106 protein-coding genes and 2 tRNA genes are annotated in these 114,412 nt (G+C 73.7%); 43 read left to right on the top strand and 65 right to left on the bottom strand.

Annotated features, from left to right (window positions below; all coding sequences use genetic code 11):
* Positions 1-252: 252 nt before the first annotated feature.
* The 4 genes from trmD to rpsP all read right to left on the bottom strand — a co-directional run bounded on the left by trmD (position 253) and on the right by rpsP (position 2,366).
* On the bottom strand, positions 253-1,029 hold the full coding sequence (gene trmD, locus J7523_RS04030) for a tRNA (guanosine(37)-N1)-methyltransferase TrmD (protein WP_291882593.1): 777 nt from the start codon (positions 1,027-1,029) through the stop codon (positions 253-255).
* Between the two features lies 1 nt (position 1,030).
* Positions 1,031-1,588: a ribosome maturation factor RimM gene (gene rimM, locus J7523_RS04025; RefSeq protein WP_291882590.1), complete on the bottom strand. Its 558-nt coding sequence runs from the start codon at positions 1,586-1,588 to the stop codon at positions 1,031-1,033.
* A 92-nt stretch (positions 1,589-1,680) separates the two neighbouring features.
* Positions 1,681-1,920 (bottom strand): RNA-binding protein, encoded by a 240-nt coding sequence (locus tag J7523_RS04020; RefSeq protein WP_291882587.1) that lies wholly within the window; start codon positions 1,918-1,920, stop codon positions 1,681-1,683.
* Positions 1,920-2,366: a 30S ribosomal protein S16 gene (gene rpsP / locus J7523_RS04015; protein WP_291882584.1), complete on the bottom strand. Its 447-nt coding sequence runs from the start codon at positions 2,364-2,366 to the stop codon at positions 1,920-1,922. The genes J7523_RS04020 and rpsP overlap by 1 nt, the downstream gene beginning before the upstream one ends.
* A gap of 331 nt (positions 2,367-2,697) precedes the next feature.
* Here rpsP and J7523_RS04010 point away from each other — a divergent pair, with 331 nt between their 5' ends.
* Positions 2,698-4,311 (top strand): hypothetical protein, encoded by a 1,614-nt coding sequence (locus J7523_RS04010; RefSeq protein ID WP_291882580.1) that lies wholly within the window; start codon positions 2,698-2,700, stop codon positions 4,309-4,311.
* A gap of 33 nt (positions 4,312-4,344) precedes the next feature.
* Here J7523_RS04010 and J7523_RS04005 read toward each other — a convergent pair whose 3' ends face one another.
* The 18 genes from J7523_RS04005 to J7523_RS03920 form a co-directional block, all read right to left on the bottom strand.
* On the bottom strand, positions 4,345-5,445 hold the full coding sequence (locus J7523_RS04005; RefSeq protein ID WP_291882579.1) for an amidohydrolase family protein: 1,101 nt from the start codon (positions 5,443-5,445) through the stop codon (positions 4,345-4,347).
* Positions 5,446-5,448: 3 nt separating this feature from the next.
* Positions 5,449-7,053, bottom strand: coding sequence for a signal recognition particle protein (gene ffh / locus J7523_RS04000; RefSeq protein WP_291882576.1), 1,605 nt, complete (start codon positions 7,051-7,053; stop codon positions 5,449-5,451).
* 24 nt (positions 7,054-7,077) lie between these two features.
* The gene (locus J7523_RS03995) at positions 7,078-8,877 is read right to left on the bottom strand and encodes a [protein-PII] uridylyltransferase (RefSeq protein ID WP_291882573.1); all 1,800 of its coding nucleotides are present in this window, start codon (positions 8,875-8,877) and stop codon (positions 7,078-7,080) included.
* A 22-nt stretch (positions 8,878-8,899) separates the two neighbouring features.
* The gene (locus J7523_RS03990; RefSeq protein WP_203754917.1) at positions 8,900-9,241 is read right to left on the bottom strand and encodes a P-II family nitrogen regulator; all 342 of its coding nucleotides are present in this window, start codon (positions 9,239-9,241) and stop codon (positions 8,900-8,902) included.
* Complete coding sequence (locus J7523_RS03985) at positions 9,241-10,557, bottom strand: ammonium transporter (protein ID WP_291882565.1); 1,317 nt, start codon at positions 10,555-10,557, stop codon at positions 9,241-9,243. The genes J7523_RS03990 and J7523_RS03985 overlap by 1 nt, the downstream gene beginning before the upstream one ends.
* 152 nt (positions 10,558-10,709) lie before the next feature.
* Complete coding sequence (gene ftsY / locus J7523_RS03980; protein WP_291882562.1) at positions 10,710-11,945, bottom strand: signal recognition particle-docking protein FtsY; 1,236 nt, start codon at positions 11,943-11,945, stop codon at positions 10,710-10,712.
* Positions 11,946-12,042: 97 nt separating this feature from the next.
* A complete protein-coding gene (locus tag J7523_RS03975) occupies positions 12,043-12,375 on the bottom strand; it encodes a hypothetical protein (RefSeq protein WP_291882559.1) in 333 nt (110 codons plus the stop codon).
* A gap of 93 nt (positions 12,376-12,468) precedes the next feature.
* Positions 12,469-16,032: a chromosome segregation protein SMC gene (gene smc / locus J7523_RS03970; protein WP_291882556.1), complete on the bottom strand. Its 3,564-nt coding sequence runs from the start codon at positions 16,030-16,032 to the stop codon at positions 12,469-12,471.
* A gap of 65 nt (positions 16,033-16,097) precedes the next feature.
* Positions 16,098-16,532 carry a nucleoside-diphosphate kinase gene (ndk, locus tag J7523_RS03965; protein ID WP_291882553.1) on the bottom strand — a complete coding sequence of 145 codons (435 nt, stop codon included), beginning with the start codon at positions 16,530-16,532 and terminating at the stop codon, positions 16,098-16,100.
* A 52-nt stretch (positions 16,533-16,584) separates the two neighbouring features.
* Positions 16,585-16,995, bottom strand: coding sequence for a DUF4233 domain-containing protein (locus tag J7523_RS03960; RefSeq protein ID WP_291882550.1), 411 nt, complete (start codon positions 16,993-16,995; stop codon positions 16,585-16,587).
* Between the two features lie 9 nt (positions 16,996-17,004).
* On the bottom strand, positions 17,005-18,819 hold the full coding sequence (locus tag J7523_RS03955) for an MDR family MFS transporter (RefSeq protein ID WP_291882548.1): 1,815 nt from the start codon (positions 18,817-18,819) through the stop codon (positions 17,005-17,007).
* A 47-nt stretch (positions 18,820-18,866) separates the two neighbouring features.
* Entirely contained in the window at positions 18,867-19,523 is a 657-nt protein-coding gene (locus J7523_RS03950) for a TetR/AcrR family transcriptional regulator (RefSeq protein WP_291882545.1), read from the bottom strand.
* Between the two features lie 75 nt (positions 19,524-19,598).
* The gene (gene dhaM, locus J7523_RS03945; protein ID WP_291882543.1) at positions 19,599-20,309 is read right to left on the bottom strand and encodes a dihydroxyacetone kinase phosphoryl donor subunit DhaM; all 711 of its coding nucleotides are present in this window, start codon (positions 20,307-20,309) and stop codon (positions 19,599-19,601) included.
* Positions 20,306-20,938, bottom strand: coding sequence for a dihydroxyacetone kinase subunit DhaL (gene dhaL / locus J7523_RS03940; RefSeq protein WP_291882540.1), 633 nt, complete (start codon positions 20,936-20,938; stop codon positions 20,306-20,308). The genes dhaM and dhaL overlap by 4 nt, the downstream gene beginning before the upstream one ends.
* A gap of 53 nt (positions 20,939-20,991) precedes the next feature.
* Entirely contained in the window at positions 20,992-21,987 is a 996-nt protein-coding gene (gene dhaK, locus J7523_RS03935) for a dihydroxyacetone kinase subunit DhaK (protein WP_291882642.1), read from the bottom strand.
* A gap of 148 nt (positions 21,988-22,135) precedes the next feature.
* On the bottom strand, positions 22,136-23,521 hold the full coding sequence (locus J7523_RS03930) for a folylpolyglutamate synthase/dihydrofolate synthase family protein (RefSeq protein WP_291882538.1): 1,386 nt from the start codon (positions 23,519-23,521) through the stop codon (positions 22,136-22,138).
* Positions 23,518-26,784 carry an isoleucine--tRNA ligase gene (gene ileS, locus J7523_RS03925; RefSeq protein ID WP_291882530.1) on the bottom strand — a complete coding sequence of 1,089 codons (3,267 nt, stop codon included), beginning with the start codon at positions 26,782-26,784 and terminating at the stop codon, positions 23,518-23,520. The genes J7523_RS03930 and ileS overlap by 4 nt, the downstream gene beginning before the upstream one ends.
* Positions 26,785-27,049: 265 nt before the next feature.
* Positions 27,050-27,589, bottom strand: coding sequence for a phosphoribosyltransferase (locus tag J7523_RS03920; RefSeq protein ID WP_291882529.1), 540 nt, complete (start codon positions 27,587-27,589; stop codon positions 27,050-27,052).
* Positions 27,590-27,678: 89 nt separating this feature from the next.
* On the opposite strand from J7523_RS03920, the gene J7523_RS03915 reads away from it, so the two are divergent.
* Positions 27,679-28,344 carry an HAD hydrolase-like protein gene (locus J7523_RS03915; RefSeq protein ID WP_291882527.1) on the top strand — a complete coding sequence of 222 codons (666 nt, stop codon included), beginning with the start codon at positions 27,679-27,681 and terminating at the stop codon, positions 28,342-28,344.
* 55 nt (positions 28,345-28,399) lie between these two features.
* Positions 28,400-29,155, top strand: coding sequence for a MerR family transcriptional regulator (locus J7523_RS03910; protein WP_291882524.1), 756 nt, complete (start codon positions 28,400-28,402; stop codon positions 29,153-29,155).
* 66 nt (positions 29,156-29,221) lie between these two features.
* On the opposite strand, the gene J7523_RS03905 is transcribed toward J7523_RS03910, so the two are convergent.
* The 11 genes from J7523_RS03905 to J7523_RS03855 form a co-directional block, all read right to left on the bottom strand.
* Entirely contained in the window at positions 29,222-31,036 is a 1,815-nt protein-coding gene (locus tag J7523_RS03905) for an ABC transporter ATP-binding protein (RefSeq protein ID WP_291882522.1), read from the bottom strand.
* Positions 31,033-32,841, bottom strand: coding sequence for an ABC transporter ATP-binding protein (locus tag J7523_RS03900; RefSeq protein WP_291882641.1), 1,809 nt, complete (start codon positions 32,839-32,841; stop codon positions 31,033-31,035). The genes J7523_RS03905 and J7523_RS03900 overlap by 4 nt, the downstream gene beginning before the upstream one ends.
* Before the next feature lie 138 nt (positions 32,842-32,979).
* On the bottom strand, positions 32,980-33,744 hold the full coding sequence (locus J7523_RS03895; protein ID WP_291882520.1) for an SDR family NAD(P)-dependent oxidoreductase: 765 nt from the start codon (positions 33,742-33,744) through the stop codon (positions 32,980-32,982).
* A gap of 28 nt (positions 33,745-33,772) precedes the next feature.
* Complete coding sequence (locus tag J7523_RS03890; RefSeq protein WP_291882518.1) at positions 33,773-35,092, bottom strand: aspartate aminotransferase family protein; 1,320 nt, start codon at positions 35,090-35,092, stop codon at positions 33,773-33,775.
* 70 nt (positions 35,093-35,162) lie between these two features.
* Positions 35,163-36,326 carry an ABC transporter substrate-binding protein gene (locus J7523_RS03885; protein ID WP_291882515.1) on the bottom strand — a complete coding sequence of 388 codons (1,164 nt, stop codon included), beginning with the start codon at positions 36,324-36,326 and terminating at the stop codon, positions 35,163-35,165.
* 109 nt (positions 36,327-36,435) lie between these two features.
* Entirely contained in the window at positions 36,436-37,197 is a 762-nt protein-coding gene (locus J7523_RS03880) for an ABC transporter permease subunit (RefSeq protein ID WP_291882513.1), read from the bottom strand.
* Positions 37,194-38,006, bottom strand: coding sequence for an ABC transporter ATP-binding protein (locus tag J7523_RS03875; RefSeq protein WP_291882510.1), 813 nt, complete (start codon positions 38,004-38,006; stop codon positions 37,194-37,196). The genes J7523_RS03880 and J7523_RS03875 overlap by 4 nt, the downstream gene beginning before the upstream one ends.
* Positions 38,003-38,869, bottom strand: a complete 867-nt coding sequence (locus J7523_RS03870) for an ABC transporter permease subunit (protein WP_291882507.1) — start codon at positions 38,867-38,869, stop codon at positions 38,003-38,005. The genes J7523_RS03875 and J7523_RS03870 overlap by 4 nt, the downstream gene beginning before the upstream one ends.
* The gene (locus J7523_RS03865; protein WP_291882504.1) at positions 38,866-39,927 is read right to left on the bottom strand and encodes a TIGR03842 family LLM class F420-dependent oxidoreductase; all 1,062 of its coding nucleotides are present in this window, start codon (positions 39,925-39,927) and stop codon (positions 38,866-38,868) included. Before J7523_RS03865 ends, J7523_RS03870 begins: the two co-directional genes overlap by 4 nt.
* A gap of 28 nt (positions 39,928-39,955) precedes the next feature.
* A complete protein-coding gene (hydA, locus tag J7523_RS03860; protein ID WP_291882501.1) occupies positions 39,956-41,374 on the bottom strand; it encodes a dihydropyrimidinase in 1,419 nt (472 codons plus the stop codon).
* A gap of 28 nt (positions 41,375-41,402) precedes the next feature.
* Positions 41,403-42,251 (bottom strand): nitrilase-related carbon-nitrogen hydrolase, encoded by an 849-nt coding sequence (locus tag J7523_RS03855; RefSeq protein ID WP_291882498.1) that lies wholly within the window; start codon positions 42,249-42,251, stop codon positions 41,403-41,405.
* A gap of 218 nt (positions 42,252-42,469) precedes the next feature.
* Here J7523_RS03855 and J7523_RS03850 point away from each other — a divergent pair, with 218 nt between their 5' ends.
* The 6 genes from J7523_RS03850 (at position 42,470) to cofD (ending at position 48,692) form a co-directional block, all read left to right on the top strand.
* Positions 42,470-43,849 carry an aminotransferase class I/II-fold pyridoxal phosphate-dependent enzyme gene (locus J7523_RS03850; RefSeq protein ID WP_291882494.1) on the top strand — a complete coding sequence of 460 codons (1,380 nt, stop codon included), beginning with the start codon at positions 42,470-42,472 and terminating at the stop codon, positions 43,847-43,849.
* A gap of 38 nt (positions 43,850-43,887) precedes the next feature.
* Positions 43,888-44,679 (top strand): PhzF family phenazine biosynthesis protein, encoded by a 792-nt coding sequence (locus tag J7523_RS03845; RefSeq protein ID WP_291882491.1) that lies wholly within the window; start codon positions 43,888-43,890, stop codon positions 44,677-44,679.
* A gap of 206 nt (positions 44,680-44,885) precedes the next feature.
* Positions 44,886-45,887, top strand: coding sequence for a putative F420-0 ABC transporter substrate-binding protein (locus J7523_RS03840; protein WP_291882488.1), 1,002 nt, complete (start codon positions 44,886-44,888; stop codon positions 45,885-45,887).
* 53 nt (positions 45,888-45,940) lie between these two features.
* Positions 45,941-46,966, top strand: a complete 1,026-nt coding sequence (locus tag J7523_RS03835) for a putative F420-0 ABC transporter permease subunit (RefSeq protein WP_291882640.1) — start codon at positions 45,941-45,943, stop codon at positions 46,964-46,966.
* Positions 46,957-47,736, top strand: a complete 780-nt coding sequence (locus J7523_RS03830; RefSeq protein WP_291882485.1) for a putative F420-0 ABC transporter ATP-binding protein — start codon at positions 46,957-46,959, stop codon at positions 47,734-47,736. The genes J7523_RS03835 and J7523_RS03830 overlap by 10 nt, the downstream gene beginning before the upstream one ends.
* Positions 47,733-48,692, top strand: a complete 960-nt coding sequence (gene cofD / locus J7523_RS03825; protein WP_291882482.1) for a 2-phospho-L-lactate transferase — start codon at positions 47,733-47,735, stop codon at positions 48,690-48,692. The genes J7523_RS03830 and cofD overlap by 4 nt, the downstream gene beginning before the upstream one ends.
* A 5-nt stretch (positions 48,693-48,697) precedes the next feature.
* On the opposite strand, the gene cofC is transcribed toward cofD, so the two are convergent.
* Positions 48,698-49,357, bottom strand: a complete 660-nt coding sequence (cofC, locus tag J7523_RS03820; protein WP_291882479.1) for a 2-phospho-L-lactate guanylyltransferase — start codon at positions 49,355-49,357, stop codon at positions 48,698-48,700.
* Positions 49,358-49,430: 73 nt separating this feature from the next.
* On the opposite strand from cofC, the gene J7523_RS03815 reads away from it, so the two are divergent.
* Together J7523_RS03815 and J7523_RS03810 are read left to right on the top strand one after the other, a co-directional pair.
* Positions 49,431-50,006, top strand: coding sequence for an HhH-GPD-type base excision DNA repair protein (locus tag J7523_RS03815; RefSeq protein WP_291882476.1), 576 nt, complete (start codon positions 49,431-49,433; stop codon positions 50,004-50,006).
* 58 nt (positions 50,007-50,064) lie between these two features.
* Positions 50,065-50,445, top strand: coding sequence for a YbjQ family protein (locus tag J7523_RS03810; RefSeq protein ID WP_291882474.1), 381 nt, complete (start codon positions 50,065-50,067; stop codon positions 50,443-50,445).
* A 9-nt stretch (positions 50,446-50,454) separates the two neighbouring features.
* On the opposite strand, the gene J7523_RS03805 is transcribed toward J7523_RS03810, so the two are convergent.
* The 4 genes from J7523_RS03805 to J7523_RS03790 all read right to left on the bottom strand — a co-directional run bounded on the left by J7523_RS03805 (position 50,455) and on the right by J7523_RS03790 (position 55,145).
* Positions 50,455-51,684, bottom strand: a complete 1,230-nt coding sequence (locus tag J7523_RS03805; RefSeq protein WP_291882471.1) for a glycoside hydrolase family 3 N-terminal domain-containing protein — start codon at positions 51,682-51,684, stop codon at positions 50,455-50,457.
* Positions 51,681-52,487 carry a coenzyme F420-0:L-glutamate ligase gene (locus tag J7523_RS03800; RefSeq protein WP_291882467.1) on the bottom strand — a complete coding sequence of 269 codons (807 nt, stop codon included), beginning with the start codon at positions 52,485-52,487 and terminating at the stop codon, positions 51,681-51,683. The genes J7523_RS03805 and J7523_RS03800 overlap by 4 nt, the downstream gene beginning before the upstream one ends.
* Positions 52,484-53,500 (bottom strand): TIGR03557 family F420-dependent LLM class oxidoreductase, encoded by a 1,017-nt coding sequence (locus tag J7523_RS03795; RefSeq protein WP_291882464.1) that lies wholly within the window; start codon positions 53,498-53,500, stop codon positions 52,484-52,486. The genes J7523_RS03800 and J7523_RS03795 overlap by 4 nt, the downstream gene beginning before the upstream one ends.
* A 100-nt stretch (positions 53,501-53,600) precedes the next feature.
* Positions 53,601-55,145, bottom strand: coding sequence for a PQQ-binding-like beta-propeller repeat protein (locus J7523_RS03790; protein WP_291882462.1), 1,545 nt, complete (start codon positions 55,143-55,145; stop codon positions 53,601-53,603).
* A 168-nt stretch (positions 55,146-55,313) separates the two neighbouring features.
* Between J7523_RS03790 and valS the strand changes: the two genes are divergently transcribed.
* Positions 55,314-57,983, top strand: coding sequence for a valine--tRNA ligase (gene valS, locus J7523_RS03785; protein WP_291882460.1), 2,670 nt, complete (start codon positions 55,314-55,316; stop codon positions 57,981-57,983).
* 2 nt (positions 57,984-57,985) lie between these two features.
* Positions 57,986-59,809 carry an AMP-dependent synthetase/ligase gene (locus J7523_RS03780; RefSeq protein ID WP_291882457.1) on the top strand — a complete coding sequence of 608 codons (1,824 nt, stop codon included), beginning with the start codon at positions 57,986-57,988 and terminating at the stop codon, positions 59,807-59,809.
* 82 nt (positions 59,810-59,891) lie between these two features.
* Here the strand turns inward: J7523_RS03780 and J7523_RS03775 are convergent, their stop codons facing one another.
* From J7523_RS03775 to J7523_RS03735, 9 genes are all read right to left on the bottom strand, one after another.
* A complete protein-coding gene (locus J7523_RS03775) occupies positions 59,892-61,082 on the bottom strand; it encodes a hypothetical protein (protein ID WP_291882454.1) in 1,191 nt (396 codons plus the stop codon).
* 158 nt (positions 61,083-61,240) lie between these two features.
* Positions 61,241-61,555 (bottom strand): chorismate mutase, encoded by a 315-nt coding sequence (locus J7523_RS03770; RefSeq protein WP_291882451.1) that lies wholly within the window; start codon positions 61,553-61,555, stop codon positions 61,241-61,243.
* A gap of 57 nt (positions 61,556-61,612) precedes the next feature.
* Positions 61,613-62,893: an ATP-dependent Clp protease ATP-binding subunit ClpX gene (clpX, locus tag J7523_RS03765; RefSeq protein WP_291882450.1), complete on the bottom strand. Its 1,281-nt coding sequence runs from the start codon at positions 62,891-62,893 to the stop codon at positions 61,613-61,615.
* A gap of 233 nt (positions 62,894-63,126) precedes the next feature.
* Positions 63,127-63,828 carry an ATP-dependent Clp protease proteolytic subunit gene (locus tag J7523_RS03760; protein ID WP_291882447.1) on the bottom strand — a complete coding sequence of 234 codons (702 nt, stop codon included), beginning with the start codon at positions 63,826-63,828 and terminating at the stop codon, positions 63,127-63,129.
* Positions 63,829-63,876: 48 nt separating this feature from the next.
* On the bottom strand, positions 63,877-64,494 hold the full coding sequence (locus J7523_RS03755; RefSeq protein WP_291882445.1) for an ATP-dependent Clp protease proteolytic subunit: 618 nt from the start codon (positions 64,492-64,494) through the stop codon (positions 63,877-63,879).
* 203 nt (positions 64,495-64,697) lie between these two features.
* Positions 64,698-66,074 (bottom strand): trigger factor, encoded by a 1,377-nt coding sequence (tig, locus tag J7523_RS03750; protein ID WP_291882443.1) that lies wholly within the window; start codon positions 66,072-66,074, stop codon positions 64,698-64,700.
* Between the two features lie 185 nt (positions 66,075-66,259).
* Positions 66,260-67,609: a nucleotide disphospho-sugar-binding domain-containing protein gene (locus tag J7523_RS03745; protein ID WP_291882440.1), complete on the bottom strand. Its 1,350-nt coding sequence runs from the start codon at positions 67,607-67,609 to the stop codon at positions 66,260-66,262.
* A gap of 99 nt (positions 67,610-67,708) precedes the next feature.
* Positions 67,709-68,149 (bottom strand): hypothetical protein, encoded by a 441-nt coding sequence (locus tag J7523_RS03740; RefSeq protein WP_291882438.1) that lies wholly within the window; start codon positions 68,147-68,149, stop codon positions 67,709-67,711.
* A gap of 132 nt (positions 68,150-68,281) precedes the next feature.
* Positions 68,282-68,355 (bottom strand) — tRNA-Pro (locus J7523_RS03735).
* A 118-nt stretch (positions 68,356-68,473) separates the two neighbouring features.
* Between J7523_RS03735 and J7523_RS03730 the strand changes: the two genes are divergently transcribed.
* Positions 68,474-68,547, top strand: a tRNA-Gly gene (locus J7523_RS03730).
* A 64-nt stretch (positions 68,548-68,611) separates the two neighbouring features.
* Here J7523_RS03730 and J7523_RS03725 read toward each other — a convergent pair.
* Both J7523_RS03725 and J7523_RS03720 read right to left on the bottom strand, forming a co-directional pair.
* A complete protein-coding gene (locus J7523_RS03725) occupies positions 68,612-69,208 on the bottom strand; it encodes a dihydrofolate reductase family protein (protein WP_291882435.1) in 597 nt (198 codons plus the stop codon).
* Between the two features lie 121 nt (positions 69,209-69,329).
* Positions 69,330-70,793, bottom strand: coding sequence for an MFS transporter (locus tag J7523_RS03720; protein ID WP_291882433.1), 1,464 nt, complete (start codon positions 70,791-70,793; stop codon positions 69,330-69,332).
* A 79-nt stretch (positions 70,794-70,872) separates the two neighbouring features.
* Between J7523_RS03720 and J7523_RS03715 the strand changes: the two genes are divergently transcribed.
* On the top strand, positions 70,873-71,454 hold the full coding sequence (locus J7523_RS03715) for a TetR/AcrR family transcriptional regulator (protein WP_291882430.1): 582 nt from the start codon (positions 70,873-70,875) through the stop codon (positions 71,452-71,454).
* Between the two features lie 15 nt (positions 71,455-71,469).
* On the opposite strand, the gene J7523_RS03710 is transcribed toward J7523_RS03715, so the two are convergent.
* From J7523_RS03710 to J7523_RS03675, 8 genes are all read right to left on the bottom strand, one after another.
* Positions 71,470-71,664, bottom strand: coding sequence for a hypothetical protein (locus J7523_RS03710; RefSeq protein WP_291882649.1), 195 nt, complete (start codon positions 71,662-71,664; stop codon positions 71,470-71,472).
* A 46-nt stretch (positions 71,665-71,710) separates the two neighbouring features.
* A complete protein-coding gene (locus J7523_RS03705; protein ID WP_291882427.1) occupies positions 71,711-72,541 on the bottom strand; it encodes a hypothetical protein in 831 nt (276 codons plus the stop codon).
* Entirely contained in the window at positions 72,535-73,524 is a 990-nt protein-coding gene (locus J7523_RS03700) for a hypothetical protein (protein WP_291882424.1), read from the bottom strand. The genes J7523_RS03705 and J7523_RS03700 overlap by 7 nt, the downstream gene beginning before the upstream one ends.
* Before the next feature lie 53 nt (positions 73,525-73,577).
* Complete coding sequence (locus J7523_RS03695) at positions 73,578-74,894, bottom strand: ferric reductase-like transmembrane domain-containing protein (RefSeq protein WP_291882421.1); 1,317 nt, start codon at positions 74,892-74,894, stop codon at positions 73,578-73,580.
* Positions 74,891-75,064, bottom strand: a complete 174-nt coding sequence (locus J7523_RS03690) for a hypothetical protein (protein WP_291882420.1) — start codon at positions 75,062-75,064, stop codon at positions 74,891-74,893. The genes J7523_RS03695 and J7523_RS03690 overlap by 4 nt, the downstream gene beginning before the upstream one ends.
* On the bottom strand, positions 75,061-76,014 hold the full coding sequence (locus tag J7523_RS03685) for a hypothetical protein (protein WP_291882418.1): 954 nt from the start codon (positions 76,012-76,014) through the stop codon (positions 75,061-75,063). The genes J7523_RS03690 and J7523_RS03685 overlap by 4 nt, the downstream gene beginning before the upstream one ends.
* 1 nt (position 76,015) lies before the next feature.
* Positions 76,016-77,449: a hypothetical protein gene (locus J7523_RS03680; protein ID WP_291882417.1), complete on the bottom strand. Its 1,434-nt coding sequence runs from the start codon at positions 77,447-77,449 to the stop codon at positions 76,016-76,018.
* Positions 77,450-77,692: 243 nt separating this feature from the next.
* A complete protein-coding gene (locus J7523_RS03675; protein WP_291882414.1) occupies positions 77,693-78,103 on the bottom strand; it encodes a hypothetical protein in 411 nt (136 codons plus the stop codon).
* Between the two features lie 445 nt (positions 78,104-78,548).
* Here J7523_RS03675 and J7523_RS03670 point away from each other — a divergent pair, with 445 nt between their 5' ends.
* The 11 genes from J7523_RS03670 to J7523_RS03620 all read left to right on the top strand — a co-directional run bounded on the left by J7523_RS03670 (position 78,549) and on the right by J7523_RS03620 (position 86,615).
* Positions 78,549-78,845 carry a hypothetical protein gene (locus J7523_RS03670; RefSeq protein ID WP_291882411.1) on the top strand — a complete coding sequence of 99 codons (297 nt, stop codon included), beginning with the start codon at positions 78,549-78,551 and terminating at the stop codon, positions 78,843-78,845.
* 183 nt (positions 78,846-79,028) lie between these two features.
* Complete coding sequence (locus tag J7523_RS03665) at positions 79,029-80,372, top strand: fatty acid--CoA ligase family protein (protein WP_291882409.1); 1,344 nt, start codon at positions 79,029-79,031, stop codon at positions 80,370-80,372.
* The gene (locus tag J7523_RS03660) at positions 80,369-81,112 is read left to right on the top strand and encodes a glucose 1-dehydrogenase (protein ID WP_291882407.1); all 744 of its coding nucleotides are present in this window, start codon (positions 80,369-80,371) and stop codon (positions 81,110-81,112) included. Before J7523_RS03665 ends, J7523_RS03660 begins: the two co-directional genes overlap by 4 nt.
* Complete coding sequence (locus J7523_RS03655) at positions 81,106-81,387, top strand: acyl carrier protein (RefSeq protein ID WP_291882404.1); 282 nt, start codon at positions 81,106-81,108, stop codon at positions 81,385-81,387. The genes J7523_RS03660 and J7523_RS03655 overlap by 7 nt, the downstream gene beginning before the upstream one ends.
* A complete protein-coding gene (locus J7523_RS03650; RefSeq protein ID WP_291882401.1) occupies positions 81,384-82,355 on the top strand; it encodes an AvrD family protein in 972 nt (323 codons plus the stop codon). The genes J7523_RS03655 and J7523_RS03650 overlap by 4 nt, the downstream gene beginning before the upstream one ends.
* 28 nt (positions 82,356-82,383) lie before the next feature.
* Positions 82,384-83,091, top strand: coding sequence for an AAA family ATPase (locus J7523_RS03645; protein ID WP_291882398.1), 708 nt, complete (start codon positions 82,384-82,386; stop codon positions 83,089-83,091).
* A gap of 2 nt (positions 83,092-83,093) precedes the next feature.
* The gene (locus J7523_RS03640) at positions 83,094-83,831 is read left to right on the top strand and encodes an alpha/beta fold hydrolase (RefSeq protein WP_291882639.1); all 738 of its coding nucleotides are present in this window, start codon (positions 83,094-83,096) and stop codon (positions 83,829-83,831) included.
* Positions 83,832-83,888: 57 nt separating this feature from the next.
* A complete protein-coding gene (locus tag J7523_RS03635) occupies positions 83,889-84,482 on the top strand; it encodes a flavodoxin family protein (RefSeq protein WP_291882394.1) in 594 nt (197 codons plus the stop codon).
* A 35-nt stretch (positions 84,483-84,517) separates the two neighbouring features.
* Positions 84,518-84,931, top strand: a complete 414-nt coding sequence (locus J7523_RS03630) for a nuclear transport factor 2 family protein (RefSeq protein ID WP_291882391.1) — start codon at positions 84,518-84,520, stop codon at positions 84,929-84,931.
* An 84-nt stretch (positions 84,932-85,015) separates the two neighbouring features.
* Positions 85,016-85,690 (top strand): HAD-IB family hydrolase, encoded by a 675-nt coding sequence (locus tag J7523_RS03625; RefSeq protein ID WP_291882388.1) that lies wholly within the window; start codon positions 85,016-85,018, stop codon positions 85,688-85,690.
* 79 nt (positions 85,691-85,769) lie between these two features.
* Positions 85,770-86,615 (top strand): helix-turn-helix transcriptional regulator, encoded by an 846-nt coding sequence (locus tag J7523_RS03620; protein WP_291882385.1) that lies wholly within the window; start codon positions 85,770-85,772, stop codon positions 86,613-86,615.
* Here J7523_RS03620 and J7523_RS03615 read toward each other — a convergent pair.
* Positions 86,558-87,298, bottom strand: a complete 741-nt coding sequence (locus J7523_RS03615) for a 4'-phosphopantetheinyl transferase superfamily protein (RefSeq protein WP_291882382.1) — start codon at positions 87,296-87,298, stop codon at positions 86,558-86,560. The genes J7523_RS03620 and J7523_RS03615 overlap by 58 nt on opposite strands.
* 161 nt (positions 87,299-87,459) lie before the next feature.
* Between J7523_RS03615 and J7523_RS03610 the strand changes: the two genes are divergently transcribed.
* Positions 87,460-88,962 (top strand): glycosyltransferase family 39 protein, encoded by a 1,503-nt coding sequence (locus tag J7523_RS03610; RefSeq protein WP_291882379.1) that lies wholly within the window; start codon positions 87,460-87,462, stop codon positions 88,960-88,962.
* 4 nt (positions 88,963-88,966) lie between these two features.
* Here J7523_RS03610 and J7523_RS03605 read toward each other — a convergent pair whose 3' ends face one another.
* A complete protein-coding gene (locus J7523_RS03605) occupies positions 88,967-89,323 on the bottom strand; it encodes a DUF488 family protein (RefSeq protein WP_291882377.1) in 357 nt (118 codons plus the stop codon).
* A 100-nt stretch (positions 89,324-89,423) separates the two neighbouring features.
* Here J7523_RS03605 and J7523_RS03600 point away from each other — a divergent pair, with 100 nt between their 5' ends.
* Complete coding sequence (locus J7523_RS03600) at positions 89,424-89,972, top strand: GNAT family protein (protein ID WP_291882375.1); 549 nt, start codon at positions 89,424-89,426, stop codon at positions 89,970-89,972.
* A 12-nt stretch (positions 89,973-89,984) separates the two neighbouring features.
* On the opposite strand, the gene J7523_RS03595 is transcribed toward J7523_RS03600, so the two are convergent.
* A complete protein-coding gene (locus tag J7523_RS03595) occupies positions 89,985-90,929 on the bottom strand; it encodes an NAD-dependent epimerase/dehydratase family protein (RefSeq protein WP_291882373.1) in 945 nt (314 codons plus the stop codon).
* Positions 90,930-91,074: 145 nt separating this feature from the next.
* On the opposite strand from J7523_RS03595, the gene J7523_RS03590 reads away from it, so the two are divergent.
* The 9 genes from J7523_RS03590 (at position 91,075) to J7523_RS03550 (ending at position 98,066) form a co-directional block, all read left to right on the top strand.
* Positions 91,075-91,824, top strand: coding sequence for a TetR/AcrR family transcriptional regulator (locus tag J7523_RS03590; protein ID WP_291882370.1), 750 nt, complete (start codon positions 91,075-91,077; stop codon positions 91,822-91,824).
* A gap of 229 nt (positions 91,825-92,053) precedes the next feature.
* The gene (locus J7523_RS03585; protein ID WP_291882367.1) at positions 92,054-92,425 is read left to right on the top strand and encodes a hypothetical protein; all 372 of its coding nucleotides are present in this window, start codon (positions 92,054-92,056) and stop codon (positions 92,423-92,425) included.
* A 64-nt stretch (positions 92,426-92,489) separates the two neighbouring features.
* A complete protein-coding gene (locus J7523_RS03580; protein WP_291882365.1) occupies positions 92,490-93,140 on the top strand; it encodes an SGNH/GDSL hydrolase family protein in 651 nt (216 codons plus the stop codon).
* A 466-nt stretch (positions 93,141-93,606) separates the two neighbouring features.
* Complete coding sequence (cysK, locus tag J7523_RS03575; RefSeq protein ID WP_291882363.1) at positions 93,607-94,542, top strand: cysteine synthase A; 936 nt, start codon at positions 93,607-93,609, stop codon at positions 94,540-94,542.
* 33 nt (positions 94,543-94,575) lie between these two features.
* Complete coding sequence (gene epsC, locus J7523_RS03570; RefSeq protein WP_291882360.1) at positions 94,576-95,160, top strand: serine O-acetyltransferase EpsC; 585 nt, start codon at positions 94,576-94,578, stop codon at positions 95,158-95,160.
* Between the two features lie 149 nt (positions 95,161-95,309).
* Positions 95,310-95,675, top strand: coding sequence for a GntR family transcriptional regulator (locus J7523_RS03565; RefSeq protein WP_291882358.1), 366 nt, complete (start codon positions 95,310-95,312; stop codon positions 95,673-95,675).
* Complete coding sequence (locus J7523_RS03560) at positions 95,672-96,658, top strand: DUF1648 domain-containing protein (protein WP_291882356.1); 987 nt, start codon at positions 95,672-95,674, stop codon at positions 96,656-96,658. The genes J7523_RS03565 and J7523_RS03560 overlap by 4 nt, the downstream gene beginning before the upstream one ends.
* Before the next feature lie 39 nt (positions 96,659-96,697).
* Entirely contained in the window at positions 96,698-97,735 is a 1,038-nt protein-coding gene (locus tag J7523_RS03555; protein WP_291882354.1) for an LLM class F420-dependent oxidoreductase, read from the top strand.
* Position 97,736: 1 nt separating this feature from the next.
* A complete protein-coding gene (locus J7523_RS03550) occupies positions 97,737-98,066 on the top strand; it encodes an MGMT family protein (RefSeq protein WP_291882352.1) in 330 nt (109 codons plus the stop codon).
* A 28-nt stretch (positions 98,067-98,094) separates the two neighbouring features.
* Here the strand turns inward: J7523_RS03550 and J7523_RS03545 are convergent, their stop codons facing one another.
* On the bottom strand, positions 98,095-99,186 hold the full coding sequence (locus J7523_RS03545) for a PP2C family protein-serine/threonine phosphatase (protein WP_291882350.1): 1,092 nt from the start codon (positions 99,184-99,186) through the stop codon (positions 98,095-98,097).
* A 95-nt stretch (positions 99,187-99,281) separates the two neighbouring features.
* Between J7523_RS03545 and J7523_RS03540 the strand changes: the two genes are divergently transcribed.
* Positions 99,282-100,547 carry a GNAT family N-acetyltransferase gene (locus J7523_RS03540; RefSeq protein ID WP_291882348.1) on the top strand — a complete coding sequence of 422 codons (1,266 nt, stop codon included), beginning with the start codon at positions 99,282-99,284 and terminating at the stop codon, positions 100,545-100,547.
* A 54-nt stretch (positions 100,548-100,601) separates the two neighbouring features.
* Here the strand turns inward: J7523_RS03540 and J7523_RS03535 are convergent, their stop codons facing one another.
* The gene (locus J7523_RS03535; protein ID WP_291882346.1) at positions 100,602-101,051 is read right to left on the bottom strand and encodes a ribose-5-phosphate isomerase; all 450 of its coding nucleotides are present in this window, start codon (positions 101,049-101,051) and stop codon (positions 100,602-100,604) included.
* A gap of 90 nt (positions 101,052-101,141) precedes the next feature.
* Here J7523_RS03535 and J7523_RS03530 point away from each other — a divergent pair, with 90 nt between their 5' ends.
* Positions 101,142-103,145, top strand: a complete 2,004-nt coding sequence (locus J7523_RS03530; RefSeq protein WP_291882344.1) for a M13 family metallopeptidase — start codon at positions 101,142-101,144, stop codon at positions 103,143-103,145.
* A 74-nt stretch (positions 103,146-103,219) separates the two neighbouring features.
* On the opposite strand, the gene J7523_RS03525 is transcribed toward J7523_RS03530, so the two are convergent.
* Together J7523_RS03525 and J7523_RS03520 are read right to left on the bottom strand one after the other, a co-directional pair.
* Complete coding sequence (locus J7523_RS03525) at positions 103,220-103,741, bottom strand: hypothetical protein (RefSeq protein ID WP_291882342.1); 522 nt, start codon at positions 103,739-103,741, stop codon at positions 103,220-103,222.
* Between the two features lie 88 nt (positions 103,742-103,829).
* On the bottom strand, positions 103,830-104,447 hold the full coding sequence (locus J7523_RS03520) for a DsbA family protein (protein ID WP_291882340.1): 618 nt from the start codon (positions 104,445-104,447) through the stop codon (positions 103,830-103,832).
* A 214-nt stretch (positions 104,448-104,661) separates the two neighbouring features.
* Here J7523_RS03520 and pepN point away from each other — a divergent pair, with 214 nt between their 5' ends.
* Both pepN and J7523_RS03510 read left to right on the top strand, forming a co-directional pair.
* Entirely contained in the window at positions 104,662-107,262 is a 2,601-nt protein-coding gene (pepN, locus tag J7523_RS03515; RefSeq protein WP_291882337.1) for an aminopeptidase N, read from the top strand.
* A 257-nt stretch (positions 107,263-107,519) separates the two neighbouring features.
* A complete protein-coding gene (locus J7523_RS03510) occupies positions 107,520-108,509 on the top strand; it encodes a hypothetical protein (protein ID WP_291882334.1) in 990 nt (329 codons plus the stop codon).
* Between the two features lie 76 nt (positions 108,510-108,585).
* On the opposite strand, the gene malQ is transcribed toward J7523_RS03510, so the two are convergent.
* Complete coding sequence (malQ, locus tag J7523_RS03505) at positions 108,586-110,724, bottom strand: 4-alpha-glucanotransferase (protein WP_291882332.1); 2,139 nt, start codon at positions 110,722-110,724, stop codon at positions 108,586-108,588.
* A gap of 220 nt (positions 110,725-110,944) precedes the next feature.
* Between malQ and J7523_RS03500 the strand changes: the two genes are divergently transcribed.
* Positions 110,945-113,107 carry a prolyl oligopeptidase family serine peptidase gene (locus tag J7523_RS03500; protein ID WP_291882330.1) on the top strand — a complete coding sequence of 721 codons (2,163 nt, stop codon included), beginning with the start codon at positions 110,945-110,947 and terminating at the stop codon, positions 113,105-113,107.
* Positions 113,104-114,381 carry a mechanosensitive ion channel family protein gene (locus J7523_RS03495; protein ID WP_291882328.1) on the top strand — a complete coding sequence of 426 codons (1,278 nt, stop codon included), beginning with the start codon at positions 113,104-113,106 and terminating at the stop codon, positions 114,379-114,381. Before J7523_RS03500 ends, J7523_RS03495 begins: the two co-directional genes overlap by 4 nt.
* The last annotated feature ends 31 nt before the right edge of the window (positions 114,382-114,412 follow it).

The raw sequence follows: 114,412 nt of genomic DNA, 5'->3' as shown, positions 1-114,412 counted from the left end.
CTGTCACTTCCCCGCCCTGCCACAGGTCAGGAACGTCGTCGAGGGCGCCGCGGCATCAGCGTGCGCGGGCGTCCCGATGGTCTGGTCCGGTGCGTTCGGGGACAGGCTCTGGACCTGTCCTCGGTGGTCGTGGTTCGTCTCCCCTGTGGCAGAGACGCGACCGGCGCGCACCAACGGGCAAGTCTGCCACAGCGGGCGCACGCCCCACCAATCCGGGACCGGGCGACGGGCCGAGCCCTGTTCCTCGGCGCGTCAGGGCCCGACGAGCCGGCCGCCCTGCTCCACCCAGCCGAGCTCGGCCAGGACCGCGAGGTCGGCACGGTCGAGCGTGCCGGGGTCGAGCGCCGCGACGAGGTCGGGACGACGCTCCGCGGTCCGGCGCAGCGCCTCGTCACGCCGCCACCGCTCGATGCGGCCGTGGTGCCCGGAGAGCAGCACCTCGGGCACGTCGAGGCCCGCCCACTGCGGCGGCTTCGTGTAGACGGGGTACTCGAGGAGCCCGGCCGCACCGTGCGACTCCTCGACGAGCGACTGCGGGTTGCCGATGACGCCGGGGAGCAGCCGCGCGACCGCCTCGACCAGCACGAGCGCCGCGACCTCACCGCCGTTGAGGACGTAGTCGCCGATCGAGAACTCGCTCACCCGGACGCCCGGCCGCGACCGGTAGTGCTCGGCGACCCGCGCGTCGATGCCCTCGTAGCGACCGCACGCGACGACGAGGTGCTGCTCCTCGGCGAGTCGCTCGGCGGTTCGCTGCGTGAGCGGGGCACCCGACGGCGTCGGCACGAGCAGGTGCGCGCCCTCGTCCAGCACGGAGTCCAGGGCGGTCCCCCACACGTCCGGCCGCATCACCATGCCCGCTCCGCCGCCGAACGGGGTGTCGTCGACCGTGCGGTGGCGGTCCGTGGTCCAGTCGCGCAGGTCGTGCACGCGCAGGTCGAGCAGCCCGCTCGTGCGCGCCTTCCCGACGAGCGACAGGTCGAGCGGCGCGAGGTAGTCGGGGAAGATCGAGACGACGTCGATGCGCACGTCAGTCCTCGGAGCCGGCGTCGCCACGCGTCTCGTCCGAGATCACGAGGTTCGCCGCGTCGGACGCGAGCAGGCCGCCCGGCGGGTCGAGCACGACGCGGCCGCCGGCAACGTCGACGACCGGCACGATCGCCCGCACGAACGGGATCAGCGTGCGGGCACCGTCGGGCTCGCGCAGGATCAGCACGTCGTGCGCGGGCAGGTGCTGCAGGCCGACGATCTCCCCGAGCACTCGTCCGTCGACGCCCTCCGCGCGCAGCCCGTTCAGCTCGTGCGGGTACCAGGCGTCCTCCTCGTCGTCCGCGACCTCCTCGGCGACGAGCTCGACGCCGCGCAGCGCCTCGGCGGCGGTCCGGTCGGCGATCTCGTCGAACGTCACGTACCAACGGCCCTGCTGGATGCGGGTGCGGGCGACCGTGAGCGGTCCCGCGGACGCGGGCTCGGTCTGCAGGCGCGTCCCGGCCGCGAGCCGGACCTCGGGCGCGTCGGTCCGCAGGTCGAGCGCGACCTCCCCACGCAGGCCGTGCGCACGGCCGATCCGCGCGACGGTGAGCAGCATGACGATCCTCTCGGGAGGGGTGGGAAGACGGCGAAGGCCCGGCCCCAGGGTACGGGGCCGGGCCTTCGTGAAGCCTCGACGAGCGGGGCCCGTCAGCGGCGGTCGACGTCCACGACGTCGACGCGGACCGCGCCGTCCGGCGACAGCGCGCCGACGACCGTGCGCAGGGCCCGGGCGGTACGACCGCCGCGCCCGATGACGCGCCCGAGGTCCTCCGGGTGCACCCGCACCTCGAGGAGCTCGCCGCGGCGCAGCGACGAGGAGGTGACGCGCACGTCGTCCGGGTGGTCGACGATGCCCCGCACCAGGTGCTCCAGCGCGTCGGCGAGCATCAGGCCTGCTCGTCCTCGGTGGCCTCGACCTCGGCGTCAGCGGCGGGCTCGGCCGGCGCCTCGGCAGCGGCGGCCTTCTTCTCCGACGCCTTCGCCTTGACCTTCTCGGCGTCCGCGGCGGCGGCCTCGATGGCGGCCTTCGGGTCGACCTTGTCGCCCTTGGTCCGCAGGGTGCCCTCGGCGCCCGGCAGGCCCTTGAACTTCTGCCAGTCGCCCGTGATCTTGAGGATCGCGAGGACCTGCTCGGTCGGCTGCGCGCCGACGCCGAGCCAGTACTGCGCACGGTCGGAGGTGACCTCGATGAACGAGGGCTCCTCGGTGGGGTGGTACTTGCCGATCTCCTCGATCACGCGACCGTCGCGCTTGGTGCGCGAGTCGGCGACGACGATGCGGTAGTACGGCGCACGGATCTTGCCGAGACGCTTGAGACGGATCTTGGTGGCCACGGTGTGGTCTTCTCCTGAGGTCTGCTGTGGTGGCCTCGCGGTGCTGGCCCCGTGGGGTGGGGCGCTCCGGTCTGACCGAGGACACGGTGGGCGCAGGTAGAGGGGCTGCATCCGCCGGGTACAGCCGACCATTGTGCCAGACGGGACGCAGCCCTCCCAACCTCCGCCGCACGTCGCCGCCCGGGTGGTCGGACGGCCCCCGGCCACGGTGCTCCCGCGTGGCGGGCGACACCCTCGGTGAGGGTTCAGAACGCCCGCGATCCGGCCGATGGAGGCCACAGCACCCCACGCGCCCGCGGCCGCAGGCGTACCCCGATCCCGAGGAGATCCCGTGACGGTCCAGGCGCCCGACAGCGTGACGGTCCACAGGACGCAGGTCGACGGCGTCCCCGTCATGTGGACGGACCTCGCGGTCGACCCGACGGTGACGCTGTTCTTCGGCGTCGGCCACAAGGACATGGCTCCCTGGACGGTCGGCATCACGCACCTCGTCGAGCACCTCGTCATGCGCCGGGTGGGCCATGTGTCGATCCCGAACAACGCGGAGTCGGGCATGGTCACGACGAACTTCTACGCGACGGGCACGCCCGCACGGCTCGCCGACTTCGTCAGGCGCGTCTGCGACGCCGTGACGTGGCTGCGGGAGGTCACCGACGACGACCTGGAGCTCGAGCGCCGCACGATCCTCGCCGAGGTCGGCATGTCCTCGGTCTACGCGTCGCACGGGGATCCCTTCGCGGCCCGTTACGGCCTGGCGGGTGTCGGTCTCGGGGCCGTGAGCCACACGCGTCTTCTCGACTGGGCCGCGGAGGAGGTCCGCGCGGTCGCCGCCCAGTGGTTCCATGCGGGCAACGCCCTGCTCAGCAGCACGGCGCCCCTGCCCGAGGGCCTGGTGCTGCCGCTCCCCGCCGGCCCTGCGCCGCGCCGCACGCTGCACCCCGCCCCGCTGTGGCCGGGACGCACGTGGCAGGTCGGCCGCGACCAGGCGCTCCTGCTGTCGGGCTCGGTCGACGGCGACCTCGACCGGTCGCTGTCGGCGCTCGCCATGTCCGTGCTCGACGACGTGCTGCACCACGAGCTCAGGACGGCGCTCGGGCAGGTGTACTCGGTCGACGGGGTCGGTTACCAGGTGGACCCGTACTCGTCCGTCGTCGCCTCCGCCCTCGATCCCGAGCGATCGGTCGCGGCCGACGCGACCAGGGCGACGCTGCGCGTCATCGAGCGTCTCGCGCTCGAGGGCCCGACCGTCGACGAGCTCGACCGCACCCGAGGCACGCTCCTCGAGTCGCTCGCGCTGGGTGCCGGACGAGCAGGGTGGTTCGACTCGATCGCGTCCTGGTCCGTCCGCGGGATCGACGTCCCCACCTTCGACCAGGAGACGGCGACGATCCGCGACGCCCGACCCGAGGACCTCCGCCCCGCCCTCGCTGCGTACGCCCGGTCGCTGCTCGTGTCGATCCCGTGCACCCTTGCGGGCGACACCGACCTGATCGACCACCTGACGTCGCAGTGGGGCGCGCAGTACGCCGACCTGACGGCCGACCCGCAGGGGCGGACCGGCAAGGACTTCTCCAAGGCGCTGCTGAACGACGCCGGGGGCAGCGGCCCGCTGCGCCTCCTCAAGGCCTCGGACCGCATGTTCTCCGGCAAGCGCTTCTCGGCGGCCCGGGGCGTGGACGTGTGGCTGCTCCCCGACCGGCTCGTCGTCGCGGGCGGCGGGCAGGTGGACACCGTCGTGCTCGACGACATCGTCCTGGTCGGCACGGACGAGGACGGCGACGTCGAGCTGGTCACGCAGCGCGGTGCCGCGATGCTGCTCAACCCGTCGCTGTTCAAGGGCCTGCGCGACCCCTTCGCCGCCATGGTCCGGCACCTTCCCCGCGCGGTGGTCTACGACAAGCAGCGAGTGAAGGTGCGCCCGGTCGACGGCGCCGCGCCCGACTGATCTCGACGCCGCGGTCGACGTCCGAGGGCGACGTCAGCGCAGCGGCGCCGTCGGCACGCCGCGGAGCACGACGGCACGCGGGTCGGAGAGCACGCCGACGTCCGCCCGCGGGTCGGCACCGAAGACCACGACGTCGGCGCTCTCGCCCTCGTCGATGCTCGGCACGCCGAGCCACGCGCGCGTGCGCCAGCTCGCCGCCGCCACGACGTCGCGGTCCGGTATGCCCGCCCGGACGAGCTCGGCGGCCTCGTCGGCGATCCGGCCGTGGCCGATCGTGCCGCCCGCGTCGGTGCCGACGAGCACCGGGACGCCGGCCTCGTGCAGGCTGCGGACCAGGTCGTACCGGTGGGCGTGCAGGGCACGCATGCGCGCGGCGAAGCGCGGGTAGCGCTGCTCCCCCTGCGCCGCGATGTTCTCGAACTGGGCGATCTGCAGCAGGGTCGCCGTGACAGGGATGCCGGCCGCCGCGATCCGGTCGACCTGGTCGGGCGTCGCGCCCGTGGCGTGCTCCAGGCAGTCGACGCCCGCGTCGAGCAGGTCGTCGAGGGCCTCTGTCGCGAACGTGTGCGCCGTGACCCGGGCGCCGGCTGCGTGCGCGGCGGCGACGGCCTCGACGAGCACGTCGCGCGGCCACAGGGGACGCAGGTCGCCGTCGGCGCCGAGGTCCCGGTCGATCCAGTCGGCGACGAGCTTGACCCAGCCGTCGCCGCGCGCGGCCTCCTCGCGGACCGCGTCGGGCAGCGCGTCGACCGAGGCCAGCTCGCGACCGTAGTGCCGCAGGTAGCGCTTCGACAGCGCGAGGTGCCGGCCGGCGCGGATCAGGCGGGGCAGGTCGTCGCGGTCGTGGACCCACCCGGTGTCGGCGGGCGACCCGGCGTCCCGCACGAGCAGCACGCCCGAGTCGCGGTCGGCCAACGCCTGCTTCTCCGCGGTGCCGTCGTCGACCGGTCCGTCCGCGGCCAGGCCGATGTGGCAGTGCACGTCGACGAGTCCGGGCAGCACCCAGCCCTCGAGCACGCCGGTGACCGGCGCGGACGGGCGCGTGAACGTCAGCCGGTCCCCGACGACCCAGGCCTCGGGCACCTCACGGTCGTCGTCGAGGACGACCGTGCCGCGCAGGTGCAGGACGGTCACGGGTCAGCGACCGAGGAACTTGTCCAGCCCGGCCGGGAGCTTGAGCGCCGACGGGTCCACCTGCTCGGGCTCCTGCGGTGCCCCCAGCCCGAAGGCCGACCCGGGCGCGGCGGCGGGTGCGGACGAGGACCGGTCCAGCGCGGCACGCTCCTGCTCGGCCCGCTTCGCGGGGTTGCCCGACTTCCCCTTGGTCCGACGCGGTGCCGGCGCTGCGGCCCGGCCGCGCGACTTCTTTCCCGTGCCCGGCAGGCTCCCCATGCCCGGCATCCCCGGCATCGCGCCGCCCTTGGCCATGTGGCGCATCATCTTCTGCGCGCTGTCGAACCGCTCGATGAGCTGGTTGATGTCCGTGACGGTGGTGCCCGACCCCTTGGCGATGCGCGAGCGGCGCGACCCGTTGATGATCTTCGGGTTGTGCCGCTCGGCGGGCGTCATCGACTGGATCATCGCCTCGATGCGGTTGACCTCGCGCTCGTCGAACGAGTCGATGGCCTCCCGCATCTGGCCCATCCCCGGAAGCATCCCGAGCATGTTCTTGAGCGGGCCGAGCTTGCGCAGCTGCTGCATCTGCACGAGGAAGTCCTCGAGCGTGAAGTCCTGGCCGGACGCGATCTTGCCGGCCATCTTCTCGGCCTGCTCGGCGTCGAACGCCTTCTCGGCCTGCTCGATGAGCGTGAGGACGTCACCCATGTCGAGGATGCGCGACGCCATGCGGTCGGGGTGGAAGACCTCGAAGTCGGTGAGCTTCTCGCCCGTGCTCGCATAGAGGATCGGCTTGCCCGTGACGCTCGCGACCGACAGGGCGGCACCACCGCGCGCGTCGCCGTCGAGCTTCGACAGCACGACGCCGGTGAAGCCGACGCCGTCCGCGAAGGCCTGCGCGGTCGTCACCGCGTCCTGGCCGATCATCGCGTCGATCACGAAGAGGATCTCGTCGGGCTCGACCGCGTCGCGGATGTCGGACGCCTGCCGCATGAGCTCGGCGTCCACGCCGAGGCGGCCCGCGGTGTCCACGATGAGCACGTCGTGCTGCTTGGTCCGGGCCGTCTCGAGGCCCTGCCGCGCGACGGCGACCGGGTCGGCGCCGAACGGCATGACGTCGTCGGAGCCCTGGTTGCCCGGGTGCGGCGCGAACACCGGCACGCCGGCCCGCTCGCCGACCACCTGCAGCTGCGTCACGGCGTTGGGGCGCTGCAGGTCGGCCGCGACGAGCAGCGGGGTGTGGCCCTGCGCCTTGAGGTGCAGCGCGAGCTTGCCCGCGAGCGTCGTCTTGCCGGCACCCTGCAGACCCGCGAGCAGGATGACCGTCGGCGGGCGCTTCGCGAACGTGAGCGGGCGCGTCTGGCCGCCGAGGATCGAGATGAGCTCGTCGTTGACGATCTTGACGACCTGCTGCGCCGGGTTGAGCGCGCCGGACACCTCGACCGACAGCGCGCGCTCCCGGATCGCGCCCGTGAACGACCGGACGACCGGGACCGCCACGTCGGCGTCGAGCAGCGCACGCCGGATCTCGCGCACGGTCGCGTCGATGTCCGCCTCGGACAGACGGCCCTTGCTGCGCAGGTTCTTGAAGGTCGACGTCAGTCGGTCGGACAGGGTGGCGAACACCGGGTGGTCCTCACACGTCAGGGATCACGGACGGTCCAGCGTACCTGCCAGCTCGCGGCGGGCCCGTGCGGCGAGGTCGTCGACGAGCGTGCCGCGCCACGCGCTCCACGCCGCAGGCCCGGCGGCCGACGCGTCGGCCTCCGTGAGGGCGCGCAGCACCTCGAGCAGGTCGGCACGGTGGTCGACGGCGTCGAGCAGGCGGGCGACCGTCGCGGGGTCGTCGTGGTCCGCGGTCGTCGCGAGGTCGACGAGCGTGAGGTGCTCGCGGACCAAGCGGACGACGTCGGCCGCGACGTCCTCGTCGAACCCCATCCGGAGCACGATCGGCCCCGCGAGGCGCGCGCCCTCGACCGAGTGGTCCCCCGCACCCGCACGCTTGCCGATGTCGTGCAGCAGGGCCGCGAGCAGCAGGGTGTCGCCGAGCTCGACCTCCCGGCGGACCCGACCCGCCCGCGCGACGGTCTCCACGAGGTGCCGGTCGACGGTGTGCCGGTGCACGGGCGAGCGCTGCGGGCGGTTCCGGACGGCCGCCCACTCGGGGATCCACGTGGTCACGACGCCCGCCAGGTCCAGGGCCTCCCAGATCGGCACCTGCGCCTGCTCCGACCCGAGCAGCTGCAGCAGGTAGGTGCGCGCGACCTTGGGCCACGGCGTCGGGAGCGGCGGCGTGGCCGTGAGGCTCGCGACCGTGACCGGTGACAGGGCCAGCCCCGTGCGGGCCGCGGTCGCCGCCGCGCGCAGGGACAGCAGCGGGTCCTCGGCGGGCCGCGCGTCGACGGCCAGCACGATCTCGCCGTCGTGCTCGACGAGGTCCTCCGCGATCGCCCGCAGGCGCGGCGCGGTCCGTCGGCCGCGCACCAGCACGGGCTTGCGGACCGGGCGCTGCAGCGCCTGACGCGCGTTGCGGGCCGTCGTGTCGAGCGCGTACGAGATGACGCGCCCCGCCTCCGCGATGCTGGCGACGAGGTCGTCCCGGTCGTCGAACCCGACGAGCGCCGCGACCTCGTCCTGGTCCGCGAGCAGCAGCCGGTTGGTGTGCCGCCGGGTCGCGACCTGGACCGTGTCGCGCACGTCGAGCAGGTGCGCGTACGCGGCGTCGACCGCGCCGTGTGGTCGGTCGGTGAGCCACGTCGCGGCCAGCGCGCTCAGCACCACGGCGTCGCGGATGCCGCCGCGGGCCTCCTTGAGCTCGGGCTCCAGCAGGTACGCGAGCTCGCCGTGCCGGTCCGCGCGCTGGCGGGTCGACGCGAGGAGCTCGGGCAGCCGGCGGCGGGCCGCGTCACGCCAGTCCTCCAGCAGGGCCGACCTCGCCCGCGCGATCACCACCGCGTCGCCCGCGACGGGCTGCAGGTCGAGCAGGCCGACCGCGGCCGGCAGGTCCTTGGACGCGACCTGGCGGCACTGCGCGAGCGAGCGCACGGAGTGGTCGAGGTCCAGGCCGGCGTCCCAGATCGGGTACCAGAGCCGCTGCGCGATGGCCTGCAGCTGCTCGGGCGGGTGCCCGCGGCCCTCGTGGACCAGGAGCAGGTCGAGGTCGCTCACGGGGCTCGCGTCCCCGCGCCCGACGCTCCCGACGGCGCCGAGGGCGACGCCCGCGACGTCCTCGCCCTGCGTCGCCTCGTCCCAGAGCTCGGCGAGGCGCGTGCGCACCAGGTCGACGATGGCGGCGCGACGGGCGACCCCGTCGGACTGCGGGCCCGTGAGGCGGGCCGCGAGCTCGAGCCGTTCGACGCGGAGGTCCCGCACCCCGATGGCGGCGGGGTGCGGGACCTCGGACGAACCGTGCTCGGCCGCGCCCCCCGCGGGCGGCCGTTGCTGTGTCATGCGGTGCGTGCGACCGTCCTCGTCAGAGCGCGTCGTCGCCGTGCTCACCGGTGCGGACGCGAGCCACGTCCTCGACCGGCACGACCCAGACCTTGCCGTCGCCGATCTTGCCGGTCTGCGCCGCCTTGATGACGACCTCGGTGACGCCGTAGGCGTCCTCGTCGGCCACCAGCACGTCGATCTTGACCTTCGGCACGAGGTCCACGGTGTACTCCGCACCGCGGTAGACCTCGGTGTGTCCGCGCTGGCGGCCGTAGCCGCTCGCCTCGCTCACCGTGAGGCCGCGCACACCGGCCGCCTCGAGGGCCGACTTCACGTCGTCCAGCCGGTGCGGCTGGATGACCGCCGTCACGAGCTTCGTCATCAGTTCACCTCCGTCAGGACCCGGGAACCGTCCAGGGTCTCGTACGCCGTCTCACCGTGCACTGCCAGGTCGATGCCGGAGACCTCGTCCTCCTCGCTCACCCGCAGGCCGGTGATGGCCTTGATGATGAGGCCGATGACGTAGGTCATCACGAAGGAGAACACCACGGCGAACGCGGCGACCACGATCTGCGAGATCAGCTGGGTCACACCGCCACCGTAGAAGAGACCGCTCTGCGCGCCGTCCGGGTACCACGCACCCTGCTTGTTGGTGGCGAGGAACCCGATGAGGACGGTGCCGGTGATGCCACCGACGAGGTGGACGCCGACCACGTCGAGCGCGTCGTCGAAGCCGAACTTGAACTTCAGGCCGACCGCGAGGGCGCAGGCGACACCGGCGATCGCGCCGATCGCGATGGCCCCGAACGAGTCGACGGCCGCGGCGGCCGGGGTGATCGCGACCAGACCGGCGACGACGCCCGAGGCGGCACCGAGCGACGTGGCGTGCCCGTCGCGGACCTTCTCGGTGAGGAGCCAGGTGATCATCGCGACGCAGGTGGCGACGAACGTGTTGATCCACGCGCGGCCCGCGGTGCCGTCAGCAGCGCCCTCGGAGCCGGCGTTGAAGCCGAACCAGCCGACCCACAGCAGAGCCGCGCCGAGCATCACGTACGGCAGGTTGTGCGGGCGGATCGGGGACGTCGGCCAGCCCTTGCGGCGGCCGAGCAGGATCGCCAGCGCGAGGCCCGCGGCACCGGCGTTGATGTGGACGACCGTGCCACCGGCGAAGTCGATGGGGGTCGACAGCCACTCGGAGACCTTGCCGCCGATGCCGAGGAACCCGCCGCCCCACACCATGTGGGCCATCGGGAAGTACACCGCGGTCACCCAGATCACCGTGAACGCGATCCAGGAGCCGAACTTGATCCGGTCGGCGATCGCGCCCGAGATCAGGGCCACCGTGATCACCGCGAACGTCGCCTGGAACGCGACCACGACGAGGGCGGGGACACCGGTCGCCGCCAGGAGGCTCTTGTCGTCCGTCAGACCGACCAGGCCGAAGTACTCGAACGGGTTGTCCACGAACTGCCCGAAGCCGGTGGTGTGCCCACCGAACGTCATCGAGTACCCGTACAGCACCCAGACCAGGCCAACCGTCCCCGCGGCGATGAAGTTCATCATCAGCATGTTGAGGACGGACTTGCCGCGGACCATGCCGCCGTAGAAGAACGCCAGGGCCGGCACCGTCATCATGAGGACGATCACGGCGGAGATGAGCATCCACGCCGTGTTGCCGGAGTCCAAGGTGAAGTCCATCGTTCGCTTCTCCACTCCCCGACCGGTCGGCCGGACGGGGACAACCTTCGGGGAGGCGGGTTACTCGCGAACGCGTGACGCGTTACGGGCGTGTGACAAGGCGCACGTCGGTGTAAACAGTCCGTTTCGGCCTGGGCGGACGTCCAGGCCCGTCAGCCCTGCAGGATGCCGTCGACGAACTCCTCCGGGTCGAACGGTGCGAGGTCGTCCGGCCCCTCGCCGAGCCCCACGAGCTTCACGGGCACGCCGAGCTCGCGCTGGACGGCCACGACGATGCCGCCCTTGGCGGTGCCGTCGAGCTTCGTCAGCACGATGCCGGTGACGCCCGCGACCTCGCCGAACACGCGCGCCTGGTTGAGACCGTTCTGGCCGGTCGTGGCGTCGAGCACCAGGAGCACCTCGGCGAGCGGCGCCTCGCGCGTGAGGACGCGCGTGATCTTGCCGAGCTCGTCCATGAGGCCGGCCTTGTTCTGCAGGCGGCCCGCGGTGTCGACGAGCACGACGTCGACCCCCTCTGCCCGGCCCTGCTTGGCCGCGTCGAAAGCGACCGCCGCGGGGTCGGCACCGTCGCGGTCCGAGCGGACGGTGTGCACGCCGACGCGCGAGCCCCACGTCTGGAGCTGGTCGGCGGCCGCGGCGCGGAACGTGTCGGCCGCGCCGAGCAGCACCGTGCGGTCCTCCGCGACCAGGACGCGGGCGAGCTTGCCCACGGTCGTGGTCTTGCCGGTGCCGTTGACGCCGACGACGAGCACCACCGCGGGCACGTGCGACCCGTCGGCCGCGGTGGACGGTGCGGTGTGGAGCGTGCGGTCGAGCGACGGGTCGACGAGCGCGAGCAGCTGCTCGCGCAGCAGCGCCCGGACCTGACCCGGCTCGCGCAGGCCCTCGACGCGCACCCGGGTGCGGAGCGCCTCGATGAGGTCCGACGTCGGGCCGGCGCCCACGTCCGCGAGGAGCAGCGTCTCCTCGAGCTCGTCCCAGTCGTCCTCCGTGAGGTGGTCGCGGGACAGGACGGCGAGCAGGCGCGCACCGAGCGGCGAGCCGGAGCGGGCGAGCCGCCCCCGGAGGCGTGCGAGCCGGCCCGCGACGGGCGCCGGGACCTCGAGCTCGGGCTCGACGGCGGCCTCGGGCGCCTCCACGGGCGGCGCCTCGGCAGCGGGCACCTCGGCGGGCGCCTCCCCGACCGGGGCCTGCCCGGGCCTGTCGAGGACGGCGGTACCGGTCGCGGCCGCCGGCCGCTGCGCGTCGTCCTGCGCGGACGGACCGGTCGGTCCCTGCGGACCGATGCCCGTCCCGAAGCGGCGGCGGACCACCGCGGTGACGACGGTGACGGCGAGGGCGATCGGCACACCGGCTGCGAGCAGCCAGGTCAGGGTGTCGGGGTTCACCGGGCCAGTCTGTCGTCCGTCCGGGCGCGTGCGCGAGCCGGCTCGTCGTGCGCGCCGTCACACCGCCCGTGGTGCCGCACGTCGGGGCCCGCGGACGTCAGCTGCGGCGCGGCAGCGGCAGCACGCGTGCGGCGCGCTCGCGTGCACGGCTCAGCGTGGCGCCGAGCTCGTCGACGTCCAGGTACGCGGCGCCGTCCTCCGCATTCGCGCTGAGCAGCTCGTCGAGCGAGACGTCGACGGGCTCCGCGGCGGCGGCGAGCGCGGCCTCGCGCTGCTCCGCGTCGGGGTGCTTGCGCGCGGCGAGCCCGGCGCGGAAGCTGCGCAGCGGACCTCGGCCGTCGTCGGACGCGCCCCCGCCCACCGCGCTCGCGACGAGGAGCACGGCGGCGGCGACGATCAGGGCGACGAGGACTGCGACAAGGACGGCCACACCCCTAGTCTCCGATGCCGTCGGCGCCGTGGCAGCGCGGCCCACCCGGTTGCCCGGCAAGGCGCACACAATCTCCACATCGCGCGCGACAGGTCAGACCGCGACGTCCTCGCGCATCCGCTGGCTGATCACCGTCGTCACCCCGTCGCCGCGCATGGTCACGCCGTACAGCGCGTCGGCGATCTCCATCGTCCGCTTCTGGTGCGTCACGACGATGAGCTGGGAGTCCTCCTGCAGCTCACGGAAGATCTCCAGCAGGCGGCCGAGGTTCGCGTCGTCGAGCGCGGCCTCGACCTCGTCCATCACGTAGAACGGGCTCGGCCGGGCCTTGAAGATCGCGACGAGCATCGCGACCGCGGTGAGCGAGCGCTCACCGCCCGACAGCAGCGACAGGCGCTTGACCTTCTTGCCCGCGGGCCGGGCCTCGACGTCGATGCCGGTCGTGAGCATGTCGTCCGGGTCGGTCAGCACGAGGCGGCCCTCGCCGCCCGGGAACAGCCGCGGGAACACGACGTCGAACGCCGCGGCGGTGTCGCGGTACGCGTCGGCGAACACCTGCTCGACGCGCTCGTCGATCTCCTTGACGATCTCCAGGAGGTCGAGGCGGGACTTCTTGAGGTCCGCGAGCTGCTCGGTGAGGAACTGGTGGCGCTCCTCGAGCGCGGCGAACTCCTCCAGCGCGAGCGGGTTGACGCGACCGAGCAGCGACAACGCCCGCTCGGCGGCCTTGAGCCGCTTCTCCTGCTGCTCGCGCACGTACGGCACGGCCGTCGGCGCGTCCGGGTCGACCTCGGTGCCCGGCGGGTGCACGACCGGCACGTCCTGGTGCGGCCCGAACTCCTCGAGCAGCACGGCCGGGTCGAGGCCGAGCTCCTCGATCGACCGGGCCTGCAGCTGCTCGATGCGCAGGCGCTGCTGCGTGCGGGCGACCTCGTCGCGGTGCGCGACGTCGGTGAGCCGGCCGAGCTCCGCGGCACGCGCGTCGACCTCGGTGCGCGTCGCGGTCAGGAGGGCGTCCCGCTCGGCGCGGGCCTGCTCGGCCGCGTCCCGTTCGGCCGACGCTCGCCGCAGCGACTCGTCCAGCACGCTCAGCGCCTGCTGGGCGCCGTCCCGGACGGCCAGCGCGACCGCGACCTGGCGCGCACGGGCTCGCTCGCGCTCGGCGGCCTTCTCGCGGGCGACGCGCTCGGCGCGGGCCGCCCGCTCGAGCGACTCGGCCCGGCCGGACAGCGCCCGGGCCCGCTCCTCGCTCGTGCGCAGCGTCAGGCGGGCCTCGGTCTCGCGGGTCCGGGCGCCCGTCGCGAGCTCGGCGAGCCGGTCGCGCAGCTCACCGCCCTCGACGATCGCGGCCTCGCTCTCGGCGGGCTCCACCTCGGCGGCAGCGAGTCGCGCGGTGAGCTCGGCGAGCTCGGCGGTGTCGGCCTCGAGCGTGCGCGACGCGACCGCGAGCGACGCCTCGACGCGCTCCGCCTCGGCACGGGCCGCACGCGCCGTCGAACCCAGGTGGCCGAGCTGCTCGGCGACCGCGGCGAGCGCCGCGTCGGACTCGTTGAGCCGTTCGAGCGTCGCGTCGTACGCCGCCTGCGCCGCGGTCTGCGCCTCGGTGGCGGCGGCGATCTCGAACCGCAGGCGCTCGGCCGTCGCGGCCGCCTCCTGCGCGCCCGACCGGGCCTGGTCGAGCGCAGCCTGCAGGTGCAGCGCGCTCGGCGCGGTCGCGGAGCCACCCGACGCGCGGTGCCGGGACAGCACGTCGCCCGAGCGCGTCGCGACGACGAGGTCCGGGCGGTCCGCGACGACGGACCGTGCAGTCGCGAGGTCGTCGACCACGACGACGTCGACGAGCAGCGCCTCGACGGTGGCCTGCACGTGGGCCGGTGCGCGCACGAGGTCGGTCGCACGCTCGACGCCGTCCGGGAGGGGCGGGCGCGGCGCGGCCGTGCCGCCGCCGGCCACGAGCAACGTGGCACGACCGGCGTCCTCGGTACGCAGGTAGCGCAGCGCGTCGACGGCGGCGTCGACCGACTCGACGGCCACGGCGTCGGCCGTCGCTCCGAGCGCCGCGACGATGGCCTCCTCGTCGCGCGGGTCGACCTGCAGCAGCGCCGCGACCGAACCGATGGTGCCGGTCAGGCCGTCCGCGGCGAGCAGCGCACCGGCGCCGTCCTTGCGCAGCAGGCTCAGCTCGAGCGTCTCGGCGCGCGACGTCAGCGTCGCCTGCTCCCGGTCGGCTGCACCGAGCTGCTCCTGGAGCGACGTGAGGTGCTCGGTCGCCGCGTCGAGCGCCTCGGCCGCCGACTCGTGCTCGGCGTCGAGACCCTCCTCGCCCTCCTCGACGCCTGCGACCTGTGACTCGAGCGCGGTGAACTGGGTGCTGGCCTCCTGGCCGCGCCTCTCCGCGGCGGCGAGCGCCTCCCGGAGACGGCCGAGCTCCGCCTGCGTGGCCTCGACACGGCTGCGACGCGCGGCGACCTGGCCGGCGAGGCGCGCGACACCCTCACGACGGTCGGCGGCTCCGCGCAGCGCGGTCGCGAGCGCCTTCTCGGCGGCCCCCGCCTCCTGCTCGGCCTCCTGGCGGGCCGTCACCGCCGCCTCGAGCGCGACGCGGGCGAGCTCGACCTCCGCGGCCAGCTCGGCCTCCGCGGAGCGCACCCGCTCGGCCTGGCGCGCGAGGTCGTCGGGATCGGACCCGCCGCTGCGCTCGCCACCCGCCGACCCCAGCAGCCGCACGCGGTCGGCGGCCAGGGACGACGTCCCCCGCAGCCGCTCGCGCAGCGACGACAGCCGGTACCAGACCTCGCTCGCCTCGCTCAGCGCCGGTGCCGCTTCGGCGGCCTGCCGCTCGAGCGTCGCGAGCAGCGCCCGCTGCTCGGTGAGGAGCTGCTCGACACGCTCGCGCTCGGCGCGCACGGCCGTCTCGTCCGCGATCTCCTGCTCGAGCGTAGCCGTGAGCTGCGCGAGGTCGTCGGCGAGCAGCCGGGCACGCGCGTCGCGCAGGTCCGACTGCACGACCGCGGCCTTGCGGGCGACCTCCGCCTGGCGGCCGAGCGGGCCGAGCTGGCGGCGGATCTCGCCCGTCAGGTCGGCCAGGCGCGTGAGGTTGGCCTGCATCGCCTCGAGCTTGCGGAGCGCCTTCTCCTTGCGCTTGCGGTGCTTGAGGACGCCCGCGGCCTCCTCGATGAACCCGCGGCGCTCCTCGGGGGTCGCCCGGAGGACCGCGTCGAGCTGACCCTGCCCGACGATCACGTGCATCTCGCGGCCCAGGCCCGAGTCCGACAGGAGGTCCTGGATGTCGAGCAGCCGGCAGCCCTGGCCGTTGATCGCGTACTCGGAGCCGCCGCTGCGGAACAGCGTCCGCGAGATCGTCACCTCGGAGTACTCGATCGGCAGCGCGCCGTCGGCGTTGTCGATCGTGAGCGACACCTCGGCCCGGCCGAGCGGCGGGCGGCCGGAGGTGCCGGCGAAGATGACGTCCTCCATCTTGCCGCCGCGCAGCGACTTGGCGCCCTGCTCCCCCATGACCCACGCGAGCGCGTCGACGACGTTGGACTTGCCCGACCCGTTGGGCCCGACGACGCAGGTGACACCCGGCTCGAAGTTCAGCGTCGTGGCCGAGGCGAACGACTTGAACCCCCGCAGGGTGAGGGTCTTGAGGTGCACGCACGAAGCCTAAGGCGCGGGCGGCGCCCCTCCCGGGAGGCCCACCCGCTCGGCGGTGCGGCTGCTCAGAGGCTCGGGAACCAGAGGGCGATCTCGCGGGCGGCCGACTCCTCGCCGTCCGAGCCGTGCACGAGGTTCTGGATGACCTTGAGACCCCAGTCGCGGGCCAGGTCACCGCGGATCGTGCCGGGCAGCGCGACGGTCGGGTCGGTGGCGCCCGCGAGCGAGCGGAAGCCCTCGATCACGCGGTGACCCTCGACGACGACCGCCAGCACCGGGCCCGAGCTCATGAACTCGATCAGCGGCGTGAGGAACGGCTTGCCGGCGTGCTCGGCGTAGTGCTCGGCGAGCAGCGCGTCGTCGGCCTGCCTCAGCTCGGCGGCGACGAGGGTGTAGCCCTTGGCCTCGATCCGCCGCACGATCTCGCCGACCAGGCCGCGACGGACGCCGTCGGGCTTGACGAGGACGAGGGTGCGCTGCGTGGCGGGTGCGTCAGTCATGGCGTCACCCTAACGGGGAGCCGGGGAACGACCGGTGGCCGTCCGGTGGACGTCAGGGGCCGACGGCGCCCGGGTGCGCGGCGTCGTACTCCGCGCGCTCGCGGTCGATGCGCCCGCCGAGCCGCAGGGCGACGACCCACAGCACGACGAACACACCGCCCACGACGAACATCATCGGGACCACGAACCCGCCGGCGAGCACGAGCCCCTGCGCGACCCACCCGAGGGCGTAGCCGCCGGGCCGCGACACCATCCCGGACAGCAGGATCAGGACGACCGACAGCCCGCCCCCGACCCACCACACCGCGGTGGTGGACCAGGGGCGGCTCGGGTCGCCCACCGCCAGGCCGTACGCCACGAGCGTCGCGAAGAACACCAGCACCGCCTCGAGCACGAGGATCGTCTTGGTGAACTGAGGCTTCGCGGGCGTCTTGCGGCGCACGGCCGGCGGGGTCGAGCTCATCGGGCCAGGCTACCGGCGGGCCGGCGCGTCGCCGTCCGCGACGTCGTCCCCCGTGAGGGCCGCGAGCTCGGCGTCGAGGTCCTCACCTGCGGCGTCGTCCAGCGCGCCGTGCGGGGCCGGCACGTCCGTGACGTCGGCCTCGTCGGCCGGCTCGTCGGCCTGCTCGTCGACGGGCGCGGAGAGCGTGTCGAGCACGACCGCACCGTCGACCAGGTCCGCCTCGTCGATCGCGGCGACACCGCTGCCGTCGGCCGCGAGCGCCTCGCCGCGCGCCACCATGCCGGCGACGTCGGACAGCTTGACCTCCTTGAGGAAGATCGCCAGCACGAGGCCGACGAGCACGATCGGCACGACGTACCAGAACGCCGGGGCGAGCGAGTTCGTGAACGCGTCGACGACGCCGGTGCGGAACGGCTCAGGCAGCTGCTGCACGGCAGCCGGCGTCAGGCTCGAGGCGTCGCCACCCGTGCCGGCCGGCACGTCCTTGAACACGTCGGCGAGGTTCTCGGTGAGGCGCGACGTGAACATCGTGCTGAACACCGCGGTGCCGACGGCCGCGCCGATCTCTCGGAAGAAGTTGTTCGAGCTCGTCGCGGTGCCGATCTCGTGCGGGTCGACCGAGTTCTGCACGGCCAGCACGATCGTCTGCATCACGAGGCCCATGCCGGCGCCGAGGACGAAGATCATCGCGCCGAACAGCCACATCGACATGTCACCGGTGATCTGCGTGAGCCACGCAACGCCCGCCGCGGTGATCGCGAGGCCGACGACCGGGTACACCTTGTAGCGACCGGTCTTCGTGATCGCGATGCCGGAGCCGATCGCGGTGAGCATGACACCGACCATCATCGGCAGCATGAGGAAGCCGGACTCGGTGACGCCGGCGCCGGTCGACATCTGCAGGAACGTCGGCAGGAACGCGAGGGCCGAGAACATGCCCGCACCGAGGATCAGCCCGATGAGGGTCGCGATGGTGAACGTCGGGTTCTTGAACAGGCGCAGCGGCAGGATCGGCTCGCTCGCGCGGAGCTCGATCATGATGAACGCGGCGATCGACACGAGCGTGCCGACCACGAGCGCGATCAGGCCGGGCTCGCTCCAGTCGTAGCCCTTCTTGCCGGTCCAGCTGTCCCAGCTCGTCGCCAGCACGAGGCCGGACGTGGCGACGACGAGGAAGAACGCGCCCGCGACGTCGATCTTCTTCTCCGAGCGGTGCGTCGGGAGCTTGAGCGTGAACCACGCGACGACGAACGCCGCGATGCCGATCGGGATGTTGAGCCAGAAGCACCAGCGCCAGTCGGCGTGCTGCGTGAACAGGCCGCCGAGGAGCGGGCCGATGACGGCCGCGATGCCGAACAGGGCGCCCATGGGGCCCATGTACTTGCCGCGGTCCTTGGCGGGCACGATGTCGGCGATGATCGCCTGCGACAGGATCATCAGGCCGCCGCCGCCGAGGCCCTGGATGCCGCGGCCGACGACGAGCCAGCCGAACGACGCGGCGAAGCCCGCGACGGTCGAGCCGGCGACGAACAGGCCGACGGCGACGAGGAACGGCCAACGCCGCCCCCACAGGTCGCCGAACTTCCCGTAGAGCGGCATGACGATCGCGATCGCCAGGATGTAGGCGGTGACGACCCAGCCCTGGTGCTCGACGCCGTTGAGCTCGCCGACGATCGTCGGCATCGCGGTGCCGACGATCGACTGGTCGAGCGACGACAGGAACATGCTCGCCATGAGGGCGCCGAAGATGAGCCAGACGGTGCGCGGCGTGAGGACGATGAGCGGCTTGTCGGGTGCGCTCGCGTCGAGGGTGGCGGTGGCCATGCGGATTCCTTGCGTGGTGGGGGCGGTGCGGTGCGGTGTCGGGGAGATCAGTCGGTGAGCAGGCTGCGCAGCTCGCGCACGACGGACGCGACGTGGTCGGGCGCGCGGCCCTGGCCACCGGCGGCGTCCCAGCGCATGAACGTGACGTGCGTGAGGAACAGCGCGAACGCCGCGACGACGTCCGGCGAGTGGCCGGGCTCGTCGCCGAGCCGGCGCTCGACGAGCTCGACGAGCTGTCCCTTGTGCTGCTCCATCCAGGCGAGGTGCTTGGCGAGCAGCCGGGGCTCGCGGCTGGCGAGCTCGAGGGCCCGGGCGAGCCGGCTGCGGCCCATGGGTGGGTCGTCGAGCACCGCGGTGACGAGGTGCTCGAGGTCGGGCAGCAGGTGGCCGGTGGGGCCGCCCGCGGCGAACACGTCCGCCGCCTCCGACGCGAGCGGCCACGGCGTGTGGCCGAGCACCGCGTCGTCCTTCGACTCGAAGTAGTTGAAGAACGTGCGGACGGACACGCCCGCGGCCTCGCAGATCGCCTCGACCGTCACGGCGTCCAGGCCGTCGCGCTCGACGAGCCGGTGCGTGGCGTCGATGAGCTGCTCACGGCGCGCCCGCTTCTTGCGTTCCCGCAGGCCGAGCGCGCTCGCGAGCTCGGCGAGCGTGGGGCGCTCGTCCTGCTCGGGGGCGTCCACGGACGCGTCAACTTGCTGCACGAGGTGCAACATTACACCCCGTGCAACTTTGCACCCCGTGCAAATCGGTCACCGTGAGCAGGATCACCCCGCTCGTCAGACCTCGCCGAAGCCCTCCTGCACGGCCGCGACGAGCGCGTCGCGCGCCTCGGTGGCCTGCGGACCCTCGACCTCGATCGTCAGCTCGTCGCCCTGCGTCGCGCCCAGCTTCATGAGCTCGAGCACGCTCGCCGCGTTCGCGCCGTTGATCCGGACCTTCGCGTCGTAGGCCGCGAGCATGCGGGCGACGATCGCCGCCGGCCGCGCGTGCAGGCCCAGCGGGTTGCGGAGCGTGACCGCGCCGCGCACGACGCCGTCGTCAGCCGCTGCCTCGACCGCAGCGGGCCGCACCTGGTCGCCGCCGAACATCGTGCCGGCGTGCTCGGCCGCCGCGAGCACCCGGTCGAGGTCGGCACCGCCGTGCGCGGTCACCGCCGCCGCCACGGCCCCCTCGACGAACGGCGCGTCGGCGATCCGGACCCGCTCGGCGACGTCCGGGTCCGCCAGGTCGAGCACCGACTCCGCCGTGAGCACGGCCGACCCGAGGTCGGCCAGCACCACCGCGGACCGGCCGTCCGCCACGGCCCGCGTCACCGCCGCCTCGACCGCGTCGTAGCTCGTGCCCAGGCCGCCGTCGTCGGTGCCGCCCGCGGCGAGCAGCAGCACACCCGGCGCCATCTGCCCGGCGAGGTCGACCGCGCCCTCGGCGATGGCGCGCGAGTGCGACACGAGCACCAGGGCGACGGGGGCAGGCTCGCGCTCGCTCACGCGGCCGCCTGCGCCGCGGCCTGCAGGATGAGCTCCGTGGAGCGCGCCCCGGGGTCGAGGTGCCCGGCCGACCGCTCGCCGAGATAGCTCGCACGGCCCTTCGTCGCGACGAGCGGGATCGTCGCCTGCGCACCGTCCGCCGCCGCCTGCGCGGCAGCCTCGAGCGCCTCCGCGGCCGACGCACCGGCGTCGGACGCGGCCGCGGCCGCCTCGGACGCCGGGGTCCACGCGTCGACCATCGTCTTCTCGCCGGTCCGCGCCTTGCCGCGCACGACGATGCCCTCGAGCGCCGCCTCGAGCAGCGCGACGACGCCCTTGGTGTCGAGCTCGGGTACCGCGGTCGCCTTCGCCGCCCGCAGGAACGCCGTCCCGTACAGCGGGCCGGCCGCTCCCCCGACGGTCGACATCAGGGTCGTCGCGACGAGCTTGAGGACGTCGCCGATCTCGCCGGGCGGCTCCTCGAGCGCGTCGAGCTTCGCCACGACCGCCGTGAACCCGCGGTTGAGGTTCTCGCCGTGGTCGCCGTCGCCGATCTGCCGGTCGAGCTCGATGAGCTCCTCACGGTGCTCGGCGACCGCGTCCGCGGAACGTCGGACCCAGTCCACCGCCCACGCCACGTCCAGCGTCATGCCCACGCTCCCTCGCCCGTCGTCGATGTCCGGCCACGGCCCGGCCGACGCTGTCACCAACGCAGGGCGGTCGTGTGGACGGGCGCGTCCCACAGGGCCGTCAGCTCGTCGTCCAGCCGCAGCACGGTGACCGACGCGCCCTGCATCTCCAGTGATGTCACGTAGTTGCCGACCAGCGACCGGATGACCTCCACCCCGCGCTCGGCCAGCAACGCGCGTGCCCGACGATAGACGACGTACAGCTCGGACGCGGGCGTGCCCCCCATCCCGTTGACGAACAGCAGCACCTTCTCGCCGCCCGTCAGGCCGAGGTCGTCCGCGACGGGGGTGAGCAGCATCTCGGTGATCTCGTCGGCGCCCGCGAGCGGGATGCGACGGCGGCCGGGCTCGCCGTGGATGCCGATGCCGATCTCGATCTCGTCCTCGGGCAGGTCGAAGCTCGGCTTGCCGGCGTGCGGGACCGTGCAGGCCGTGAGCGCGACACCCATGGACCGGACGTTCGCGATCACCTTCTCGGCGACCGCGACCACCGCGTCCAGGTCGTCGCCGCGCTCGGCGGCGGCGCCCGCGATCTTCTCGACGGCGACCGTGCCGGCGACACCGCGGCGGCCGGCGGTGTACAGCGAGTCCTCGACGGCCACGTCGTCGTTGACGACGACCGACCGGACCGTGACGCCCTCGGCGTCGGCGAGCTCGGCGGCGGTCTCGAAGTTGAGCACGTCGCCCGTGTAGTTCTTGACGATCGCGAGCACGCCCTTGCCGCCGTCCGCGGCCTGCAGGGCCGGGGCGATCTGGTCCGGCGTCGGGGACGTGAACACGGCGCCCGGCACCGCCGCGTCGAGCATGCCGACACCGACGAACCCGGCGTGCAGCGGCTCGTGCCCGCTGCCCCCGCCGCTGACGAGCCCGACCTTGCCGGCCGTCGTGCCGCCCGCACGCGTGACGAACGGCGGGTCCGTGTGGACCGCGACGACGTCGGCGTGCGCCGCCGCGAAGCCCTCCAGGGACTCGGCGACGACGTTCTGCGGGTCGTTGATGAGCTTCTTCACGCTGGTCATCCCTTCTCCGGGCTCCCCTGCGAAGCCGTCGGGACGGCGACGTCCCCGACGTACCTCACCCTCACGGCGGCCTCCGGGGGCGTCAAGCGGGAGGGCTTGCACGGCGCCTGCACGTTCGTGCAGGCGCCGCTGCAGGACGTCAGGGACGGCCCAGCAGGATCCGCGCCTCCGCCACCAGCACGATCGAGCCCGTCACGAGCACCGCGGCGCCTCGCTCGACGTCGCGCTCCGCACGGGCGGCCGCGAGGTCCACCGCGTCGTCGAGCCGCTCCGCCACGTGCACGCGGTCCTCGCCGAAGACGTCGCGCGCGACCTCGGCGAGCTCCTCGGGGTCCAGCGCGCGCGACGTCGAGGCTCGCGTGACGACGACCTCGGCCAGCACGGGCTCGAGCAGTGCCAGGATCCCCTCGGGGTCCTTGTCCGCCATGACGCCGACCACGCCGACCACCCGCTGGAAGTGGAACGCCTCCTCGAGCGACTCGACGAGCGCCTCGACACCGGCCGGGTTGTGCGCGCCGTCGACGATGACCGTGGGGCTGGTCCGGACGATCTCCATGCGGCCCGGCGAGCTGACGTCCGCGAACGCCGCCTCGACCACGCCGGCGCCGAGCGCCGCTCCCCCGGTGAGGAACGCCTCGACGGCGACCAGGGCGAGCAGCGCGTTGTGGGCCTGGAACTCGCCGTGCAGCGGAAGGAACACGTCGGTGTACACGCCGCCCGTGCCGCGCAGCGTGAGCAGCTGGCCGCCGACGGCCACGGCGCGCTCGACGACCGCGACGTCGACCTCCTCGCGGATCACCCGGGCGCCGTGCTCGGCCGCCGCCGCGAGGAGCACGCCCTCGACGTCCTCCTGCTGGCGGGCCATCACGAGCGTCGCGCCGTCCTTGATGATCCCCGACTTCTCCGACGCGATCTCGACGAGCGTGTCGCCCAGGTACCGCTCGTGGTCCATCGCGATCGGCGTGACGACCGCGACCTCGCCGTCGACGACGTTCGTCGAGTCCCAACGCCCGCCGAGGCCGACCTCGACCACCGCCACGTCCACGGGCGCGTCGGCGAAGGCCGCGAACGCCATCACCGTGAACACCTCGAAGAACGACAGCCGCGGCTCGCCGCGCTCCGCCGACCGCGTGTCGACCAGGTGGACGTACGGTGCGACGTCCTGCCACACCTCGACGAACCGCTCGTCGCTGATCGGCTCGCCGTCGATCGCGATGCGCTCGGTGACGCGTGTGAGGTGCGGGCTCGTGAACCGGCCGGTGCGCAGGCCGTGCTCGCGCAGCAGCCGCTCGACCATGCGGCTCGTCGACGTCTTGCCGTTCGTGCCGGTCAGGTGGATGGTCCGGTACGCCTTCTGCGGATCGCCCATGAGCTCGCACACGGCCCGGACGCGGTCGAGCGTCGGGTCGATGTCGTGCTCGGGGGCGCGCGCCAGGATCGCCTGGTAGACCTCGTCGGCGGCGTCGCGCGCCTCACGTGCCTGCTGGGCGCGCAGGTGATCGGCGCCCTTGTCGCGCTTGCTCATGCCTCGTACCCGCCTGCCTCGACGGCGGCGACGGCCACCTGCAGCGCCGCGGCCGGCGCCACCTCGATGGACACCGCGAGCGTCTCGCGGCCGATGAACTCACGGTGCGCCTCGACCGCCGGGACGTGCTCGGCGGGGACGTCGAGCTGCAGCACGATGCGGTCGCCGACCTGCAGGCCCGCGGCCTTGCGCGCGTCCTGCACGGCCCGGACGACGTCGCGCGCGTAGCCCTCGGCGCGCAGGTCGTCGTCGAGCCCGAGGTCGAGGACGACGAACCCGCCGCCCGCGAGGACGGCGGCCGCCGCGGAGCCGTCCTCCGCCGACGCCACGACGGTCGTGAGCTCGTACTCGGCGGGCTCGAGCGCGACGTCGGTGCCGTCGGCCACCGTCACGACGACTGCACCCTGCGCATCCGTGCGCCACGCGCCGGCCTTCGCACCCTGGATGACGGCCTGCACCCCACGACCGAGGCGCGGACCGGCGGCACGGGCGTTCACCGCGAGCCGCTGCGTGATGCCGAACCGCTCGGCGGCACCCGCGTCGGCAGGCACGAGGTCGACGGCCTTGACGTTGAGCTCGCCCGCGAGCAGGCCCACGTACGGCGCGAGGGCCGACGGGTCCTCGACCGCGACCGTGAGCGTGCGCAGCGGCTGCCGCACGCGGACGCCCGCGGCCTTGCGCAGGCCGAGCGCGGTCGACACGACCGAGCGGACCTCGTCCATCGCGGCGACGAGCGCGTCGTCCGCCACCAGACCGGCCTCGTCGGCCGTGGGCCAGTCCTCCAGGTGCACGCTTCGGCCACCCGTCAGGCCACGCCAGACCTCCTCCGTGAGGAGCGGCGCGAGCGGCGCCATGACGCGGTTGAGCACCTCGAGGCTCGTCCAGAGCGTGTCGAACGCGTCCGCGTCCTCCGCCCAGAACCGGTCCCGCTGCGTGCGCACGTACCAGTTGGTCAGCACGTCGAGGTGCTCACGGACAGCCTCGCACGCGGCCGCGATGTCGTACGCGTCGAGGTGCGACGTGACCGTCGTGACGAGGTCGCGCGTGCGGGCCAGCACATACCGGTCCATCGGCGGCAGGCTCTCGGCGCGCACCGCGTCGACGGGCTTCGCCGCGTACCCCGCTCCCCCGCCCGCGGCACCCGCGTACAGCGTGAAGAAGTAGTACGTGCTCCACAGCGGCAGCAGCACCTGGCGCACGCCGTCGCGGATGCCCTCCTCGGTGACGACGAGGTTGCCGCCGCGCAGGATCGACGACGACATGAGCGACCAGCGCACCGCGTCCGAGCCGTACACGTCCCACATCTGCGCGGGGTCGGGGAAGTTGCGCAGGGACTTGCTGGCCTTGCGGCCGTCGTCGCCGAGCACGATCCCGTGGCACAGCACGTTGCGGAACGCCGGCCGGTCGAAGATCGCCGTGGCCAGCACGTGCAGCGTGTAGAACCAGCCGCGCGTCTGCCCGATGTACTCGACGATGAAGTCGCCCGGGTAGTGGTGCTCGAACCAGTCCGCGTTCTCGAACGGGTAGTGCACCTGCGCGAACGGCATCGAGCCCGAGTCGAACCACACGTCGAACACGTCCGCGATGCGGCGCATCGTCGCCTGGCCGGACGGGTCGTCCGGGTTCGGGCGCGTGAGGTCGTCGATGAACGGGCGGTGCAGGTCCGGCTCGCCCTTGTCGTTCGTCGGGAGCCGCCTGAAGTCCGCCTCGAGCTCGGCCAGCGAGCCGTACACGTCGACGCGCGGGAACCGCGGGTCGTCCGACACCCACACCGGGATCGGCGTGCCCCAGTAGCGGTTGCGGCTGATCGACCAGTCGCGCGCGTTCGACAGCCACTTGCCGAACTGGCCGTCCTTGATGTGCTCGGGCGTCCAGGTGATCTCCTGGTTGAGCTCGACCATGCGGTCGCGGAACTCGGTGACGCGCACGAACCAGGACGACACCGCCTTGTAGATCAGCGGGTTCCGGCAGCGCCAGCAGTGCGGATAGGAGTGCTCGTACGTCTCGTGCCGGACGAGCACCGCGCGCTGGCCGTCGGCCGTGCGCGCGAGCGGGCCCGTGCCGTTCTTGAGGTCGGCGATGATCGGCTTGTTCGCCTCGAAGACCTGCTGGCCCTCGTAGTCCGGCACCTCGACCGTGAACCGGCCGCGCGAGTCGACCGGGACCGTCGGGGCGATCCCCGCGGCCTCGCACGCGACCATGTCGTCCTCGCCGAAGGCGGGCGCCATGTGCACGATGCCCGAGCCGTCCTCGGTCGTGACGAAGTCGCCGAGCAGCACCTGGTGGGCGTTCTCGTGACCCGCGAAGTAGTCGAACGGCGGCGTGTAGCGGCGACCGGCGAGGTCGGCGCCGAGCACCGTCTCGACGACCGTGGCCTCACCCAGCTCGCGGGCGTACGCCGCGAGGCGCGGGGCGGCCAGCAGCACGCGCTCACCGGGGTGGGCCTGCGCGAACGGCGAGTCGGCGGCGGGCTCGACGACGACGTACTCGATCTCCGGCCCCACCGCGACGGCGAGGTTGCTCGGCAGGGTCCACGGCGTCGTCGTCCAGATGAGCGCGAGCTCGCCCGTCTCGAGGCGCAGGCCGACCGTGAGCGCCGGGTCCTGGCGGGACGCGTACACGTCGTCGTCCATGCGCAGCTCGTGGTTGGACAGCGGCGTCTCGTCGACCCAGCAGTACGGCAGCACCCGGTGGCCCTCGTAGGCCAGACCCTTGTCGTACAGCTGCTTGAACGCCCAGATCGCCGACTCCATGAACGTGGTGTCGAGCGTCTTGTAGTCGTGGTCGAAGTCCACCCAGCGTGCCTGGCGGGTCACGTACTCGCGCCACTCGCCCGTGTACTTGAGCACCGACGCGCGGCACGCGTCGTTGAACTTCGCGATGCCGAGATCCTCGATCTGCGACTTCTCGGTGATGCCCAGCACGCGCTGCGCCTCGAGCTCCGCGGGCAGGCCGTGCGTGTCCCAGCCGAACCGTCGCTCGACCCGGTGCCCGCGCATCGTCTGGTAGCGCGGCACGACGTCCTTCGCGTACCCCGTGAGCAGGTGGCCGTAGTGCGGCAGGCCGTTCGCGAACGGCGGGCCGTCGTAGAAGACGTACTCGTTGCTGCCGTGCTCGCCCGCGTCACGCTGGTCGATCGACGCCTGGAACGTGCCGTCCTGCTCCCAGAACTTCAGGACGTCGCGCTCGAGGTTCGGCAGGTCCGGCGAGGCCGGGACGGGCGAGTCGGGGCGGTGCAGCGGGTACTTCGCGGCGGGAGTCACCGGGGGTCTCCTGGTCGATGTCGCTCACGGCTGCGAGGACGATCGCCCCCCGGTCAGGGGACCACCGCGGTACCACCTCGCTTGCCGGCTCCCCCGTCAGGGTCGTCGACCACTCTGCTGCGGCTGTGACGGGCCTGCCCCGTCCGGTTCTACTGGGGCGTGACCGCCTGTTCTTCCGGAGGCTCGCCGGTGATGGCCGGGTCGACGCCTGTGCGAGCCAGGGTAACGCACGGGTGCGCGTCGTCGACCGGTCGCCGCCCGGCGCTCAGGCCAGCGCGTGCTGGTCGTCGTCGCGACGCGCGGCCGTGACCGGCGGCTGCGCGGACCACGGGAACGTGATCCACCGGTCGGTCCGCCGCCATACGTACGCGGGGTCCACCACCGACCGGGCCTTCGCGTAGAGCACCGCGGTCCGCACCTCGGCGCAGTGCTCCGCCATGAGGTCCTGCACGAGCGCCAACGTCTCGCCGGTGTCGGCCACGTCGTCCACCACGAGCGCCCGCAGCCCGTCCAGGGCGTCCGTGTCGAGGAGCGGAGGGAGCACGACCGGGTCCGGCAGACGCTCGTCGACGCCCGTGTAGAACTCGACGTTGAGCGTGCCGACCGCCTTGGTGCCGAGGGCGTACGCGAGCGCGCCGCCCGGCGGCAGCCCGCCGCGCGCGACGGCGACGACGACGTCGGGCACGAACCCCGAGTCCGCGACGGCCTGCGCGAGCTCGCGGACCGCGACCCCGAACAGGTCCCAGGTCAGCACCTCACGGTCGTCGGGGAGCTGCTGACCCGGGCCAGTCTCGGTCGTCGCCATGCCCGGCAGGGTACGTCCACGAGGTTGCGGCCGCGTTGCCGGACGGACGCCCGCCACGCACGGCGACGGGAGAGGCGACACTCGTCCCCATGACGCGCCCCCTCGTCCTGCTCGACCTCGACGGCACGCTGCTCGACTCGGCCCCGGCGATCACGACGTCGCTCGCCGCCGCGTACAGCGAGCTCGGCCTGCCCGTCCCGGAGCCGTCCGTGCTCCGCTCGCTCGTCGGACCACCGCTCGCCGACCTCTTCCTCGCGCACGGCGTGCCGGCGGACCGGGTCGAGGACGCGATCGTCGCGTACCGCCGGGTGTACGTCGGCGGGGCGATGCTCGAGACGCCGGTGTTCGACGGCATCCCGGAGGCGCTCGCCGAGCTGCGCGCCGCGGGGCTGACCCTGGTGCTCGCGACGTCCAAGCCCGAGGCGTACGCCTCGACGCTGTGCGACCACACCGGCCTGACGCCGCTGCTCGACGGTCTCGCAGGCGCCTCGCTCGACGGGTCACGGTCCAGCAAGGCCGACGTGGTCGGACACGCGCTGGCCGGTCGCGGCGGCGCGCCCGCGCGCGGGCTGATGGTCGGCGACCGCGAGCACGACGTGCACGGCGCACGGACGCACGGCATCGACTGCCTCGGGGTGTCGTGGGGCTACGCGGCGCCGGGTGAGCTGGCCGCCGCGGGCGCCGTCGGGATCGTCGACGACCCCCGCGACCTCGTCGCCGAGGTCCTCGCACGGCTGGATCAGCTCGCCGCTTGACCTTGACGCTGCGTCAACTCCTACCGTGAAGGTCACACGGAAAGGAGGGGCGCGCATGGAGGCCTCGATCCAGGAGGTCGCCCGGCTCACGGGCACCACGAGCCGCACCCTGCGGCACTACGACGCGATCGGGCTGCTCGAGCCGAGCCGCGTCGGCGACAACGGCTACCGCTGGTACGACGAGCGCTCGCTCGTGCGCCTGCAGCGCATCCTGCTGCTGCGCGGGCTCGGCCTCGGGCTGCCCGAGATCGGGCGCGTGCTCGACCGCGAGCAGGACGAGTCCGCGGCGCTGCGCCGCCACCTCCACTGGCTGCGCAGCGAGCAGCAGCGGCTGGCCCGCCAGGTCGCCTCCGTGGAGCGCACCCTCACCGCACGACAAGAAGGAGGTCGGCTCATGGCCGAGGACATGTTCGACGGGTTCGACCACACGCAGTACAAGGCGGAGGTCGAGGAGCGCTGGGGGCCCGACACGTACGCCGCGTCGGACGCCTGGTGGCGCGGCATGAGCGACGACGAGCGCGCCGCGTGGAAGGCACGCACGGCGGAGCTCGCCACGCAGTGGGCGCGGGCCGCCGAGTCCGGGACCGACCCGGGTTCGGAGCACGCGCAGGACCTCGCGCGACGGCACGTCGCGTGGCTGTCGTCGATTCCCGGCACCCCGGGGCACGGGACCACGCCGGTTCGGGCGTACATCGAGGGGCTCGCCGACATGTACGTCGCCGACGAGCGCTTCTCGGCCCACTACGGCGGCGAGGACGGCGCGACGTTCGTCCGGGACACGCTGCACGAGTACGCCGCTCGGCACCTCTGACCCGCCGCGGCGGCGGCCACGACGCACCCGCGCCGCCCGACCCGACGAGGCCGGGCGGCGCGCCTGTCAGACGGTCCGGCGCAGCGACCGCTGCCACTCCGCGTACAGGTCGGCGAACCTGCCGCCCCGCGCGACGAGGTCGGCGGGAGACCCGTCCTCGACGATGCGGCCGCCGTCCACCACGAGCACCCGGTCCGACCCCATGACGGTCGACAGCCGGTGCGCGATGACGACCGCGGTCCGGCCGGCGAGCAGCGTGCGCAGGCCCTGCTGCACGAGCGCCTCGCCCGGCACGTCGAGCGAGCTCGTCGCCTCGTCGAGGATGAGCAGCATCGGGTCCGCGAGGAACGCCCGCGCGAACGACACGAGCTGCCGCTGCCCCGCGGACAGGCGCACGCCGCGCTTGTCGACCTCCGTGTCGTAGCCGTCGGGCATCGACGCGATGAGGTCGTGGGCGCCGACGGCCCGCGCGGCCGCCTCGATCTCCGCGGCACTCGCACCCGGTCGCCCGAGCGCGATGTTCGCGCCGACGGAGCCGGAGAACAGGTACGCCTCCTGCGTCACCATGACGACCGCCCGGCGCAGGTCCACCGGGTCGACGTCGCGCAGGTCGACGCCGTCGAGCAGCACCGCACCCTCGCGCACGTCGTAGAACCGGGCGAGCAGCTTCGCCACGGTCGACTTGCCCGCGCCCGTCTCCCCGACCAGCGCGACCGACTGCCCCGCGGGCAGGTGCAGGTCGAACCGGGGCAGCACCGTGGGTCCCGAGCCGTAGCCGAACTCGACGCCGTCGAACCGCACGTCGCCACGCGGCTGCTCGAGCCGCACGGGGCGCTCGGGGTCCGGCACGCTGGGCTCCTCGGCGAGCAGCGACGCGAGCTTCTCGAGGGCCGCGGTCGCCGACTGGAACGCGTTGTAGAACATGCCGATCTGCGACAGCGGCGTGAAGAACCGCTTCGCGTACAGCACGGCCGCCACGAGGACCCCGACGTCGAGGGCGCCGTCGAGGGTGCGCAGCCCGCCGACCAGCAGCACCGCCGCGACGGTGACGTTCCCGATGAGCGTGAGGCTCGTGTCGAACACGCCGTTGACCCGGATCGCCTCGGCGTTGGTGGCGCGGTAGTCCTCGGCCAGGTCGTCGTACGTCGCGGCGACCTGCGTCTCGCGCCGGAACGCCTGCACCGCGCGGATGCCCGTCATGGTCTCGACGAACCGCACGATGAGCCGGGCCGCCGCCGTCCGCTGCTTGCGGTACTGCAGCTGCGAGCGGACCTGGAACCAGCGCGTCACGACGACCCCGGGCACGACCGCGACGAGCAGCAGCAGACCGCTGCGCCAGTCGAGCAGCGCGAGCGAGACCGCGGTCAGCACCATCGCGAGCGCGCTGCTGGCCAGGGTCGTCACGCCGCCGTCGAGCAGCTCGCGCAGTGCGTCGAGGTCGGACGTCTGGCGGCTGATGATGCGTCCCGACGTGTACCGCTCGTGAAACTCCAGGCTGAGGCGCTGCGTGTGGCGGAACACCCGGCGGCGCAGGTCGAGCAGGATCGTCTGGCTGACCCGGGCCGTGGACCGGACGGCGGCCGCCGTGAGCAGGCCGCCGAGCAGCGCGGTGACCAGGTAGGCGCCCGAGGCGAGGGCGATCGGTGCCGCGTCGCCGTCCGTGAGCGCGGGCAGCGCGTGGTCGATCCCGTACGCGACGAACGCGGGCCCGGCGACGGCTGCGAGCTGCGACCCGACGACGAGCGCCACCGTCCACCACGTCGGGCGGGACACCGGCCGCAGGAGCGACCTCAGCAGGGCGAGCGACCGCCGCCGGATGCGCCGCGACTCGTCGCGCGGGACGCCGGCACGCACGGTGGGCTGCTCCGTCACGGCGCTCATCGGGCCACCTCCTCGATCGCGTCGCGCGCGTCCTCGGCGTCGTCGGCCGCGTCCATGGCGGTGAGCACGAACCGGTAGTGCGGGTGCCGCTCCAGCAGGTCCTGGTGCGTCCCGACGCCCGTGATCCGCCCGTCCTCCAGCACCGCGACGCGGTCCGCGAGCGCGACGGTCGACGGCCGGTGGGCGACGACGAGCGTCGTCGTCCCGGTGAGCACCTCGCGCAGCCGGTTCGTCACGGCGGCCTCGGTCGCGACGTCGAGGGCCGACAGCGGGTCGTCCAGGAGCAGCACGCGGGGGCGGACGGCGATCGCGCGGGCCAGCGCGACGCGCTGCCGCTGGCCGCCGGACAGGCTGAGCCCTTCCTCGCCGATCACGGTGTCGAGGCCGTCGGGCAGCGCGTGCACGAAGCCGGCGCTCGCGACCTCGAGGGCCTGTGCGACCACGGCCTCGGGGTCCGGCGCGTCGTCGACGCCCATGAGCACGTTCTCGCGGACGGACGCGGAGAACAGGATCGGGTCCTCGAACGCGACGGCCACCGCACGCCGCAGGTCGGTACGGCGCAGGTCACGCACGTCGACCCCGTCGATGCGGACGGTGCCCGCGGAGACGTCGTACAGCCGCGGCACGAGCTGCAGGAGCGTCGTCTTGCCGCTGCCGGTGAGCCCGACGAGCGCCATCGTCTCGGCCGGCTCGAGCACCAGGTCGACACCCGCGAGCACGTCGTCTGCCCGCCCCTGCTCGGGCACGGGCCGGCCGGCGACGAGGGCGGGGTGGCGGAACCGCACCCCGGACAGCTCGACGCGGGACCCGGCAGGGTCGGCCGCCGGGAGCGCGGCCGGTACCGCGGGGTCGCGGACGGTCGGGGCCATGTCCACGACCTGCAGGAACCGGTCGGTCGCGGCCTTCGCGTCGAACGTCATCGCGAGCAGCTGGCCGAGCCGCTCGACCGGGTTGTTGACGGACGCGGCGGTCGCGAAGAACGCGACGAGCGCGCCCACGCTCAGCTCACCGCGCGCCGCGAGCGTCACGCCGACGGCGAGCGAGACCGCGAGGATCGCCTCCGGGATGGCACCGAGCGCGAACGACACGCGCGACAGCGTCCGGGCCTTGTGCACCTCGGTCTCCCGCAGCTCGGACGCCTGCCGGGAGAAGTCGTCGAGCGCGTCCTCGCCGCGGCCGAACGCCTTGAGCACGCGGATCCCGTGCACCGACTCCTCGACGGCCGTCGCGAGGTCGCCGGCCTGCTCGCGGGCGCGCCGGGCGACGACCTTGTAGTCCTCTCGGAAGCGGAACCCGAGCCACACCATCGGCACGGCGCCGACCAGGTAGACGAGCCCGAGCTGCCAGCTGGTGAGGAACATGAGCACGGTCCCCACGACGACCGTGACGGCGCTGACCACGAGCATGACCAGGCCGAACACCGTCCAGCGGCGGATCGTGCCGAGGTCCCCCATCGCGCGCGACAGCAGCTGCCCGCCGGACCAGCGGTCGTGGAACTCGACGGGCAGGTCGAGCAGGTGGCGGAACAACGACGTCCGCATCTCGCGCTCGACGGTCGTGCCCGGCGTCGCGATCAGGGCGCGGCGGCACCACACGAAGAACGCCTCGAGCACACCGAGCGCGAGGACGACGAGCGCGCCGAGCACGACGCCCTGCCGGGACCCGTCGCTCAGCAGCGGGCCGTTGACGATCGCGCGCAGCACCTGCGGGACCGCGAGGGCGAGCAGGCTCGCCGCGAGCGCGGTGAGGCCGCCGACCACGACGCGTGGGACGGCCGGTCGCGCCCAGGCGACGAGGCGGAGCAGGACGCGGGTGGTCGACTCGCCGTCGCGGCGGGTGAGGGGCGGGGATGACGGAGCGGGGCGTGCGGGCGACGCTGAAGGCACACCTTTACCCTACGTAATGATTTCCGCCCGAGCGCGCGGGTGTCCGCGATGCGACCCTCACGCCCCCGCGCGCGCCGTCTTGGTGTTGCTCGCCTGCGCGCGCGGTCGCACCACGAGCGTGTCGACGTTGACGTGCGGCGGCCGGGTCAGGGTCCAGATGATCGCGTCCGCGATGTCGTCCGCGACGAGCGGCTCGTACCCGGCGTACACGGCGGCGGCCCGCTCGGCGTCGCCCCCGAACCGCACGAGCGAGAACTCCTCCGTGGCCACCGCGCCCGGGGCGATCTCGATGACCCGGATCGGCTCGCCGACGATCTCCCAGCGCAGCGTCGTCGCGAGCATCCGCTCGGCATGCTTGACACCCGTGTAGCCGGCGCCGCCCTCGTACGCGCCGTACGCAGCGGTCGACGTGACGACCACCACGTCACCGCCCCCGCCAGAGCGCAGCTGCGGCAGCAGAGCCTGCGTGACGCGCAGCGTGCCGAGCACGTTGAGGTCGTACATGCGGCGCCACTGCTCGACGTCCGTCGCCTCCACCGGCTCGAGACCGAGCGCACCACCGGCGTTGTTCACGAGCGCGTCCAGCCCGCCCGTGTCCTCCACGTGCGACGCGAGCCGTGCGACGTCGGCCTCGACCGTGACGTCGGCGACCACGACGTCGGCGCCGGTCTCCTCGGCGAGCGCGTGCAGCCGGTCCGCCCGGCGGGCGGTCGCGACCACGTCCCACCCGTCGGCGCGCAGACGGCGGACCGTCGCCGCGCCGATGCCGGACGACGCGCCGGTGACGACGGCACGGCGGGGACGGGACTGCTGGGTGCTCATGGGTGCTCCTCGTGGGCGGGGACGTCGGTCAGAGGGTGCGCGCGACGTCGTCGAGCACACTAGCGAGCAGGTCGAGGCCGGCCGCCGCCTCGTCCGCCGTGACGACGCACGGCGGCACCACGTGGACGCGGTTGTCGCTCACGAACGGCAGCAGACCCCGGGCCACGGCACCGGCCTTGACCCGGGCCATCACGTCCGCGCCGACCGGCTCGCGCGTGGTGCGGTCGCGGACGAGCTCGACGGCCCAGAAGACCCCCGACCCGCGGACCTCACCGACCAGGGCGTTCGCCTCCGCGAGCGCGGCGAGCCCCGGCCCGAGCACGTCCCGGCCGATCGACGCCGCGTGGTCGACGATGCCCTCGTCGGCCATCGCGTCCTGCGCGGCGACGATCGACGCCATCGCGAGCGGGTGACCCGAGTACGTCAGGCCGCCGGGGAACACCCGGTCGTCGAAGGTCGACGCGATCGCCCGGCTCACGATGACGCCACCGGCGGGCACGTACCCGGAGTTGACGCCCTTCGCGAACGTCACGAGATCGGGCACCACGTCGAAGGCGTCGAACGCGAACCAGTGGCCGGTGCGCCCGAACCCCGCCATGACCTCGTCGAGCACCAGCACGATCCCGTAGCGGTCGGCGATCTCCCGCACGCCCGCGAGGTACCCCGGCGGCGGCACGAGGACGCCTGCGGTGCCCGGGACGGTCTCCAGCAGGATCGCCGCGACGGACTCGGGCCCCTCGGACACGATCACGCGCTCCAGGTGGTGCAGCGCGCGGGCCGACTCCTCCTGCGGGGTCGTCGCCCAGAACTCCGAGCGGTACAGGTACGGCCCGAAGACGTGCACGTGCCCGCGCGCGAACTCGTTGGGCACCCGGCGCCAGTCGCCCGTCGCCACCACGGCCGCGCCCGTGTTGCCGTGGTACGAGCGGTAGTGCGAGACCACCTTGTCGCGGCCCGTGTGCAGGCGCGCCATCCGGATCGCGTTCTCGTTCGCGTCGGCGCCGCCGTTCGTGAAGAAGACGTGCGAGAAGCTGTCCGGGACGCGCCGCAGGATCCGCTCCGCCGCCTGGCCACGGACGAGGTGCGCGGTCGAGGGTGCGACCGTCGTGAGCGCTGCCGCCTGCTCCTGGATCGCGGCGACGACCCGCGGGTGCTGGTGCCCGATGTTGGTGTTGACGAGCTGGCTGGAGAAGTCGAGGTAGCGCCGGCCCGCGTGGTCCCAGACGTACGACCCCAGGCCCCCCGCCACCACGAACGGGGACAGGTGCGCCTGGGCGGACCAGGAGTGGAACACGTGGGCACGGTCGAGCGCGAGGGCGAGCTCGTCGTCAGGTGCTGTCGCGGTCATGTCGTCTCCTCCGGGGGTCGGGTCGGGGCCTGCAGGCGGGGCGCGGGCTCGGCCGCGCCCCGCCTGGGCGTCACTTGCCGCCCGCCTCCAGCGTCACGTCGAGCGGCGTGTAGTCGCCGCCCCGCACGTCGACGCCCTCGTCCTCCAGCTCGCCCAAGGCCTTCTCGACGTACTCGTTGGTGTACGCGTCGTCGTCGGGCTCGGACGTGATGACGGTCGCGCCCTGGTCGTTCTTCGTGTGCAGCGCGATGTCGACGGTCTGCTTCCACAGCGCCTCGTCCACGGTCCCGATGCCGTCCATCGACGGCCAGATGAGCTTGTTCACCTCGTTGACCTGCCACAGCTGGTGGCTGGCCCCGAGCTGCGAACCGGCGGCGACCACGATGTCCCGGGCCTTCTCCGGGTTGTCCCTGGCGTAGATCCAGCCCTTGAGGCTGGCCTTGAGGAACTTCACGGTCGTGTCCTGGTACTCCGCGTCGTCGGCGAGGCGCTCCGTGTTGGCCCAGACGGCGTCCTGGAGCATCGCCGTCCCCTCGTCGTTCCAGTCGACGACGGAGAAGTCGTCCGGCGTGTACAGCTCGCCCGTCGCGGGGTTCGTCGCCTCGAGGACCTGCGCGTACTCGTTGTAGGTCATGGCCTGGGCGGCGTCGATCTCGCCGGACAGCAGCGCGTTCATGTCGAACTGCTGCTGGACGAGCGTGACGTCGGTCGCCGGGTCGAGGTCCGCCTTCGACATGCCGGCGAACAGCTCGAACTCGTTGCCGAAGCCCCAGTTGCCCACCTTCTTGCCTGCGAGGTCTGCGGCGGAGGAGATGCCCTTGTCCTTGAACGACACCTGGAGCGTCCCCGAGCGCTGGAAGATCTGCGCGACGTCGGTGATGCCGGCACCCTGCTCCCGCGACGCGAGGGCCTTGGGGACCCATGCGATCGCGAAGTCGACCGAGCCGTCGGCCAGGACCGACTGCGGCACGATGTCCACGCCGCCCTCGACGATCTCGACGTCGAGGCCCTCGTCCTCGTAGTAGCCCTGGTCGAGGGCCGCGTAGTAGCCCGCGAACTGCGCCTGCGTGAACCACTGCAGCTGGAGCTTGACCTTCGTGGGCGTGGCGTCGGAGGAACCGGAGGCGGACGGCGCGTCCGCCGCGTCGCCGGAGCCCGCGCAGGCGGAGAGCAGGAGCGCGGTGACGGCGCCGATCGTGGCCGTGCCCCACGCGGAGCGACTGGTGAGTCTCATCGGTGATCCCTTCGTCGAGTGCTGCCGGGCCGTGCAGGTGCGTCCGTCGGGGCGGGACGCGGGTCGGCCGGCCTGGCGCCATCGGCAGGCGGGACGTGCGGGTGGGGGCTCATCCCCCGTGCCGTCGCGTCACGACGCGCTCCAGGGCGAGCGTGACGACGTAGAACGTGAGGCCGAGCAGGATCGCGCCGAGCACGAACGCCCAGGCCCGGGCGTAGGCGCTGTTGGCGGCGGCGGCCGTGATCCGGGAGCCGAGACCGTTCTGCAGGCCGCCGAAGTACTCGGCGACGACGGCCGCGACGACCGCCGTGGCGGACGCGACGCGCAGGCCGCTGAACACGTGCGGCACCGCCCCCGGCACGGTCACCGTGCGCGCCGCCTGCCGGGGGGTCGCCGCGTACGCCCTCAGCAGGTCGCGGTGCACCGGCTGCACCTGCCGCAGGCCGCGCAGCGTCGTGACGAACACCGGTGCGAACACGACGACCGCGACCACGAGCCGACGCGGGGTGTTCGACGTGGTGCCGAACATCGTGTTGAGCGCGGGCGCGAGCGCGACGATCGGCATGACCGAGACCGCGGCGGCGGTCGGCGACAGCAGCAGGTCGACCGACCGGCTGCGGGCCGCCAGGAGCGCGGCGAGGATCGCGGTCACCGAGCCGGCCAGCATGCCCACGAGGGCGTTCGCACCGGTGGCGAGCGTCGCGCTCCACACGAGCGGACGGACCTGACCCAGCTGCTCGGCGATCGCGGTGGGGCTGGGCAGGAGGTACGGCTTGACGTCCGCGGCGACCACGAGCGTCTGCCACAGCGCGAGCCCGACGACGCCGACGAGCGCCGGCGCGAGCCAGCGGCGGGCGAGCGCGGCCGTCATCGGACGTCGACCCCACGCACCGCCGGCGCCGGGGCGCCGTGCAGCACCTCGCGCACCGCCGTGACGGCGGCGAAGAATGCCGCGTCCTCGCGCAGCCCCTCCGTGCGGTCGGCAGCGGCGGCGAGGTCGACGTCCACGATCCCGCTGATCCGTCCCGGCCGGGCGGACATCACCACGACCCGGTCCGAGAGGTACACCGCCTCGGGGATCGAGTGCGTGACGAACAGGACGGCAGCGCCGCTCGACGCGCTGATCCGCAGGAGCTCGGTCTGCAGGTGCTCCCGGGTCATCTCGTCGAGCGCCCCGAACGGCTCGTCCATCAGCAGCAGGCTCGGCTGTTCCGCGAGCGCCCGGGCGATCGCGACCCGCTGCTGCATGCCGCCCGAGAGCTGGTGCGGGAAGGCGTCCGCGAACTCCGCCAGCCCGACGAGCGCGAGCAGCTCGGCCGCACGCATCGCCCGGGCCCTGCGTCCGACGCCGTGCAGCTCGAGCGGGAGCTGGACGTTCGCCGACACCGTCCGCCACGGCAGGAGGCCCGCCTGCTGGAAGGTGATCCCGTAGTCGCCCGCCTCGCGTGCCGCTCGCGGAGGCTTGCCGAACACGACGAGCTCGCCGCTCGTGGGCTCCTCGAGGTCCGCGACGAGACGCAGCAGCGTCGACTTGCCGCATCCCGAGGGCCCGATGAGCGAGACGAACTCCCCCGCGGCGACCGTGAGATGCACGTCCTGCAGGGCCGTGACGGTGCCGCTGCGGGACTCGAAGACCTTGCCGACGCCGCGGGCGTCGACCGCGGTGGCGGGCGTGCTCATGAGACCTCCGTGTGGCGGAACCTGCGCAGGCCGAGCCCGATGAGCCCGACGAGACCGGCGGCGACGAGCCCGAGGAGGGCCGCGGCGGCGATGGCGGCCCACGGCTTGGCCGGGTCGCCGCTCGCGGACTGCGCGTACGAGATGATGAGGCGGCCGATCCCGCCCTTCGTCCCGGTGGACACCTCCGCGACGATGGCGCCGACCACGGCGGTCGCGGCGCCGAGCCGCAGCGCGGGCAGCAGGTGCGGGACGCTCGCGGGGATCCGCAGCCGGACGAGCGTGCGGCCCCACCCGGCGGCCTGCGCCCTGAACAGGTCGACCTGCGCCGCGGCCGGCGACTGCAGCCCTCGCAGCGCCCCGACGGCGACCGGGAAGAACGCCAGGTACGACGCGATGAGCGCGACGGACATCCACTTCTGCCACTCGAGCCCGCCGAGGTGGATCCGGCCGCCCCAGCCGACGACGAGCGGTGCGAGCGCCACGAGCGGCACCGTCTGGCTCAGCACCAGCCACGGCTCGAGCGACTCCTCCGCGACCCGCCACCGCTGCATGAGCACGGCGAGCGCGAACCCCGCGACGACACCCAGGGCCCACCCGACGGCCGCGACGCCCAGCGTGAACCAGCAGGCGTGGAGCATCGACGACAGGACGGACGGCGCACCGGCCGCCGACGTCTCGGGCTGCAGCGTCCGCTGCACCACGTCCCACACGTGCGGCATCGCCACCGCGTCGGTGCGCGGCAAGATGCTGGCGCCGCCCACGTGCACGCCGGCGTCGGGGGCGGCGACCTTGACGACCTCCCACAGCACGGCGGCCAGCAGGACGGCGGCCAGGGCGGCCGCGACGGGGCGCAGCCTGGTCATGCGGGGACCGCGGTCGCTGCGGGCACCGTCGTCGTGGCCACCACCGTCTCGGCCATCGCCGGGATGACGCGCTCGCCGTACAGCCGGAGGGTCTCCTCCTTGTTGTCGTGCTGGAGGTACCCGGCGAACTGCGTCACCCCGAGCTCCTCGAGCGCGCGCAGCTTCTCGACGTGCTCGCGCGGGCTGCCCAGCAGGCAGAACCGCTCGACGATCTCGTCGGGCACGTACTCGGCGTGCGAGTTCCCGGCGCGGCCGTGCTGGTTGTAGTCGTACCCCCGCCGGCCGGCGACGTAGTCGGTGAGTGCCTTCGGCACGGCGGAGTCGGCGCCGTAGCGGGCGACGATGTCGGCGACGTGGTTGCCGACCATGCCGCCGAACCAGCGGCACTGCTCACGCATGTGCGCCCGCGCCGCCGGCGAGTCGCCGTCACCCACGTACATCGGGGCCGCGACGCAGAACTTCACGGCGTCGGGGTCGCGGCCCGCCCGCTCGGCGGCATCCCGGACCACCTTGATCGTCCAGGCCGCGACGTCGGGGTCGGCGAGCTGCAGGATGAAGCCGTCCGCGACCTCGCCGGTCAGCGCGAGCGCCCGCGGGCCGTAGGCGGCGACCCACACCTCCAGGGTCGAACCCCTGCTCCAGGGGAACCGGACCGAGCGCCCGTTGAGGTCGACCGCGCGGTCGTTGGCGAGCTCGCGGATCACGTGCACCGACTCGCGCAGCGTCGCGAGGTCCGACGGTCGCCCGTTGAGGGTGCGGACCGCGGAGTCGCCGCGGCCGATGCCGCAGACGGTCCGGTTCCCGTACATCTCGTTGAGCGTCGCGAAGAGCGAGGCGATGACGGTCCAGTCGCGGGTCGCCGGGTTGGTGACCATGGGGCCGACCACGACCTTGCGGGTCGCCGCGAGGATCGCCGAGTAGATCACGAACGGCTCCTGCCACAGCAGGTGCGAGTCGAACGTCCACACGTGGTCGAAGCCGTGCGTCTCGGCCTGCCGGGCGAGGTCGACGGTGCGGGACGCGGGGGGGTTGGTCTGGAGGACGACTCCGAAGTCCATGCGGGCTCCCAGGGGTGCGGGCGGCGGGTCAGGCGAGGTACTGGCTGAGCCCCCGTTCGAGGTAGCGGCCGTGACCGGGCCGACCGTGGTAGCCGTCGGCGTCGACGAGCACGTCACCGCGGGACATCACGACGTCGACGTGCCCGTCGACCTCGAAGCCCTCCCACGCCGAGTGGTCCATGTTCATGTGGTGCGTCGCGTCCAGGCCGATCGACGTGTGACCGGCCGGGTCGTAGACGACGACGTCCGCGTCGGCACCGGGCGCGATGACCCCCTTGCGGCCGTACAGGCCGAACATCCGCGCCGGGGTCGTCGACGTGAGCTCGACCCACCGTTCCAGCGTGATCTGGCCGGTCACCACGCCCTGGTACATCAGGTCCATGCGGTGCTCCACCGACCCGATCCCGTTCGGGATCGCCCGGAAGTCGCCGATGCCCAGCTCCTTCTGGCCCTTCATGCAGAACGGGCAGTGGTCCGTCGACACCATCTGGATGTCGTTGGTCCGCAGCGCCTGCCACATGTGCCGCTGGTGCCCCTCGGCCCGCGAGCGCAGCGGGGTCGAGCACACCCACTTCGCTCCCTCGAACCCCACGGCGCCGAGCTGCTCCTCCAGGCTCAGGTAGAGGTACTGGGGGCACGTCTCGCCGAACACGTTCTTGCCGTTGTCTCGCGCTGCGGCGAGCTGGGCGACGGCCTGCTTGGCGCTGACGTGCACGACGTACAGCGGCGCACGGGCGACGTCGGCGAGCATGATCGCCCGGTGGGTCGCCTCCTCCTCGAGCTGCCAGGCGCGCGCGACCCCGTGGTAGTAGGGGTCGGTCTTGCCGGCCTCGACGAGCTGCGCCGCGAGCACGTCGATCGCGGGCCCGTTCTCGGCGTGCATCATCGTGAGGAGCCCGAGGTCGGCGGCCTTCTGCATGGCCCGCAAGATCTGCGCGTCGTCGGAGTAGAAGACCCCCGGGTAGGCCATGAACAGCTTGTAGCTGCTCACCCCCTCGCGGACGAGGCCCTCCATGGCCTTGAGCGCGTCGTCGTCGACGCCGCCGATGATCTGGTGGAAGCCGTAGTCGACCGCGCACCGGCCTGCCGCCTTCTCGTGCCAGGCGGCGAGCCCGTCCATGACGCGTTCGCCCGTGCGCTGGACCGCGAAGTCGATGATCGACGTGGTCCCGCCCCACGCCGCTGCGCGGGTGCCGGTCTCGAACGTGTCGGAGGCGCTGGTGCCTCCGAACGGCAGCTCCATGTGGGTGTGCGCGTCGATCCCGCCCGGGATCACGTACTTGCCGGTCGCGTCCACGACCCGGTCGACGTTCGCCGCGAGGTCGAACCCGAGCAGCGTCGAGCCAGGCTGCAGCACGGCGGCGATCGTCTCGCCGTCCACGAGCACGTCGGCCGCGCCGCGGCCGGTGGCGCTGACGACCGTTCCACCGGTGATGAGCGTCTTCATCGTGGCGTCCTTCCGGGGCCTCGCGGGATCAGGGGGCGACGATCGGGCCGTAGGCGTCGGGCCGGCGGTCGCGGAAGAACTGCCAGCGCTCGCGGACCACCCGGACCTGGTCGAGGTCGAGGTCGCGGACGAGGAGCTGGTTCTCGCTCGACGAGCCGATCTCTCCCACGTAGTTCCCGTCGGGTCCGACGGCGTACGAGGAGCCGTAGAACGCCACCGCCTCGTCGCCGTACTCGTTGTCCTCGAGCCCCACGCGGTTGTTCGCGACGACGAAGTAGCCGTTCGCGACGGCGGCGGCGGGCTGCTCGATCTCCCAGAGCTTGTTCGAGATCCCCGGCGCGGTGGCGTTCGGGTTGAAGACGATCTGCGCGCCGTTGAGGGCCAGCACGCGCCACCCCTCGGGGAAGTGCCGGTCGTAGCAGATGTTCAAGCCGATGCGACCGGCGGCGGTCTCGAACACCGGGTACCCGAGGTTGCCGGGCCGGAAGTAGAACTTCTCCCAGAACTTGGGCAGGTGCGGGATGTGGTGCTTGCGGTACTTGCCGAGGTAGGTGCCGTCCGCGTCGATCACCGCGGCCGTGTTGTACAGGACGCCGGGCTGCTCCTCCTCGTACACGGGCAGGACGACCACGATCCCCAGCTCGGCCGCCAGCGCGGCGAACCGCGCCGTGGTCGGACCGGGCACCGACTCGGCGTAGTCGTAGTACGCGGTGTCCTGGGTGATCCCGAAGTACGGGCCGTAGAACAGCTCCTGGAAGCAGATCACCTGCGCACCCTGCGAGGCGGCCTCGCGGGTCCACGCCTCGTGGAGCGCGATCATCGACTCCTTGTCCCCGGTCCACGTGGCCTGGGTGAACGCGACGCGCACGACGCTCATGGGTCCTCCGGTCCTCTCGGTGTCGGCGCGACGCCCCGGGGACCGCTCTCGACGAGCCCCTGGGGGCCGCGTCGCCTGGAATGTGACTGTCGGCGCTGAACATTTCTGCGCCGTTACCTTCCCTTTGCGGATCAGGAACATCGAGGCCGCCTCTGTAAACATCTGGACCGTCGTCCGGAACGAGCCGGACGGACCGGGCGAGCAGGCACGATGGCGGCATGGACCTGGCCGCCCACGTCGAGGAGCGCACGCCGCGTGGCATCGCCGCGACCGTCGCCCGGCTGGTCCGGGCGGGCGAGCTGCGACCGGGCGACCGGCTGCCCACGGTGCGGGACGTCGCCGCGGCCCTCGCGGTCAGCCCGGCCACGGTCAGCGGCGCCTACCAGGCGCTCGCGACCGTCGGGGTCGTCGTCTCGCGCGGCCGCGCCGGCACGTTCGTCCTGCCCCCGGCCGGCGGCTGGCTCCCGCCCCGCTACCGCGACCTGGCCGGTGGTGCACCGGCGACGCGGTGGGACCTCTCCCTCGGCACACCGGACCCCGAGCTGCTGCCTGCGCTCGGCCCCGCGCTGGCCCGCGTCGCCGCGCGCTCCCCGGCTGCCCGCACGGGGACCTACGTGTCCGACCCGTTGGTCCCCGAGCTCGAGGTGCTGCTCCGCGACTCCTGGCCGTTCGCACCCGGGCGCCTCACGGTCGTCGACGGAGCTCTCGACGCGATGAGCCGCGCCCTCGAGCAGGTCGCCGGGTTTGGCGACCGCGTCGCGGTCGAGGATCCCGGCTTCCCTCCGCTGCTCGACCTGCTCGACCACCTGAGCCTCGACCGGCTCCCTGTGCCGGTCGACCGCCACGGCATGGTGCCGGTGGGGCTCGACGCGGCCCTCGCGGCGGGGGCCGACGTGGTCGTGCTGCAGCCCCGGGCCCAGAACCCGACCGGTGCGAGCCTCACCGCCACCCGGGCGCGCGACCTCGCTGCGGTCGTCCGCCGGCACAGCACGCCGCTCGTCGACGGGTCCGGGGCCCGCGTCCGGCCCGCCCGGCGCATCGTCGTGGTGGAGGACGACCACTCCGGCGAGATCGCCTCCACGCGCGACGTCAGCCTGGGCACCTGGCTGCCCGACGCCGTCGTGCACGTCCGCTCGTACTCCAAGTCGCACGGTCCCGACCTGCGCATCGCCGCGGTCGGCGGCCCCGCCGTCGTGCTCGACCCGATGGTCGAACGCCGGATGCTCGGGCCCGGCTGGACGAGCCGCCTGCTCCAGCACACGCTCGTCGACCTGCTCACGGACGCCGAGGCCACCGCGACCGTCGCGCACGCGCGCCGCGTGTACTTCGCCCGGCGCCGCGCGCTGGTCCTCGCGCTCGCCGGGCACGGGGTCGCCATGGAGCCGGGCGACGGCATCAACCTGTGGCTGCCGGTCCACGACGAGCGGACCGCGCTCGTCCGCCTGGCGGCAGCGGGGATCCGGGTCGCTCCGGGAGGTCCGTTCCTCGCCGGTCCCGCCCCCGCGGGCGCGCCCCACCACGTGCGGGTCACGGTCGGCGTCCTCGCCGACGACGTCGAGGGCGTCGCGCGGGCACTCGCGGTCGCCGCGGCACCCTGACCGGCGCAGCGGGCCCCGTCGCGCCTACGGTGGACGCCGTGCGCACTCCCCTGTTCCAGCTCGACGCCTTCACGACGACCCGTTTCGCCGGCAACCCCGCGGCCGTGATGCCGATGGACGCGTTCCCCGCCGACGACGTCATGCGGGCGGTCGCCGCGGAGAACAACCTGTCCGAGACGGCGTTCCTCGTGCCCGACGGCGACGACTACCGCCTGCGGTGGTTCACGCCGACCGTCGAGGTCCCGCTCTGCGGCCACGCGACGCTCGCGAGCGCCGCCGTCGTCATGGAGCGGCTCGAACCGGGACGGCGCAGCGTGGTCTTCCGCACGGCGAGCGGCCCGCTGACCGTGGACCGCACGGACACCGGCTACCGGATGGACCTCCCCGCCCACCGCAGCGACCGGGTCGAGGACCCGGTCGGCTTCGCCGAGGCGCTCGGCGCGGAACCGGTCGAGGTCTGGCAGAACCAGGCCAACCTGCTGGCCGTGCTCGACGACGCCGCGGTCGTCCGGGCCCTGACGCCGGATCAGGGTGCGGTCCGCGCCCTCACGCCCGGCCAGTCGGGGCTCGTCGTCACGGCGCCGGGCGACGCGGGCTACGACTTCGTCAGCCGGTACTTCGCGCCGGCGAAGGGCATCCCCGAGGACCCGGTGACGGGCGGGGCGCACTGCACGCTCACGCCGTACTGGGCGCAGCGGACCGGCCGCTCGACGTTCTCGGCGTACCAGGCGTCGCCGCGCGGCGGCACGCTGACCTGCACGCTCGTCGGCGACCGTGTGCATCTCGACGGCGCCGTCGTGTTCTACCTCGAGGGCCACGCCGAGGTCTGACACGGCTGGTCGGCGGTTCCGATCCGGGCTCGGGCGACCTACGCTGTGCGACGGAACCCGGCTTGACGTGGCCGTGGTCGCACCGCCCTGACGTGGGCGGTCCTCCGGGGTGCGACGTGCACCCGTCCCCGTTCGCGCGCGACGCCGCGCCGTCCCGCCCGCGCGCCCGGTCCGACCGGGCGCCGACGACAACCCGGAGCTCCCGCATGCCCTTCCGCGCCCGTCCCGTCGTGCCGCTCGTGGCCGCCGTCGCCGTCCTGGGTCTCGCCGGCTGCACGTCCGACGAGGCCCCCACGGAGGCCGCCGCGGTCAGCGCACCTCCGTCCGCGACGTTCGCCCCCGTCACGCTCGACAACTGCGGCACGTCGGTGACCGTCGACGCACCGCCCGAGCGGGTCGTCACGATCAAGTCCACGGCCACCGAGATGCTGCTGGCGCTCGGGCTGCAGGACCGGATGGTCGGCACGGCGTTCGCCGACGGCCCCGTGCCTGCCGACTACGCCGACGCCTACGCCGCGGTGCCCGTCGTGTCCGACAAGGTGCCCGGCCAGGAGGCGGTGCTCGCCCTCGGGCCGGACTTCGTCTACGGCGGCTGGGAGTCGAACTTCTCCGCGGACGGCGCAGGCGACCGGGCGACCCTCGCCGAGCGTGGCATCGCGTCGTACGTCTCCCCCGCCGCGTGCAAGGCCAAGGAGTACATGCCCGACCCGCTCACGTTCGACGACGTGTTCGACGAGATCCACGAGGTCGCGTCCATCTTCGGTGTGGTCGACCGCGCCGACACGCTCGTCGCCGAGCAGCGCGACCTGCTCGCGTCCGCGCAGCAGCCCGCCGAGCCGACGACGGCCCTCTGGTACAGCTCGGGCGGCGACCAGCCGTACGTCGGCGCCGGGATCGGCGCACCGCAGATGATCATGGACGCCGCCGGGCTGACCAACGTGTTCGCCGACGTGCACGACACGTGGACGTCGACCGGGTGGGAGCAGGTCGTCGCGGCCGATCCCGACGTCATCGTGCTGGTCGACGCGACGTGGAACACCGCCGACAAGAAGATCGAGATGCTCGAGGCGAACCCGGCGACGTCGCAGCTCACGGCGGTGCGCGAGCACCGGTACCTCACGGTGCCGTTCGCCGCGTCCGAGGCCGGGGTCCGCAACGCGGAGGCCGTGGTGTCGCTCGACGAGCAGCTCGCGGCGCTCGGCGGGTGACGACCTCCCTCCCCGCGACGCGGGGCGCCGCACGGTCCGAGAGCGCGGCACCGGTGCCCCCTGGCCGGCGCGCCCCGCTCGCGGTGATCGTCGTCGTCGGGGCCGCGGTGCTGGTGGCGACCGTGCTGGTCGCGGTGACGATCGGCCCCGCCGACCTCGCCGTCACCGAGGTGGCCCGCAGCATCGCCCACCACCTCGGCCTCGACGTGTCACCCGTGCCCGTGCTGCACGACGCGATCGTCTGGGACCTGCGCCTGCCACGCGTGCTCACCGCGGCCGCCGTCGGCGCGGGCCTCGCGCTCGCCGGGGCGGTCATGCAGTCGCTCACGCGCAACCCGCTCGCCGACCCGTACCTGCTCGGCCTGTCGTCGGGTGCCTCCCTCGGGGCGGTCGCGGTGCTCATCGTCGGCGTGAGCCTGCTGCTGCCCGTCGCGGCGTTCGTGGGGGCGCTCGCGGCCCTGGTCGCGACGCTCGCGCTGGCCCGCACCGGAGGCTCGCTCACACCCGGACGGACGGTGCTCGCGGGACTCGCCGTGTCGCAGCTGTGCGCGGCGGGCACGTCGTTCGTCATCTTCTGGACGGCGACCGGCGACTCCTACCGCGAGATCCTGTCGTGGCTCATGGGCTCGCTCGCCGGTGCGTCCTGGCAGACCGTGGCGATCGCCGGTACGGCGCTGCTCGTCGTCGGCGCCGTGGTGCTCGCGAGCGCGCGGCGGCTCGACGCGTTCACGTTCGGGGACACGGCCGCGGCTGCCCTCGGCGTCGACGTCGACCGGACCCGGTGGGGGCTCATGACGGCGGTCGCGCTGCTCACCGGGGCGCTGGTCGCCGTCAGCGGTGCGATCGGGTTCGTCGGGCTCGTGCTCCCGCACGCCGTCTCGGTGCTCACCGGCCCCGCGCACCGGCGGCTGCTGCCCGTCGCGGCGCTGACCGGCGCGACGTTCCTCGTCTGGGCCGACACGCTCGCACGGACGCTGTTCGACCCCCGCGAGCTGCCCGTCGGGATCATCACCGCGCTCATCGGCGTGCCCGTGTTCGCGGTGCTGCTGCGCCGGGGTCGGGCGGCCGCGTGGAGCTGACCCTGGACCGCGTGGCGACCCGGCTGGGCGGCCGCTGGGTCGTGGACGGGATCGACGCGACCCCGCCCGCCGGGCACCTCACCGGCCTGCTCGGCCCGAACGGTGCGGGCAAGACGACCCTGCTCCGACTCGTCGCCGGGGTGCTCAGCCCCGAGCAGGGAGCCGTGCTCGTCGACGACGGCACCGCCGTGCACGAGCTGCCCCGCCGCGCCCGCGCCCGGCGCATCGCGCTGCTCGAGCAGGAGTCGTCGAGCACCGCCCCGCTCACCGTCCGCGAGGTCGTGGCGCTCGGACGCATCCCGTACCGCACGCTGTGGGGCCGCGACGAGGACGACGGCGCCGTCGACCGCGCCCTGGCGTCCGCGCAGGCGACCGACCTGGCCGACCGCGCCTGGTCGACGCTGTCCGGCGGCGAGCGTCAGCGCGTGCACGTCGCACGCGCGCTCGCGCAGGAGCCCGACCTGCTGCTGCTCGACGAGCCCACGAACCACCTCGACGTGAGCGCCCAGCTGAGCCTGCTCGCGTTCGTCCGCGACCTCGGCACCACCACGGTCGCCGCGCTGCACGACCTCAACCTCGCGGCCGCGTTCTGCGAGCACGTGCTCGTGCTGTCGCACGGGCGGCTCGCCGCGGCCGGCCACCCGCGCGACGTGCTGCGGCCTGCGCTCCTGCGGGAGGTCTACGGGGTCGAGGCCGACGTGCTCGAGCACCCGCGCACGGGTCGTCCCGTGATCGCGTTCCACGAACCCGCGAGAGGCGAGTCCGCATGAAGGTCACGGTCCTGTCCGGAGGCGTCGGCGGCGCCCGGTTCACGCGCGGGCTGCTCGCCCTGCTCGGGCCCTCGGCCGACGTCACCGTCATCGCCAACACCGGCGACGACATGTGGCTGCACGGCGTCCGCGTGTGCCCCGACCTCGACACGCTCATGTACACGCTCGGCGGCGCCGTGCACGAGGACCAGGGCTGGGGCCGGCGCGACGAGTCGCGTCGCGTGTCCGACGACCTCGCCGCCTACGGGCTCGGCTGGGAGTGGTTCACGCTCGGCGACCTCGACCTCGCGACACACCTCGCGCGCACCGAGCTGCTGCGGTCCGGCCTGCCTTTGTCGCAGGTCACGGCGCGGTTGTGCGCACGGTGGGCGCCCGGGGTGAGGCTGCTGCCGATGTCGGACCAGGAGGTCGAGACGCACGTGCGCCTCGCCGACGGGAGCCTGATCCACTTCGAGGAGTGGTGGGTCCGGCACCGGGCCGCGCTGCCCGCTGCCGGGTTCGAGCAGGTCGGACTGGCGTCCGCGACGGCCGGTCCAGGTGTCGTCGAGGCGCTGCGCGACGCCGACGTGGTGCTGCTGCCGCCGTCCAACCCCGTCGTCTCGGTGGGCACGATCCTCGCGGTCCCCGGCATCCGGGACGCCCTGGTGTCGACGTCCGCACCCGTGGTCGGCGTCAGCCCCGTGGTCGGCGGGGCGCCGGTGCGCGGCATGGCCGACGCGTGCCTGACCGCGATCGGGGTCGCCACCGACGCCGCCGCCGTCGCCCGGCACTACGGCCGTCGTGCCGACGGCGGGGTGCTCGACGCGTGGCTCGTCGACGACGCGGACGCCGCTGCCGCCGAGGCCTTGGCGGTCGAGGGCTGGACCGTGCGCGCCGCGCCGACGCTCATGACGGACGTCCCGGCCACCGCCGCCATCGCCGCAGCGGCGCTCGCGCTCGTCGACCGGCTCCCCTGACGGCGTCAGGCGTCGGTCGTCCCCAGCACCGCCCGCGTGCGTGGACCGGAGTCGTGCGCGGCGTGCAGGAGGTCGACCGGGACGTCCACGTCGCGCCGCAGGCTCGACGACTGCGGCACGTCGAGCCGCACGTGCCCGGCCGCCTCGTGCGCCGCCGCCGACCCGGCACCGAACCGCGGCCTGACCTCGACGCCGGGCGTCGCCGTCAGGAGCGTCGTCCCCGTGCCCTGAGCGTCCGCGACGAGCGCGCGGCCGTGCCCGGCCGCCCGGTCGAGCGCCGCCGCGAGGTCGCGCGGCCGCAGCGCCGGCAGGTCGCCGAGCAGCACCGCGACACCCGCCACAGGCTCGATCTCCGCCGCCCGCGCAGCACCGGCGAGCACCGCGGCGTCGAGGCCGGGCTCGACCGCCCCCTGTCGGACCGCGGCGGCCAGCGGCTCGTCGACCGCCTCCGCACCCTCGGGGAGACCGCGTCGGACCGGCTCGTCGGCGGTCACCACGAGCACGCGCACCACGCCGGGCGTCGCCACCGCGGCCGCGACGGTGTCGAGCGCCATGGCCCGCACGAGCGCCTGCCGGTGGCTCTCGGGCAGCACGCCCGCGAGCCGTGTCTTGCCCGCCGCTGCCGTCTTCACGGGGACGACGACCACCCAGCGGCTCGTCGGCATGGCGCGACCCTACCCGGCCCGCCTGGACCATCCGCGTGGACCGCCGGACCCGCGGTCCGCGAGGATGACCCGCATGACGCTGTGGCTCACGGGTGACCCCGCCGCCGACCGCCTCCTGTCGGAGGACCCCTTCGCGCTCCTGATCGGCATGCTGCTCGACCAGCAGGTCACGATGGAGAGCGCGTTCGCCGGGCCCGCGAAGATCGCCGACCGGATGGGCGGCCTCGACCCGGCACGCATCGCGGCGGCCGCCCCCGACGAGTTCGTGGCGCTCTGCTCCACCCCGCCGGCGGTGCACCGCTACCCCGGGTCGATGGCGGGCCGCATCCAGGCGGTCGCGGCCGAGGTCGTCGGCACCTACGGCGGCGACGTCACGCGGCTGTGGACCGACGGCGACCCGGACGGCGCGACGGTGCTCAAGCGCCTCAAGGCGCTGCCCGGGTTCGGCGACCAGAAGGCGCGGATCTTCCTGGCGCTGCTCGGCAAGCAGGCCGGCGTCACGCCCGACGGGTGGCGCGAGGCCGCCGGCGCCTACGGCGACGTGGACGCGCGCCGGTCGATCGCCGACGTCACGGACCCGCAGTCGCTCGCAGAGGTCCGCGCGACCAAGCAGGCGGCCAAGGCGGCCGCGAAGGCCGCACGCGCCTGAGCACCCGCCCGGGTGACCCGGCAACCGCGCCGACGGGCGGTGTGGGAGCATCGGCCGCGTGATCGTGGTGACGACGAACGAGGTCCCCGGCTACCGGATCCAGGCCGTGCTGGGCGAGGTGATGGGTCTGACGGTGCGCGCGACCAACATCGGCCAGTCGTTCACGGCCGGACTGCGCGCGATCGGCGGCGGTGAGCTCCCCGAGTTCACGAAGATCATGTACGAGAGCCGTCACGAGGTCATGCGGCGCATGGTCGCGGAGGCGCAGCAGCGCGGCGCGAACGCGGTCGTCGCGATGCGGTTCGACACCGACTCGCTGCAGCAGTTCTCCGAGGTCTGCGCATACGGCACCGCGGTGATCGTGGAGCCCATCCCGGCCGGCGAGCCGGGTGCCACGCCGCAGTCGGCGGGCGTCGCCGCGACGCCCCCGCCGGCCTGAGCGGGCCCGTCAGGAGCGGGGCGGCCACTGCCCCTTCGTCTCGAGCACGTGCTGGGCGGCGGCCTCGACCTTCGCGCGGAACCCGGCGTCGGAGCGCGCACGGGTGAGCACCGCGGCAACCATCGCGTGCGCGACCGTCGGGTCCTTCGAGACGAGCACGAGGTCGACGCCGGCGTCGAGCGCGAGCACCGCCCGGTCGCCGGGCGACCACCCGGCGACCTGCTCGGCGCCGGACAGGTCGTCGGTGATCACCAGCCCGTCGAAGCCGAGGTCGCCGCGCAGCATCCCGTCGACGACCGTGGTCGAGAACGCGGCGGGCGTCCCCGGGTCGATCCGGCTGTAGATCGCGGTCGACACCATGACGCACTCCGCGCCCGCCTGGATCCCGGACCGGAACACGTCGACCGACGGGTCGTCGCGCGTCGTCACGGTGTCCGTCACGCCCGCGGACGAGTCGGTGTCCTGCGCGACCCGGCCGAGCCCCGGGAAGTGCTTGATCGCGACGCCGACGCCCGCGGCCCGCATCCCGTCCGCGAACGCGTTCGCGTGGCTCGTCACCGACTCGGACGTGTTGCCGTAGTTCCGTCCCAGGGCGCCGACGGGCGGGTTCGACCCGGCGGTCGCCTGGTCCGGGACGAGGTCCATCACGGGCGCCAGGTTGAGGTCGACACCGGCGGCCGCCAGCTCGCCGCCCCACGTCGTCGCCTGCGTGCGCAGCCCGGCTGGGTCGAGCGTCGCCTGGTCGACGGCCGCGGGGATGGTCGAGAAGCCAGGACCATGGAGCACCTGCACCTGCCCGCCCTCCTGGTCGGTCGCGACGAGGAGCGGCGTGCCGTGCGTCGTGTCGTCCGAGACGAGCGCCGAGAACGAGTCGACGAGCGTGCGGGTCGGTGCGACGCCGTCGTGCGTCCGGTTCTGCAGGAACAGGTTGCCGACGTGGTCCTGCTCGATCGCGTCGGTGCTGACCTGCTGCGGGTCGGCGACGTCGACGCCGACCATGAACACCTGGCCGACCTGCTGCTCGAGCGACCAGCCCGCCCAGGGGTCGTCGCCCGAGGCGGAAGGCGTCGGCGTCGGGGTCGGCGCACCCGGGACCACGGGCGCTGGCCCGCCGTCCACCGGCCGCAGCGCGAACCACACCGCGACCCCGGACGCCGCCAACAGGACGACGATGCCCATGACCACCCACCCGGCCGCCGACCTGCGGCCACCGCGCGCGTGCTCCGGCGCCGCGCTCATCTCCGTGGCGCTCCGTCGGGCCGTTCGAGCGCGTCCTTCCAGCCCTGCGCGTACGCCTCGGCGCTGCCCTGGTGGAACATGTCGTCGTCCCCGGTCCGCGGCAGCACCCGCGCGCCGGGCCCGTCGTCGGCCGTGACGAGGTGCGCCAGGCCGCGCACCACCGCGAGGGGCCGCCCGGCGGCCTTGCCCTTGACGAGCTCCGCGGCCGACGCGATCTCGTCCGCGACGGCCGCGACCGTCATCACGAGGGGCCGCCCGAACGAGTCGACCTGGCCGCGCAGGTCGTCGAGCACCTCGACCCCCGCCGCACCGATCGCGAGGTCGGTGACGCCCTGCCGCCACGGCCGGCCCGCGGTGTCGGTGAGCACGAGCCCGAGCCGGACGCCGAAGGCGTCCTGCAGGGCCGCGCGAAGCACCCGGGCGGTGCCGTCGGGGTCGAGCGGCAGCAGCAGCACGGTCCCCTCGGGCGTGTTGCTCGCGTCGACGCCCGCCGCGGCCATGACGAGCCCGAGCCGGTTCTCGACGATGCGCGTGACGCCCGTCGAGTGCTCGCGCGTCGCGACGACGCGGACGGTCTCGTCGGTGATCGCCTGCTCGCGGTCGTCGGCGGCGACCACGCGGCCCTCCGCCTTCGAGACCACCTTGCTGGTGAGGACCAGCACGTCGCCGTCGCGCAGCGCGTGCTCGGGGTCGGCGCCGGCGTCGTCGCGCAGCAGCGCCACCAGCAGCCCGGCGAGGTCGTCGCCCGGCACCACCTCGGGCAGCCCGCTGGGCGCCCAGACGCGGAGCTCGACGGCGGTCATCGCACCAGCTTCGGCAGCACCTGCTCGCCGAACGTCTCGATCCACTCGCGCTGGTTGCGCCCGACGTTGTGCAGGTAGATCCGGTCGAACCCGAGGTCGACGTACTTCTGGATCTCGGCGCGGTGCACGTCGGGGTCGGACGAGATGACCATGCGGCCCTCGAAGTCCTCGGGGCGCACGAGCTTGGCCATCTGCTCGAAGTCGAACGGGGACCGGATGTCGGCCTTGGGGAACTTCATGCCGCCGTTGGGCCACTCGTGCATCGCGTTCGCGAGGGCCTCCTCGTCGGTGGCGGCCCACGACATGTGCAGCTGCAGCACCTTCGGCAGGTCCTCGGGCGACCGGCCGGACTCGCGCACGCCCTCGTCGAACTTCCCGAACAGCCCGGAGATCTTCTCGAGCGGCGCTCCGACGGTGATGAGACCGTCCGCGTGCCGTCCGGCGCGCTTGGCCGTCACCGGGCCTGCGGTCGCCACGAGGATCTCGGGCGCGACCTCCGGCATGGTCCACAGCCGGGTCGACTCGAGCTTGTAGAACTGGCCCGCGTGCTTGACGTCCTTGCCGGCGAGCGACGACGAGAAGAGCTTCTTGATGAGCTCGATCGCCTCGAACATCCGGTTGATGCGCTCGGGCGCCTCCGGCCAGTACCCGGCGACCACGTGCTCGTTGAGCGCCTCGCCGGAACCCAGGCCCAGCCAGTGCCGCCCGGGGTACATCGCCGCGAGCGTCGCCGAGGCCTGCGCCACCATCGCGGGGTGCCAGCGGAACGTGGGGGCGGTGACGCCCGGCCCGATGTCACCGACGGTCCGCTCGCCGAGCGCAGTCAGCACGTTCCACACGAACGACGCCTGCCCCTGCGCCGGCACCCACGGCTGGTAGTGGTCGGCCGCCATCACGCCCGAGAAGCCGTGCTGCTCGGCGTGCACCGACAGCGCGACCGCCTCGGTGGGGTGGAACTGCTCGAGCATCGCCGCGTACCCGACCGTCAGCCCGCTCGCACTCACACCGCTCACCGCGTCGCACCCCTTCGTCGTCCCTGCGGGGCCGTCGCCTGCGGCGGGCCCTCCGCGACCCTAACCCGCAGCGTGCCGGCCGTGTTCCTCGGGCGGCCGGTCAGCCGAGCACGACGATGCCGCTCGGCTCCGTCGCGGAGCTGAACGCGAGGTGGCCGTCGGTGGTCACGAACCACCACCCCTCGTCGTACCCGCCCGTGCCGACCGCACCGGGGTCGGTGGTGGGGGCGTCGGTCGCGGTGCGTTCCAGCACCGTCGAGCGGCCGTCCTCGACCAGCGCGGCCGACCACTGCAGCGTCCCGTCGTCCACGCCGTACGCGCGGACCACCCGGCCGCTCAGGACCAGCAGCACGCGACCGTCGGTGAAGACCTGGTCCGCCGGCCGGGGCATGTCCGTGCGCCACCGGACCGCCCCCGTGTCCGCGTCGACGGCGGCGAGGCGGTCGCCGCCCACGGCGACGAGCGTGCCGTCCAGCAGCACCGCGGTCGACCCGACGGTGACGTCGGCCCGCCACAGCTCCTTGCCCGACCAGTCGCGCCGGACGAGCGGTCCTGTGTCGCCGGCCGTGAGGAAGAACGCGTCCGGCCGGCTGCCGTCGTCGACCGTGAGGTAGAGCTGCCGGTCGTCGCCCAGGTCGACCGTGGTGCCGTCGTCGCGCCAGATCACGGCGCCGTCCGGCATGCCCTCCGACGTGTAGCTCTCGACGAGCACGCCGCCGGGCACCAGCGTCATCCCGCCGTTCAGGCCGCCACGCGCCAGCTCGGCGACCGCGGACCCGTCGGGACCGAGCACCCACGCCTGCGTGCCGACGTCGAGCACGGTCCGCTCCTCGTCGTGCAGGACGTACGGCGTCTGCTGCTCCGGGATCGCCGACGTGTCGACGTGCGTCGACCAGCGCTCCGAGCCGTCGAACGCGCGCGCGACGACCTCGACGCCGGCGCGGTCGTCGTCGACCGTCGTGACCCAGTACCCGTCGCGACCGGCGACGATCCCCGCGCCGAGCGGCTCGTCCCGCCGCGAGAGCACGGTGCCGTCGGTCGCGTCGAGCACCACGAGTCCGCGCGTCGCGAGCTCGTGCCCGTACCCCTCCTCGGACATCTGCCAGCCGTACGTGCGGCTGACGACGCACGCGACACGCGGCGGAGCGCCGCCGACCTCGGAGCACCACGCGTTGGCCGACGGGTCCGGGCCGCCGCCCTGCACGACCGGCTCGGGGTCGGCCGCCGGTGGCAGGTCGACCGGGACGTCCCAGGCGACCTCGCCCGTGCGCCTGTCGACGGCGACGACGTGCGGCGCGGACTGCACGGGCCGGTACGTGCCGCCGACGAGCAGGTCGCCCGCCCGGACGCCGCCCTGCACGGCCGACGCCGCGTCCCCCTCGGCCACGTAGAGCGTGCGCAGCGGCAGGTCGACCGGTCGCAGCACGCCGGGCACGTCGGCGAGCCGTGCGAGCCACGCCTGCTCGCGCGCGTCGACGACGACCTGCGCCAGGACCGCGGTCGCCGCGACGACGACGACCGCTGCCGCGGTCACGGCGGCACGTCGCGGGTGCCGCCGCACGACGTCGACGAGCCCGGGGCGGCGCTCGTCGTCGGGACCGACGACGCCGTCCTCCTCGACGAGCTCCACGTACGTGCGGGCCATGCTGGAACGCTAGTCGGCCGAGGCCCGCAGCGGGGGTGGCGACCTGGTGAACGTCCGGGCGCCGAGCGGGTCGCCAGGGCCCCGTCGGTCGGCGGGTCGCCGGGCCCTGGACCGGCCCGTCGGACGGTGCACCCGGGACTGCCTCACGATCTGGGAAGATGTGTGCCCATGAGCGACCTGCGCCCGGATCCTGCCCTGTCCACGCCGAGCACCACCGGCGCGCGCGAGGTACCGGACCGCGTCTCGCTGGACGGTGTCGAGGAGCGCTGGGACGCCGCGTGGTCGGCACAGGGCCTGTACGCGTTCGACCGGTCGAAGACGCGCGACGAGGTGTACTCGATCGACACCCCGCCGCCCACGGTCTCCGGGTCGCTGCACGTCGGGCACGTGTTCTCGTACACGCACACCGACGTCGTCGCGCGCTTCCAGCGCATGCGCGGGCGTGAGGTGTTCTACCCGATGGGCTGGGACGACAACGGCCTGCCCACCGAGCGTCGCGTGCAGAACTACTACGGCGTGCGCTGCGACCCGTCGCTGCCGTACGTCGAGGGCTTCGTGCCGCCGCACAACGGCACCGACGGCAAGACGGTCAAGCCCGGCGACCAGGTCCCCGTGAGCCGCCGCAACTTCGTCGAGCTGTGCGAGGTGCTGACCGTCGAGGACGAGCGCCAGTTCGAGGCCCTGTGGCGCCGGCTCGGCCTCTCGGTCGACTGGTCCATGACGTACCAGACGGTCTCCGCCGAGTCGCGGGCCGTCGCGCAGCAGGCGTTCCTGCGCAACCTCGCACGCGGCGAGGCGTACCAGGCCGAGGCCCCCGGGCTGTGGGACGTGACGTTCCAGACGGCCGTCGCGCAGGCCGAGCTCGAGGCGCGCGACTACCCGGGCGCGTTCCACCGCGTCGCGTTCCACCGGACCGGCACGGCCGCCGGTGAGGGCCCGGTCTACATCGAGACGACGCGTCCCGAGCTGCTCCCTGCGTGCGTCGCGCTCATCGCGCACCCCGACGACGAGCGCTACCAGCACCTGTTCGGCACCACGGTCACGTCGCCGCTGTTCGGCGTCGAGCTGCCCGTCCTCGCGCACCCGGCCGCCGAGCCGGACAAGGGTGCGGGCATCGCGATGTGCTGCACGTTCGGCGACCTGACCGACGTGCAGTGGTGGCGCGAGCTGCAGCTGCCGACCCGCTCGGTGGTGGGCCGCGACGGCAGGATCGTCCGGGACACCCCGGACTGGATCGCGTCCGAGGCCGGGCGTGCCATGTTCGGCGAGCTCGCCGGCAAGACGACCTTCTCCGCACGCGAGGCGGTCGTCGCCGGCCTGCGCGAGTCGGGCGACCTCGACGGCGAACCGGTGCCGACGCAGCGCAAGGCGAACTTCTACGAGAAGGGCGACAAGCCTCTCGAGATCGTCACGAGCCGCCAGTGGTACATCCGCAACGGCGGTCGCGACGAGGAGCTGCGTGACGCGCTGCTCGCCCGTGGCGCCGAGCTCGGGTTCGCGCCCGACTTCATGCGCGTGCGGTACGAGAACTGGGTCCGCGGTCTCAACGGCGACTGGCTCGTGTCGCGGCAGCGCTTCTTCGGCGTGCCGTTCCCGGTCTGGTACCCGCTCGACGAGCACGGCGAGGTCGACCACGACTCGCCGCTCCTGCCGTCCGAGGACCAGCTGCCGATCGACCCGTCGTCCGACGTCCCGGCCGGCTACACGGCCGACCAGCGCGGCGTGCCGGGCGGCTTCGTGGGCGACCCCGACATCATGGACACGTGGGCGACCAGCTCGCTGACCCCGCAGATCGTCGGCGGCTGGCGCAGCGACCCTGACCTGTTCGCGCGTGTGTTCCCGATGGACCTGCGCCCCCAGGGGCAGGACATCATCCGCACCTGGCTTTTCTCGACGGTCGTGCGGTCGCACCTCGAGCACGGCTCGCTCCCGTGGACCCAGGCGGCCATCAGCGGCTGGATCCTCGACCCCGACCGCAAGAAGATGTCGAAGTCCAAGGGCAACGTCGTCACACCGATGGGCCTGCTCGAGGAGCACGGCTCGGACGCCGTCCGCTACTGGGCGGCCTCGGCGCGGCTCGGCACCGACGCGGCGTTCGAGATCGGCCAGATGAAGATCGGCCGCCGGCTCGCGATCAAGGTGCTCAACGCGTCGAAGTTCGCGCTCTCGTTCGGCTCGCCGGACGAGCCGGTGCTGCTCGACCCGGCGCTCGTGACGAACCCGCTGGACCGCGCGATGCTCGCCGGCCTGGTCGACGTCGTCGAGAAGGCCACCGCGGCGCTCGAGCAGTACGACCACACACGTGCGCTCGAGCTGTCGGAGACGTTCTTCTGGACGTTCTGCGACGACTACCTCGAGCTCGTCAAGGACCGCGCGTACGGCGCCGGCGCGGTCGAGGTGAGCGCGGACACGGCGTCCGCCCGGGCCGCTCTCGGCATCGCGCTCGACGTGCTGCTTCGGCTGTTCGCGCCGGTGCTCCCGTTCGCCACGGAGGAGGTCTGGTCGTGGTGGCGCGAGGGCTCGGTGCACCGTGCGCCGTGGCCCGACGCCGCTCCCCTGCGGGCCGCCGCGGGCGACGCCGACCCGTCGGTCGTCGCCGCCGCCGGTGCCGCGCTCGCGGCGCTGCGCAAGGTGAAGTCGGAGGCCAAGGTCTCGATGCGCACCGAGATCAGCGCGGTCCGCCTGGCCGTCCCGACGGCGCTGCGCGCCGGCGTGGACGCCGCACTCGACGACGTCCGGGCCGCCGGGCGCGTGGTGGGCACGCTGACGATCGCGGACGACGACGGCGAGCAGGTCGTCGCGCACGACGCCGAGCTCGTCCCCGCCGCGGCGGTCTGACGATGCGCGAGTTCCGCTCGGAGAGCTCGGTGGACCCGGACCCGCGGTCCAGCATCCCCGGCCTGCTCGCCGAGCGTCTCGCGCGCGACCCGGCGTCGGTGCTCATCGAGCGCTCCGCCGGGCCGGGCCAGCCGTGGACCGCGGTGACGGTCGCGGAGTTCGTCGCGGAGGTCCGGGCCCTGGCCAAGGGCTTCGTCGCGCGCGGCATCGAGCCGGGTGACCGCGTCGCGATCATGTCGCGCACCCGCTACGAGTGGACGCTCGTCGACTTCGCGGTGTGGGCGGCGGGCGCGGTGGGTGTGCCGGTGTACGAGACGTCGTCGGCCGAGCAGGTGCGCTGGATCTGCGCCGACGCGGGGGTGCGGCTCGCGGTCGTCGAGACGGCCGCCCACGCCGCGGTCGTCACGCAGGTCCGCGACGACCTCCCGGGCCTCGCGCACGTCGAGATCATCGACGGCGGCGGCCTCGACACGCTCGCGACGGACGGAGCCCACGTCCCGGACGACGAGATCGACCGCCGCTCCGCGCTCGCCGGCATGGACGACCTCGCGACCGTCATCTACACGTCGGGCACCACGGGGCGGCCCAAGGGAGTCGAGCTCACGCACGGCAACTTCGTCGCGCTCACGCTCAACGGCATCGAGGGCCTCGGCGAGGTGTGCGCGCAGCCGCACTCGCGCACGCTGCTGTTCATGCCGCTCGCGCACGTGTTCGCGCGCTTCATCCAGGTGCTGTGCGTCCCCTCGGGCGCGGTGCTCGGCCACACGCCCGACACGAGGAACCTGCTGCCCGACCTCGCCGCGTTCCAACCGACGTTCATCCTCGCCGTGCCGCGCGTGTTCGAGAAGGTCTACAACTCGGCCGAGCAGAAGGCCGGCGGCGGCGCGAAGCTGCGGCTGTTCCGCTGGGCGGCCAAGGCGGCGGTCGACTACTCGCACGCGCTCGACACGGACCGTGGACCGGGCCCCGCGCTGCGCGCCCGCCACGGCGTCGCGGGTGCACTCGTCCACCGGCGGCTGCGTGCCGCGCTCGGCGGTCGCGCCGAGTTCGCGATCTCCGGTGGCGCCCCGCTCGGCGAGCGGCTCGGCCACTTCTACCGCGGCATCGGCGTGCACGTCCTCGAGGGCTACGGGCTCACCGAGACGACCGCCCCGACGGCGGTCAACCGGCCGGGTCTGACGAAGGTCGGCTCGGTCGGTCCCGCGTTCCCCGGCACCGCGCTGCGGGTCGACGACGACGGTCAGATCTGGGTGCAGGGCCCGCACGTGTTCCGCGGGTACCGGCACGACGAGGAGGCCACGAAGGCGGCGCTGGTCGACGGCTGGTTCAGGACGGGCGACCTCGGCACGCTCGACGACGACAGCTACCTGCGCATCACGGGCCGGACCAAGGAGATCATCGTGACCGCGGGCGGCAAGAACGTCGCCCCCGCGGTGCTCGAGGACCGGCTGCGCGGGCACCCGCTGGTGAGCCAGGTCGTCGTCGTGGGCGACCAGCGCCCGTTCATCGGGGCGCTCGTCACGCTCGACGCCGAGATGCTCCCCGGCTGGCTCGCGAACCACGGCCTGCCGTCGATGGACGTGGCCGCGGCGGGCACCGACGAACGGGTCCTCGCCGCGCTCGACCGCGCAGTGGACCGGGCCAACGAGGCCGTCTCGCGGGCCGAGTCGATCCGCAAGATCCGGGTGCTGCCGGAGGACCTCACCGAGACGAACGGCTACCTCACGCCGTCCCTCAAGGTGAAGCGTGCGCTGGTGCTCAAGGACTTCGCCGCGGAGATCGACGCGCTCTACACCGACACCCGCTCGGAGCACACCACCGGCTGAACGCGACGGCACCGTGCCGTCCCGCCCGGATGCGCGTCCGGCGCCGTCGCCGGCGCCGGACCCTCCTGCCGAGTGCTGAGCCTCAGACCACCGTCCGCAGCCTCCGCTGGTCCGCGGACTGGCTCGGCACGGCCTCGCTCGGCGTCGAGCCGTCCGACCACCGCAGCACCGCGCCCACCCCGTCGACGAGCTCGACGGTGCCGTCCTCCGCGAACGTGACCCCGGCGTCCTGCCCGAGCGCCGCCCGCAGGAGCGCGACGCCCGCCGCCATGCGACGCCCGTCGCCCCCGACTCCCAGCGCCGCGAGGTCGTCCTCGTCGACGGCGACCTGCAGCGGCTCGGGACCCACCCACAGCTCGCGCTCGCCGAGCGCCGTCAGGGCCGACGTGTGCAGCACCAGCTCGTCGACCTGCCCGCGCCGCAGCACCTCGATGACGTCGTCCAGCGCGGTCACCGCACCCTCGCCGCGCCCGAGCTGCTGACGGAACCGGTCCAGCACGGCCTGCCGCCGGCGCCGACGGAACTCCGCCACCACCTCGGCGACCTTCGCGTCGAACGCCTCCTGGTGCACGCCCTCGCCGCGCGCCCCGCCGGGCACCTCGACGACCAGCTCGCTGACCGGCCGCCCCACGGCCTCCTTGACGAGCGCGACCGCCCGCACGTCGCCCGTCAGCACGAGAACGTCGGGCGCCTGCTCCGCGACCTTGCGGTCCAGCGCCGCCGCGACGACCTCCGCGTTGCGCTGCCACGAGTCCTCCGCGCGCGTCTGGCTGCGCCGGTCCAGGCCGCCCTCACGGGTCTTGTGCACGTCGTCGTGCCCGCCCTCGACGTGCTCGACGTCCGCCGCCGGGGACGGCCCGGAGCCGTGGCTCGTGCGCACCAGGTCCGCACCGTTGCGGTCCACCCGCACGACGAGCAGGTCGACCGTCTCGTCCGCCGCGCGGGCGGCCGGCAGCAGCGCGGGCGCGGGTCCGTGCACCGCGCTCGACTGCGCGGGCGGCTCCGCGAGCACCCGGTCCACGACGACGCCGTTCGCGTCCGCGACGACGACCCGGCCGTGCGGTCCGCGCACGCCGGTGGGCGTCGCGACCAGCTCGCCGATCTCGTCCAGCACCCCGCTCGGCGCGCCGTCGCGCTCGAGCGTCCGCCGCAACGCACGCCACCGGTCCGCCGTCTCGGTCTCACCGGCCGACTCGGCGCGCGTCGCGTCGAGGTACACGGTGGTGAACGGCGCCGGGCGTCCGAGCAGCGGCTTGAGCCAACGAAGATCCATGGGCAGCACCCTCCGGGTCGAGGAGTCCCCGGCGACCGCTAGGCACGCTCCGCCCTCGTGCGTCCTGCCGGAGCTGACCTCCCTACACTCGCCCACCGGACGAGCGGGCGCCAGCCGTGCCGACCAGACGCGGGTCAGCCCGCCGGTCAGCTCGCCGGTCAGCCCCGAGCCGCGTGGTCCTGGGCGATCTCCTCGTGGTGCCGGATGACCTCCTCGACGATGAACGCGAGGAACTTCTCGGCGAACACGGGGTCGAGGTCGGCCTGGTGCGCCAGGTCCCGGAGCCGGGCGACCTGCTGCGCCTCACGCCCCGGGTCGGAGGCGGGCAGCCCGCGCGACGCCTTGAGCACACCGACCTGCTGGGTCGCCTTGAACCGCTCCGCGAGCAGGTAGACGAGGGCCGCGTCGATGTTGTCGATGCTGCCGCGCAGGCGCGCGAGCTCGGCGGGGATCGGGGCCGGCAGGTCGGTCACGTGCGTGATCCTAGGCGCACCGTCGCGGGCGTCGGCCGACCGTCCGGGGACCGGCGGTCAGGCGCTCTTCTCGCGCGGGGTCCGCTTGTCCTGCGGGTTGTCGCGCGGCACGAGCGTCGGGTTGACGTTGTCGAGCACGACGTCGCGCGTGATGACGACCCGGGCGACGTCGTCGCGGCTCGGCACCTCGAACATGACCTGCTGGAGGACTTCCTCCATGATCGCCCGCAGACCGCGCGCACCGGTCCCCCGCAGCAGCGCCTGGTCCGCGATCGCGGCGACGGCCTCGTCGTCGAACTCGAGCTCGACGCCGTCGATCTGGAACATGCGCTGGTACTGCTTGACGAGCGCGTTGCGCGGTTCCGTGAGGATCCGCACGAGCGCGTCCTGGTCGAGCCGGGCGACCGCCGCGACCACCGGGAGACGACCGATGAACTCGGGGATCAGGCCGTACTTCTGCAGGTCCTCGGGACGCACCTCGGAGAACAGGTCACCTTCGTCGTGCGCCTCCAGCAGCGGGGCGCCGAAGCCGACGACGCGCTTGCGGGCACGGGCCGCGATGATGTCGTCGAGCCCGGAGAACGCACCCGCCACGATGAACAGCACGTTCGTCGTGTCGATCTGGATGAACTCCTGGTGCGGGTGCTTGCGACCGCCCTGCGGCGGGACCGAGGCGGTGGTGCCCTCGATGATCTTCAGCAGCGCCTGCTGCACGCCCTCGCCGGAGACGTCACGCGTGATCGACGGGTTCTCGCTCTTGCGGGCGATCTTGTCGATCTCGTCGATGTAGATGATGCCCGTCTCGGCCTTCTTGACGTCGTAGTCGGCGGCCTGGATGAGCTTGAGCAGGATGTTCTCGACGTCCTCGCCGACGTAGCCCGCCTCGGTGAGGGCCGTCGCGTCCGCGATCGCGAAGGGGACGTTCAGCATGCGGGCCAGGGTCTGCGCGAGGTACGTCTTGCCGGTGCCCGTGGGGCCGACCAGCAGGATGTTCGACTTCGCGATCTCGACGTGGTCCTCGGTCGACGCGCGACCCGCCTCGCCGGCCTGCACCCGCTTGTAGTGGTTGTACACGGACACCGCGAGGGCCCGCTTCGCCGACTCCTGGCCGATGATGTACTGCTCGAGGAACTCGAAGATCTCCTTCGGCTTCGGCAGCTCGACCATCCCGACCTCGGTGGCCTCGGCGAGCTCCTCCTCGATGATCTCGTTGCACAGCTCGATGCACTCGTCGCAGATGTAGACGCCGGGGCCCGCGATCAGCTTCTTGACCTGCTTCTGGGACTTGCCGCAGAACGAGCACTTGAGGAGATCGGCCCCGTCCCCGATACGAGCCACGCGCGTCCCCTTCCTGTGTCGCCCTCCGCCCGGCGGGCGGTGCGTCGTCCGGCCACCCCCTTCAGAGGTGGGTCTCCCCCATTGCACACCACGCCAGCCGCCGTGTCAGCCGAACCGACCCGCGTGGCGACGGCGTGTCCCCCGTCCGGACCCCGGCGTGTCGCGATTCGCGACCCTCCGCGCCCGGACGAGGGCTGCCGCCGGGTCCGTGCGGACCCGGCGGCGGCACCGCGTCAGGTGGGCTGCACCACCGTGGGCACGACACCCTTGCGGCTGGCCAGCACCTGGTCGACGATCCCGTACTCGGCGGCCTGCTGGGCCGTCAGGATCTTGTCGCGCTCGATGTCCTTACGGACGAGCTCGAGGTCGCGACCGGTGTGGTGCGACAGCGTCTCCTCGAGCCACTCGCGCATCCGGATGAGCTCGTTCGCGTGGATCTCGATGTCCGACGCCTGGGCGTAGCCGCCGCCCTCCATCGCGGGCTGGTGGATGAGCACGCGCGCGTTCGGCAGCGCGAGGCGCTTGCCGGGCGAGCCCGCCGCGAGCAGCACGGCCGCCGCGGACGCCGCCTGGCCGAGGCACACGGTGACGAGCTGCGGCTTGATGTACTGCATCGTGTCGTAGATCGCCGTCAGGGCCGTGAACGAGCCGCCGGGCGAATTGATGTACAGCGTGATGTCGCGGTCCGGGTCCGTGCTCTCGAGCACGAGCAGCTGGGCCATGACATCGTCCGCCGACGCGTCGTCGACCTGCACGCCGAGGAAGATGATGCGGTCCTCGAACAGCTTGGTGTACGGGTCCTGACGCTTGAAGCCGTAGGCGGTGCGCTCCTCGAACTGCGGCAGCACGTACCGACCGTTCGGCGACGACGGGGCGAGGCCACCGGGACCGGCGAGGCCGGCCGCCCGGGCCATGAACTGGGACTCCATGCTCACGGGTTACTCCTTGGGTTCAGAGGGGTCGGTACGTGGGGCGGCCGCCGCTCAGGCGGTGCCACCGCCGCCGGTGACCGACCCGGCGCGCTCCACGACGTGGTCCACGAAGCCGTACTCGAGCGCCTCGGGCGCCGTGAACCAGCGGTCGCGGTCCGCGTCGGCGTTGATCTGGTCGACGCTCTTGCCGGTCTGCTCCGCGGTCAGCTCCGCCAGCACGGTCTTCATGTGGAGGATGAGCTGCGCGTTGATCCGCACGTCGGTGGCCGTGCCGCCGATGCCGCCCGAGGGCTGGTGCATCATCACGCGAGCGTGCGGCAGGGCGTACCGCTTGCCCTTCGCGCCCGACGACAGCAGGAACTGGCCCATGGAGGCCGCCATGCCCATCGCGATCGTCGCGACGTCCGGCTGGATGTACTGCATCGTGTCGTAGATCGCCATGCCCGCGGTGATCGAGCCGCCCGGCGAGTTGATGTACAGCCAGATGTCCTTGTCGGGGTCCTCGGCCGCGAGCAGCATCATCTGCGCGCAGATGGCGTTCGAGTTCTCGTCGCGGACCTCGGAGCCCAGCCAGATGATCCGCTCGCGCAGCAGTCGGTTGTAGATGTGGTCGTTGAGGCCGAAGCCCGGGGAGTCCGCCCGGGCGATCGCCGGCATCTGCTCGTTCACGAAGGCTCCTTCGTCTGACGTCCGCTGCTGGTCCTGCCGCGCTCCACCGGGGGTGTCCCCCCGCCGCGCGCTGCAGTGACACTAACGCCCGGGCGCACCCGTCCATGGCGCGCCACCGGCGGTTTTCGCTGTCGGCGCAGCACGGACGACGAGGGCCCCGCACCGGTCGCGGTGCGGGGCCCTCGTCACGTGCGGGTGGTGCGTCAGACCGCCGGGATCGCGGTCGCCGCGTCGGAGCCCTTGACGGGGGCCGACTGCTGCTCGGCGGCGTCGGCGGCCTCCTCGGCGGCGTCCTCCTCGTCCGAGCCGATGAACTCGGACAGGTCGACGGCCTCGCCCTTGCTGTCGGTGACGGCGACCTGGCGCAGGGCGACGGCGAGCGCCTTCGAGCGGGCGACCTCGGCCACCATCGCGGGGATCTGGCCCTGCTGGTCGACGGTCTGGATGAACGTGTTCGGGTCCATGCCGTACTGCCGCGACGCGCTCACGAGGTAGTCGAGCAGCTCCTGCTGGCTGATCTTGATCTCGAGCTGCTCGGCGAGCGTGTCGAGCAGGATCTGGTTGCGCAGGGCCGTCGTGGCCTGCTCGCCGACCTCGGCGCGGTGCTCGTCGTCCTCGAGCCGGCCCTCGCCCTCGAGGTGACGGTGGACCTCGGCCTCGACGACGCCGGACGGCACCGGGATCTCGGTGCCGGCGAGGAGCTGCTCGAGCAGGAGGTCGCGCGCCTGCACGGCCTGGTTCGAGGCCTTGATGCGGCCGGCCTGCTCGCGCAGGTCCGCCGTGAGCTCCTCGAGCGTGTCGAACTCGCTGGCGAGCTGCGCGAAGTCGTCGTCCGCGTCGGGCAGCTGACGCTCCTTGACGGTGGTCGCCGAGACGGTGACCTGGGCGGTCTCGCCGGCGTGCTCGCCGCCCGCGAGGGCCGTCTCGAACGTCGTCGACTCGCCGCCCGACAGGCCGGTGAGCGCCTCGTCGAGACCCTCGAGCATGTTGCCGGCGCCGATCTGGTAGCTCACGCCGGAGACGGAGTCGACCTGCTCGCCGTCGATCGCGGCGACGAGGTCGAGCACCACGAAGTCGCCCTCGGCGGCCGGGCGGTCCACGCCCACGAGCGTGCCGAAGCGCTCGCGCAGCGCGTCCAGGCGGCCCTGCACGTCCTCGTCGGAGACCTCCAGGTCGTCGACCGTGATCTTCACGCCGTCGAGCGCGGGGACCGTGATCTCGGGGCGGACCTCGACCTCGGCGGTGAAGTGCAGCTCGCCCTCGTCCTCGCCGGGGACGAGCCCGGGGACCTTGGTGACCTCGACCTCGGGCTGGCCGAGCGGGCGCAGCTTGTTCTCGCGGACGGCCTCGGCGTAGAAGCCGGACAGGCCCTCGTTGACCGCGTGCTCGATGACGGCAGGACGACCCACGCGCTGGTCGATGATGCGCGGAGGCACCTTGCCCTTGCGGAAGCCGGGCACCGTCACCTGCTCGGCGATGTGCTGGTAGGCGTGCTCGATGCTCGGCTTGAGCTCGTCGTACGTCACCTCGACGGTCAGCTTGACCTTGGTGGGCTCGACGGTCTCGACGGCGCTCTTCACTTCGATGCTCTCCAACTGGCTGGGGGCCGGCGCCGGCGACTTCCGGCTGATGGCACGCTCTGGGCGCTGCGCGCAACCGGCTCGGGCGCGCACAGGCGACCCTCGATGCTACGCCACCGCGCGGACCTCCCGCCAAAGCCGCCGATGGGGGCCTCCGCGGCACGAAGACCCCCGTCGGCACCGCGTCAGGCGGCCTCGGCGCGCTCCTCGTCGGGACGCGCCGACTCGGCCGCCCCGACGACCTCCTCGATCACCTCGACGGTCCGCGCGACGCCGTCGTAGCGGGCGTACTCCTCCGCGAGCATCCGGGCCACGCCCGCGTACGACGGCTGCCCGAGCACCTCCCGGACGCCGGCGCGCACCGCCTCCGACGTCGTGACGTCCGTGACCCGGTCGGTCGGCAGCGCGACCCCGACCCCCGCCCACACGACCCGAGCGCCGACCTCGGCCTTGTCCTCGGTGCGACCGGCGACGACGAGTGGCACGCCCGCCGCGAGCGCCTGCTGCACGCCCCCGAACCCGCCGTTGGTCACCATGACGTCGACGAGCGGGAGCAGCCTGTCGAACGGCACGAACCGCGCCGCCCGCAGGTTCGCCGGCGGCCGCTCGGGCAGCACGTCCTCGGGCTCGGCCGTCGCCGTCGTCGCGACGACGAGCACGTCCTCGTCCGCGAGCGCCTCGATCGCGGGCCAGAGCAGCCGCTCGGGATCGGTCGCGATCGTGCCCTGCGTGACGAGCACGACGGGCGTACCGGCGGCCTTGGCGGCGAGCACGTCGCCCCACCACGCGGGCGGCACGAACAGGTCGACGCCCGCGGGCAGCAGCGGTCCCACGAGCTCGACGTTCTCCGGCAGGTCGCTGCGCGGGTACTCGAACGACGGGACCGACGGGTGCAGCACCCGGGTGGCGAGCGTGTGGATCCAGTCCATGAAGAACCCGTCGGGAACGGGCAGTCCCGCGTCGCGCACGAGCTGCTCCGCGGCGCGTTGCGACTCGCGGAACAGCACCTTCTGCACGACGAGCTCGAGCACCGCGTACCGCAGGCCCTGCCAGCCGGTGCGCGGGGGCTGCAGGCCGAGGCCGAACGGGGCCGTGTCCTTGCTCGAGATCGCGAGCGGCGACACCGAGATCAGCACGGACGGGATGCCGTGCCGCTGCGCCGTGACCGCGCCCGCGACGAACCCGTTGTCCATGACGATCACGTCGGGCCGCTCGTCGTCCACGAGCGCGTCCAGGTCCGCGAGGAACCCGGGGACCGTGCCGACGAAGTGGTGCAGCACGTCCCACTGGAGCCGCTTCACGCCGGGCGCGGGCGCACCGTGCGCGGCGGACCAGGCGTCGATCTCGGCGTCGTCGAGGTCACGGCCCTCGACGATCGGCGCCGCCTTCGCGCCCGCCGCGACGACGGCGTCGCGGAACTTGGAGCCCGTGTAGACGACGACGTCGTGGCCGTCGTCGACGAGGCGGCGGACCAGCGGCAGCGCGGGTCGCACGTGGCCGGTGATGGGGCTGAGGGTGAACAGGATCCTGCTCATCGGAACGTCTCTCCTGGGTGCGTCGGGACAGTCCCCGATCAGGACACCCGGACATCCCCGCAGATACGTCCGAACCGGACACGCGTCCGGCACCCGCTCCTAGGCGGGGTCGCCCTCGATGGCGGCGACGACCGCGCGTGCCGCCCGCGGCTTGCAGCCGAGGTTCATACGCAGCAGCGGCTCGCCGTCGGCGCGCAGGTCGATCGTGACCTCGGAGAGGATCCGCTGCTTGCGGCGCGCCGTGACGTCCGCGACGGGCAGCGCCATCACCGGCTCGGGGTCGGCGAACTCGGGCCGGGTCAGGACGAGGACCCGGCGGCTCGTGACGACGAGCCACGACGGCGCCGTCGAGGTCACGACCGTGAACGTGCCGGCGGTGGCGATCCCGAGCGCGACCGAGCCGGCGGTGCGGGCGAGCGTCCGCGCCGTCTCGTCGCGCGAGCGCAGCTTCTTGACCTGCATCCCGGTCTGGGCGAGGACCACCTCGTCGCGCTCCAGGGCCGTCGACAGGACCTTCTGCAGCCTGCTCTTCGCTGACATGTGCCACACCTCACGGGTCGGACGGCCGGATCGCCGCGCGACGGTACCGCGGGGTCGGGGACCCGTCGGGCGGAATGCCGCCCTTGTCCCCCGGTCGAGTGAACGCACGCCTGCGACGTGCGACGTCGTCTGTCGGGATGGCGGGATTCGAACCCACGACCTTCCGCTCCCAAAGCGGACGCGCTACCAACCTGCGCCACATCCCGTGCACACCGCACGACGACCCCGGGGCCGCCGTCGGTGAACGAAGCGCCCGCTCGCACCCGGTACCCTGGGTGCCGCGGTCCGGGCTGCGCATGCACGTGCATACGCGGCTCGACCTGTGCGGACGTAGCTCAATGGTAGAGCCCCAGTCTTCCAAACTGGCTACGCGGGTTCGATTCCCGTCGTCCGCTCCATCCATCCGTCCAGCTCGGGCTCGCCACCCGCGCCGACCACCGAGTCGACCGCTGACCGCTTCCGCTACTGCGCCCTGCGGACGGGGTAGCGCAGGTGGGTGACGCCCACGCCGGCGATCACCGTCGGGTCACCCAGGGCCGCGGGCGTGCCGGTCAGGTGGTCGAAGAGCCGGACGCCCGAACCCAGCAGCACCGCCGCCAGGTCGATGTGGAGCTCGTCGAGCAGCCCGACGTTGAGGAGCTGCTGGATCGTGTCCGCGCCGTGGACACCGACGGACCTGCCGGCGGCCGCGGCCTTCGCCTGGGTCACGGCGCTCTCGACGCCGTCGGTCACGAAGTGCACGGTGGACCCGGGTCGCGGCCAGCCGTCCGGGAGCTCATGGGTGAGGACGAAGGCCGGTCCCCACCCGTGGTTCCCGCCCCACCCGCCCGCGGCGTCGAACGTCCGGCGGCCGGTGAGCATCGCGCCGATCTCGGACTGGAGGCCGTGCAGGTGCCGGGCGCTGGGCTCCGAGACGCGGAAGGTCATCGGGTCCGACCCGCCGGTCCGGATCTCGACGTCGCCCGAGGTGTACCAGCCGAACACCTCCTCGACGCCGTCGCGGGGACCGGCGACGTAGCCGTCGAGCGACATGGACATGATCGCGATCACCTTCGTCATCGCACGCCTCCTCCGGTCGGGCGGCCCGGTGACCGCCCCTTCATCTTCACGACGACCGCATTCGAGGGGATCCGACCGCGACAGGCCGTCCCGCCCTGCCTACGAGGCGTCCTCCTCGGCGTCAGTGCGCGAAGCGTGGCGCGTCCGCCGTGGGCCGGACGGCCGGGACGAGCAGCGCCGCCGCCACGGAGGTCGCGGCAGCGATGACAGCGGCCACCGCGAAGCCGCGGCTGAAGCCGCCGAGCATGTCCGGGGCCAGGAGGCTGCTCGCGGCGACGGACGACAGGACCGCGACGCCGATCGCCGCGCCGAGCTCGTGCGCCGTGCTCACGACACCCGATGTCACGCCGGCACGCGACTCCTCCACCTGCGTCATCGCGGTGGTGGTCGCCGCGACGAACGCCGAGCCGAGCCCGAGCGCCGCCACCGTCGTCCCGCCGACGACGAGCGCCACCGTGTCGCCGCTCAGGGCGCTGACCGCCGACCCGAGGGCCGCCGCACCGAGCCCGGCGGCGGCGACGGTCCGACCACCCAGCCGGACCACGAGACGTCCGCCCAGGTGCGCACCGGCGCCGACGGCGACGGCGACCGGCAGGAAGGCCAGCCCGGTCGTCAGCGCCGACCACCCGAGCCGCGCCTGGAGCAGGAAGGACAGCAGGAAGAAGCTGCCGACCAGCACAGCGGTCGCGCCGAGCATCACGAGTGCACCGCCGCGGACCGCCGGTCGCCGGACGAGTGCCGGGTCGAGCAGCGGCGCCGCGGCCGCGCGCTCCCGCCACCAGAACAGCGCGAGCACCGCCACGCCGCCGAGCGCGAGCACGACCCCGACGGACGACCGCTGCGGCCCTGCCGACAGGGTGAGCCCGCGGACGAGCGCTGCGACACCGACCAGCGCGAGCACGGCACCGAGCACGTCGAGGCGGCGGCCCGCGGCGCCGTGGGTGCCTGCCGGCAGGCCGGTGAACACGCGGGTGACGAGGGTGAGGGCGACGGCCACGAGGATGCCGATCGGGACGTTGATGAGGAAGATCGACCGCCAGCCGGGGCCTGCGACGAGCAGTCCGCCGACGAGCACGCCGACCGCCGCGCCACTGCCGCCGACGGCCCCCCAGGCGGCGAGAGCGCGTGCCCGGTCGGGTCCGTCGAAGAGCCGCGTCACGGTCGCGAGCGCAGCGGGCGAGAGCAACGCCGCACCGACACCCTGCGCGCCGCGCGCGGTGAGGAAGACGGCCTCCGAGCCGGCAAGTCCAGCGGCCAGGGATGCCGCCGTGAACAGCACGAGTCCGGCGAGCACGGTGCGCCGCGGACCCACGAGGTCGGCGATCCGGCCGCCGAGCAGGAGCAGGCCGGCGAAGGGCAGCGCGTAGGCGGTGACGGCCCACCCAGCGGACGCACCCACGAGGTCGAGGTCACGTGCCAGGTCCGGGAGGGCGACGTTCACCACGGTGACGTCGAGGACGAGCATGAACTGTGCGACGCACAGCAGCCCGAGGGTCCACCACCGGGGGCGGTCCGCGTCGCGCTGCGTGCTCTCGGGGCCGACGTGCGGCGGCTGGAGGGTCGAGGACCGTCGATCGTGCAGCATGTCTTCTCCTAACTCGTACAGCGATGTTCGGGTTAGTTGACGGTAACATGTACACGACTGTTCGAGAAGAGGTGTCCTGATGTCGACCGCCGAACCCCCCATGCGCGCCGACGCGCAGCGCAACCGCGCCGCGATCCTCGAGGCGGCGACCTCCGCCCTGACGGCCGACCCCCGCGCGAGCATGGTCGACATCGCCCGGCAGGCGGGCGTGGGTCGCGTGACGCTCTACGGCCACTTCCCGTCCCGGACCGAGCTCGTCGACGCGGTGTTCGCGCACAACATGCGACGGGCGGAGGCGCACCTCGGCGCCGTCGACCTCACCGGCGACCCGCGCACGGCGCTCGAGCGGCTGGTGTCCTCCTCCTGGCGCGAGATCGCGGACTCGCACGGCGTGCTCGAGGCCGCTGAGCAGGAGCTCGGCGGCGACCGCGTGCGGGCTCACCACGACGACACGCTGCACCGGGTGCGCGCGCTCCTGGCACGCGGCCAGGCGGCGGGCGCGTTCCGGGACGACGTCTCGGCCGACTGGCTCACGTCGTGCGCGTTCGCCGTCCTGCACCTGGCAGCGGCGGAGATCCGCGCGGGTCGCCTCACCGAGCCACAGGCGCCGGGGGTCGTGTCCACGACCGTGCTCGCGATCGTCGACCGACCCGGCCGCTGACCGGGTGTCGGCCCGTCAGCCGTCCTGCGGGAAGCCCAGGTTGATCCCGCCGTGGCTCGGGTCCAGCCAGCGCTGGGTCACCACCTTGCCGCGCGTGAAGAACTGGAACCCCTCGGCGCCGTGCGCGTGCGCGTCGCCGAACAGCGACGACTTCTTGGCGACGAGCTCGTCGCCGATCGGCTCGACCGCGACCAGCGCGGAGATCGCCATGGACCGCTCCCCCGTCGAGCCGAAGCCGGCGTTCGTCGTCGCGGGGTCAGCCGCCGAGGCGCAGCGACCGCACGGCGACGCCCTCGCCGACGACGACGAACAGCACCTGCCCGTCGGGGTCGACGCGCAGCAGGCGGGGCGACAGGTCGCCGACGTCGCCCACGACCTCGACCCGTCCGTCGGCCGTCACGCGCGCGACCGAGCCGTCCCGCACGGCGTACGGCCGTCCGGCGGCGTCGAAGCCGATGGGGTGCACGAGCCACGCGTACGGCTCGGTTCCCGCGAAGGGTGAGCGGCGTACCGTCCCGTCGGGCTCGACGACCTCCACGCCGCGCTGACCCGCGTCGACGTCGGTGAACACCGCGTACAGGCGCCCGTCGACGACGAACGGCTCACCCGCGTCGAGGCTGCGCCGCACGGTGCGGACGGGCTCGCCGGTGCCGGCGTCCCGCTCGTCGACCGCAGGGCCGTGCCGCTCGACGGTCCAGACGCGGCCGTCGTCCGTCAGGAGCGTCCGGAAGTCCCCGACACGCTCCCACGCCGGCGCCCCGTCGAGGTACCAGCGCACGCGTGCGCCCTCGTCGACGCGGTCCATCAGGCCGTAGCTGCGTTCGGACACCACCGCGACGTCGAGCATCGGCCCCGTGTCGTCGGGGAGCTCGATGTGGCCGGGTCGGCCGCAGCGCACCATGCGCACCGCACCGTGCGTGACCCACAGGTCACCGGCGGCGTCCCGCCGCACGTGCACCGGGGACGGCACGAGGCGGACGTCCTCGGGGAGCGTCCAGCCGCCCTGCGGCGCCGGCTCGGTGCGGCGTGGCAGCCCCGTCGGCCCGTCGGACCACGGCACGGTCGCGAGCGTCGTCGCGGCTACCACCGCGGGCTCCAGAACTTGACCGGTCCGGTCGTCGACTTCAACAGCTCCTCGATGGTGGTCGTCTCGATCTTGAGGTTGTGGTGCGGCGGTCCCCAGTGGCTGATGATCTCGACCTCTCCGCCGACGGTCTTGCCGGTCGCGAGCGCGACGTGGCCCGCGGCTGTCTTGAAGATGACGATGTCCCCTCGCAGCGGCCTCGGCGAGCCGGCCTTGGCGGGGTCGTAGACGTACTCGGCGCCCGATCGCAGCTCCGCCTCGATGGTCTCCGGGAAGGCGAACCCGCCGCGCGCCTTGTCGGCAGCCTGGCCCTTCGTGTAGATCTCGCGCATCCGGTCCTCGGTGATCTGCCCTGCGCGGAACGCGGAGAACATCACCATCTCCCAGCAGTTTCCCTTCACCGTCGCGACGGCGGGCACCGCACCCCCGCCGAGCATCCATTTCATGAAGTCGCTGCCGGACGTCGTCGGTCCTCGCACGTCGACGGGGCTCAGCGGGACCCACTCCCCGGTGCCGACGGCCCCCTCGGCCTTGGCCGCCACGGCCGACCGGCTGCGCGCGAGCCGGAGCCAGCCGTCGAGGTCGTGCGGGGCGAACACCGTGCCCGGGGCGAGCTCGTTGAGGTAGCGCAGGAGCAGCCTCAGGGCGAGCCGCGCCTCCTCCGCCTTCACCTTCGGGGCGGGTGGCTTCGCGCTGGCCATCAGCGCTTTGAACTCGTCGGTGGCGTCCAGCTGGGCGTCGGTGACCTGCGACGGGTCCGTCTTCATGTGGTCCGCGATGGCGGACCGCTGCACCCGCACCGCCGGGTCACGCCGGTCCCGGCCGAGGAGGGTCGCGGTCGCGGCGTTGCCGGCGGCCCGCTGGAGCGCCAGCACCCCTGTGAGGCCCGTCGCGGTGCCGGCTCGTCGCGGCGGCGTGGTGCGTTCGGCTGCCCGCGCCCGCCGGTCGCCCGACGGGGTGGCGTGCGTGAGTGCGGAACGCCCCATCGACGTCGCCCCCTCGCCTCGTCGAATGTCCGAATTGTACGCTTTCGGACCGGTCAGTGGACCGTCTGGTAGCCCTCGGCGTGCAGCTGTGCCCGCGGCAGCCCGGCACGCGTCAGGTCCGTCATGAGCGTGCGAGTCATGACCGGCGGCCCGCAGACGAAGACGTCGCGACGCACCAGGTCGGGCACGCGGCGGAGCAGGGAGGGCGCGGTGAGCTCCCCTCCCCCGGGCTGGGTCAGGTAGTGAAGCCGGGCGCCTGCGCGGTCGGCGAGGCGGTCGAGCTCGTCCGCCAGGAGCGCCCGCGAGGCGTCGGTCGTGCGGTAGAGCAGGAGCACGTCGCCGCCGGACGGGATGTGCAGCGTCTCGAACAGCGCCCGCATCGGCGCGATGCCGATCCCTCCCGCGATCAGGACCACGTCGCGCCGGGTGCGGCGACGCTCGGTGAGGATCCCGTACGGCCCGTCGGCGACCACGCGCACGCCCGGCGAGATGGCCTGCAGCGCACGCGTCGTGTCGCCCCGGGCCGCGACGGTGAGGCGGAGCGTGTCGTGCTGCGGCGGTGCCGACAGCGAGAACGGGTGGGCCCGCCGCCACGTGTGCGGGGTGAGGAAGCGCCAGCGGAAGTACTGCCCGGGCTGGGCGTCCAGCTCGTCGAGCCGGCGCCCGTGGACGGTGATCGAGACGGTCCCGGCGGCCTCGGTGACCACGGACGCGACCCGCATCCGGTGCCGCACGGCCGCGTGGACCGGCTTCAGGACGCGGTGCCGCACGACGAGCGCGAACGCTCCTGCGTAGAGCAGCGACCAGCCGACCTGCACCACCCGGCGCCCGGCCAGGTCAGGCCCGGCGAGCTGGTGCACGAACGCGGCGGCGATCGCCACGTAGGTGAGGAGGTGGATGCCGTGCCACGTCTCGTACCGGATGCGGCGCCTCGCCCGGCGGGCGGACGTGACGGCGACCAGCACGAGGAGACCGACGGCGACGACCGCGGCGGCCACGCCGGGCATCCGCAGCACCTCGGTCGTCGCGCTGCCGGCGTCGAGACCGCGGAGCCCGGCCCAGACGACGACCGCGGCGCAGGCGTGCGTCGCGATCAGAGCCATCACCAGGCGCCCGCCGCGCGCGTGCCACCGGGCGAGCTCGTCGACGCCGACGGCCTGCTCGATCACCGGCCACCGCGACATGAGCGCCACGAGGACCACCGAGCCGTACCCGGCGAGCATCCCGGACAGGTGCGCGACGAGCACGGCGCCGTCGATGCCGCCGCCGGGCACGGCCGACGCACGGACCGGCCACGCCGCGACCAGGGCGCCGAGCAGGATCAGCACCTTGAGCCGGGCGGCGTCGCCCGGGCCGTGGCGGGTGCTCATGGCCCGCGGTGGGTGGCCGGAGCGGCGCCCGACGGCGCCGGCCACGGCACGTCCACGGGCGACGTGGTCGGGGCGGTCAGTCCGAGCGTCAGCCCGACGGCGAGCGTGACGCAGGCGAGGGCGACGCTCGCCCCGTGCCTGCGCCACCACCCCGCCGGCGCCGCGCTCACGGCACGCTCGCCGCGAGCACCCGCGCCTCCACCGGCACCGGTGCGGCCGGACCGTCGACGAGATCGCCGTCACGACGGAACTCGGCCATGGTCCGCTCGGCGCCGAACGTGCGCCGCAGCCACCGGTAGTACAGGAACGCGGCAGGGCCGAAGGCCGCCTGCGCGGGCACGATGACGTCGGTCCGGGCGTCGATGAACACGTCCGTCAGTAGCGGGAGCAGCGCCGGGACGACGGCACCGCACAGGACCGAGATGATCGCGGCACCCCGAGCGGCCCGCGGACCGTACGCCTTGAGGGCGGCGATGACGAACAGGCTGTAGATGAGCAGGTCGCCCAACCCGATGGTCGCGTTGTAGATCCCGATGCGGAACCCCACGGACGGGTCGAACGGCCACCCGATGAACCGCTGGGCGAGCGTGTTCGTGACGGGCCAGACGAAGGTGAAGACGGCGTCGTACCCGGCCAGGACGAGCCCGAACCATGCGACGTGCCGCAGCCGCATCCCGCCCTGCACGTAGAGGTTGGCTGTCGCGACCGCGGCGCCGACCACGAGCAGGTCGTTCTCCACCCAGAACAGCTGCCAGCCCACGACCGTGCCGAGCATCGTGCGGCCCATCCAGATGTTCGCGGCGATCACGACCCCGACGACGACCCACGTCCGGGCCGGGCCGAGGACGGGCCGCAGCCCGAACACGAGCGCCGAGGTGAACGTCAGGCCGAGGACGACCAGGAGCGGTGTGAGCGGCAGGACGAGGTACAGCAGCGGGAGCACGACGATGAAGCCGAAGACCACCACGATGTCCACGCCGTTGAACGTGCCGATCGCGGGCCGGTCCATGCGGACGCGTCGCAGGTAGAGGACCGACAGCGCGATCGTGAGGAGCGTCCCCGTGATCGCCACGCCCGACGCCAGGAACGTCGGGAGGGTCGAGGAGGTCGGCGTTCCCATGTCAGGCCCCCACCGGCTCGGCTGCCTGCTCCGCAGCCGCGAAGCCCAGCTCGCGCAGGTCGCTGCGGACCCGACGCAGGCCGGACGCTTCCTGGTCGGCGACGACCCGCACGCGCACGTCCAGGCCCCGTCCGGCGAAGTGGTCGGTCAGCCACGCGCCGCTCAACCCGTCCACCGCGTTCGCGGGCAGGTCGAGGCGCAGCCGGCCACCGTCCTGCTCGGCGCGGAACCGGGCGGGCCACGGTCTGGTGGGCAGGTCCTCGACGGCCTCGACGAGCTCACGCGGCGTGACCACGTCGCCCGGCGCGACCTCGATCAGCTGGCTCGCCTTCCCCAGCACCGCGCTGGTCGCGGGGATGCCGGCCTGCTCGCAGGTGACGGGTCCGGGCAGCCGCCGCACGACGTCCCGGGTGTCGTAGCGCAGCACGGGCATGCACTCCCGGTACGGGAAGTACGGCGTCACGACGAGCGTGCCGAGCTCGCCTGGCGCCGCCGGGGCACCCGACGTCAGCCCGAGCACCTCCACGTCCCCCATGGTCAGGTCGTGGTGGAGGTGCCCGGCCGAGCAGCTCGTCGCGGTCACGGGGATCACCTCGGTCATCCCGAAGTTGTCGGACACCGGCGCGCCGAACGTCTCCTCGGCGGCCGCACGGACGGCGGGCGAGAGGATCTCGCTCACGCAGTCGATGCGGCGGAGCCGGAAGTCGTCGGGCCCGAGGCCGCGGCGCCGCGCCCCGACGACCAGCTCGGCGAGGTAGCTCGCGTTGGCGGACATGGCGGTCGCGCTGCCGACGAGGGCGTCGAGCGCGTCGTCGACCGCGACGATGCCGAGGACCCGGCAACGCGCACCCACGAGCCGGCAGGTGAGGGACGCGAGCTGCACGGCGGCCGTCGCCCGCGAGCTGACGTGCACCTGCATCAGGTCGTCGCCGTGGAGCTCGTCGTGCAGGACACCGCTCAGCGCGCCGAGCGCCGCCGCGACCTCGAGCTCGTAGCGGGACAGCCAGATCTCCAGGGCCCGGCCGGTCGTGCCGGTGGTGCGGGTCGCCAGGTGCGGGCGGCTGCCGTGGCAGACGAAGTCGCGCGGGCGGCTCATGAGGTCGTCCTTCGTGGTCACCGGCAGGTCGAGCAGCGTCGTGGCGTCGGCCGTGCGGGGCTGGAAGCCGGTGGCGGCGAACCGTTCGGCGTAGAACGGCGACAGGTCCGCCAGGCGCCGTGCGGTGCGCCGGATCGACCGGTCCGCGTGGTCGGCCCGGTCGGTGTCGTCGGCGAACGGCGTCTCGATGACCTCGCGGGCCTCGAGCCCGAGCTCGCCGAACTCGGCGACCGTGGCGGCCGCGTCGGCGACGAGCCTGGTCAGCGAGGCGGTGTCGAACGGTCGGCCCCACGTCATGCTCAGCGCCATGCGCAGCTGGCGGACCCCGGTCTCGAACACGGCGTGCTCCTCTCCTGGTGGTGCGGGCGGAGACCGTCCGCCCGGCGGCCGGGCGGACGGTCTGGGATCACGGTCAGAAGCCGTTCCCGGCGCCGACGGCGAACATGACGGCGGACATCGAACCCAGCACGTACTTCACGTGCTTGGCGCTCTTGAGCAGAGACTTCATGGCGTTCCCTCCCTTCGCGGTGACGGTCCCGACGCGCCGGCCGGCCGGTCGGTGCGTGCTGTCGCGGTCGCCCGTCACGGGAGGACGACGACCTTCGCGTTCATCTCCGGGTGCACGGTGCACGTCAGGAGGAAGGTGCCCGCCGTGGTCCACGGGGGCGTCGTGTAGACGTCGTTCTCCTCGAGCATCTTGAGCGGGGCCATCGCGGCGTGGCCCGGGTCCTTGAGCAGCCCGTGCTTGCCGGGACCGATGATGTGGACCCACCGGGAGTCGTTCTGGAAGCTCAGCCGGTCACCGCGGTGGATCGTGATGACCGGTATGCCGTCCGCACCTCGACGGGCGTCGGGCACACCCGTGATCTCGTACCCCTCGTGGCCCATGCCGATCATCCCGGCCGGCACCGGGTGCAGCGGCGGTGCGGCCGCCGGGACCGCCATGGCGGCGACGACGAGCGCGGCGGCGACCGCGAACCGAGGAATCCCCATCAGAACCTCCGTGCCGACGAACTCAGGTGCCGACCACCCGGGACCCGGACGGCCATCCGCGCACCGACCGGGCTGCTTCCGGTCGGGGTGGGCGGCGGGGTCCGAGCGGCCGCCCGAGGCGGCCGGCGGTTGCCTGCCGCAACCTGCTGCCCCTGGACGAGGTGCGGACGCCGGCCGCTGATACGCGCGGTCGCCAGGCGGCGCGATCGCTGCCCGGACGCCCCCGCGGGACTGCCCGTCCGGGCGGCGGGCGCGTCCCGTCCGACTGCCCGGACGGACGTCTGGGCGGGGCGGCCGTGCCGCGCGAGGGGCAGCGCGGCACGAGATGTCGCACATGGACGGAATGTCTGTGCAGGTCGGGGCGTTGCCGTCGACGGTCCATGCCCCGACCGGCGGGGCGCTGCGGCCGTCAGACGCTCACCCGACACTCGCACCGGAGGTACCCGTGCCCGTGCCCGTCCCCGCGCCTGCCCCGCAGCCGCCGTCCGCCGAGCAGACCGAGGTCGCACCACCGCCCGCGCGCCGCGCCCTGTCCGTGCACCGTCGCGCGCTGCTGACCTGGGTCGCCGTCTACCCGACGATCACGGTCGCCCTGCTGCTCCTGCACCCGCTGATCGGCGGCCTGCCCGTCGCGGTGCAGACGCTCGTCCTGACCGCCGTCGTCGTGCCGCCCGTCGTCTACGTCCTGCTTCCCGCACTCCTGCGCGCCGACGCGCGGCTGGCCCGTCGCCGCTCGGCCTGACCCGGCGCTGTCCCCCTGACCTGCGCAGACGCCAGTCGGGGGGCGGTGCCGGTGACGTGGTGGTGCCACCACCAGTGTCACCAGCAATGGTCCCGACACAGGCTGGGTACCCGCCGGGACCGCCGCCAGGATCGTCGTCGTGCCTCCGACAGACGCGTCGGAGGCACCCGACGAGGGGGCGACATGATCGAGCAGTACATCGAGCGGATGACCGCCTGGCCGACCCAGGACGCCGTCGTCGACGCGACCGGGAGCACGACCTACCTCGAGCTCCTCACCGACATCTCGCGACTTGGCGACGCGTTCCGGGGCGCCGGCATCACCGCGGGCGCCGTGGTCGCCGTCGAGGCGCAGCACTCGGCCCAGGCCGGTGCCGCGCTGCTGGCCCTGGCCGAGCTCGGTGCGATCTGCGTCCCGATGACGACGCTGCCCGAGCAGAAGACCCGCGAGTTCCTCGACGTCGGCGAGGTCGAGTGGCGGGTGGCCGTGCAGGCGGACCCGTCCACGCCCCCGACGGTCGGCGCGACGGGCGTCACCGCCACGCACGCCCTGTACGGCCGCCTCCGCGAGGCCGGCGTCCCCGGCCTGGTGCTGTTCAGCTCGGGGACGACGGGCCGCAGCAAGGCGTCCGTCCTCGACCTGACGCGCATCCTCGAGCGGTACGTGGCCGACCGCCCGGCGCAGCGGATCCTGTCGTTCCTCAACCTGGACCACATCGGCGGCATCAACACGCTGCTCCACACGCTCGGTTCCGGCGGCACCGTCGTGACCGTCCCCGACCGGACGCCCGACGAGGTGCTCGCCACGATCGAGCGGCACCGCGTCAACGTGCTGCCGACCACGCCGACGTTCCTCACGATGCTGCTGATCAGCGGCGCGGTCGACCGGTACGACCTGTCCTCGCTCACGCACATCACGTACGGCACCGAGCCGATGCCGGCGCAGACGCTGCGCCGCCTCGCGGAGGCGCTCCCCGACGTCACGCTCAAGCAGACCTACGGGCTGTCCGAGCTCGGGATCCTCGCGACGAAGTCCCGCGGGAACGACAGCCTCTGGGTCAAGCTCGGCGGCGAGGGCTTCGACTACAAGATCCTCGACGGCGTCCTGTGGATCCGGTCGCGGATGGCGATGCTCGGCTACCTCAACGCCGACGCACCGTTCGACGAGGACGGCTACTTCAACACGCAGGACGCCGTCCGCGTCGACGGCGAGTACCTGCAGATCCTCGGCCGCAAGTCCGAGATCATCAACGTCGCCGGGGAGAAGGTCTACCCCAACGAGGTCGAGTCGGTGCTCCTCGAGCTCGACAACGTGCTCGACGTGACCGTCTCGGGGCTGCCCAGCCCGGTGACCGGCCAGGTCGTCCAGGCGGGTCTGCTGCTCGCCGAGCCGGAGGACCCGCGCGCGCTGCGCCGTCGGGTCGACGCCCACTGCCGCAACCGGCTCGAGCCGTTCAAGATCCCCGCCAAGATCGTCGTCACCGAGGGTGCGCACCACTCCGAGCGGTTCAAGAAGGTCCGCGCATGAGCGCGGCGACCGCCGTCGACACGCGCGTCGCCCTCGTCAGCGGTGCGAGCCGCGGCCTCGGCCTGGCCGTCGCGGAACGGCTGCTGGCCGACGGCTGGTCCGTGGCCACGTTCAGCCGCTCCCGCTCCGACGAGCTCGACAAGGTGATCGAGAGCTGGCCCGACACGTTCTCGTGGGTGCAGGGCGACGTCAGCACCGACGACATGCGGCAGCACGTGCGCGGGGTCCAGGAGCGGTTCGGACCGGTCGACGTGCTCGTGAACAACGCCGGCCTGCTGCACCAGGAGCTGTTCCTCACGATGCCGGAGCGGCGGATCGACGAGCTGCTCGCGGTCAACCTCGCGGGACCGGTCCGGCTCGCCCAGGCGTGCGCGCGGCAGATGTCCGCGCGCGGCCGGGGCGTCATCCTCAACGTCTCGTCGATCAACTCGCTGCGGGGCTTCCGCGGGGTCGCGGCCTACGCCGCGGCCAAGGCCGGGCTCGACGGCCTCACGCGCGCCCTGGCCCGCGAGCTCGGGCCGGCCGGCATCCGCGTCAACTCCCTGGTGCCCGGCTACTTCGAGACGGCGATGACCTCGCAGGTCACCGACGAGAACCGGGTGCGGATCACCCGGCGGACCCCGCTCGGGCGCCTCGGCACGACCGACGAGATCGCCCGCGTCGCCACGTTCCTGCTCTCGGACGAGGCGGCGTTCATCACCGGCCAGACCATCACCGTGGACGGAGGACTCACATGCTGAACGACGCACGCCTCACCGAGATCGTCACCACCGCCGTCGTCGACCTGCTGGGCGACCTGCACGACGAGCACGACGACATCCCCCTGGACGCCACCTTCGCCGAGGTGGGCCTCAACTCGCTCATGCTCGCGCGCCTGGTGATCGCGCTCGAGACCGAGGTCGGGCTCGACCCGTTCACGGGCGAGCGGTCGATCGTCGACGTGCACACCGTCCGGGAGCTCGTGGCGGTCTACGCGGAGGCGGCGGGCGACCAGCAGCCCGTGGTGGCCCGATGACGACGCTCACCTTCGGGTCGGTCGACGACTACCTGGGCCCGGCGGACGAGCGGTTCTTCGGTGCGGGGTACCGCCGCTCCGAGCTCGACCTGCACGGCATCGCGGTCGGGCCGGACCGGGCGGCGGGCACGCTCGCCGTCGGGTACCCGTCGGACTGGTCGCGCAAGAAGGTCGGCATCGACCTGCGCCCCCACCTCTCGACGGTCGACGGCATCCTCGTCGCGGTCCAGCTCACCGACGCGCTGCTCACCAGCCGCCTCGGCCTGTCGGCCGCGGAGCGCACGGTCGTCGCCCTGACGCGGGTGGTCGTCCGCGCCGGGACGGCACCCGACGAGGAGCTCGGCGCGCTGCCGGTCGAGGCCGCGGTCCGCCGCAGCACCGTGCTCGACGACGGCCGGGCGGCCACCGCGGTCGACGTGTCGGTCGGCCGGATGCGGCTGCGCTGCGACGTCACCCACCCCGTCGCGACGCGCGCAGCGGCCCCCGACGGGCGGCCAGTGCCGGGCGTGCTCGGCGACCCCACCCGGCGGTTCTGGGGCGAGGGGTACCGCGCGAGCCGGCAGGAGATCCGCGACGTCGAGGTCGACCTGACCGACCTGCACGCGACCGCGACCGTCTCGACGGCGGCCCTCCCCGCGGTCGTCGACCAGGGGCTCGGCGGCCGCCCCGGCCCCGTGACGCTCGTCGACGCGTTCGTCAGCTCGCTGCAGGTCTTCCAGATCCTGCTCTACGAGCTCGACGGACTGAGCAGGTCCGAGTCCAACACGCTCTGGATGCAGCAGACGACCCTCACGCTCGACCCGCAGCGGCGCGACGCCCGCGACCTCACGGTCGACATCACCGCGTCCGACCTCCTCGAGCTGCCCAGCGGCACGTGGCGCAACCTCACGTTCGACGCGGTCACCGGTCCGGTCCGGCAGCGCAGCGTCTTCGCCCACAACCTCCCGGTCGCGGCCCTCAGCCGGTGACGACCCGCACACCCACCTTGGAGCACCCATGAAGCTCGCAATCTCCGGCACGTACTCGTCGGGCAAGACCTCGACGGTGATGGCGCTGTCGTACTACACGGGCGTCCCGCGCACGGTGGCGGCTGCGATCCGCGAGATCATGCCGCTCGCCGTCCCGGGCAAGCGGCTCACGGAGGTCACCCCCGCCGAGTACGTCCAGCTCGCGGTGCGGCGCCACGCGGGCCGCGTCGCCGCCGAGGCACGCCTGGGCGACTCGTTCCTCTCCGACGGCACGTCGCTGCAGGAGTGGATCTACGCGTCCGCCCGCGTGCAGTTCGGCATGGACCCGGGCGCCGGCCAGGTCGTCGCACGCGAGGACCTCGACCTCGAGATGCTGTTCTTCGAGAAGGTCACCGACCAGCTCGGCCACGCGTTCCGGCAGCACGTGGCCGGCACGTACGACGCGGTCGTGCACCTCGTGAACGAGCGCCCGATCGCGGACGACGGCCACCGGCCGATGAACGAGGCGTTCCGCACGTACTGCGACGACATGCTGGTCCGCACGGTCCACGAGCTGGGCATCCCGCTGTACGAGTACCGGGGCTCGATCGAGGAGCGGCTCGTGCAGCTCGCCGCGCAGTTCGACCTGTCGCCCGTGATGTCCGTCGACGACGCGATCGAGCGGATGCGGGCGGACTACGACGCCATCGACAAGCGCCTCGAGCACGAGCGGGCGCTCGCCGGGACGCCGCGGTGACGATGCTGTTCTGCCTGTCGCACGCGGGCGGGGTCGCCACGACCGTGTACCGCGCGTGGCAGGCCGAGCTCGCGCCCGAGCACGAGGTCGTCCCGGTCGACTACCCCGGCCGCGGCACCCGGTCGCACGAGACCCCGGACTCGTCGCCCGAGGCGGTCGTCGCGGACGTCGTGCGCCGGGTCGCGCGCCAGGTCACGCCGGGCGCCCCGTGGGCGGTCTTCGGGCACAGCATGGGCGCGATGGTCGCGTACCGGGTCGCGGCGCACGCGTGCCACGACCCCGCGCTCACGGCCCCGCAGGTGGTGTTCGTCTCGGGTCGCCGGCCGCCCGGCGACCGCCCCGTGCGGCCGCTCGGTGCGCTCTCGGTCGACGACCTCGTCGCGGACGCCGTCGCCTGGGGCGGCATCCCGCCCGAGGTCGGCGCGCGGCCGCACCTCGCGCGACCGCTGCTGCGTCGCCTGGTCGACGACCTGCGGCTGTCGCACGACCCGCCCGGTCCCGTCGCGCCGCTCACGTGCCCGCTGCACGTGCTGTGGAGCGACGGCGACCCGCTCACCCGCACCGACCGGATCGGGCGGTGGGCGCAGGCGTCGACCGGGCACGTCGGCTTCCACCGGTTCGCCGGCGACCACTTCTTCCTCGGGGACGGTGCGGGTCTCGCGATCCCGCTCGTCCGCGAGGTGCTGCGCCAGACCGCGCTGGACCGCTTGCCGGTCGACGCACTGGCGGCCCCGTCCTAGGGGCCGTTCACCGACCAGTCACCCACCACCCACCACCACGAACTCGAGGGGGCTCTCATGGCGACACCCAAGGTCGCGATCGCCTACTACTCCGGCTACGGCCACACGCAGGTGCTCGCCGACGCGGTGGCCACCGGCGCGAAGTCCGGCGGCGCCGAGGTCACGATGATCCAGGTCGACCAGATCACCGACGAGGACTGGGCCGCGCTCGACGGCGCCGACGCGATCATCTTCGGCTCACCCACCTACATGGGCAGCGCGTCGGGCAAGTTCCACGTGTTCGCGGAGTCCACGAGCAAGCGCTGGGCCACGAAGGCGTGGCAGGACAAGATCGGCTCCGGGTTCACGAACGCCGCCTGCAAGGCCGGCGACAAGCACTCGACGCTCGCGTACTTCGCGACGCTCGGCGCCCAGCACCTCATGAACTGGGTGAACCTCGGGCTCCACCCGGGCTGGCACACCAGCTCGGAGACCGAGGACGACCTCAACCGCCTCGGCTACTTCAACGGCGCGGCGGCGACGACGCCGGCCGACCTCCCCGTCGACGCGGTGCACCCCGCGGACATCGCGACCGCCGAGCACCTCGGCACCCGCGTCGCGGAGTTCACCGAGATCGTCCTCGCGGGCCGCGAGGCGCTCACCAAGGCCTGACCCACCGGAGCAGGACACAACGAGAGGAAACCATCATGACGAACACCCAGACCCTGACGTCCACCGACGAGGTCGTCGACGCCTTCTTCACCGCCTTCGGCTCGGGCGACAGCGAGACGCTGCTCGGCCTCTTCTCCACCCCGACGGACCTGCGGGCCAACGGCGCGCCCAACGTGCCGTGGGTCGGTTCCAAGGCCGCGAAGGACGAGGTCGCCGGCTTCTTCGGCAGCTTCGGCGAGACGCTCGACTTCCAGTCCTTCGAGCTGCACAGCCGCATCACGGAGGGCGCGAACGCCGTGGCCTTCGCGACCGCCGTCTTCGCGGTCAAGGCCACCGGCAAGACGTTCCGCAACGACCTCGCGATCCACTTCACCGTCGTCGACGGCGAGATCACGCGCTACCACGTGTACGAGGACAGCTACGCGATCCACGAGGCGTTCAACGCCTGACGAGGGCGGCAGGGACAGCGGGGCCGCGACGGGTCGGGGAAACCCGTCGCGGCCCTCCCGCACGGACCACCGGAGGCCCCGCTGATGGCAAGGGCGCCACGCAGCATCGCCTACTTCGACGTCGACGGGACGCTCGTGACGCGCGCGAGCATGTGGGGCTTCCTCGGCTACTACCTCGTCGCGAACACCGAACCCGACCGACATCCGGCCGTCCGCGAGCGCATGGCCGTGCTGCGGTCACGTCGCCGGACGCGGGCCGAGGAAACGTCCGCCCTCATCGGCAACCTCGCGGGAGCCGCCGTCGAGGACGTGACGCGGCTCGGTCAGGAGTGGCTGCGCGACGAGCTCCGCCGGGGCGACTTCTTCCACCGCCCCACGCTCGACGCGCTGCGCGCGCACCAGGTCGCGGGCCACCGGATCGCGCTCGTGTCCTGCTCGCTGCCCGCCGTGCTGGGGCCCATCGCGCGGCTCCTCGACGTGGGCGACGTGTGGTGCACGTCGCCCGAGATCCGCAACGGCCGCTACACCGGGGGGCTGTGCGCGCCGCCGATGATCGGCGAGCGCAAGGCGTCGGCGGTGCTGCTGACGGCGACGTCGAACGGCGTCGACCTCGCGGACTGCACCGCGTACGGCGACCACGTCACGGACCTGCCGATGCTGCGGACGACGGGTCGCGCGGTCGTCGTCGGCGAGGACAGCACGCTCACCCGTGTGGCGCGGCTGCACGGCTGGCACCGGCTGCCCGGCGTCCCGCGGTGACGCCGTCGTCGCAGCCCAGGGGCACGCCGACGCACGATGGTGCGATGGGTCGCTGCGGGCCCTGGCTAGGATCCAACTCATGACAAACGGGACACCTCAGGCCACCGCCTCTGCGCTGCAGCTCGGGCGATTTCTCGCCGCGCGCCGCGCCGAGGCCTCGCCCGAAGCGGTGGGCCTGCCCTCGCGACGCCGCCGGCGCCCGGGCCTTCGCCGCGAGGAGGTCGCGATGCTGGCCGGCGTCGGCGCCTCCTGGTACCAGTGGATCGAGCAGGGGCGCGCGAGGAACGTCTCCCGGGAGGTGCTCGAGTCGATCTCCCGGACGCTCCAGCTCGACCGGGTGCAGCACCGGTACATGCTCAACCTCGCGGGCCTGTCGGAGGCCGACTCGTCGCTGCCGAGCTACGACCACCCGCTGATGAAGCAGGTCGCGCTCGGCTACATGCCCCACCCGGCGTACGTCGTCGACCGGTGCTGGAACGTGGTGTGCGCCAACGACGCCGCCGTCGAGCTCTTCGGCCCGCGGCTCGACGAGGGCAACTACCTCCGGATGCTGTTCACCGACCGGTCGCTGCAGGAGCGGTTCGTCGACTGGCGCAGCGAGGCCGCGAACACGCTCGCCCGCTTCCAGGCGCAGGCCGCCGGGTACATCGAGGCCCCCGACGTCCGCGACCTGATCCGGGAGCTCCGCGAGCAGTGCCCGGACTTCGCGGAGATGTGGGACACCCAGAACGTCTCGCGGACGTGCACCGCGCTCGCGATGTGCCCCGACGGCGGCGACGTGCAGGTGTTCGAGCAGGTGACGTTGCAGTTCACGTGCGTCGGCGGGTTCAGCCTCGTGCTGCTCACGACGAGCGAGGCGACGGCCGATCAGGCCTCGGTCACGCTCGAGGCGGAGCCGGTGGGGGCGGCCAGCGCGGCGGTGTGACCCGGGACGGCCCGGTCCACGACCGTCCAGCCCGGCGGGTCCACGGTGAGGTCGTCGGCGTCGAGCGCGCCTCGCAACCCCGTGCCGACGGCCTTGACGTAGGCCTCCTTGCGGGTCCAGAGGCGGGTGAACGCCGCCGGACGGTCGTCGTGCGGGGTCTGCTCGACGTGGCGCCGCTCGTGCGGGTGCAGCCGCGGGACCACCGCGAGCGCGTCGGGGTCGACTGGCTCGACGTCGACTCCGACGGGCACGCCGCGTCCGGCAACAGCGATCGCCACGAGCCCCCCGCCGTGCGAGAGCGAGAACTCGACCGCGGGTCCGTCGTCGGCGGGCGCAGGAGCTCGCGCGATCCCGAGGCCTCCGACCAGGACGGGCCGCCCGAGCCCGCCCTCGCTCCCGGGCACGCGCGCGCGACCGAACCGCAGCGCACGGGGATCCGCGTCGAGCAGCGCGCCGAACACCAACCGCAGGGCCGCATGAGCGGCGTGGTACCGCGCTCGGTCGGGCACGAGACGGAACCGCACGAGCCGCGCACGCTCGGCGTCGTCCAGCACGTCAGGCAACGGGCCACGCTCGTCGTCGACGCCCGGCACGCGCAGCACGACCGCGTGCGCCGTACCCGCGGCGAGCCGTGCGACGACCAGGTCCTCCCGCTCGGGGACGACGAGAGGGCCGGGGCGCACGCCGGCGAAACTACCGCGCTCCTTCCTCTGGCTGGGCCGTCGATCGCCGTTCGCAGGCGGACGGGTCGCACGACGACGCCGACCGCCGCAGCCAGCCGTGCACCCGGACGCCGGGCCGCGGCTCTCAGGCGATCTTCAGGCGGGTGCGGGACGCTGACTCGATGGGGTCGACGACCGCCCCTCCGGTCCGGCGCCTCGGTCCGGCCCCGACCGTGGGGGTCGCAGCGCTCGCGGTCGCCGTGCGGTGGGGGCTGCTCGGCGGCACGACGGGGCTGCGCGGCTACCACGGGTACGACGACGGCGTGTACTTCGCCGCGGCGATGTCGTTCGTGCACGGACGCGTGCCGTACCGGGATTTCCTGCTGCTGCACCCGCCCGGCATCGTCGTGGCGCTCAGCCCGTTCGCGCTGCTCGCGCGCTGGACGGACGACGCGACGGCCCTCGCGACGGCTCGGGTCGCGTTCGTGCTGGTCGGCGCCCTCAACGCGGTCCTCGTCGCGCGGGTCGCCCGTCGCTGGGGACCGACCGCCGCGGTCGTCGGCGGGGTCGTCTACGCGCTGTCGCCGGCCGCGGGCCTCGCGGACCGGCTCACGCTGCTCGAACCGCTCGGCACGCTCACGCTCCTCGGCGGTGTGCTGCTGCTCGTGCGCGCGGCGGAGGCCCGGGCACCCGCCTGGGTGCCGTGGGCGGGCGGCGCGGTGCTCGGGCTCGGCGTGACGGTGAAGATCTGGGACGTCGTTCCGCTCGTCGTGGTGCTCGGCTGGCAGCTCGTCGTGCGCGGCCGGCGCGTGGCACTCCGGGTCGCCGCCGGGGCCGCCGCCGCCGCGGCGCTGGTCGTCGTGCCGTTCGCCGTCGCGGCCGGGCCGCGCATGCTCCGGATGGTGGTGACCGACCAGCTCGGCCGGCCGCGGTACCCGGTCGGGCCTGCCGAGCGGCTCGCGGGCGTCGTCGGCGCCGACCCGACCCTGCCGCGCCCCGCAGGTGCGCTCGCCGCTGCGCTCGGCGTCATGGTCGTCGTCGTGGCCGGCGCCGCGGCGTGGCGGGCGCGTCGGGGCCGGCTGTGGGTCGCGATGGCGGTCGCCCAGGTCGCGGTGCTGCTCGCGGCCCCGTCCTGGCTGCCGCACTACGCGGCGTACGCCACCGCGGCGATCACCCTCGTGCTCGCGGCGGGCGCGTCGCTCGTCCCGGCACCTGGGTGGGTCACGGCCGGCGTCGCCGTCTGCGCTGCCGCCTCGCTCGTCGTGCCCGACCTCCGGGCGGTACCGCCGACGGTGTTCCCCGCCGCGCAGATCCGAGCCCACCTGCCGTCGGCAGGCTGCGTCGAGTCCGACTCGCCCGCGACCCTCGCGCTGCTCGACGTGCTGTCGCGCGACCTCGCGGCCCGCTGCCCCGTCCCCGTCGACGTGTCGGGCCGGACCTACGACGTGGGGACTCGCGACGCGCGTGGCCGGCCTGTCCCGCGGGTCCACAACATGGCGTGGCAGCGGTACGCGCGGTCCTACCTGCTGTCGGGGTCCGCCACGGTGCTGGCCCGAGGGCACGGTGACGGGTTCGACGCGACCACCGCGCACGCGCTCGCGGGCATGCGCACGGTGGTCCGCAGCGGCGGGGTCCGCCTGCTGCTGCCCCCGACGGCCGCGGACGCCCGAGCGCCGTCGTCGTGAGGCGTCACGACGACCCGAGGACCTCCAGCAGCACCGTGACGTGGCTCGCGTCGAGCGAGCGGGTCGCGGTCAGCAGGGTCACGTCGCGGGCCGACGCCGCGCTCCGCACCCGGTCGAGCGCCTCGACGGCCACGGGCTCGTCCAGCTCGGTGAGGTACCGCTGCCGGAACTCGTCGAACGCGTCGGGATGCGCGTGGTACCACTGCCGCAGCCCGGTGCTGGGCGTGAGCTCGCGCGGCCAGTCGTCGATCCGCGCGTCGTCCTTGCGCAGGCCGCGCGGCCACAGCCGGTCGACGAGCACGCGACGGCCGTCGTCGGGCCGCGGCTCGTCGTAGACGCGCCCCGCACGCACCGGCCCCATCCGCCGATCATGCCGCGTCACACCCGCCGCCGCGTCGCCGCGGCCCACGAACCGCGACACTGGTGGCCGGGCCCCCCCGGCCCGGCGGACAGGAGGTCACGTGCTGCGACACCCCTTGCACGACGGCGCCGAGCTCGGGCAGCTCGAGCCCTGGCACGCCGAGCAGTTCGCGGCCGCCGTGTCGCACGCCCGTGAGCACCTTGCGCCGTGGATCCCGTTCGCCCACTCGGTGACGGACGTCGCGTCCGCACGCGAGCACCTGCGCCGCCTCGCGGTCCGGCACGCCGAGGACTCGTGCCACAACTACGGCATCTGGCAGCGCGGGAAGCTCGTCGGAGGCGTCGTCTTCCCGGCGTTCGACACCGCGACCCGCACGTGCGAGCTCGGCGTGTGGCTCGTGCCCGAGGCGCAGGGCCGGGGCCTCGTGACGGCCGCGTGCCGGTACGTCCTCGACTGGGCGTTCGACGAGCGCGGCATGGTCCGGGTCGAGTGGCGCACCGACCCGAGGAACGAGTCCAGCCGGGCGGTCGCGCGCCGGTTGGGCATGACGCACGAGGGGACGATGCGGTCGGCGTACGTGCTCGGCGGGGCGCGGCAGGACTCGGAGGTCTGGTCGGTCCTGGCCGAGGAGTGGGCCGCGCACCGCTGAGGGCCGCCGGGATCAGACCGCCGCTCGAGCAGCGTTCCGAGCCGCGAGCGTCTCGGCGACCACGGTCGGCCACGGCGTCGCGGTCGTGCCCAGCACACGCTCCGACGCGGCCGTGCCCATGACGAACGGCTCGGAGAAGTGGTCGCTCACGGCGGCGACCTCGCGGATCAGCGGCGAGACCAGACCCAGCGCCCGGACGGCCGCCGACGGCAGCGGACGGACACGGGGCTCGGGCGCGCCCCCCGCGGCAGCGAACCGGCGGGCGAGGTCGCGAAACGTGAGCGCCTCGGCCGTCGGCACGTGCCACGCGCTGCCCCACGCCTCCGGCGTCGCGCCCGCGGCGACCATCGCGCGCGCGAAGTCGGGCAGGTACGTCCAGCTGTGCGGCTGGTCGACCGCGACGAGCGTGCGCACGACCTTCCCGGCGAGCAGCGGGTCGAGGAACCGCGGCCCGGCGTGCGCCTGCGAGTCGGCGAGCGGGCCGAGGTAGTCCGCGCCGCGGACCTCGGTCGCGCGCAGCTCGCCGCTGCGGTGCCGGCGCTCGGCCTCGTGCCACACGGCCGCGCGGGCGGCGCCCTTCGACTCGGTCGCGCGCAGGGGCAGGTCCTCGGTCATGACCGTGCCGTGCGTGCCGTACCCGTAGAGGTTGCCGGCGGTGACGAGCACCGCACCCGTCGCGGCCGCGGCGTCGAGCGCACCCGTGATGAGCGGCGGCCAGTCCGTGACCCAGCGGTGGTAGGCGGGGTTGACGCAGTTGTAGATCACGTCGGCGCCGCTCGCCGCCTGCGCGAGCGCGGCTCCGTCGGGGACGTCGACGGCCGCGTGCTCGACGCTGCGGTCCGCGCGTGCCGGACCGCCCGAACGGCTGAGGACGAGCACCGACTCCCCCCGCTCGACGAGCAGCTGCACGAGCGTCGAGCCGACCGCTCCCTTGCCGAGGACCACGTGACGAGCCATGAGCCGATCTCCCTGGTGTCCAGATGCGAGCACTGCTCTCTGTTGTGAGCAATGCTCGCACGCTGTTGTCGCGCGACGCAAGAGCAGTGCTCCGACACGAGATCGGCGCTCTGCATTCGGGGCGTCGGCGGTGCACACTGGGCGCATGTCGACCACCGAGGTGCCGTCCGTCCCCGCGACCGCCCGCGAGCGCGCCCGGGCCCAGGTCAAGGCCGAGCTGCTCGACGCCGCGCGCGCCCGGCTCGAGGCCGACGGCGCCGCCGAGCTGTCGCTGCGTGCCGTCGCCCGCGACCTCGGCGTCGCGTCCTCGGCCGTCTACCGCTACGTCGAGTCGCGCGACGCGCTGCTCACGCTGCTGATCATCGAGACGTACGACGCCGTCGGCGCGGTCGCGGAGCAGGCCGCCGCCGACGCGCGGGCGCGCGGCGCCGACCCGGCACGGACCTGGCTCGAGGTCGCCCGCGCGGTCCGCGGATGGGCGCTGGCCCAGCCGTACGCGTACGAGCTCATCTACGGCACGCCCGTGCGCGGCTACCGCGCGCCCGACGACACCGTCCCCTCCGCGCTGCGGATGTGGGGCGTCATCGTCAGCGTGCTGCAGCAGGCGGCCGAGGAGGGCACGCTCGCCCCGGCCGGCCCGGACTTCGACCCCCACGGACGCGTCACCCCGGCCGTCGTCGCGGTCGTGGGCGGGGCGCTCGGTCCCGTGTCCGACGACGTGCTCCGGATCGCCTCCCGGTCCGCCACCCTGTTCTGCTCGCTGCTCGGCGCGATCTCCGCCGAGCTGTTCGGGCACCTGCACCGGTTCGCCGACGACTACGGCGCGCTGTTCGACGTCACGATCGCGACCGCGGCGGCCGGCGTCGGCCTCCACGCCGACCTCTCCGACGCCTGAACCCGGCGGCGCCCGGCCCACGCCCTGCCGTGTTCCCGCAGGTGTGACGGACGACCCAGTCCGTTCTGCCCTGCCGCGCCCGTAATGGGCGCGACTCGTGTCAGAGGTCGCGACTACGGTCGACCGTGCCGCACAGCGACGTCGTGCGGCCGTCGCGGGCATCGCCCGCACCCCGTGGTCGTCACGACCCGGAGGCATTCCGCACCGATCTCCTCAGGGGGGCTCCGCCATGAAGCTGTCCATCACCCGTGCCGGTCTCGTCGTGACGCTCGCCGCGGCCGCCGCGCTGCTCGCGGGCTGCTCCGACTCCGGCTCCGGTGACGAGTCGTCGCCCGCCGAGACCACGGCCGACGCGCAGGTCACCACCGACTCGGGCCAGGTCGAGGTCATCGACCAGACGCACCTGCTGCTCGGCACGGCGCAGGAGACGCTCGAGGCCCGCGGGCTCACGGTCGAGACCACCGACGCGACCGGCCAGGGCCGCACGATCGACGACCCGACCCTGTGGGTCGTCGTCTCGCAGGACCCGACGTCCGGCACGGTCGACGCCGGCAGCACCGTCGTGCTCACCGTCCGCAAGACGGACGACCCGGCGTCCTGATCACGCTCTGAGCTCGTGCGGACGGGCCGGGTCGCGCCACGCGACCCGGCCCGTCCGTGATGGGATGCGGGACGTGACGACGACGTTCCTGCAGCCCCACGACCGTGTCCTGCTCACCGGCGACTCGGTGACCGACGGGGGACGCGACCGCGACGACCCCGCGTCGCTCGGGCACGGCTACGCGGCGATCGTCGCCGCGCTCGCGGGCGCCCGCCGCCCGGACCTCGCACTCACCTTCCTCAACCGCGGCGTCGGCGGGGACACGTCGGCCATGCTGCGCGCCCGCTGGGAGCGTGACGCCCTCGCGCTCTCGCCGACGGTCGTGTCGGTGCTGATCGGCATCAACGACACGTGGCGGCGCTACGACTCGGGAGTCCGGACGTCGACCGGCGCCTACGAGGAGCACCTGCGCGCGATGCTCGACGCGGCGCGCGAGCGGCTGGACGCCCGGCTGGTGCTCGTCGAGCCGTTCCTCGTGCCGGTCGACGCCGCGCAGCACGGCTGGCGGGAGGACCTCGACCCCCGCATCTCCGTCGTCCGCCGGCTCGCCGCCGAGCACCGCGCGGTGCTCGTCCCCGCCGACGGGCTGTTCGCGGCCGCCGCGGTCCGGACCGGACCGACGCACTGGGTGTCCGACGGCGTGCACCCCACGCCCGCCGGCTTCGGGCTGCTCGCCGAGGCCTGGCTCGACGCGGTGGGCGTTCCCGGCCGCTGAGGCCGGGCGTCGACGGACTCGCGCCGCACGTCGGCCGCCTGCACGACACGCGACCCGACCAGGGCGGACACCGCACGCTGTCCACCAGGCGGGGAACCTTTGCACCACCGGCCGCGTTGACGCTACGGTCGGGCCCGACTGCGGTCGCGATCCCGAGCGACCCTCTGCGGCCTGGTAGCACCGGACCGCGGCACCGAAGGAGAGCGATGAGCGTGCAGACCAGCACCGCCGCCTCCGCCTCGCACGCCCCCGCGGTGCGCGCCTGTTGTCGCTGTCTGTAGAGCGCTGGCTGCTCCTCTGCGTGAGGATGCCCTGACCGGGGTGCGCCCCGTGCGCCAGCGCTCGCCCCGCGGCTCCACCACCGCCTGACGTCGCCCCGCACGCGACCCGCGCGGTGCCCCGACCCCAGCAGGACCACGTCCCCACCTCGCCGTCGGACCACCGGCGGCTCGACCGAAGAGGAACCATGGCACGCATCTACGACGACGCGACGGCGCTCATCGGCAACACCCCGCTCGTCCGCATCAACAAGATCACGGACGGCGCCCCCGCCACCGTGGTCGGCAAGCTCGAGTTCTACAACCCGGCCAACTCGGTCAAGGACCGCATCGGCGTCGCGATCATCGACGCGGCCGAGGAGTCCGGCGAGCTCAAGCCCGGCGGCACGATCGTCGAGGCGACGTCGGGCAACACGGGCATCGCGCTGGCGTTCGTCGGTGCCGCCCGCGGCTACAAGGTCGTCCTGACGATGCCCGAGACGATGTCGAAGGAGCGGCGCGCCCTGCTGCGTGCGTTCGGCGCCGAGCTCATCCTCACGCCGGGCTCCGAGGGCATGAAGGGTGCGGTCAACAAGGCCGACGAGATCGTGGCCGAGCGCGAGGGTGCCATCCTGGCCCGCCAGTTCGCCAACGAGGCCAACCCCGCGATCCACCGTCGCACGACGGCCGAGGAGATCTGGGCGGACACGGACGGCGAGATCGACATCCTCGTCGCGGGCATCGGCACGGGCGGCACGATCACGGGCGTCGGCCAGGTGCTCAAGGAGCGCAAGCCGGGCGTCAAGATCGTCGGCGTCGAGCCCGCCGAGTCGCCGATCCTCAACGGCGGCGCCCCCGGCCCGCACAAGATCCAGGGCATCGGCGCCAACTTCGTGCCCGAGATCCTCGACACCACGATCTACGACGAGATCATCGACGTCGACGCCGAGACCGCCGTCGCCGTCGCGCGCCGCGCCGCCGCCGAGGAGGGCCTGCTGGTCGGCATCTCGTCCGGCGCCGCCCTGCACGCCGCGACGCAGCTCGCGAAGCGCCCGGAGAACGCCGGCAAGCTCATCGTCGCGATCATCCCGTCGTTCGGTGAGCGCTACCTGTCCACCGTGCTGTACGCCGACCTGCTCGACTGACCCGTTCCGAGCAACTCAGGGGCCCGCATCCACATGTCTGAACCGCTGCACTTCCTCGCCGTCCTCCGGGAGGACCTCGAAGCCGCCCGCCACCGCGACCCCGCGGCGCGCAGCATGCTCGAGGTCGGTCTGGCGTACCCGGGCGTGCACGCGGTGTGGGTGTACCGGCTGGCGCACCGCATGTGGCGGGTGCCGTCCCTGCGGCTGCCCGCGCGACTGGTCTCCCAGCTCGCGCGGGCAGTCACCGGAATCGAGATCCACCCCGGGGCCCGGCTGGGCCGCCGGCTGTTCATCGACCACGGCATGGGCGTGGTCATCGGCGAGACGGCCGAGGTCGGCGACGACGTGGTGCTGTTCCACGGGTCGACGCTCGGCGGCAAGACCATGCGGCACGGCAAGCGGCACCCCACGCTGGGCGACAACGTGGTCGTCGGGGCGGGCGCGAAGATCCTCGGCCCGGTGTGGATCGGGTCGGGCGCGCAGGTCGGTGCGAACGCCGTGGTGATCCACGACGTGCCCGCGGGTGCGATCGCGGTGGGCGTGCCGGCGCAGATCCGGCTGCGGCCCGCCAAGGCGGCCTTCGACGTCGAGATCGACGACCCCGCGATCTACATCTGACGTCCGCGCAGTCGCCGTCGCCACCGTCGCTGAGGTCCGGCACCGCCGCCGTCGACGCCTGACGTCCAACGCGACCGCGACCTCGTCACCGCGCCAGCAGCGACGTCGACAACTTGTTCTAGTTGTCACCAAACAACTAGTGTGAGCACGTGCTCCTCCGCATCGACCCCACCTCCGCCGAGCCCCTGTTCGCGCAGCTGGCCGCGCAGGTGCGGACGTCCGTCGCGCGCGGCGACGTCACGCCCGGGACCCGACTCCCCGCCGCCCGCGACCTGGCCGCCGCGCTCGACATCAACCTCCACACGGTCCTGCGCGCGTACCAGGAGCTGCGGGACGAAGGGCTGATCGAGCTGCGCCGCGGCCGTGGCGCCGTGGTGAGCGAGCACGCCGCCCTCGACTACGCACCCCTGCGCGCCGCGCTGGCCGAGGTCGTGCGGACGTCGCGCACGCTCGGTCTCGCCCCCGAGACCACGACCGCCCTGCTCAAGGACGCCCTCAGCGAGGAGACCCGATGACGACGCCGCCCACTCCCACGGTCCCGCACCGCACGGCCAGCACGCTGCTCGCGCTGGTCCTGCCGGTGGTCCTCACGGTCGCCACCGTGGTCGTCGCCCTCTCGTGGCGCGACGACCTGCCCGACCCGGTCGCGACCCACTGGGGCGCCGACGGCCCGAACGGCTCGGGCTCGCTCGACGGGTTCGTGTGGTCGTCCGCGGTCGCCGCGGTGCTCCTCGCGGTCGCCGGGTGGGCGCTCGCGTTCTTCGCCGGCCGGGCCGCGACGACCCGACGGCTCGGCGCCGGCTTCTCGCTCGGCTTCGCGGGCTTCCTCAGCACGCTCGTGCTCGGCACGCTCGCCCTGCAGCGCGGCGTCGACGACTGGACCGCGGCGCCCTCCGTCGACGGCGTCGTGCTGCTCACGCTGCTCGCGGGACTCGTCCTCGCCGGGCTCGGCGCCGCGCTGTCCCCCGGCGACGCGCCCGAGCCGACGAGCGCCCCCGTGCCCGTCGACGCGGCCCGCCTGCCGCTCGCGCCCGACGAGCGGGCCGGCTGGGTCCAGCACATCAGCAGCCGCGGCGTGCTCGTCGTCGCCGCGGTGGTCCTCGTCCCGATCCTGCTCGTCGCGGTGCTGGTGCGGACCCCGGCGGTCGTCGTCCCCGCGGTGCTGGTGGTCGCGCTGCTGGTCGCGTCGATGGCGTCGTTCACCGTGACGGTCGACGCCCGCGGGCTGACCGCACGGTCGGGGCTCGGCTGGCCGCGGCAGCACGTGCCGCTCGACGAGGTGGTCCGCGCGCAGGTGGTGCACGTGCGGCCGTTCCAGGAGTTCGGCGGGTGGGGCTACCGGATCGGTCGCGGTGGGCGCGTCGGGATCGTCGTGCGCACCGGCGAGGGCCTGCTCGTCGAGCGGACCGGTGGGCGCTCGCTCGTCGTCACGGTCGACGACGCGGCGACGGCCGCCGCGCTGCTCAACACGCTCGCGGACCGGTCGCGGGTAGCCTGACGCGCGCGTCGACGAGGACGCCGGACGACGAGGAGAACCATGCGGCTGGGCTATCACACCGGGTACTGGTCGGCGGGTCCCCCGCCCGGCGCGCAGGAGGCGGTGCTCGCCGCGGAGCAGCTGGGGTTCGACTCCGTCTGGACGGCCGAGGCGTACGGCTCGGACGCGCTCACGCCGCTCGCCTGGTGGGGTGCCCGCACGTCGCGGATCCGGCTCGGCACGGCCATCGCGCAGATCTCGGCCCGGACCCCGACGGCCGCGGCGATGGCGGCCATCACGCTCGACCACCTGTCGGGCGGCCGGTTCGTGCTCGGCCTCGGTGCCTCGGGCCCGCAGGTCGTCGAGGGCTGGTACGGCCAGCCCTACCCGCGCCCGCTCGCCCGGACCCGCGAGTACGTCGCGATCGTCCGCCAGGTGCTCGCGCGCGAGGCACCGGTGACGTTCGACGGCGCGTTCTACCGGCTCCCGCTGCCCGCCGACCAGGGGTCAGGGCTCGGCAAGGCGCTGCGCTCGACGGTGCACCCGCTGCGCGCCGACATCCCGATCCACCTGGCCGCGGAGGGTCCGCGCAACACCGTGATGACCGCGGAGATCGGCGACGGCTGGCTGCCGCTGTTCTACTCGCCCCGCATGGACGACGAGTACCGCGCCCTGCTCGCCGAAGGGTTCGCGCTGCGCGCACCCGAGCGCCGGCCTGTCGAGGAGTTCGAGGTCACCGCGACGGTGCCGGTCGTGCTCGGCGACGACATCGAGTCCGCCGCCGACGTCGTGCGCCCGTTCGTCGCGCTGTACGCGGGCGGCATGGGCGCCAAGGGGGCCAACTTCCACCGGGCGGTGCTCGACCGGCTCGGGTACAGCGAGGCGTGCGACGAGATCCAGGCGCACTACCTCGGCGGCGACCGCGCACGGGCGACCGCCGCGGTGCCCACCGAGCTCGTCCGGGACATCGCGCTCGTCGGCACGGCCGACGACATCAAGGCTCAGCTGCCGGCCTGGCGGGCCACCGCGATCACCACGATGCTCGTCCAGGCCGACCCGCGGACCCTGCCTGCCGTCGCGCAGGTGCTCACCGCCTGACGTGGACGACGACTACGCCGAGGCGGTCCTGGACCTCGTCGCCGCGATCCCGGCCGGCCGGGCGATGACGTACGGGACGATCGCCGAGGTGCTCGTCGACCGGGCGCTGGCCGCCGGGGGCACGCCGCGCGGCGGCCCCCGGCAGGTCGGGCAGGTGATGAGCCGGGCGGGGTCCGGCGTGCCGTGGTGGCGCGTCGTCAACGCCGCCGGCAGCCCGCCCGCCCGGCACGCGTCGCGCGCCGTCGCCCTGCTCGTGGCGGACGGCACGCCGATGGTCGCGGACGGCACGCGGGTCGCGCTCCGTCGGGCCATCTGGTTCCCGGACGACTGACGCGAGGTCCCGCCGCCGTCCGCCCGGCTCAGTCGCGGCAGACGAGCACGAGCGCCCGGTCGTCGTCGTCCGCCGCCGCGACCCCGGCCAGCACCGCCGCCGCTCCCCCGCGCCGCGGGCCGAGCACCCGGTCGGCCGCGCCCATGAGCCGGTCGAGACCGCGGTCCAGGTCGGTGTCCGGCGCGTCGACCAGCCCGTCCGTGTACAGCAGGAGCACGTCGCCCGGGTCGAGCCGTCCCTGCTGCGCGGGGCACACGATGTCCCCCACGACCCCGAGCGCCGGGCTGCCGACCGTGTTGACGACGTCGATCCGGCCGGCGCCGGCGTGCAGGTGCAGCGGCGGCGGGTGGCCGGCCGACGCGACCCAGTACGTGCCCGTCTCGAGGTCGACCGCGACGTGCACCGCGGTCGCGAACCCTTCGGCCCACTGCTGGTCCAGCAGGTAGTCGTTGGCTGCGGGCAGGAAGCCCTCGCGCGGCATCGCGCCGAGCAGCCCACCGAACGCCCCGGACAACTGCAGCGACCGGACCCCGGCCCCCTGACCCTTGCCGGACACGTCGACGAGCGCGATCTCCAGCAGGGACTGACCCCGCAGCACGGCGACCATGAAGTCACCCGAGAACGCGTCCGCGTGCGCCGACCGGATCTCGCTGTCGACCCGCCACCCCGGCGGCAGCGGGGGGACCCGGCCGTGCGCGGACAGCCGGTCCCGGAGGTCGACGAGCATCCGGTCGCCGGGCGCGCCCTGCAGGCCGATCCGCGCGCGCCGCCAGCCGAAGGTGAGCGTCACGACGACCGAGATGCCGATCACGACGAAGACACCGGGGATCATGCTGGGCGCACCCGTGAACCACAGCCACGTGGACAGCGCGAGGATCACGACGCCGAGCACCACGAGCATGCGCTGCCGCAGGAAGAACACCGCGACGACCTGCAGCAGCAGGAAGGTCGACGGCGGCACCCACTCCGGCTGGTACCGCACGCCGAGGCTGATTGCGACGGCGCTGAGCAGCAGCACCACGCTCGCGAGCAGGTGCAGCCGCGACGACCGGCGGTGCACGGCGCGCCGGGCGCCCGCGAGGAGTCCGCGTCGCGCCGACCACCCACGGGTGCCGCCCATCACCCGAGCGTATCCGCAGGTCGGGGAGCCGGACCGGCAGCCGCGCGGCGATAATGCCTGCGCGCGGGCGGGTCGCGTCGGCCACGATGGGGCGCATGAGCCCACTCCCGGACGGATACCGCGTCGTCGAGGTCCCCGAGGCCCGCAAGCAGGAGTTCCTCGAGGTGGACCGCCTCGCCTTCGCGTTCGACTCGACGCCCGAGACCGACGCCCTCGTGCCCCTCACGCTGCCGTGGGACCGCACGATGGCGGTCGAGCGGCCCGACGGCACGTTCGCGTCGGTGCACGCGTCGTTCCCGTTCCGCCTCCCCGTGCCCGGCGCCACGGTCGACTGCTCGGGGCTGACGTGGGTCGGTGCCCGGCCCGACCAGCGCCGGCGCGGCCTGCTGCGCTCGATGATCGAGACGCACTTCGCCCGCTCGCTCGGCCGCGGCGAGCCCGTGTCGGCGCTGTACGCCGCGGAGCACGGGATCTACGGCCGCTTCGGGTACGGGTCCGCCTCGGACAACGTGCGCGTCTCGCTCGGACGGGGTGCCGCGCTGCGGCCGGTACCGGGCAGCGACGAGCTGTCGGTCCGGTTCGCCACGGTGGACCGCGACGTGCACACCACGCTCGTCGACGGGCTGCACCGCGCGGCCGGGCAGGACCGTCCCGGCTGGATCACCCGCGACACCGAGGTGCTGCGGATCCGTGCGATCGTCGACCCGCCCGCGTGGCGCAACGGCGGCGAGCCGCTGCGGATCGCGACCGTGCACACCGCCGACGGCGAGCCGCGCGCCTACGCGCTGCTGCGCCGCAAGGAGAAGTGGGAGGCGGCCGGCCCCCGGTACACCGTCGACGTGCGCGAGGCCGCCGCGGTCGACGCCGCCGCGGCGCACCGGCTGTGGTCGTTCGTCCTGGACCTCGACCTCACGGCGAGCGTCGAGGGACCGATGCTGCCGGTCGACGACGCGCTGCTGCACCTGCTCGTCGACGCACGCGCGGTGGTCCCCAAGGTCACCGACAACGTCTGGGTGCGGATCCTCGACCTGCCGGCGGCTCTCACCGGCCGGCGCTACGCGGCGCCCGTCGACGTCGTGCTGGACGTGACGGACACGCTCCTGCCCGCGAACTCGGGCCGGTGGCTGCTGCGCACCGGCGACGGCGCGGACGGCGCGTGGTCGGCGACGGTCGAGCGCACCGAGGACGACGTCGACCTTGCGCTCGACGTCCGCGAGCTCGGGGCGGCGTACCTCGGCGGCCGGTCGGTCGAGGCCCTGCGTCGCGCCGGGCTCGTCACCGAGCACCGGCCCGGGGCTGCGCTCGCGGCCGGCGCGGCGTTCGGCTGGCCGGTCGCTCCCGTGTGCAGCTGGGTGTTCTGAGACGTCACGGCCCGACGGAGGGCGGGACCGCCCGCCCTCCGTCGGGCGACGTGCTCAGGAGCGCCGCTCGTACGCGGTCAGCAGGTCGATGCGGCGCTGGTGGCGCGGGTCGTGGCTGAACGGCTCCGCGACGAACGCGTCGACCAGCTCGAGCGCCTCGTCGACGGAGTGTTGACGCGCCCCGACGGCGACGACGTTCGCGTCGTTGTGCTGGCGGCCGAGGCGGGCCGTGTCGAGGTTCCACGCGAGCGCCGCGCGCACGCCGGGCACCTTGTTCGCGGCGATCTGCTCGCCGTTGCCCGACCCGCCGATGACGACACCGAGCGACCCCGGCTCCGCGACGACGGCCTCGCCCGCGGCGAAGCAGAACGGCGGGTAGTCGTCCTGCGCGTCGTACGCGTGGGCGCCGTGGTCCACGACGTCGTGGCCCTCGGATCGCAGGTGCTCGACGAGCGCGACCTTGAGCTCGTAGCCGGCATGGTCGGAGGCGACGTGAATGCGCATGGGCTCATCCTGCCGCAGGGCGGCACCCACCGCGGACTGCGCCCACGCCACGGTCGCCCCGCGGACGCCGGTCGTCCGTAGGCTGTGCGCATGACGCGCAGTGGCATCGACCTGACGGCCCTCGACCCCGACGTCCGCCCCGCGGACGACCTCTTCGCCCACGTGAACGGACGGTGGCTCGCGAGCCACGAGATCCCCGCGGACCGGGCCATGGACGGCGCGTTCCGCGCCCTGCACGACCAGGCGGAGGAGCAGGTCCGCGACATCATCGTCGAGGCCGCCGCCTCGGCGGCCTCCCGAGCGGGCGACGGCGCCGGCGACCCCGACGACGTCGAGGCGAAGGTCGGCGCCGTGTACGCCTCGTTCATGGACACCGACGCCGTCGAGGCCGCGGGCGTCCAGCCGCTGCGCCTCGACCTCGCGCTCGTCGAGGCCGCGACGTCCGCGGCCGACCTCACCGGTGCGCTCGGCGCGCTGCAGCGCACGGGCGCCGGCGGCGCGGTCGGCTTCTGGGTCGACAACGACGCCAAGGACCCGACCCGGTACGTCGTCTACCTGTACCAGGGCGGCCTCGGGCTGCCCGACGAGTCCTACTACCGCGACGAGCAGTACGCCTCGGTGCTCGCGGCCTACCGGCCGCACGTCGCGCGCATGCTGCTCCTGGCCCACGCGGCGACCGACGACGCGCAGGCCGACGAGCTCGCCGGCCGCGTCGTCGGGCTGGAGACGAAGCTCGCGAGCCACCACTGGGACGTCGTGAAGGACCGCGACGCCGACCTCACGTACAACCCGACGACGCTCGCGGACCTCGCCGAGCGTGCGCCCGGCTTCGACTGGCACGCCTGGGCGCTCGCGCTCGGCGCACCCGCCGGCGCGCTGGACCAGGTCGTGGTGCGCGAGCCGTCGTTCGCCGAGGGCTTCGCCGCGCTGTGGCAGAGCGAGCCGCTCGAGGACTGGAAGGCGTGGCTGACCTACCACGTCGTCACCGACCGGGCGCCGTACCTGTCGCAGGACGTGGTCGAGGCGAACTTCGACTTCTACGGCCGCACGCTCACCGGCGCGCAGGAGCTGCGCGACCGCTGGAAGCGTGGCGTCGCGCTCGTGCAGGGCGTGCTCGGCGAGGCGGTCGGCAAGGTGTACGTCGAGAAGCACTTCCCCGCGTCGCACAAGGAGCGGATGGACGAGCTCGTCAGGAACCTCGTCGAGGCGTACCGCGAGTCGATCACCGGGCTCGAGTGGATGGGTGAGGAGACGCGCGCCAAGGCGCTCGCCAAGCTCGACGCGTTCACGCCGAAGATCGGCTACCCGGCGAAGTGGCGCGACTACTCCTCGCTCGTCGTGTCAGCCGACGACCTGGTGGGCAACGTCCGCCGCGCGTCCGCGTTCGAGCAGGACCGCGAGCTGAACAAGATCGGCAAGCCGATCGACCGCGACGAGTGGTTCATGACCCCGCAGACGGTCAACGCCTACTACAACCCCGGCATGAACGAGATCGTCTTCCCCGCAGCGATCCTGCAGCCCCCGTTCTTCGACGCGGACGCGGACGACGCCGTGAACTACGGCGGCATCGGCGCCGTCATCGGCCACGAGATCGGCCACGGGTTCGACGACCAGGGCTCCAAGTACGACGGCGACGGCCGGCTCGAGGACTGGTGGACGGCCGACGACCGCGCCGAGTTCGAGAAGCGCACCAAGGCGCTCATCGACCAGTACGGCGAGTTCTCGCCCGCGCAGCTCGACGGGTCGCACAAGGTCAACGGTGCTCTCACGATCGGCGAGAACATCGGCGACCTCGGCGGCCTGTCGATCGCGCTCAAGGCCTACCGCATCGCGCTCGGCACGCCCCTCGACGAGGCTCCCGTGATCGACGGCCTCACCGGTGTGCAGCGCGTGCTGCTCGGCTGGGGGCAGGTGTGGCAGTCGAAGGGCCGCGACGAGGAGGTCATCCGCCGGATCGCGACGGACCCGCACTCCCCCAACGAGTTCCGCTGCAACGGCGTGGTGCGCAACGTCGACGAGTTCTACGAGGCGTTCGACGTGCAGCCCGGCGACGCGCTGTACCTCGACCCGGCGGAGCGCGTGCGCATCTGGTGAGCCGCTGAGCACCGGACCGGCGCGACCCTCGTGGGCCGCGCCGGTCCGTCGTCATCGGCTCAGACCGCTCGAGGTCAGGGCAGCTCGCTCCAGCTCGCGCGGGCGAGCCGGAAGCCGACCCCCTGGCTGTTGGTGCAGGTCACCCCGTCGGTCCCGCTCGTGCAGGTGTAGTCGCCGGCCGTCGTGGACGACCCGTACTCGAGCGTCGCGACGTCGTCGCCCGCGACCTGCGGCGTCGGACCCGTCTCGCACGTGAACGCGACGCCGTCGGCGTCGAGCACGAGAACGTGGCCCGTCGTCCCGGTGCAGCCCGCGACGACGGGCGGCGCGTAGGTGTACGACGCGATCGTGCAGGTCACACCCTGGTCGGCCATCGCGCACGCGATGTTGCCGCTCGGCAGCCGGAACTCCGCGGGGCCGGACGTACCGCCGGGCGCCGACGCCGTCGCGCTCGACGTGGGCGACGTCGAGACCTGCGCGTCGGCCGCGCCGCCGGACGACCCGCCCGCGACGTACAGGACGAGCAGCACCAGGAACGTCAGCACCAGGACGGCGTCGGCGACGACGAGGGCGCGGATCGTGCGCGTCTCGGTCATCTCGCTCCCGCCGTCGTGGACGCCGCCAGGATCACACGGGGCGAACCGGACGTTCCAGTCGAGCGTCCAGCAGCGGTCCCACGCCCGTTCAGAACTGGGGACCCGCCGTCCGGGTGCGCTTGAGCTCGTAGAAGCCCGGCACGCTCGTGACCAGCGCGAGGCCGTCGAACAGCCGCCCGGCGTCGTCGCCGGTGGGTGCGGGCGTGATGACGGGGCCGAAGAACCCGACGCCGTCGATCGCCACGACGGGCGTGCCGACCTCGTCGCCCACCAGAGCCATGGCCTCCTCGTGCGACTCGCGCAGCAGCGCGTCGACCTCGTCGGTCGCGCCTACGGCTGCGAGCTCGGCGGGCAGGCCCACCTCGGCGAGCGACTCGGCGACGATCTGCGCGGTGTCCGTGCGGCCGCCGGGGTGCCGGCGGGTGCCCATCGCGTCGTACAGCGGCTTGATCACCTGGTCGCCGTGGTCGCGCGCGGCGGCGACGATCGTGCGGACCGGCGCCCACGCGTCGTCCATGAGCGCGCGGTAGTGCTCGGGGAGGTCACGCTTCTCGTTGAGCACCGACAGGCTCATGACGTGCCAGCGCACGTCGACGTCGCGCACGCGGCTCACCTCGTCCATCCACCGCGAGGTCATCCACGCCCAGGGGCAGGCCGGGTCGAACCAGAAGTCGACGACGGGTCGTGCAGCGGGCGTGACGGTCACAGGTGTCCTCCTCGGGGGTGGGCCGGACGACGGCCGAGGTGAGTCTGCCCGTTCGGGGGCGTTCCGTGCACATCGGCCCATCGAGCCGCCCACAGCCCCTCGGGTCCCACCGCGACCCCGCATCGGTGCGGATAACGACGCCGGGCCGGGACGGGCCGCGTGGGATGATCGAGCCCGGCCACGAGCCACCACCATCTCGTCCGAGGAGAACCGCGTGCCCGCTGAGAACCTGACCCGTGCGGAGGCGCGCGAGCGCGCCGCAGTCGTGACGACGCAGTCGTACGACGTGACGCTGGACCTGAGCACGAGCCCCACCACGTTCGGGTCGCGCACGGTCGTCCGGTTCGGTGCGACGCCCGGGGCGAGCACGTTCATCGACCTCATCGCGCCCGCGGTGCACGAGGTCACGCTCAACGGCCGCACGCTCGACGTCGCGCACGTGTTCGCCGACTCCCGCATCCGGCTGGACGACCTGGCCGCGGAGAACGAGCTGATCGTCGTCGCCGACGCCGCGTACATGAACACCGGCGAGGGCCTGCACCGGTTCGTCGACCCGGTCGACGACGAGGTCTACCTGTACTCGCAGTTCGAGGTCGCCGACTCCCGCCGCGTGTTCGCGGTGTTCGAGCAGCCCGACCTCAAGGCGACGTTCGCGTTCACCGTGACGGCCCCGGCGCACTGGAAGGTCGTCTCGAACTACCCGCAGGTCGGCGAGCCCACCCCGGTCGAGGACGGCACGAACCGCAACGGCGGCGTCGACAAGGGCACGGCGACGTGGACGTTCGAGACGACGCCGCGCATCTCGCCGTACATCACCGCGATCATCGCGGGCCCGTACCACGAGGAGCGCGGCGAGCTCACGAGCAGCGACGGCCGCACGATCCCGCTCGGCGTCTACTGCCGCGAGTCCCTCGCCGAGCACCTCGACACGGACAACATCCTCGACATCACGCGTGCGGGCTTCGCGTTCTACGAGGAGAAGTTCGACTTCCCGTACCCGTTCGCCAAGTACGACCAGCTCTTCGTGCCCGAGTTCAACGCGGGCGCCATGGAGAACGCGGGCGCGGTCACGTTCCTCGAGTCGTACGTGTTCCGGTCCAAGGTGCCCGAGGCCACCGTCGAGCGGCGGGCGGTGACGATCCTGCACGAGCTCGCGCACATGTGGTTCGGCGACCTCGTGACGATGCGCTGGTGGGACGACCTGTGGCTCAACGAGTCGTTCGCGGAGTACGCCTCGACGCTCGCGACCGCCGAGGCGACGCGGTGGACGAGCGCGTGGACCACGTTCTCCTCGCTCGAGAAGAGCTGGGCGTACCGCCAGGACCAGCTGCCGTCGACGCACCCGATCGTCGCGGACATGCGTGACCTGGAGGACGTCGAGGTCAACTTCGACGGCATCACGTACGCCAAGGGTGCGAGCGTGCTCAAGCAGCTCGTCGCGTGGGTCGGCCAGGACGAGTTCCTCGCCGGGGTCCGTGCGTACTTCGCGAAGCACGCGTGGGGCAACACCGAGCTGCGCGACCTGCTGTCCGAGCTCGAGACCACGAGTGGGCGCGACCTGTCCGTCTGGTCCGGGCTGTGGCTCGAGAAGGCGGGCGTGACGCTCCTGCGCCCGGCGATCGAGGTCGACGAGGACGGCATCATCACGTCGTTCGACGTGCTGCAGGAGGTGCCCGACGAGCACCCCGTGCAGCGTCCGCACCGCCTCGCGATCGGCGGCTACGACCTCGACGCCGCCACCGGGCGCCTGGCCCGCACCGCGCACGTCGAGCTCGACGTCGACGGCCCGCGCACGGCGGTACCGGCGCTCGTGGGCACGCCGCGGCCCGCGCTCGTGCTGGTCAACGACGACGACCTGGCGTACGCCAAGATCCGGCTCGACGAGCACTCGCTCGCCACCGCGATCGAGCACCTGTCGTCGTTCGACGACTCGCTCCCCCGCACGCTGGTGTGGGCGGCCGCCTGGGACGCGACGCGCGACGGTGAGACGCCCGCCCGCGACTTCGTCGACCTGGTGCTGCGGAACATCGCGCACGAGACCGACTCGTCCGTGGTGCTCGTCCTGCTCCGCCAGCTGTCGACCGCGCTCGACCTGTACGTCGCGCCCGAGCACCGCGAGGCGACCGAGGTCGCTGCGGCGGACCGTCTGCTCGAGCTCGCCCGGGCGGCCGCCGCCGGGTCCGACACGCAGCTCCAGCTCGTCAAGGCGTTCGCCGGCCGGGCCTCGACCGCCGCACAGCTGGACGCCGTGGTCGCGCTGCTCGACGGCAAGGACTCGCTCGACGGCCTGTCGATCGACACCGACCTGCGGTGGGAGCTGCTCACGTCGCTCGTGACGGGCGGCCGTGCCGCGGAGCTCGACATCGCGGCGCAGCTCTCCGCCGACGCCACGGCCACGGGGCAGCGGGCCGCCGCAGCCGCGCGTGCCGCGCTGCCGACGCCCGAGGCGAAGCAGGCCGCGTGGGCGGCCGTCGTGGATGGCGACGAGCTGCCGAACGCGCTGCAGTCCGCCACGATCGCCGGCTTCGGCCGCGTGCACGACCGGGGCCTGCTCGTCCCGTTCGTCGAGCCGTACTTCGCCTCGCTCGAGCAGGTGTGGTCCGACAAGACGAACGAGATGGCGCAGAACATCGTGGTGGGCCTGTACCCGACCGACCTCGCGGACGACGACCGCGTCGACGTCCTCGGTGCGACCGACGCGTGGCTCGAGGCGCACCCGGAGGCGACCCCCGCACTGCGGCGGCTGGTCGGCGAGTCGCGCGACGGCGTCCGTCGGGCGCTGGCCGCACAGGAGGCGGACCGCCGCCGAGGCTGACAGCGGCGGGCGGACCGGTGCACGGCGCCGGTCCGCCCGGCTGTGACGGGCACCGCCCGGCGACCGTCCCAGGGCCTGCGAGGACGCCCGGGCGTCGCGCGCGGTGCGATCGCGTCGGCGCAGGTCAGCGGCCCGATCCGGCCGCCGCTCAGCGGGTTCACAGGGACGGATTGGGCACCTCGGTGTGGTGTGGGGCACCATGATTCGTCGCCGTCCCCGTCGGCACGCCCGACGACCCCCGCTGGAGGCTCCGCCCGATGAGCAACGCACCCCGTGGCACCACCGCGGACCAGGACGGCCGGGCCGTTCCTTCCGAGCGCCGGCGCTCGAGCACGTCCCGGGGTCGGCGTGCGGCCGTGGGCATCGCGGCGGCCGCCGCGGCGGTCCTCGCGCTGACGTCCGCGTGCGACAGCGGGACGGACGGCACCGACGACCCGACGAGCAGCCCGGCCGCGGCGCCGACCGGCGGCCCGGCGAACATGCTGAGCGACGGCGCGGTGTTCGTCGGTCAGAGCGGCGCGATCTCGGTCCGACCGACCGCGGCGCTCGCCGAGGGTGCGAAGCCCGTGGCCACGCAGACGCTGCGCGACGGCGGCCTCATCGACGTGGTGCTCTACCTCGACTACCGCAGCCCCGACGCGGCGACGTTCTGGTCGACGAGCTCGACGATGCTCAAGGAGTGGCTCTCGGGCGGCCACGTGACGTTCGAGGTGCACCCGGTCGCGGTGCTCGACGAAGGGACGGCGACCGCCGCACCGGCCGACGGCTCGACGCCGGCCGTCACGCCGGAGCCTGGCGACTACTCGGCGCGGGCCGCCGGCGCTTTCGCGTGCGTCGCGGCGAGCGACCCGGACCACGCGTACGACGTCAACGCCGCGCTGCTCGAGGCCCAGCCCGACCTCCCCGAGGACGGGCTCACCACCGACGCGCTCGTCGAGCTCGTCGCAGGTGCCGGGGCGACCGGCGACGACGTCGCGAGCTGCATCGAGCACGGCGACTGGACGGACTGGGCCGCGGAGGCGACCGCCCGCGCGCAGGAGTCGGTGCCGTTCGACAACGTGCCCGCGCTGGACGTGCCGATGCGCCTGCTCATCGGCGGCGTGCCCTACCCCGGCGAGCTCGACAGCGGGCAGCAGTTCTTCACGTTCATGGCACAGACGTACAACGGGATCATGGCGGCGGCGCAGCAGAAGGCCCAGGAGAACCAGGGCGGCGCGCCGAGCCCGACGGCCACGCCCGGCGGCTGACCGCGCCTGCCGCCCCTCGGACCAGCAACCGGGTCGTCCCGCGTACGCGAGCCCGGCCGGGTCCGGCGTGGCGGCGTCAGCCGATGTCGGCGTTCAGCACCGCAGCGAGCGACCGCAGCCGCGCGCTCGTGAACAGGTCCTCGACGAGCACGACCTGACCGGCGCTGTCCGCGAGCGGCACCTTCCAGTTGGGGTACTCCTGGTCGGTGCCGGGCTGGTTCTGTGCCCGGCGCTCGCCCACCGCGTCCGTGAGCGCGACCCCCACGAGCACGGACGGCGTCGCGGTGACGTACCGGTGCAGCGCCTCGACGATCTCGCGCTCGGAGGGGTCGTCGCCGACCAGCCCGCGCTCCCGCAGCACGCCGATCATCTGCTCGCGCTCGGCCCGCGCGGCAGCCCGCACGACGCTCACGGGCTCGGTGAGCAGGCCCAGCCGGTCGCGGATCGTCACGTGCTCACCGGCCAGGTACCCCGCGGTCGGCGGGAGGTCGTGCGTCGTCACGGTGGCGAGCACGAGCGGTCGGTAGTGCTCGGGTGCGAGCGGGGCGCCGTGCATGTCCCGCTCGAACCACAGCACGGACGTGCCGAGGATGCCGCGCTCCGACAGGTAGTCGCGCACCCACGGCTCGACGACCCCGAGGTCCTCGCCGATGACGACTGCGCCGGCGCGGTGCGCCTCGAGAGCGAGGATGCCCACGAGGGCCTCGTGGTCGTAGCGGACGTACGCGCCCTCGGACGGCGGGGCGCCGTCCGGCACCCACCACAGGCGGAACAGGCCGAGCACGTGGTCGATGCGGATCGCGCCCGCGTGCCGGAGCACCGTGCGCAGCATGTCGCGGTAGGGCCGGTAGGCGGCGCGGGCGAGCGCGTCGGGCTGCCACGGCGGCTGCGACCAGTCCTGGCCCTGCTGGTTGTACATGTCGGGCGGCGCGCCCACGCTCGCGCCCGTGGCGAGCACGTCGCCGAGCGCCCACACGTCCGCGCCCTGCGGGTGCACGCCGACGGCGAGGTCGTGCATGATCCCGACCGCCATGCCGCCGTCCAGCGCCGCGCGGTGGGCGTCGGCGATCTGCTCGTCGGCGACCCACTGCAGCCACCGGTGGAACTCGACCCGGTCGGCGAGCTCGGTCCGGGCCGCGTCGACCAGGTCGGACGAGGGGTCCATCGCCTCGTCGGGCCATGCCCCGGGGCCGTACCGCTCGGCGAGCGCGCACCACAGCGCGAACGTCTCCAGGCCCGCGCCCTCCTCCTCGACGTACGCGTCGAACGCCGCCTGCCGGGCCGCCGAACGGGGCGCCGCGAACACGACCTCGAGCGCGGCGCGCTTCGCCGTCCACGCGGCGTCGCGGTCGATCGGACCCGGGTCGGTGTCGAGCGCGCGCACGGGCTCGCCGGCCCACTCGACGAGCGCTCGGTCCGCCGCCGACAGGTACGCGGCCTCGCGGACGTCCTCGACGCGGATGTACAGCGGGTTCACGAACCGGCGGGTCGTCGGCAGGTAGGGCGACGGCGTCAGGGGCGCCTGGGGCTCGGCGGCGTGCAGGGGGTTGACGAGCAGGAAGTCGGCGCCGAGCTCGCGCCCGGCGAGCCAGCTCACCTCGGCCAGGTCGGCGAGGTCGCCGACACCCCACGAGTCGCGCGAGCGCACCGAGTACAGCTGCGCCATGAGGCCCCACGCGCGCCTGCCCTGCAGCGCCGGGGGCAGCTCGAGCTTGTCGGGCGTCACGACGACGGGGCAGCGGGCGCCAGCGCTCGGCCCCTCGGCACGGAGCTCGTGCCACCCGAGCGGGAGGTCGACGGGCAGCGTGAACGTCGCGCGGCCGACCAGGCGTCCGTCGACGGACCGTGGCGGGACCGGCACGTCGGCCTGCGTGAGATCGCGCCTGCCGCCACCGGCCTCCGGGTCGAGCTCGAGCCACACCTCGACCGGGTCGCCGTGCGCGACGTGCACCGGGACGTGCGCGAGGCGCCCGGACCGGACGACGACGACCGGCGGGACCGTGCGGCGCCACGGCATGTCCTCGACGAACGCGGCGGCGAGCGCGATGCGCTCCGGGGACGACGCGTCGACGCCCAGTGCAGCGAGCACCGCGCGGAGCGTCCCGGCGGACGCGACCTTGTGCGTGCCGTCGAACCCCCAGTAGTCGGCCGTCACGCCGTAGGCGTTCGCGAGGCGCAGCAAGGCGTCGGACGGGAGCTCCGGGTCGTCTGCCACGCCACGATCCTGCCAGAGGCCCCAGCCTGGGTGCGCGACGACGCGGCCGGGCGTCGTCGCTCGTCACCTGCGCGGACGTGCCTCCGTGTCACCGTGCCGCGGGTGGCTGGTCGCCTTCCGCCGCGTCGAGCCGCCCACAGCCCCACCCGCGGCGGCGGCGTCCGCGAGCCGCGCGCGTGCCGATGAACGGTCGGCGTCGTGCGACGTAGCCTTGCGGACCATGACCGCACGCACCCTGCGCACCTATCCCGCCGCCCGGCGCGAGGACCTCGTGGAGGACCTGCACGGCCACCCCGTCGCCGACCCGTACCGGTGGCTCGAGGACGTCGAGGACGACGCCACGGTCGCCTGGTCCCGCGCCCAGGACGAGCTCTACGCCGCGTACCGGGACGGTCTGGCGCTCACGGGTCCGTTCGCCACGGACACGCTGACCGCGCGGATGCGGGCGCTGCTCGGCGCGGGCGTCGTGGGTGCACCGGCGTGGCGGGGCGACCGCTACTTCTTCTCGCGGCGGGCCGGTGACCAGGAGCATGCCGTGGTCGTCGTGTCGGAGCCGGACCCCGACGGCGAAGGCCGCCGCGAGCGGGTCCTCGTCGACCCGATGGCCCTCGACCCCGCAGGGACCACGACGCTCGACGCCTGGCAGCCGTCCAAGGAGGGCCACCTGCTCGCCTACCAGGTGTCGACGGGCGGCACCGAGGAGAGCGTGCTGCACATCCTGGACGTCGTGTCGGGCGAGCTCGTCGACGGGCCCGTCGACCGGGCGCGCTACTCCCCCGTGGCGTGGGTGCCGGGCGGCGAGGAGCTGTACTACGTGCGGCGCCTCGCCCCGGAGGGGCTTCCGCAGGACGAGCGGCAGTACCACCGGCGCGTGTGGCTGCACCGGGTGGGCACGTCGCCCGACGAGGACGTCGAGGTGTTCGGCGACGGCCTCGACATGACCAACTACTACGGCGTCTCGGTGTCCCGGGACGGGCGATGGCTGATCGTGTCGGCGTCCGCGGGCACGGCACCGCGGACCGACGTGTGGATCGCGGACCGCACCACGGGTGCACCCCCGGTCTTCGTCGACGTCGCCGTGGGGCTCGACGCGCAGACGGGTGCCTGGGTCGCGCGCGACGGCCGGTTGTACGTGCACACCGACCTCGACGCACCCCGCGGCCGGCTGGCCGTCACCGACCCGACCGAGCCCGGTGTGGACACCTGGGTCGCGCTGCTGCCCGAGGACCCGACGGCGGTGCTCGAGGACGTCGCGTTCACGGACGACGGCGGCACCGCGACGACCCCGACGCTCCTCCTGGCGTCCTGGCGGCGGCACGCGGTCTCCGAGATCACGCTGCACGACCCGTCGACCGGCGAGCGGCTCCCGGGCGAGGACGGCACGCTCGCCCTGCCCGGTCTGGGGTCGGTCTCCGGGCTCGTGACCAGGCCGGACGGCGGGCACGACGTGTGGTTCTCGTACACCGACCACACGACCGTCGCGAGCGCGCACCGGTTCGACGCGGCCACCCGCAGCACGACCGTCTGGGCCGAGCCGCCGGGCGCCGTCGCCGACCTGCCCAGGGTGACCACCCGGCAGGTCGAGGTCACGAGCGCCGACGGCACCACCGTGCGCGCGTTCGTCCTCGCCCGCACCGACCTCCTCGGCGACGACGGCATGCCGGTCGCACCCGCGCCGACCATCCTCTACGGCTACGGCGGCTTCCAGATCTCCCTCGACCCCGGCTACTCCGCGACGACGCTCGCGTGGGTCGAGGCCGGCGGCGTGTACGTCGTCGCCAACCTGCGCGGCGGCGGCGAGGAGGGCGAGAACTGGCACCGTGCGGGCATGCGCGCCCACAAGCAGAACGTGTTCGACGACTTCCACGCGGTCGCGGAGGCGCTCGTCGCCGCGGGCTGGACCACGCCCGCGCAGCTCGCGTGCTGGGGCGGCTCCAACGGCGGGCTGCTCGTCGGCGCAGCGCTCACCCAGCGGCCCGACCTCTTCGCCGCCGTCGTCTGCTCCGCGCCGCTGCTCGACATGGTCCGGTACCAGCGGTTCGGGCTCGGCGTCACATGGACCGAGGAGTACGGCGACGCCGACAACCCCACGCAGCTCGGCTGGCTCCTCGGGTACTCGCCGTACCACCGGGTCGTCGACGGCACCGACTACCCCGCGACGCTGTTCACCGTGTTCGAGGGCGACACGCGCGTGGACCCCCTGCACGCCCGCAAGCTGGCCGCCGCGCTGCAGGCCGCGACGTCCGGCGACCCTGTGGAGCACCCCGTGCTCGTGCGCCGCGAGACGGGCGTCGGGCACGGCGGACGGTCGCTGTCCCGCACGATCGGGCTGACCGTCGAGCAGCTGCAGTTCGTCGCCGACCGCACGGGGCTCGCCCGATGAGCCTGGTCTCCGCCGTCGTCCGCGCCGCCGACAGCACCCCGACGCCGAGCACCACCAGCTCGCTGCCCGACATCGGACCGGAGGAGAAGACCGACCCGGCCGCCTGGGTGACCTGGTTCCTCGGTACCCCGCTGAAGATCCTGCTCATCGTCGTCATCGGCGGCATCGTGCTGGTGCTGGTGCGCCGGGCGATCAGGGGCGTCACCCACCACATCGCCGACGGCACGCCGATGCTCCAGCGCGGCGTCATGAAGCCGATCGGCGAGACGGGCGTCGGCAGCGTGCTGCTCAAGGCCGACCCGCTCGCGACCGCCCGGCGCGCCCAGCGGGCCCGGACCATCGACTCGGTGCTGCGCTCGTCGGCGACGATCCTCATCGGCAGCACGGTCGTGTTCATGGTGCTCGCCGCCCTCGGCGTCAACATCGCACCGTTCATCGCGTCCGCCGGCATCATCGGGGTCGCGCTCGGGTTCGGCGCGCAGAGCCTGGTCAAGGACTTCCTGACCGGCACGTTCATGCTGCTCGAGGACCAGTACGGCGTGGGCGACGTGGTCGACGTCGGGCCGGCGAACGGCACCGTCGAGGCGGTCACCCTGCGCGTCACGAAGATCCGCGACGCCGACGGCACGCTCTGGTACGTGCCGAACGGGTCGATGCTGCGGGTCGGCAACAAGACGCAGGGGTGGGCGACGGCGGTCGTCGAGATCGACGTCGACTACTTCGCGGACCTCGACGAGGTGCGCGCGCTGCTCACGCAGGCCGCGGACCGCGTCGCCAAGGACCCGGAGGTCGGCACGTACCTGCAGGGCACCCCGACGATCACCGGCATCGAACGGCTCGCGGCCGACGCGGTGTCGCTGCGGCTCAAGGTCAAGACGTCGCCCGCGATGCAGTGGGAGGTCGCACGAGCGCTCCGCGTCGCCGCGCGGGACGCGCTCGAGCGCGCGGGCGTGCCGCTCGCCGGCCAGCGCGACCTCCTGGCGGCCCACCAGGCCGCGCGGGCGCCGAAGGCGGGCGAGTCCGCTCCGGAAGCTCCTGGCACGCCGCCCGAACAGGCAGAGACGGTCGAACGCGCCGAGCCGGTCGAGCGCGCCGAGCCGGTCGAAGGGTCCGAGACCGTCGAGACGGCCGCGACCGAGAAGCGCGCGCCGGCGGGCGCGGAGAGCACGCGGGCCGACGACGGCACCACCGTCGTGCGTGACCCGCACGACACGGTGCTCGACGACGTCGTGAACCAGCAGGACGCCCGCCGGGCGCTGCCGCCGCCGTCCTGACCGGTGCGGTCGGGCTGGTGCGGTCGGGCTG

It is taken from the genome of Cellulomonas sp., from assembly GCF_017744555.1.
Taxonomy (GTDB): Bacteria; Actinomycetota; Actinomycetes; order Actinomycetales; family Cellulomonadaceae; genus Cellulomonas.
This window is presented reverse-complemented; position numbering and strand designations above follow the sequence as displayed.

Coding starts and splice junctions, on each gene's coding strand:
- J7523_RS03960 (WP_291882550.1), bottom strand. CDS start 16,995: ATGAGCTCGACCCCGCCGGCCGTGCGCCGCAAGACGCCCGCGAAGCCT.
- J7523_RS03815 (WP_291882476.1), top strand. CDS start 49,431: ATGACGCTGTGGCTCACGGGTGACCCCGCCGCCGACCGCCTCCTGTCG.
- J7523_RS03665 (WP_291882409.1), top strand. CDS start 79,029: ATGATCGAGCAGTACATCGAGCGGATGACCGCCTGGCCGACCCAGGAC.
- J7523_RS03630 (WP_291882391.1), top strand. CDS start 84,518: ATGACGAACACCCAGACCCTGACGTCCACCGACGAGGTCGTCGACGCC.
- epsC (WP_291882360.1), top strand. CDS start 94,576: ATGTCTGAACCGCTGCACTTCCTCGCCGTCCTCCGGGAGGACCTCGAA.
- J7523_RS03805 (WP_291882471.1), bottom strand. CDS start 51,684: ATGAGCGCGGCGCCGGAGCACGCGCGCGGTGGCCGCAGGTCGGCGGCC.
- dhaL (WP_291882540.1), bottom strand. CDS start 20,938: ATGACGCTGGACGTGGCGTGGGCGGTGGACTGGGTCCGACGTTCCGCG.
- J7523_RS03510 (WP_291882334.1), top strand. CDS start 107,520: ATGAGCAACGCACCCCGTGGCACCACCGCGGACCAGGACGGCCGGGCC.
- J7523_RS03590 (WP_291882370.1), top strand. CDS start 91,075: ATGTCGACCACCGAGGTGCCGTCCGTCCCCGCGACCGCCCGCGAGCGC.
- J7523_RS03585 (WP_291882367.1), top strand. CDS start 92,054: ATGAAGCTGTCCATCACCCGTGCCGGTCTCGTCGTGACGCTCGCCGCG.
- J7523_RS03535 (WP_291882346.1), bottom strand. CDS start 101,051: ATGCGCATTCACGTCGCCTCCGACCATGCCGGCTACGAGCTCAAGGTC.
- J7523_RS03870 (WP_291882507.1), bottom strand. CDS start 38,869: ATGACCAGGCTGCGCCCCGTCGCGGCCGCCCTGGCCGCCGTCCTGCTG.
- J7523_RS03675 (WP_291882414.1), bottom strand. CDS start 78,103: ATGGGGATTCCTCGGTTCGCGGTCGCCGCCGCGCTCGTCGTCGCCGCC.
- J7523_RS03650 (WP_291882401.1), top strand. CDS start 81,384: ATGACGACGCTCACCTTCGGGTCGGTCGACGACTACCTGGGCCCGGCG.
- valS (WP_291882460.1), top strand. CDS start 55,314: ATGAGCGACCTGCGCCCGGATCCTGCCCTGTCCACGCCGAGCACCACC.
- J7523_RS03620 (WP_291882385.1), top strand. CDS start 85,770: ATGACAAACGGGACACCTCAGGCCACCGCCTCTGCGCTGCAGCTCGGG.
- J7523_RS03855 (WP_291882498.1), bottom strand. CDS start 42,251: ATGAGCGTCGTGCGCGTCGCGTTCACCCAGGCCACGTGGACCGGGGAC.
- J7523_RS03495 (WP_291882328.1), top strand. CDS start 113,104: ATGAGCCTGGTCTCCGCCGTCGTCCGCGCCGCCGACAGCACCCCGACG.
- J7523_RS03885 (WP_291882515.1), bottom strand. CDS start 36,326: ATGAGACTCACCAGTCGCTCCGCGTGGGGCACGGCCACGATCGGCGCC.
- J7523_RS04020 (WP_291882587.1), bottom strand. CDS start 1,920: ATGCTCGCCGACGCGCTGGAGCACCTGGTGCGGGGCATCGTCGACCAC.
- ndk (WP_291882553.1), bottom strand. CDS start 16,532: ATGACTGACGCACCCGCCACGCAGCGCACCCTCGTCCTCGTCAAGCCC.
- J7523_RS03780 (WP_291882457.1), top strand. CDS start 57,986: ATGCGCGAGTTCCGCTCGGAGAGCTCGGTGGACCCGGACCCGCGGTCC.
- J7523_RS03990 (WP_203754917.1), bottom strand. CDS start 9,241: ATGACGAAGCTCGTGACGGCGGTCATCCAGCCGCACCGGCTGGACGAC.
- J7523_RS03790 (WP_291882462.1), bottom strand. CDS start 55,145: ATGGCCCGCACGTACGTGGAGCTCGTCGAGGAGGACGGCGTCGTCGGT.
- J7523_RS03955 (WP_291882548.1), bottom strand. CDS start 18,819: ATGGCCACCGCCACCCTCGACGCGAGCGCACCCGACAAGCCGCTCATC.
- cofD (WP_291882482.1), top strand. CDS start 47,733: ATGAAGGTCACGGTCCTGTCCGGAGGCGTCGGCGGCGCCCGGTTCACG.
- J7523_RS03725 (WP_291882435.1), bottom strand. CDS start 69,208: ATGACGAAGGTGATCGCGATCATGTCCATGTCGCTCGACGGCTACGTC.
- J7523_RS03545 (WP_291882350.1), bottom strand. CDS start 99,186: ATGGGCGGCACCCGTGGGTGGTCGGCGCGACGCGGACTCCTCGCGGGC.
- J7523_RS03905 (WP_291882522.1), bottom strand. CDS start 31,036: ATGAGCGCCGTGACGGAGCAGCCCACCGTGCGTGCCGGCGTCCCGCGC.
- J7523_RS03910 (WP_291882524.1), top strand. CDS start 28,400: ATGGAGGCCTCGATCCAGGAGGTCGCCCGGCTCACGGGCACCACGAGC.
- J7523_RS03625 (WP_291882388.1), top strand. CDS start 85,016: ATGGCAAGGGCGCCACGCAGCATCGCCTACTTCGACGTCGACGGGACG.
- J7523_RS03560 (WP_291882356.1), top strand. CDS start 95,672: ATGACGACGCCGCCCACTCCCACGGTCCCGCACCGCACGGCCAGCACG.
- J7523_RS03525 (WP_291882342.1), bottom strand. CDS start 103,741: ATGACCGAGACGCGCACGATCCGCGCCCTCGTCGTCGCCGACGCCGTC.
- J7523_RS03875 (WP_291882510.1), bottom strand. CDS start 38,006: ATGAGCACGCCCGCCACCGCGGTCGACGCCCGCGGCGTCGGCAAGGTC.
- J7523_RS03605 (WP_291882377.1), bottom strand. CDS start 89,323: ATGGGGCCGGTGCGTGCGGGGCGCGTCTACGACGAGCCGCGGCCCGAC.
- J7523_RS03895 (WP_291882520.1), bottom strand. CDS start 33,744: ATGAGCACCCAGCAGTCCCGTCCCCGCCGTGCCGTCGTCACCGGCGCG.
- J7523_RS03595 (WP_291882373.1), bottom strand. CDS start 90,929: ATGGCTCGTCACGTGGTCCTCGGCAAGGGAGCGGTCGGCTCGACGCTC.
- hydA (WP_291882501.1), bottom strand. CDS start 41,374: ATGAAGACGCTCATCACCGGTGGAACGGTCGTCAGCGCCACCGGCCGC.
- J7523_RS03660 (WP_291882407.1), top strand. CDS start 80,369: ATGAGCGCGGCGACCGCCGTCGACACGCGCGTCGCCCTCGTCAGCGGT.
- J7523_RS03850 (WP_291882494.1), top strand. CDS start 42,470: ATGGACCTGGCCGCCCACGTCGAGGAGCGCACGCCGCGTGGCATCGCC.
- J7523_RS03985 (WP_291882565.1), bottom strand. CDS start 10,557: ATGGACTTCACCTTGGACTCCGGCAACACGGCGTGGATGCTCATCTCC.
- J7523_RS03500 (WP_291882330.1), top strand. CDS start 110,945: ATGACCGCACGCACCCTGCGCACCTATCCCGCCGCCCGGCGCGAGGAC.
- J7523_RS03700 (WP_291882424.1), bottom strand. CDS start 73,524: ATGGGGCGTTCCGCACTCACGCACGCCACCCCGTCGGGCGACCGGCGG.
- J7523_RS03540 (WP_291882348.1), top strand. CDS start 99,282: ATGAGCCCACTCCCGGACGGATACCGCGTCGTCGAGGTCCCCGAGGCC.
- J7523_RS03610 (WP_291882379.1), top strand. CDS start 87,460: ATGGGGTCGACGACCGCCCCTCCGGTCCGGCGCCTCGGTCCGGCCCCG.
- J7523_RS03635 (WP_291882394.1), top strand. CDS start 83,889: ATGGCGACACCCAAGGTCGCGATCGCCTACTACTCCGGCTACGGCCAC.
- J7523_RS03920 (WP_291882529.1), bottom strand. CDS start 27,589: ATGGCGACGACCGAGACTGGCCCGGGTCAGCAGCTCCCCGACGACCGT.
- J7523_RS03880 (WP_291882513.1), bottom strand. CDS start 37,197: ATGACGGCCGCGCTCGCCCGCCGCTGGCTCGCGCCGGCGCTCGTCGGC.
- J7523_RS03655 (WP_291882404.1), top strand. CDS start 81,106: ATGCTGAACGACGCACGCCTCACCGAGATCGTCACCACCGCCGTCGTC.
- J7523_RS03800 (WP_291882467.1), bottom strand. CDS start 52,487: ATGACCGCCGTCGAGCTCCGCGTCTGGGCGCCCAGCGGGCTGCCCGAG.
- cofC (WP_291882479.1), bottom strand. CDS start 49,357: ATGCCGACGAGCCGCTGGGTGGTCGTCGTCCCCGTGAAGACGGCAGCG.
- J7523_RS03915 (WP_291882527.1), top strand. CDS start 27,679: ATGACGCGCCCCCTCGTCCTGCTCGACCTCGACGGCACGCTGCTCGAC.
- J7523_RS03645 (WP_291882398.1), top strand. CDS start 82,384: ATGAAGCTCGCAATCTCCGGCACGTACTCGTCGGGCAAGACCTCGACG.
- J7523_RS03840 (WP_291882488.1), top strand. CDS start 44,886: ATGCCCTTCCGCGCCCGTCCCGTCGTGCCGCTCGTGGCCGCCGTCGCC.
- J7523_RS03930 (WP_291882538.1), bottom strand. CDS start 23,521: ATGAGCAAGCGCGACAAGGGCGCCGATCACCTGCGCGCCCAGCAGGCA.
- J7523_RS03530 (WP_291882344.1), top strand. CDS start 101,142: ATGACGCGCAGTGGCATCGACCTGACGGCCCTCGACCCCGACGTCCGC.
- J7523_RS03555 (WP_291882354.1), top strand. CDS start 96,698: ATGCGGCTGGGCTATCACACCGGGTACTGGTCGGCGGGTCCCCCGCCC.
- J7523_RS03695 (WP_291882421.1), bottom strand. CDS start 74,894: ATGAGCACCCGCCACGGCCCGGGCGACGCCGCCCGGCTCAAGGTGCTG.
- cysK (WP_291882363.1), top strand. CDS start 93,607: ATGGCACGCATCTACGACGACGCGACGGCGCTCATCGGCAACACCCCG.
- J7523_RS03710 (WP_291882649.1), bottom strand. CDS start 71,664: ATGGCGATCTCCGCGCTGGTCGCGGTCGAGCCGATCGGCGACGAGCTC.
- J7523_RS03715 (WP_291882430.1), top strand. CDS start 70,873: ATGTCGACCGCCGAACCCCCCATGCGCGCCGACGCGCAGCGCAACCGC.
- J7523_RS03580 (WP_291882365.1), top strand. CDS start 92,490: ATGCGGGACGTGACGACGACGTTCCTGCAGCCCCACGACCGTGTCCTG.
- J7523_RS03740 (WP_291882438.1), bottom strand. CDS start 68,149: ATGTCAGCGAAGAGCAGGCTGCAGAAGGTCCTGTCGACGGCCCTGGAG.
- J7523_RS03745 (WP_291882440.1), bottom strand. CDS start 67,609: ATGAGCAGGATCCTGTTCACCCTCAGCCCCATCACCGGCCACGTGCGA.
- J7523_RS03775 (WP_291882454.1), bottom strand. CDS start 61,082: ATGGATCTTCGTTGGCTCAAGCCGCTGCTCGGACGCCCGGCGCCGTTC.
- J7523_RS03890 (WP_291882518.1), bottom strand. CDS start 35,092: ATGACCGCGACAGCACCTGACGACGAGCTCGCCCTCGCGCTCGACCGT.
- J7523_RS03865 (WP_291882504.1), bottom strand. CDS start 39,927: ATGGACTTCGGAGTCGTCCTCCAGACCAACCCCCCCGCGTCCCGCACC.
- J7523_RS03685 (WP_291882418.1), bottom strand. CDS start 76,014: ATGGGAACGCCGACCTCCTCGACCCTCCCGACGTTCCTGGCGTCGGGC.
- J7523_RS03640 (WP_291882639.1), top strand. CDS start 83,094: ATGCTGTTCTGCCTGTCGCACGCGGGCGGGGTCGCCACGACCGTGTAC.
- J7523_RS03720 (WP_291882433.1), bottom strand. CDS start 70,793: ATGCTGCACGATCGACGGTCCTCGACCCTCCAGCCGCCGCACGTCGGC.
- J7523_RS03995 (WP_291882573.1), bottom strand. CDS start 8,877: ATGACACAGCAACGGCCGCCCGCGGGGGGCGCGGCCGAGCACGGTTCG.
- rimM (WP_291882590.1), bottom strand. CDS start 1,588: ATGCTGCTCACCGTCGCGCGGATCGGCCGTGCGCACGGCCTGCGTGGG.